At 42.9% G+C, this 115,343-nt stretch carries 100 protein-coding genes and 1 riboswitch (2 of these 101 running past the window's edge); of the genes, 16 read left to right on the top strand and 84 right to left on the bottom strand.

Annotated elements, in window-relative coordinates; genetic code table 11:
• From J1N51_RS14190 to rluD, 7 genes are all read right to left on the bottom strand, one after another.
• A protein-coding gene (locus J1N51_RS14190; protein WP_208831895.1) for a TonB-dependent receptor domain-containing protein crosses the window boundary here: on the bottom strand, positions 1-186 show its 5' end (the start). 1,668 nt of this gene lie to the left of the window's left edge; the window shows 186 of its 1,854 coding nt (coding positions 1-186); the start codon lies at positions 184-186; its stop codon lies beyond the left edge, outside the window.
• Positions 187-234: 48 nt separating this feature from the next.
• Positions 235-355: riboswitch (cobalamin riboswitch) on the bottom strand.
• Between the two features lie 35 nt (positions 356-390).
• Positions 391-1,290, bottom strand: a complete 900-nt coding sequence (locus tag J1N51_RS14185; protein ID WP_208831894.1) for a helical backbone metal receptor — start codon at positions 1,288-1,290, stop codon at positions 391-393.
• Positions 1,283-2,272 carry a FecCD family ABC transporter permease gene (locus J1N51_RS14180; protein ID WP_232842820.1) on the bottom strand — a complete coding sequence of 330 codons (990 nt, stop codon included), beginning with the start codon at positions 2,270-2,272 and terminating at the stop codon, positions 1,283-1,285. Before J1N51_RS14180 ends, J1N51_RS14185 begins: the two co-directional genes overlap by 8 nt.
• The gene (locus J1N51_RS14175; protein WP_208831893.1) at positions 2,265-3,053 is read right to left on the bottom strand and encodes an ABC transporter ATP-binding protein; all 789 of its coding nucleotides are present in this window, start codon (positions 3,051-3,053) and stop codon (positions 2,265-2,267) included. The genes J1N51_RS14180 and J1N51_RS14175 overlap by 8 nt, the downstream gene beginning before the upstream one ends.
• Before the next feature lie 150 nt (positions 3,054-3,203).
• Positions 3,204-5,789 (bottom strand): ATP-dependent chaperone ClpB, encoded by a 2,586-nt coding sequence (clpB, locus tag J1N51_RS14170; protein ID WP_208831892.1) that lies wholly within the window; start codon positions 5,787-5,789, stop codon positions 3,204-3,206.
• Between the two features lie 117 nt (positions 5,790-5,906).
• Positions 5,907-6,707, bottom strand: coding sequence for a peptidoglycan editing factor PgeF (pgeF, locus tag J1N51_RS14165; protein ID WP_208831891.1), 801 nt, complete (start codon positions 6,705-6,707; stop codon positions 5,907-5,909).
• Positions 6,682-7,671 carry a 23S rRNA pseudouridine(1911/1915/1917) synthase RluD gene (gene rluD, locus J1N51_RS14160; protein ID WP_208831890.1) on the bottom strand — a complete coding sequence of 330 codons (990 nt, stop codon included), beginning with the start codon at positions 7,669-7,671 and terminating at the stop codon, positions 6,682-6,684. Before rluD ends, pgeF begins: the two co-directional genes overlap by 26 nt.
• Before the next feature lie 128 nt (positions 7,672-7,799).
• Here rluD and J1N51_RS14155 point away from each other — a divergent pair, with 128 nt between their 5' ends.
• Positions 7,800-8,549 (top strand): outer membrane protein assembly factor BamD, encoded by a 750-nt coding sequence (locus J1N51_RS14155; RefSeq protein WP_208831889.1) that lies wholly within the window; start codon positions 7,800-7,802, stop codon positions 8,547-8,549.
• A gap of 78 nt (positions 8,550-8,627) precedes the next feature.
• On the opposite strand, the gene J1N51_RS14150 is transcribed toward J1N51_RS14155, so the two are convergent.
• The 3 genes from J1N51_RS14150 to J1N51_RS14140 form a co-directional block, all read right to left on the bottom strand.
• Positions 8,628-8,930, bottom strand: a complete 303-nt coding sequence (locus tag J1N51_RS14150; protein WP_208831888.1) for an ArsR/SmtB family transcription factor — start codon at positions 8,928-8,930, stop codon at positions 8,628-8,630.
• Positions 8,927-9,307, bottom strand: coding sequence for a response regulator (locus J1N51_RS14145; protein ID WP_208831887.1), 381 nt, complete (start codon positions 9,305-9,307; stop codon positions 8,927-8,929). Before J1N51_RS14145 ends, J1N51_RS14150 begins: the two co-directional genes overlap by 4 nt.
• 134 nt (positions 9,308-9,441) lie before the next feature.
• Positions 9,442-9,816, bottom strand: coding sequence for a hypothetical protein (locus J1N51_RS14140; protein ID WP_208831886.1), 375 nt, complete (start codon positions 9,814-9,816; stop codon positions 9,442-9,444).
• A 249-nt stretch (positions 9,817-10,065) separates the two neighbouring features.
• Between J1N51_RS14140 and smrA the strand changes: the two genes are divergently transcribed.
• Positions 10,066-10,656 (top strand): DNA endonuclease SmrA, encoded by a 591-nt coding sequence (gene smrA, locus J1N51_RS14135; protein WP_208831885.1) that lies wholly within the window; start codon positions 10,066-10,068, stop codon positions 10,654-10,656.
• A gap of 63 nt (positions 10,657-10,719) precedes the next feature.
• Here smrA and J1N51_RS14130 read toward each other — a convergent pair whose 3' ends face one another.
• Both J1N51_RS14130 and J1N51_RS14125 read right to left on the bottom strand, forming a co-directional pair.
• Positions 10,720-11,460 carry an enoyl-CoA hydratase gene (locus J1N51_RS14130; protein WP_208831884.1) on the bottom strand — a complete coding sequence of 247 codons (741 nt, stop codon included), beginning with the start codon at positions 11,458-11,460 and terminating at the stop codon, positions 10,720-10,722.
• A 349-nt stretch (positions 11,461-11,809) separates the two neighbouring features.
• Positions 11,810-12,547, bottom strand: a complete 738-nt coding sequence (locus J1N51_RS14125) for a HupE/UreJ family protein (RefSeq protein WP_208831883.1) — start codon at positions 12,545-12,547, stop codon at positions 11,810-11,812.
• A 226-nt stretch (positions 12,548-12,773) separates the two neighbouring features.
• Between J1N51_RS14125 and J1N51_RS14120 the strand changes: the two genes are divergently transcribed.
• Entirely contained in the window at positions 12,774-16,088 is a 3,315-nt protein-coding gene (locus J1N51_RS14120) for an amidohydrolase family protein (RefSeq protein WP_208831882.1), read from the top strand.
• 97 nt (positions 16,089-16,185) lie between these two features.
• Here J1N51_RS14120 and J1N51_RS14115 read toward each other — a convergent pair whose 3' ends face one another.
• The 3 genes from J1N51_RS14115 to J1N51_RS14105 form a co-directional block, all read right to left on the bottom strand.
• The gene (locus tag J1N51_RS14115; protein ID WP_208831881.1) at positions 16,186-17,139 is read right to left on the bottom strand and encodes a Kelch repeat-containing protein; all 954 of its coding nucleotides are present in this window, start codon (positions 17,137-17,139) and stop codon (positions 16,186-16,188) included.
• Positions 17,140-17,267: 128 nt separating this feature from the next.
• On the bottom strand, positions 17,268-18,302 hold the full coding sequence (gene fba / locus J1N51_RS14110; protein ID WP_208831880.1) for a class II fructose-bisphosphate aldolase: 1,035 nt from the start codon (positions 18,300-18,302) through the stop codon (positions 17,268-17,270).
• Between the two features lie 166 nt (positions 18,303-18,468).
• Positions 18,469-19,215: an alpha/beta fold hydrolase gene (locus J1N51_RS14105; protein WP_208831879.1), complete on the bottom strand. Its 747-nt coding sequence runs from the start codon at positions 19,213-19,215 to the stop codon at positions 18,469-18,471.
• 79 nt (positions 19,216-19,294) lie between these two features.
• On the opposite strand from J1N51_RS14105, the gene pxpA reads away from it, so the two are divergent.
• Complete coding sequence (gene pxpA, locus J1N51_RS14100) at positions 19,295-21,850, top strand: 5-oxoprolinase subunit PxpA (protein WP_208831878.1); 2,556 nt, start codon at positions 19,295-19,297, stop codon at positions 21,848-21,850.
• A gap of 8 nt (positions 21,851-21,858) precedes the next feature.
• Positions 21,859-22,623 (top strand): tRNA (adenine(22)-N(1))-methyltransferase TrmK, encoded by a 765-nt coding sequence (locus J1N51_RS14095; protein ID WP_208831877.1) that lies wholly within the window; start codon positions 21,859-21,861, stop codon positions 22,621-22,623.
• A 59-nt stretch (positions 22,624-22,682) separates the two neighbouring features.
• On the opposite strand, the gene J1N51_RS14090 is transcribed toward J1N51_RS14095, so the two are convergent.
• From J1N51_RS14090 to tkt, 3 genes are all read right to left on the bottom strand, one after another.
• Positions 22,683-23,846, bottom strand: coding sequence for a phosphoglycerate kinase (locus J1N51_RS14090; RefSeq protein WP_208831876.1), 1,164 nt, complete (start codon positions 23,844-23,846; stop codon positions 22,683-22,685).
• 40 nt (positions 23,847-23,886) lie between these two features.
• The gene (epd, locus tag J1N51_RS14085) at positions 23,887-24,939 is read right to left on the bottom strand and encodes an erythrose-4-phosphate dehydrogenase (protein WP_208831875.1); all 1,053 of its coding nucleotides are present in this window, start codon (positions 24,937-24,939) and stop codon (positions 23,887-23,889) included.
• Positions 24,940-25,014: 75 nt separating this feature from the next.
• A complete protein-coding gene (gene tkt / locus J1N51_RS14080) occupies positions 25,015-27,006 on the bottom strand; it encodes a transketolase (protein ID WP_208831874.1) in 1,992 nt (663 codons plus the stop codon).
• Positions 27,007-27,196: 190 nt separating this feature from the next.
• Between tkt and add the strand changes: the two genes are divergently transcribed.
• Positions 27,197-28,192: an adenosine deaminase gene (gene add / locus J1N51_RS14075; protein ID WP_208831873.1), complete on the top strand. Its 996-nt coding sequence runs from the start codon at positions 27,197-27,199 to the stop codon at positions 28,190-28,192.
• Between the two features lie 47 nt (positions 28,193-28,239).
• Here add and J1N51_RS14070 read toward each other — a convergent pair whose 3' ends face one another.
• On the bottom strand, positions 28,240-29,541 hold the full coding sequence (locus tag J1N51_RS14070) for an MFS transporter (RefSeq protein WP_208831872.1): 1,302 nt from the start codon (positions 29,539-29,541) through the stop codon (positions 28,240-28,242).
• A gap of 227 nt (positions 29,542-29,768) precedes the next feature.
• Between J1N51_RS14070 and J1N51_RS14065 the strand changes: the two genes are divergently transcribed.
• Positions 29,769-31,397 (top strand): tetratricopeptide repeat protein, encoded by a 1,629-nt coding sequence (locus tag J1N51_RS14065; RefSeq protein WP_208831871.1) that lies wholly within the window; start codon positions 29,769-29,771, stop codon positions 31,395-31,397.
• On the opposite strand, the gene J1N51_RS14060 is transcribed toward J1N51_RS14065, so the two are convergent.
• Positions 31,394-31,882, bottom strand: coding sequence for a DUF2919 family protein (locus J1N51_RS14060; protein ID WP_208831870.1), 489 nt, complete (start codon positions 31,880-31,882; stop codon positions 31,394-31,396). The two genes, J1N51_RS14065 and J1N51_RS14060, sit on opposite strands and share 4 nt — an antisense overlap.
• A 56-nt stretch (positions 31,883-31,938) precedes the next feature.
• On the bottom strand, positions 31,939-32,724 hold the full coding sequence (locus tag J1N51_RS14055) for a flagellin N-terminal helical domain-containing protein (RefSeq protein ID WP_208831869.1): 786 nt from the start codon (positions 32,722-32,724) through the stop codon (positions 31,939-31,941).
• A gap of 233 nt (positions 32,725-32,957) precedes the next feature.
• On the opposite strand from J1N51_RS14055, the gene fliS reads away from it, so the two are divergent.
• Positions 32,958-33,374, top strand: coding sequence for a flagellar export chaperone FliS (gene fliS, locus J1N51_RS14050; protein WP_208831868.1), 417 nt, complete (start codon positions 32,958-32,960; stop codon positions 33,372-33,374).
• Positions 33,375-33,431: 57 nt separating this feature from the next.
• On the opposite strand, the gene J1N51_RS14045 is transcribed toward fliS, so the two are convergent.
• Positions 33,432-35,201, bottom strand: a complete 1,770-nt coding sequence (locus tag J1N51_RS14045; protein ID WP_208831867.1) for a flagellinolysin — start codon at positions 35,199-35,201, stop codon at positions 33,432-33,434.
• Between the two features lie 184 nt (positions 35,202-35,385).
• Between J1N51_RS14045 and J1N51_RS14040 the strand changes: the two genes are divergently transcribed.
• Positions 35,386-35,712 (top strand): hypothetical protein, encoded by a 327-nt coding sequence (locus tag J1N51_RS14040; RefSeq protein WP_208831866.1) that lies wholly within the window; start codon positions 35,386-35,388, stop codon positions 35,710-35,712.
• Between the two features lie 9 nt (positions 35,713-35,721).
• Positions 35,722-35,985, top strand: a complete 264-nt coding sequence (locus tag J1N51_RS14035; RefSeq protein ID WP_208831865.1) for a hypothetical protein — start codon at positions 35,722-35,724, stop codon at positions 35,983-35,985.
• A gap of 3 nt (positions 35,986-35,988) precedes the next feature.
• On the opposite strand, the gene J1N51_RS14030 is transcribed toward J1N51_RS14035, so the two are convergent.
• From J1N51_RS14030 to ligA, 56 genes are all read right to left on the bottom strand, one after another.
• Positions 35,989-36,816 (bottom strand): SDR family oxidoreductase, encoded by an 828-nt coding sequence (locus J1N51_RS14030; protein ID WP_208831864.1) that lies wholly within the window; start codon positions 36,814-36,816, stop codon positions 35,989-35,991.
• A gap of 1 nt (position 36,817) precedes the next feature.
• Complete coding sequence (locus J1N51_RS14025; protein WP_208831863.1) at positions 36,818-37,516, bottom strand: acylneuraminate cytidylyltransferase family protein; 699 nt, start codon at positions 37,514-37,516, stop codon at positions 36,818-36,820.
• 3 nt (positions 37,517-37,519) lie between these two features.
• Positions 37,520-38,515 (bottom strand): Gfo/Idh/MocA family protein, encoded by a 996-nt coding sequence (locus J1N51_RS14020; RefSeq protein ID WP_208831862.1) that lies wholly within the window; start codon positions 38,513-38,515, stop codon positions 37,520-37,522.
• A complete protein-coding gene (locus J1N51_RS14015) occupies positions 38,499-39,551 on the bottom strand; it encodes a nucleotidyltransferase family protein (RefSeq protein ID WP_208831861.1) in 1,053 nt (350 codons plus the stop codon). The genes J1N51_RS14020 and J1N51_RS14015 overlap by 17 nt, the downstream gene beginning before the upstream one ends.
• 41 nt (positions 39,552-39,592) lie before the next feature.
• The gene (locus J1N51_RS14010; RefSeq protein WP_208831860.1) at positions 39,593-40,258 is read right to left on the bottom strand and encodes an acetyltransferase; all 666 of its coding nucleotides are present in this window, start codon (positions 40,256-40,258) and stop codon (positions 39,593-39,595) included.
• Positions 40,251-41,336, bottom strand: a complete 1,086-nt coding sequence (neuB, locus tag J1N51_RS14005; protein ID WP_208831859.1) for an N-acetylneuraminate synthase — start codon at positions 41,334-41,336, stop codon at positions 40,251-40,253. The genes J1N51_RS14010 and neuB overlap by 8 nt, the downstream gene beginning before the upstream one ends.
• Before the next feature lie 22 nt (positions 41,337-41,358).
• Positions 41,359-42,534 carry a UDP-N-acetylglucosamine 2-epimerase gene (gene neuC / locus J1N51_RS14000; RefSeq protein ID WP_208831858.1) on the bottom strand — a complete coding sequence of 392 codons (1,176 nt, stop codon included), beginning with the start codon at positions 42,532-42,534 and terminating at the stop codon, positions 41,359-41,361.
• A gap of 71 nt (positions 42,535-42,605) precedes the next feature.
• Positions 42,606-43,772, bottom strand: coding sequence for a LegC family aminotransferase (locus J1N51_RS13995; protein ID WP_208831857.1), 1,167 nt, complete (start codon positions 43,770-43,772; stop codon positions 42,606-42,608).
• Complete coding sequence (locus tag J1N51_RS13990) at positions 43,765-44,757, bottom strand: NAD-dependent 4,6-dehydratase LegB (protein WP_208831856.1); 993 nt, start codon at positions 44,755-44,757, stop codon at positions 43,765-43,767. Before J1N51_RS13990 ends, J1N51_RS13995 begins: the two co-directional genes overlap by 8 nt.
• 3 nt (positions 44,758-44,760) lie before the next feature.
• Complete coding sequence (locus tag J1N51_RS13985; RefSeq protein ID WP_208831855.1) at positions 44,761-46,794, bottom strand: motility associated factor glycosyltransferase family protein; 2,034 nt, start codon at positions 46,792-46,794, stop codon at positions 44,761-44,763.
• Between the two features lie 25 nt (positions 46,795-46,819).
• Complete coding sequence (gene fliD / locus J1N51_RS13980) at positions 46,820-48,550, bottom strand: flagellar filament capping protein FliD (protein ID WP_208831854.1); 1,731 nt, start codon at positions 48,548-48,550, stop codon at positions 46,820-46,822.
• A 23-nt stretch (positions 48,551-48,573) separates the two neighbouring features.
• Complete coding sequence (locus J1N51_RS13975) at positions 48,574-48,972, bottom strand: flagellar protein FlaG (protein WP_208831853.1); 399 nt, start codon at positions 48,970-48,972, stop codon at positions 48,574-48,576.
• Positions 48,973-49,058: 86 nt separating this feature from the next.
• Positions 49,059-50,756, bottom strand: coding sequence for a flagellin (locus J1N51_RS13970; RefSeq protein WP_208831852.1), 1,698 nt, complete (start codon positions 50,754-50,756; stop codon positions 49,059-49,061).
• 240 nt (positions 50,757-50,996) lie between these two features.
• The gene (locus J1N51_RS13965) at positions 50,997-52,694 is read right to left on the bottom strand and encodes a flagellin (RefSeq protein WP_208831851.1); all 1,698 of its coding nucleotides are present in this window, start codon (positions 52,692-52,694) and stop codon (positions 50,997-50,999) included.
• 192 nt (positions 52,695-52,886) lie between these two features.
• Positions 52,887-54,587 (bottom strand): flagellin, encoded by a 1,701-nt coding sequence (locus tag J1N51_RS13960; RefSeq protein ID WP_208831850.1) that lies wholly within the window; start codon positions 54,585-54,587, stop codon positions 52,887-52,889.
• Positions 54,588-54,906: 319 nt separating this feature from the next.
• Entirely contained in the window at positions 54,907-56,730 is a 1,824-nt protein-coding gene (flgL, locus tag J1N51_RS13955) for a flagellar hook-associated protein FlgL (RefSeq protein WP_208831849.1), read from the bottom strand.
• A gap of 11 nt (positions 56,731-56,741) precedes the next feature.
• The gene (gene flgK / locus J1N51_RS13950; protein WP_208831848.1) at positions 56,742-58,772 is read right to left on the bottom strand and encodes a flagellar hook-associated protein FlgK; all 2,031 of its coding nucleotides are present in this window, start codon (positions 58,770-58,772) and stop codon (positions 56,742-56,744) included.
• 3 nt (positions 58,773-58,775) lie between these two features.
• Entirely contained in the window at positions 58,776-59,792 is a 1,017-nt protein-coding gene (flgJ, locus tag J1N51_RS13945; protein ID WP_208831847.1) for a flagellar assembly peptidoglycan hydrolase FlgJ, read from the bottom strand.
• A 226-nt stretch (positions 59,793-60,018) separates the two neighbouring features.
• Positions 60,019-60,426, bottom strand: coding sequence for a hypothetical protein (locus J1N51_RS13940; RefSeq protein WP_208831846.1), 408 nt, complete (start codon positions 60,424-60,426; stop codon positions 60,019-60,021).
• Positions 60,427-60,530: 104 nt separating this feature from the next.
• The gene (locus J1N51_RS13935; RefSeq protein WP_208833453.1) at positions 60,531-61,625 is read right to left on the bottom strand and encodes a flagellar basal body P-ring protein FlgI; all 1,095 of its coding nucleotides are present in this window, start codon (positions 61,623-61,625) and stop codon (positions 60,531-60,533) included.
• A 10-nt stretch (positions 61,626-61,635) separates the two neighbouring features.
• Positions 61,636-62,352 carry a flagellar basal body L-ring protein FlgH gene (gene flgH, locus J1N51_RS13930; RefSeq protein WP_208833452.1) on the bottom strand — a complete coding sequence of 239 codons (717 nt, stop codon included), beginning with the start codon at positions 62,350-62,352 and terminating at the stop codon, positions 61,636-61,638.
• Positions 62,353-62,395: 43 nt separating this feature from the next.
• Positions 62,396-63,184, bottom strand: a complete 789-nt coding sequence (flgG, locus tag J1N51_RS13925) for a flagellar basal-body rod protein FlgG (protein ID WP_208831845.1) — start codon at positions 63,182-63,184, stop codon at positions 62,396-62,398.
• Between the two features lie 21 nt (positions 63,185-63,205).
• Positions 63,206-63,973 carry a flagellar basal-body rod protein FlgF gene (gene flgF, locus J1N51_RS13920; RefSeq protein WP_208831844.1) on the bottom strand — a complete coding sequence of 256 codons (768 nt, stop codon included), beginning with the start codon at positions 63,971-63,973 and terminating at the stop codon, positions 63,206-63,208.
• 272 nt (positions 63,974-64,245) lie between these two features.
• Positions 64,246-64,746 (bottom strand): DUF2802 domain-containing protein, encoded by a 501-nt coding sequence (locus J1N51_RS13915; RefSeq protein ID WP_208831843.1) that lies wholly within the window; start codon positions 64,744-64,746, stop codon positions 64,246-64,248.
• A gap of 35 nt (positions 64,747-64,781) precedes the next feature.
• Positions 64,782-65,276, bottom strand: coding sequence for a chemotaxis protein CheW (locus tag J1N51_RS13910; protein ID WP_208831842.1), 495 nt, complete (start codon positions 65,274-65,276; stop codon positions 64,782-64,784).
• 24 nt (positions 65,277-65,300) lie between these two features.
• The gene (locus J1N51_RS13905) at positions 65,301-66,269 is read right to left on the bottom strand and encodes a chemotaxis protein CheW (RefSeq protein ID WP_232842818.1); all 969 of its coding nucleotides are present in this window, start codon (positions 66,267-66,269) and stop codon (positions 65,301-65,303) included.
• 4 nt (positions 66,270-66,273) lie between these two features.
• Positions 66,274-67,041 (bottom strand): ParA family protein, encoded by a 768-nt coding sequence (locus tag J1N51_RS13900; protein WP_208831841.1) that lies wholly within the window; start codon positions 67,039-67,041, stop codon positions 66,274-66,276.
• Positions 67,042-67,071: 30 nt separating this feature from the next.
• On the bottom strand, positions 67,072-68,046 hold the full coding sequence (locus J1N51_RS13895) for an OmpA family protein (protein ID WP_208831840.1): 975 nt from the start codon (positions 68,044-68,046) through the stop codon (positions 67,072-67,074).
• Between the two features lie 9 nt (positions 68,047-68,055).
• On the bottom strand, positions 68,056-68,805 hold the full coding sequence (locus J1N51_RS13890; protein WP_208831839.1) for a flagellar motor protein: 750 nt from the start codon (positions 68,803-68,805) through the stop codon (positions 68,056-68,058).
• The gene (locus J1N51_RS13885) at positions 68,798-70,036 is read right to left on the bottom strand and encodes a protein-glutamate methylesterase/protein-glutamine glutaminase (RefSeq protein ID WP_208831838.1); all 1,239 of its coding nucleotides are present in this window, start codon (positions 70,034-70,036) and stop codon (positions 68,798-68,800) included. The genes J1N51_RS13890 and J1N51_RS13885 overlap by 8 nt, the downstream gene beginning before the upstream one ends.
• Before the next feature lie 10 nt (positions 70,037-70,046).
• Complete coding sequence (locus tag J1N51_RS13880) at positions 70,047-72,242, bottom strand: chemotaxis protein CheA (RefSeq protein WP_208831837.1); 2,196 nt, start codon at positions 72,240-72,242, stop codon at positions 70,047-70,049.
• Positions 72,243-72,259: 17 nt separating this feature from the next.
• Complete coding sequence (locus J1N51_RS13875; RefSeq protein WP_208831836.1) at positions 72,260-73,003, bottom strand: protein phosphatase CheZ; 744 nt, start codon at positions 73,001-73,003, stop codon at positions 72,260-72,262.
• A gap of 20 nt (positions 73,004-73,023) precedes the next feature.
• Complete coding sequence (gene cheY, locus J1N51_RS13870; RefSeq protein WP_208831835.1) at positions 73,024-73,407, bottom strand: chemotaxis response regulator CheY; 384 nt, start codon at positions 73,405-73,407, stop codon at positions 73,024-73,026.
• A 74-nt stretch (positions 73,408-73,481) separates the two neighbouring features.
• Positions 73,482-74,204 (bottom strand): RNA polymerase sigma factor FliA, encoded by a 723-nt coding sequence (locus J1N51_RS13865; protein WP_208831834.1) that lies wholly within the window; start codon positions 74,202-74,204, stop codon positions 73,482-73,484.
• A 10-nt stretch (positions 74,205-74,214) separates the two neighbouring features.
• Positions 74,215-75,069, bottom strand: a complete 855-nt coding sequence (locus tag J1N51_RS13860; protein ID WP_208831833.1) for a MinD/ParA family protein — start codon at positions 75,067-75,069, stop codon at positions 74,215-74,217.
• Entirely contained in the window at positions 75,062-76,603 is a 1,542-nt protein-coding gene (gene flhF / locus J1N51_RS13855) for a flagellar biosynthesis protein FlhF (protein WP_208831832.1), read from the bottom strand. Before flhF ends, J1N51_RS13860 begins: the two co-directional genes overlap by 8 nt.
• 22 nt (positions 76,604-76,625) lie before the next feature.
• Positions 76,626-78,728 carry a flagellar biosynthesis protein FlhA gene (gene flhA / locus J1N51_RS13850; RefSeq protein WP_208831831.1) on the bottom strand — a complete coding sequence of 701 codons (2,103 nt, stop codon included), beginning with the start codon at positions 78,726-78,728 and terminating at the stop codon, positions 76,626-76,628.
• 80 nt (positions 78,729-78,808) lie between these two features.
• On the bottom strand, positions 78,809-79,939 hold the full coding sequence (gene flhB, locus J1N51_RS13845) for a flagellar biosynthesis protein FlhB (RefSeq protein ID WP_208831830.1): 1,131 nt from the start codon (positions 79,937-79,939) through the stop codon (positions 78,809-78,811).
• 12 nt (positions 79,940-79,951) lie between these two features.
• Positions 79,952-80,725, bottom strand: coding sequence for a flagellar biosynthetic protein FliR (fliR, locus tag J1N51_RS13840; RefSeq protein ID WP_208831829.1), 774 nt, complete (start codon positions 80,723-80,725; stop codon positions 79,952-79,954).
• 5 nt (positions 80,726-80,730) lie between these two features.
• Entirely contained in the window at positions 80,731-81,000 is a 270-nt protein-coding gene (fliQ, locus tag J1N51_RS13835; RefSeq protein ID WP_208831828.1) for a flagellar biosynthesis protein FliQ, read from the bottom strand.
• A 57-nt stretch (positions 81,001-81,057) separates the two neighbouring features.
• On the bottom strand, positions 81,058-81,774 hold the full coding sequence (fliP, locus tag J1N51_RS13830) for a flagellar type III secretion system pore protein FliP (RefSeq protein WP_208833450.1): 717 nt from the start codon (positions 81,772-81,774) through the stop codon (positions 81,058-81,060).
• A 58-nt stretch (positions 81,775-81,832) separates the two neighbouring features.
• Entirely contained in the window at positions 81,833-82,282 is a 450-nt protein-coding gene (gene fliO, locus J1N51_RS13825) for a flagellar biosynthetic protein FliO (RefSeq protein WP_208831827.1), read from the bottom strand.
• 19 nt (positions 82,283-82,301) lie between these two features.
• Positions 82,302-82,700: a flagellar motor switch protein FliN gene (gene fliN / locus J1N51_RS13820; RefSeq protein WP_208831826.1), complete on the bottom strand. Its 399-nt coding sequence runs from the start codon at positions 82,698-82,700 to the stop codon at positions 82,302-82,304.
• A 22-nt stretch (positions 82,701-82,722) separates the two neighbouring features.
• Complete coding sequence (fliM, locus tag J1N51_RS13815) at positions 82,723-83,790, bottom strand: flagellar motor switch protein FliM (RefSeq protein ID WP_208831825.1); 1,068 nt, start codon at positions 83,788-83,790, stop codon at positions 82,723-82,725.
• Between the two features lie 34 nt (positions 83,791-83,824).
• The gene (fliL, locus tag J1N51_RS13810) at positions 83,825-84,367 is read right to left on the bottom strand and encodes a flagellar basal body-associated protein FliL (RefSeq protein WP_208831824.1); all 543 of its coding nucleotides are present in this window, start codon (positions 84,365-84,367) and stop codon (positions 83,825-83,827) included.
• A 154-nt stretch (positions 84,368-84,521) separates the two neighbouring features.
• Entirely contained in the window at positions 84,522-86,711 is a 2,190-nt protein-coding gene (locus J1N51_RS13805) for a flagellar hook-length control protein FliK (RefSeq protein WP_208831823.1), read from the bottom strand.
• A gap of 120 nt (positions 86,712-86,831) precedes the next feature.
• On the bottom strand, positions 86,832-87,284 hold the full coding sequence (gene fliJ, locus J1N51_RS13800) for a flagellar export protein FliJ (protein ID WP_208831822.1): 453 nt from the start codon (positions 87,282-87,284) through the stop codon (positions 86,832-86,834).
• A 27-nt stretch (positions 87,285-87,311) separates the two neighbouring features.
• Entirely contained in the window at positions 87,312-88,634 is a 1,323-nt protein-coding gene (fliI, locus tag J1N51_RS13795) for a flagellar protein export ATPase FliI (protein ID WP_269802010.1), read from the bottom strand.
• The gene (fliH, locus tag J1N51_RS13790) at positions 88,631-89,491 is read right to left on the bottom strand and encodes a flagellar assembly protein FliH (RefSeq protein ID WP_208831821.1); all 861 of its coding nucleotides are present in this window, start codon (positions 89,489-89,491) and stop codon (positions 88,631-88,633) included. Before fliH ends, fliI begins: the two co-directional genes overlap by 4 nt.
• Positions 89,492-89,526: 35 nt before the next feature.
• The gene (gene fliG / locus J1N51_RS13785) at positions 89,527-90,570 is read right to left on the bottom strand and encodes a flagellar motor switch protein FliG (protein WP_208831820.1); all 1,044 of its coding nucleotides are present in this window, start codon (positions 90,568-90,570) and stop codon (positions 89,527-89,529) included.
• Positions 90,563-92,227 carry a flagellar basal-body MS-ring/collar protein FliF gene (gene fliF / locus J1N51_RS13780; RefSeq protein WP_208833448.1) on the bottom strand — a complete coding sequence of 555 codons (1,665 nt, stop codon included), beginning with the start codon at positions 92,225-92,227 and terminating at the stop codon, positions 90,563-90,565. The genes fliG and fliF overlap by 8 nt, the downstream gene beginning before the upstream one ends.
• Positions 92,228-92,327: 100 nt before the next feature.
• Entirely contained in the window at positions 92,328-92,681 is a 354-nt protein-coding gene (gene fliE, locus J1N51_RS13775) for a flagellar hook-basal body complex protein FliE (protein WP_208831819.1), read from the bottom strand.
• A 215-nt stretch (positions 92,682-92,896) separates the two neighbouring features.
• A complete protein-coding gene (locus J1N51_RS13770) occupies positions 92,897-94,249 on the bottom strand; it encodes a sigma-54-dependent transcriptional regulator (protein WP_208831818.1) in 1,353 nt (450 codons plus the stop codon).
• Positions 94,246-95,469, bottom strand: coding sequence for a sensor histidine kinase (locus J1N51_RS13765; RefSeq protein ID WP_269802009.1), 1,224 nt, complete (start codon positions 95,467-95,469; stop codon positions 94,246-94,248). Before J1N51_RS13765 ends, J1N51_RS13770 begins: the two co-directional genes overlap by 4 nt.
• Before the next feature lie 167 nt (positions 95,470-95,636).
• Positions 95,637-97,121 (bottom strand): sigma-54 dependent transcriptional regulator, encoded by a 1,485-nt coding sequence (locus J1N51_RS13760; RefSeq protein WP_208831817.1) that lies wholly within the window; start codon positions 97,119-97,121, stop codon positions 95,637-95,639.
• Positions 97,122-97,331: 210 nt separating this feature from the next.
• Positions 97,332-99,377, bottom strand: a complete 2,046-nt coding sequence (gene ligA / locus J1N51_RS13755) for an NAD-dependent DNA ligase LigA (protein WP_208831816.1) — start codon at positions 99,375-99,377, stop codon at positions 97,332-97,334.
• Between the two features lie 195 nt (positions 99,378-99,572).
• Here ligA and J1N51_RS13750 point away from each other — a divergent pair, with 195 nt between their 5' ends.
• The gene (locus tag J1N51_RS13750) at positions 99,573-101,450 is read left to right on the top strand and encodes a tetratricopeptide repeat-containing diguanylate cyclase (RefSeq protein ID WP_208831815.1); all 1,878 of its coding nucleotides are present in this window, start codon (positions 99,573-99,575) and stop codon (positions 101,448-101,450) included.
• A gap of 37 nt (positions 101,451-101,487) precedes the next feature.
• On the opposite strand, the gene J1N51_RS13745 is transcribed toward J1N51_RS13750, so the two are convergent.
• Positions 101,488-102,882: a sensor histidine kinase gene (locus J1N51_RS13745; protein ID WP_208831814.1), complete on the bottom strand. Its 1,395-nt coding sequence runs from the start codon at positions 102,880-102,882 to the stop codon at positions 101,488-101,490.
• Between the two features lie 247 nt (positions 102,883-103,129).
• Between J1N51_RS13745 and J1N51_RS13740 the strand changes: the two genes are divergently transcribed.
• Both J1N51_RS13740 and J1N51_RS13735 read left to right on the top strand, forming a co-directional pair.
• Positions 103,130-107,203, top strand: a complete 4,074-nt coding sequence (locus tag J1N51_RS13740; protein WP_208831813.1) for an ExeM/NucH family extracellular endonuclease — start codon at positions 103,130-103,132, stop codon at positions 107,201-107,203.
• 149 nt (positions 107,204-107,352) lie between these two features.
• On the top strand, positions 107,353-108,636 hold the full coding sequence (locus J1N51_RS13735) for an MFS transporter (RefSeq protein ID WP_208831812.1): 1,284 nt from the start codon (positions 107,353-107,355) through the stop codon (positions 108,634-108,636).
• Between the two features lie 16 nt (positions 108,637-108,652).
• On the opposite strand, the gene J1N51_RS13730 is transcribed toward J1N51_RS13735, so the two are convergent.
• A complete protein-coding gene (locus J1N51_RS13730; RefSeq protein ID WP_208831811.1) occupies positions 108,653-110,590 on the bottom strand; it encodes a GAF domain-containing hybrid sensor histidine kinase/response regulator in 1,938 nt (645 codons plus the stop codon).
• A 358-nt stretch (positions 110,591-110,948) separates the two neighbouring features.
• On the opposite strand from J1N51_RS13730, the gene J1N51_RS13725 reads away from it, so the two are divergent.
• Positions 110,949-111,500 (top strand): BON domain-containing protein, encoded by a 552-nt coding sequence (locus J1N51_RS13725; RefSeq protein ID WP_208831810.1) that lies wholly within the window; start codon positions 110,949-110,951, stop codon positions 111,498-111,500.
• 95 nt (positions 111,501-111,595) lie between these two features.
• Here the strand turns inward: J1N51_RS13725 and maoP are convergent, their stop codons facing one another.
• A complete protein-coding gene (gene maoP, locus J1N51_RS13720) occupies positions 111,596-111,958 on the bottom strand; it encodes a DUF413 domain-containing protein (protein ID WP_208831809.1) in 363 nt (120 codons plus the stop codon).
• Between the two features lie 138 nt (positions 111,959-112,096).
• On the opposite strand from maoP, the gene J1N51_RS13715 reads away from it, so the two are divergent.
• Positions 112,097-112,930 carry a LysR family transcriptional regulator gene (locus J1N51_RS13715; protein ID WP_208831808.1) on the top strand — a complete coding sequence of 278 codons (834 nt, stop codon included), beginning with the start codon at positions 112,097-112,099 and terminating at the stop codon, positions 112,928-112,930.
• 9 nt (positions 112,931-112,939) lie between these two features.
• Here the strand turns inward: J1N51_RS13715 and J1N51_RS13710 are convergent, their stop codons facing one another.
• Together J1N51_RS13710 and J1N51_RS13705 are read right to left on the bottom strand one after the other, a co-directional pair.
• Positions 112,940-113,128: a hypothetical protein gene (locus J1N51_RS13710; RefSeq protein ID WP_208831807.1), complete on the bottom strand. Its 189-nt coding sequence runs from the start codon at positions 113,126-113,128 to the stop codon at positions 112,940-112,942.
• On the bottom strand, positions 113,115-113,387 hold the full coding sequence (locus tag J1N51_RS13705) for a hypothetical protein (protein ID WP_208831806.1): 273 nt from the start codon (positions 113,385-113,387) through the stop codon (positions 113,115-113,117). The genes J1N51_RS13710 and J1N51_RS13705 overlap by 14 nt, the downstream gene beginning before the upstream one ends.
• 242 nt (positions 113,388-113,629) lie before the next feature.
• Here J1N51_RS13705 and J1N51_RS13700 point away from each other — a divergent pair, with 242 nt between their 5' ends.
• Positions 113,630-115,072, top strand: a complete 1,443-nt coding sequence (locus tag J1N51_RS13700) for a YfcC family protein (RefSeq protein WP_208831805.1) — start codon at positions 113,630-113,632, stop codon at positions 115,070-115,072.
• Positions 115,073-115,107: 35 nt separating this feature from the next.
• On the opposite strand, the gene J1N51_RS13695 is transcribed toward J1N51_RS13700, so the two are convergent.
• Positions 115,108-115,343, bottom strand: the 3' portion of a protein-coding gene (locus J1N51_RS13695; RefSeq protein ID WP_208831804.1) for a HEPN domain-containing protein. The gene runs 412 nt beyond the window's last position; the window shows 236 of its 648 coding nt (coding positions 413-648); the start codon falls outside the window, past its right edge; the stop codon is at positions 115,108-115,110.

The raw sequence follows: 115,343 nt of genomic DNA, 5'->3' as shown, positions 1-115,343 counted from the left end.
TACTGTTTGATTGGCGATCGATGGATAGACTTCGTTAACGTGTCGATTCGCGGTTATGCTTATAACTTCAAGCTCGGTTGCGGTTGGAGAAGTTAGATTGACAATATTGTCAGACGCTTGGCTATTCGCTGCAGCTTGGGCAGCAAAACATACGGCAATAGCAGCCGTTATTTTAGTTGGTTTCATTGACCTCTTTCCTCAGGTGCCCTCCGCACCTTAATTTGCCTATTGGCGATTGGATTCAAAGAGGATGACAGTTCCGGGCTTCAATATACCGTTGCGGGGGCAGCGTTGGATTTACACCAACTTCCTGAACATCCTCTTCACAATTTGGACATCTAAACGTCCAATGAAGCGCATAGTCTATACATTGTTACTGTATTATGCACTTTAATTTTTTATAACCTTTTGAATATCTGCACAAAGGGCACTAATTTCAGCGGTAAGCCTCGGGCCCCATCGAAATAATGCATCGGCATTTGGTGAAATAATCGCTTGTTTTTTTACTGCATTTAAAAATGAATAAGACGACCAATCTTTGGTTTTGGTCGGATTGCTAAATGATACTGGTTGAATAATAACGTCTGGTTGCGTGGTTAACACTTTTTCTAGCGATGCCTGCGGGTACTGTGGTCCTGCTTCAGAATACATGTTGTTCAATCCGCATAACTCAATACTCATGCCAACAATAGTTTGACTTCCAGCAGTGGTCAGGGGCTCAGGCCAAATCTCTATAAAGCCGATTGGCCAAGTCGATGACTCAGTACCTGATGTTAATTCACGAGTTGACAAAATTTGCTGATATTCTTGCTGAATTTGAGACGCAAGCTGCTTCGCCCTTTGCGGCGTGCCGATTAGCTGACCCATCCTAGTAATTTCCGTCACTAAATCTGGGACTGACTCGGCATAAAACGTCTCTATTTTTATGCCTAATGACGTTAATTTATTAATGTCATTTTGTGGTGTGGTGCCATGCCAAACTAAGATTAAGTCAGGCTGCTTTTCGATGACACGTTCTAATTGCACCCCTAAGTAGTTAGCAACAATGGGTATTTGCCTGGCTTTTTCAGGGAAGTCTGTGTGCTCCGATACTCCGATAATTTTGTGGCCTACTCCAAGCTCAAACAAAATTTCTACTAGATTAGGTGCTAACGCCATTATTTTATCTGGCTGGGGACTTTTATTTGTTTCATCCGCCTGTGCAACAAACGCAGAGCCAATTAAAAGCCAAAGCGCAAGTGTTCCACTTAGCCATTTAGTTCTTTGTAGAAACACACTAGACCTAACCATGTCGACTCCTTTTTAAAACTAATAAAAAGAATACGCTTCCCAGTGCTGAGGTAATAACACCCAAAGGCATTTCTTGACCAACCATTGCGGTCCTAGCGATTAAATCCACCACCACTAAAAAGCAACCGCCGACAACTAGACTCAGAGGGACTAGAGTACCTGTATTTCCTTTAGCAAAGTTTCGTACTATATGAGGGACCATTAATCCGATAAATCCAATACCACCACAAAAAGCAACCGTCACGGCTGTAACAATCGCCGTGATCAACAGTAATAAAAAACGCATGCGGTTAACATTAACACCAAGTGTTTCGGCTTGGACATCGCCTAATAATAAGGCGTCGATTTGATGTCGAAGTAACAACAAAACTGATACACAAATCAACAAGGGTACAAAGACTATTAACACACTCTCATAAGATGCCGTTGCTACACTTCCCATCAACCAAAATATGATCCGGTTTGCAGCTAATGGCTCAGCAACAAATAAGACAAAATGAAGAACAGCCGCTAACATAAATGACACAGCCACACCGGCTAAAATGATATGCTCAGGTCTAAATAAGCGGTTTTTCATGACTACCGTCATAACTAAGACAATCGCCGCAATCGCACCTATAGATGCGGATATGGGAGTGCCTATGCTATCTGACGATTGTGCCAACACTGAGAAAATCACCGCGCCCAGTCCAGCTCCAGATACGATACCGAATAAATACGGGTCAGCCAATTGATTATTGGTGGCGTTTTGTAACATAGCGCCTGCAACGGCAAGTCCTCCACCAGCGACAAAAGCCATTAACACTCTTGGCAATCTCAGGTCCCATAAAATGATGTCATTTATAGGTTGCTGACATTCTGCTGTAACGCATTGCCAAATTTCATCGGGTGATATTGTCACAGAGCCAACTGCCAACCCTGCCATTAAAATGACAACAACGCCAAACAACACCATCAAAAAACGCAGCGATAAATTAGTCATGCTTTGGGGCCTTTTGATGATAAGACATGAATGGTACAGACTCAGAGCTTAAATCCCCTTTACCACCAACAAGGTCATCGACATGTTGACAAGCCGGATGGAAAGTTACATCGATACCATAAGTAGACTGAATTAAATTCGTTGTGAGTACTTCTCTAGGTGTTCCCTGAGCTACGACTTGACCATTTTTCATCAATATCAAGTGATCACAATAGGACGCGGCTAAATTTAAGTCATGCAATGTCAAGATTACATCTTGTGGTAAGTCTCGAAGTTGAGACAACAATTCCAGTTGATGTTTAATATCTAGGTGATTAATCGGCTCATCCATCAACAAAATGCACGCGTCTTGTACCATGGCTTGGGCTAAATAAGCACGTTGCTGCTCTCCCCCCGACAAAGCGTCAAAAGAACGGTCTTTAATATCTTCAAGGTGAAATCGGTGTAATGCTTTTTTAACCAAGTCTTGCTGCGCATCCTGTTGCCCAAAGGCAAACATTTGAATGTGCGGCAATCGTCCAAATTTAACGACATCCAATACCGTTAGATCAAAAACATGAGGAGGGTGTTGAGACACATAAGCAATACACTGTGCCCTCTCCTGCAAAGACATATTGCCAAGCGCTTGACCTAGAACCTTAACATCCCCCGAACTGGGTTTAATGCGGCCTTGAAGTATATTGAGTAAGCTGGTTTTTCCTGCGCCATTAGGACCAATAATACCAACGACCTGGCCTGACGGAATTGATAGGTTTAAGTTTGATAGGATTGTTTTGGGCACACCGTTTTCCCGTACTTGCCAGCACAGGTTGGTCAGCTCAAATGAAAAAGAGGGCGTCGGCACAATATCAAACTTTTACGTTTCTGTAAGAGCCCAATATTAACCCATGACCACCCTCAAATTTCAACTAAATTGGTGATTTATCGTTGGTTAATAAGTACGAACGACAAAATTACCATCAACAACGTCCAAGTTGACTTTGTCCTTTGGTTTTATCTCACCCGATAACAATGACTGTGCCAGGGTGTTTTCGACGTGTTGTTGGATTGCTCGTTTTAATGGTCGAGCACCAAACACAGGATCAAAGCCAGCCTCAGCAATTTGTGCCATCGCAGCCTCTGAAATTTCTAGTTCGACGTCTTGCTCAGCAAGTCGACGCTCTAGGCCTTTCAACTGAATCTTAGCAATCTCTTGGATTTCTTTGTTATCCAGAGGGTGGAAGACCACAGTATCGTCAATACGGTTGATAAACTCAGGTCTAAAATGCTGGCCTACCACTTCCATCACCATAGCCTTCATTGTCTCATAGCTGTGATCTTGGTCCTTTGCATAGCTCGACTGAATCAAGTCAGAACCCAAGTTAGACGTCATAATGATCACAGTGTTTCTAAAGTCGACGGTACGCCCTTGGCCGTCAGTCAATCGACCCTCGTCTAATACTTGTAATAAAATATTAAACACATCCGGGTGGGCTTTTTCGACCTCATCTAACAAAATAACTGAGTAAGGCTTACGTCGAACGGCTTCGGTCAAATAACCACCCTCTTCATAACCTACGTAACCCGGAGGCGCACCAATTAATCTGGCAACAGAATGTTTTTCCATAAACTCAGACATATCAATGCGAACCATATTGTCTTCAGAGTCAAACAAGAAATGAGCAAGTGCTTTGGTCAATTCTGTTTTACCTACACCCGTAGGACCTAAGAATAAAAACGAACCGTTTGGACGATTTGGATCCGCAAGACCCGCTCGAGAACGTCTAATTGCATTAGATACAGCATCAACGGCTTCACCTTGGCCAACAACTCGAGTATGGAGCTGTTGTTCCATTTGTAACAATTTATCGCGTTCACTCTCTAACATCTTGTTGACCGGAATACCTGTCCAACGAGATAAGACCTCGGCAATTTCAGACTCTGTCACTTTGTTGCGCAGCAATTCCATATCATGCATTTCAGCTTGTGACGCCAAGTCCAACTGCTTTTCTAGCTCCGGAATTCGGCCGTATTGCAACTCAGACATGCGCTGTAAGTCACTCGCGCGACGTGCGACGTCCAAGTCCAAACGAGCTTGTTCTAGCTGCTCTTTGATAGTTTGCGTACCAGATAATGCGGCTTTTTCAGAATTCCACACTTCTTCAAGTTCGTTGTACTTTTTATCCAGTTCATTTATTTGGTCGCGGATCAGCATCTGACGGTTTTTACTCGCTTCATCCGTCTCTTTTACCAATGCATTGTCTTCCAATTTTAGCTGAATGATTTTACGTTCTAGCTTTTCTAATTCTTCCGGCTTTGAGTCAATTTGCATACGGATACTAGAAGCCGCCTCATCAATAAGGTCAATTGCTTTGTCAGGTAATTGTCGGTCACTGATATAACGGTTAGATAAACTCGCCGCCGCCACAATCGCAGGGTCGGTAATATCCACTGAGTGGTGAATTTCGTAACGCTCTTTTAAACCACGTAGGATTGCGATCGTGTCTTCAACGTTTGGCTCATCAACTTGTACTTTTTGGAAACGACGTTCTAGCGCCGCGTCTTTCTCAATGTACTGGCGATACTCATCCAAAGTAGTTGCGCCAACGCAGTGCAACTCACCTCTCGCTAAAGCCGGCTTTAACATGTTACCCGCATCCATGGCACCGTCGGTTTTACCCGCGCCGACCATAGTGTGGATTTCATCGATAAATAGAATAACCTGACCTTCTTCTTTCGCGAGCTCATTGAGGACTGACTTTAGTCGCTCTTCAAATTCACCGCGATATTTAGCTCCTGCCACTAACGCACCTAAATCTAATGACAGTACGCGTTTGCTTTTTAAACCTTCAGGCACTTCACCGTTGATGATTCGTTGCGCTAATCCTTCGACAATCGCGGTTTTACCTACACCAGGCTCACCGATTAAAACCGGGTTGTTTTTGGTTCTGCGTTGCAATACTTGAACGGTTCGACGGATCTCTTCGTCACGGCCAATAACCGGATCGAGTTTGCCTTGTTCTGCACGCTCGGTTAAATCGACCGTATACTTTTCAAGTGCTTGTCGCGTATCTTCAGCGTTTTGGCTTTCAACTTTTTGACCACCGCGTAAGTTTTCAATGGCTTTTTCGATTTTGTCTTCAGTGAGGCCAATCAGTTTTAAAATTGAGCCCACTGCGCCTTTGTCTTCAAGCAGTGCTAACAAAAAGATTTCACTGCTAATAAACTTGTCTTTGCGTTTTTGAGCAATTTTGTCACATATATTGAGTGTCGCAGCCGTCGCTCTGGATAGTTGCACATCACCGGCGATACCTGTAACCGTTGGGACTTTTTCTAGTTCGCGTGAAATCTTAGAACGCAGCTCAGACACACTGATACTGGCGTGATTTAAAATAGTAATGATAGAACTGTTGTCCTGATTCAAAAGAGAATGCAGGATATGAACTGGTTCTATGTATTGATGGTCGCGACCGACCGCTAACGATTGCGCGTCAGCGATAGCCTGCTGAAATTTGTTGGTGAATCTGTCTAAACGCATCGTTTACCTCGATAAATAAATTTAATTACTATCAAAATTAGGTCTAGATGCGTTTTTTTCAATGTTAGAAGATCAATATTTATTACAAACTTTGATCTAAGTCACAGATTTTTGGGCTTATTTATCTTCTAACCAAATCATACTTGCCATTCGACCGCACTGTCCATCACGGCGATACGAATAATAATATTGCTGGTTTTGATAACTGCATTCATTAGACAAGCTAATTAAACTGACCCCAAGCTCTTGCAATACAAGCACAGCGATGCCGGGCAAATCACACATATATTTGTTGTCGGCATTATCACTGAGTGTGCTCGTCACAAACATATCTGCTGATTGCGGCCATTTATCGACAAAACTCTGACGTACTTCAGAACCCACTTCAAATGCGGCTTTAGAGATGGCTGGCCCGATCCAAACACTAAGCTCATCGGCATTAACCGGCAGTGCTCTAATGGTGTTTGCAACAATGCCATTTAACAATCCACGCCAACCTGCGTGAACAGCCGAGACTACACGACCTTGGACATCCACCATTAAAATTGGCAAACAATCGGCCGTCATTACCGTACAAATGGTATTCGTTAACTGGGTGAAACAGGCATCGGCCTCCATATGTGAGCGATATTCATATGGTAGCTCTACAACCCGTATTGTATGAGTTTGATTTAACCAATAGGGTTCTGACGGCAACCTCAGTTGTTCGCGCAATATAGCTCGGTTAGTCATGACCGCTGTTAGGTCATCACCAACGTGAGTGGCGATGTTGAGGCTGTCATAAACACCCAAGCTCACACCTATTCTCTGCTCACTAGAACCTGCATCAACACCGATACAACGCCTAGTGGTACCAGCCTTGAGCCGCTCTAGTAAGTCAGGGTCTAATCCTTTAAAGGTAGCCGAAGTCCATATCATCTTGGTTCTCTTTGACATCTTCTTTCAGCACTTTTACCAAGTTTGTAAAGTCTTCTGGTAACGGTGCATGAAACTCTAGTTCTTCTCCAGTAATTGGATGTTCGAATCTCAACATAGCTGCATGAAGAGCTTGTCGCTTAAAGCCTCTCAATGTCGCCAATACTTTTTCTGATGCACCTTTAGGTGTCTGAACTCGACCACCGTATTGAATATCGCCTACTAGTGGATGACGAATATGCGACATATGAACACGGATCTGGTGAGTTCGACCGGTTTCCAATCTAAGTCGAATATGTGTGTGTGCTCTAAATTTACTGATCACTCGGTAGTGTGTCACTGATTCGCGACCGACTTCACTCACCGCCATTGAAGTACGCTTTGTTGGATGGCGACCAATCGCTTTATCAATTGTACCGCCCGCTGTTAGACGCCCCAAACACACAGCTTCATATTCTCGAGTGATCAAACGCTCTTGCATATCCGCTACAAGTTGCGTTTGAGCTGGAACGGTCTTGGCTACAACCATTAAGCCAGTGGTATCTTTATCCAAACGGTGGACAATACCCGCTCGTGGTACCAAATCAATCGCAGGGAAGTGATGCAACAAGGCGTTTAGTAACGTACCTGATTGATTACCCGCACCTGGGTGAACAACTAAATTGTCGGGCTTGTTGATAACCATGAGGTGTTCATCTTCGTAAACGATATCAAGATCAATCGCCTCAGGTTGATGATGAACCTCAACTTCTAGCTCGGCATAGATTGTAATATCTTCATTACCCAGCATTTTTTCACGGGCTTTAGTTACAGGTTTGCCGTTTACCAAGACTTTTTCGGCTAAAATCCACTCTTTTAGTCGACTTCTTGAATATTCCGGGAACAAATCGGCGATTACCTGATCTAATCGTTTACCAAAATGCTGTTCATTTGCTTGAGCTTGTAGTTCAATAAGTTCTTTGTTCATGATTTATCATTTGAATTTTTGAATTTTGCCAGTGCATGAGGCAACTGACTGAGATAGAATGCAGTTAATGTAACCATTCTACTCGAATTTTTACTTAACGAAAAAGAAAACTTCCCAGGTTGAAAATAATGTTGAATTTTAAGTTTGTCCGTCATTTGAGTTTTATTGTCTTGTTGTCTTCTGCCCTTGCGGCATGTTCCTCAAACGATGAACTTGAGAGAGTCTCTGATTTATCACCACAAGCGCGTTACGAAGCAGCAAAAGATTTATTAAATTCAAAACTTTATAATCGTGCTATCACAATCCTTAACGATTTAGAAAATCAATTTCCGTATGGTCCACTATCACGTCAAGTACAATTAGACTTGATGTTTGCACTATACAAGTCTGGTCGTTACGAAGAAGCACTACCAGCGATTGACCGCTTTATAAAATTAAACCCAAATCACCCACGTTTAGACTTTGTGACCTATTTACGCGGCTTAGTGAATATGGAAAAAGGCTTAAATGCATTCCAAGAGTTTTTTGGCATGTCTAACGCTGACAAAGATTTAGAAGCAGCTCGTGAAGCGTTTGGTGATTTCAAACGAATGATCAATCGTTACCCTGAATCTGTCCACGTCGAAGATGCCAAAAGCCGCATGGTTGAGGTATTGAACCGTCTGGCTAAATACGAGCTGCATATTGCCGAGTACTATATGTCTCGCTCAGCCTATGTTGCCGCAGTAAGCCGTTGTAAGTACGTTCTAGAGTACTACAAAGACAGCAACGCCGTTGTTCCAGCATTAGAGATCATGGTTGAGGCATATGACAAGTTAGGCTTACCTGAATTAAAAGCAGAAGCTGAAGCTGTATTAGCGGCCAACACCGCCGGTTAATCAAATGTTACTCAGTAAAAAAGGAGCTTCGGCTCCTTTTTTTTGTCATCAATTATTATTAAAACGCTATTGCTTTATTTAGGCAGATTCGGTTGCGTACATGTCCTTTAACAACATCATCATTTGTTTAACGTTTGGACTACTTAGCGAATAGTAAACAGTTTGAGACTCTTTTCGAGTTTGTACAAACCCCTCTTTTCGCAATAAAGCAAGATGTTGAGATAATGCTGATTGCCCTAAGCGAACTCGTTCAGCTAACTCATTTACCGAAGCTTCACCTTCAAGTAAATTACACAGAATAAACAAACGATTTTCGTTTGCCATGACCTTCAGTAATGCCATCGCTTTGGGCGCACATTGGCGCATTTGATCTATGTTCATATTTGGATATCTAGACTCTTAAGGACCGAGCTTACTTTTTTAGGAGAAAACGGTTTTACTATAAATGCAGATGCCCCACTGGCTATCGATGCTTTCACGTTTTCAATACTGCTATGTGCTGACACCATTACCACTTCAACGTTGTGTTTGGCCGCTTTTAGCTCTTTGAGAATAGTTTGCCCGTCAGAGTCTGGTAATTCAATATCCAAAAACACTACATCTGGCATATTCTTAGTGAATTGCTCTAATGCTTCTCGCCCTGATGATGCATGAGAGATATCTGTGCCACCAAGTTGATTAAGTGTTTGTTGCAAAAAGCTTCTCACTGACGCGACATCATCGACAATAAGAAACGATTTCTCTTTAATGTCTGACATTAAGTTTTAGCCTTCTCAAATTCTCTAGTTTGGACCAGGCGGATTGGAAAATTAACCAAACTTGTAGCTCCAGTACCGATAAATATGTCTTAAATAATACCGTACTTGCATAGTTAAACACAGTACCAAAGGGTTTAGCTATTGCGTAATTTTATTCTTTTTTGTCTGTGCATGTTACGAATGAGCATAATATAAACGCCAAACAAACAGACAATACCTGCCAAAGGGTATACCAACCAATTATTCACATAAGCCAGCACCATCACACCAAGGAAAATCAGCAAGAAAGGCTTTAATTCATAAAAAAATTGCCCAGACTCTTTGTGCTTTCTCGTTTTTTCGGGATCTGTACGTCTCGCATTAGAGCGCATAACCCACACCAAGGCGCCAGCAAAAAAGAAAAGCACACCTGACATGGTCGCCAAGATTGTTTCAAAGTAATTAATCTCAACAACCCCAATCGACATGTACGCATAAGGCAATGATTCGTATATTAATTTAGGAAACATAACTCCTCCCCATGTGAAAAGGATTTGATAACACGCTATAAAACAAAGCGGTTTTACTTTGTTTTGTCTTGTCCCTAATCGCTTACATCGCAATTCAAAGTGTAGTTCAAGACCACGAGTTGAACAATTGACACTCGATCTATTTGAGTCAATGCTGATTCGTTGAGCAAACGAATTTTGCATTAAAGATAAAGCTTTTTGTTCTTCGATTTCGTATTAAAATGATGGAAGTTAGTTTAGGAGGTAAAAATGAGTGAGTTTGATTTATTTTTGGAAGAACTCGGTGGCGTAAAGCCTCTAAAGTCATCACCTACATACACTGCAACTCAGAAAAAAAATACACTCACAGAGGAACAGGCTCAGCAAAGAAGAGAGAATGCCGAGCGTTCAGCCGCTTTTGATCCTAATCCACTCGCTACAGAAAATGTACAACTCGTTGATCCAGATGAATTATTGTCGTACAAAAAATCAGGTGTCCAAGACGGCGTATTCAAAAATCTAAGGTTGGGAAAATACGAAATTCACACTGTTTTAAACATTCAAGGCCAGTCTATCAAACAAGCCCGCCAAAACCTGTATCAATTTATTCAGGACAGCCACAAAAGCGATATGCGGTCCCTGTTAATCCAGCACGGCAAAGGACTCCACAGCAAACCTCATCCGGGGTTACTAAAAAGCTATGTTAATCAATGGTTAAGACAGTTAGACGAGGTGAAAGCATTTCATTCTGCTCAACCTTTTCACGGGGGTTCAGGTTCGGTATACGTATTACTCAAAAAAAGTGAAGAGGCACGCCTGACCAACAAGGAGCGTCATCAAAAACGCGGGGCAAATGGTTAGTTTTGAAGAGTTAGGTTGATGAAACGTCACAGCAGAAGTACTTTGCTGTGACGCCAACGCTTTTTATTTTTTGAAGAAACTAGCGATGATTTGCTTCGACTCTTCACTTCCTAATAGGTGTTCAAAGTACTTTAATTCTGCACTTATCACTTCGTTTAGTTGCGTTTTGTTCGAATCCACAATCAGCCCTTTTGACGCTTTCACTGATTGGCTCGGTAATTGAGCCAGTTGCTCTGCTCGTTTGGTTGCGATAGTAAGAACTTCCTCAGCATCCACAACCTGATTTATTAGGTTTAACCTCAGTGCCTCATCGGCATCAAACTTATCGCCCAACACCAATAGCTCGAATGCTTTAACACGACCAACTTGAGCCGGTAAAATATGACTTGAGCCAGCTTCAGGACAAAGTCCTAACTTAGAGAATGGCAATTGAAACACGGTGTTATTAGCCGCATATACAAGATCACAATGCATCAGCATTGTTGTACCGATACCGATAGCTGGGCCAGCTACGGCAGCAATTAATGGCTTGGTTAATCCCACCAAGGTTCTCAAAAAAATGACCGTCGGATGTGCTTCGGTCAAAGCTCCACCTTTTAAAAAGTCATTGAGATCATTACCCGCCGTAAAACATTCTGCTGAACCAGTAATAACGGCAGCGTGTAAGTCATCACTGCGCTCAAGATCAACTAATGCTTCAGTCATGGCTTGATACATCGCTAAAGACAACGCATTTTTTTGCGCTAGGCGATTAATCGTTATGGTCATTACACCATTCGATTTAGATACGAGTATTTCAGACATAAATTCTCACAATATTTATCGTTAAATGCCGTAGGGTTAGATGTATAAGGTTATCTCGAATCCATAAAAAAAGCTCGGATAAACCGAGCTTTTTTCTAAATCGCTAAAAAGACATAACCTTTAGCGAGTATTAAAGTTGTGTTGCAAATGTAACCACAGCCAAAACTGCGACCGCTATACAAATATAACCCAAGCCAACACCTTTACTTTGCGGAGATGAAAACATTCGCATTTCCTTTGTTCTTTTTATTTGTGGAAACAATGATTACTGGTTAATAAACCAACAAAACCAGTCTAAATAATTCACAAATTGTTTTCAACAGCCTTTGGGATAGTTTTTGCAAATTTATTAAAGTCCAAATACTCGCTCAATAAACCAGTACAATCCAACAGCGCCAATTACAGCAGATAAAGGCACCTGTACAAAAGCTCTATAAGAAGGCTTATCACTCAATTTAAAGAACACCAAAAACGCCATAACCAGCACGGCCAGCTGACCAAGCTCAACACCAATATTAAAAGAAAACAGTGCTGTCAAAAACGCGTCTTGAGGCAAGCCAAACTCACTTAATACAGACGCAAATCCCATACCGTGTAATAAGCCAAATAAAACAATCACCCAGATTCGATGAGATTTGGCGTTTTCAAAACGAATGTTATCTACTGCCATCCAAACAATACTCAAAGCAATAAGAGGCTCGACAATGGCGCCACTCAAATTAATGAAGCCCAAGCTTGAAAGAGCAAGGGTCACTGAATGAGCAAGAGTAAAGGCTGTAACCTGCCAAAAAAGCTTTGAAAAAACCGTCGTAGAAAAGAATAAAGCCAGCACAAAAAGAATGTGGTCAAGCCCCAGTGGCAAAATGTGCACAAAGCCGGATTTAACGTATTTTACAATCCGCTCCCCTGACGTTAGCCCATCACTGTCAGCCTGTTGTTGAGCCATTGCTTGCATCGCAGCTTGCATTTCTGGTGATGGGCCTTTTTTAAGTTCTGTTGTTTCTGCCGCAGTAACACCAGACCAAGACATTAATACAAAAGTGAAAAACGAAATTGCAATCCATGTTAGAGCCTTATTCACGGTCACAACGCCTCCTTAATAAAAGTTAATAGAAATCCAGTAATATTTAGAATTTTTATACTAAAAGCCGTCTATTTTAGAGAGTTCTGGTTGTTTATATAGAGCAATGGACCACCTTTTTTGACCTTTCATCGCAATCCCCTGTTCCAGTGATGATCTTTACGACAAACCTCAGTACACTCTTAGTGGAGAAAAACCATCAAGAGTTTTGTTTATAACAGCAAGGAATCTTATGAAAAATCAACTAAAGCGAACGCTTTTAAGTGCGTCAATCGCGTGTTTTTTGAGTGCGCCTACTTTAGCGCTTGAGTCAAAAGACTCAGAAGCTAAATGGGATGTCACAAAACCTCAAGGTGAAATGAAAGCCATTACTATCAACACGGACGAATCAACTTGGTCTAACCTAGATGTTCATCCTAACGGTAAAACCATAATCTTCGATATGCTGGGCGATCTTTACACCATGCCTATTTCGGGTGGCCAAGCGACACCTTTGGTGTTGGGCTATGACTGGAATATGCAAGCAACATACAGCCCAGATGGAAGCAAGATTGCATTTTTGAGCGACCGCGATGGAATGATGAACCTGTGGGTTATGAATGCTGACGGTACCAACCCAGTTCAAATCACCAAAGAGAAAAGCCATACGATTCACACACCTCAGTGGAGTCCTGACGGCCAATATATCGCTGTGACTCGCGGTGTTATGTCATCTCGTTCGATTGCAGCCGGCGAAATCTGGTTATTCCATCACACGGGTGGCAGTGGCACTAAGGTAAAAGCTGGCACTCACGGTGCATTTAACCAAAAAAACATCACAGACCCTAAGTTTTCTCCTGATGGTAAATATTTATATTACACACAAGACATCACTAGCGGACGTGTGTGGCAGTACAACAAAAACTCAACTCAAGAGTTATTTAACATCATTCGCCACGACCTAGACACGGGTGAAGAAGAGCGTTATATCGGTGGTGCCGGTGGTGCCGTTATCCCGACGCCATCACCAGACGGTAAGTACATGGCCTACCTTAAACGCGAAGATACAAAAACTGTACTTTATATCAAAGATTTAAAAACCGGTATCGATACCCGTTTAACAACAGAAATGGAACGCGATCACCAAGAAACCTTTGGTACTGAAGGTAACTACGCGTATTTTGATTGGACTCCGGATAACAAACATATTGTTTATTGGAGCGGCGGTAAATTTAACAAGATAGATGTTAAGTCAAAAAAAGCCGAGATCATTCCATTTAATGTTTCGGTAGAAAAACAAATTCAAAAAGCAGTTCGAGTTCCGGTTGAAGTTGCCCCAGATCAGGTGGCAGTAAAACAGGTTCGTTGGGCAACCATGTCTCCAAAAGGCGACAAAATCGTTTATCAAGCACTGGGCAAGCTTTACGTTCGTGACGTTAAGTCAGGTAAAGTCTCTCGTCTGACTCGCCAAGATAATCACGATGAGTTTTACCCTAGCTTTTCTCGAGACGGTAAATACATTGCTTACACCACTTGGGATGACCAAGAGTTAGGTACGGTTCGAGTTGTGCGCTCTCGCGGTGGTAAAGGCAAAGTTATCTCAACTGAGCCTGGCCATTACATCCAGCCACGCTTCTCACCTGATGGTAAAAAAGTAGTCTTTGATCGATTCACTGGCGGTTATTTATTATCACCTGAGTGGTCTATGGAACCTGGTATCTATGTTGCTGACGTAAATGGCGATAACATGAAACGCGTGGTTAAGTCTGGTGGAGACGCGCACTTTGGCGCTGACAACAACACGATTTATTACACAAGTTATCAAGCTGGTAGCTACGGTACTAAGCGTAAGTTAATGCAGGTTAACTTAGACGGATTCGAACAACGCGACGTAATGAACGGCGACGAGGTGACAGAATTTAAAGTATCACCAGATGGCAAATGGCTCGCATTCGTTTACCAATTTAACGCGTACATTGCACCATTTGGTAAAGTAGGTACGGTTCAGTCAATTGGCCCGAAATCTACTTGGGTACCAGTTAAACAGGCCTCTGCAGCAGCAGGTTCTGAGTTACACTGGTCTGCTGATAGTAAAAAGCTACACTGGTCGAATGCTTCGACATTGTACAGCCGTTCAATTCAAGAAACCTTTGACTTTGTTGACGGTGCAAAAGCTGAAATGAGTGAGCCTACCACAGAAGGCATCGATTTGAGCTTTAATGCAGAGGCGGATATTCCTGACTCAGCTGTCGCATTAGTTGGTGGTAAAGTTGTAACAATGCGCGATGCAGACAACAAACAAGAAATCATCGAAAACGGTGTTGTTTTGGTTAAAGGCAATCGCATCGTCAAAGTTGGTGCTAAAGGTGACGTAACAATTCCAAAAGGATATGAAACAGTGGATGTGTCTGGTAAGACACTATTCCCTGGTATAATCGACGCTCACTCGCACGGTTCTCAAGGTAGCCGCCAAATTATTCCAAAACAAAACTGGAAAAACTTCTCCTCTATTGGCTTTGGGGTGACAACGATTCACGATCCTTCAAACGACAACCGAGAAATTTTTGCCGCTGCAGAATTGCAACAGACAGGTAAAATTTTGGCGCCTCGTATCTTCTCAACAGGTCGTATCTTGTATGCTGGTTATTCTCCTGGCTACACAGCTAAGATCAACGATATCGAAGACGCTCGTTTTCATATTAAACGCACTAAAGAAAACGGTGCCGTTTCAGTGAAGAGCTACAACCACCCTCGTCGCGATACGCGTCAGCAAGTGCTTGAAGCAGCACGTGAATTAGGTGTTAACGTAGTACCTGAAGGCGGCGGTAAACTGTATCAGAATATGACAATGATCATCGATGGCCACACAACGCTTGAGCACTCTTTAAACATCCCAACGGGATATAAAGATTTAACTCAAATGTGGAGCCAAACTGAGACTGCCTACAACCCAACATTTGTTGTCGCTTATGGCGGTTTATCTGGTGAAAAATACTGGTACGACAAAACCAACGTTTGGGAAAATGAGCGCTTAATGCGTTATGCCCCGCGTTACATCATTGAGCCAGTATCAATTCGTCGTGATACCGCGCCAGAAGATCACTATAACCATATCAAGATTGCCGAATACGCAAAAACACTTCGTGACAACGGGGTTCGAGTATTGATTGGTGCTCACGGTCAACGCGAAGGTTTAGCAGCCCACTGGGAAATGTGGATGATGAATCAAGGTGGCTTTACACCATGGGAATCACTGCGCGGTGCGACATTTGACGCAGCCATTGCGTTGGGTATGGATAAGGACTTAGGTTCGATTGAAGAAGGCAAACTTGCGGATATCGTAATCGTCGAAGGTGATGTATTAACCGACATTCGCCAGTCTGAGTTTGTGACTCACACTATGCTAAACGGTCGTTTATACGACGTTAAAACCATGAGTGAAGTTGCAACAGGTAACTTTAAAGCTGAACCTTTGTTCTTTAACCGCCTCAACATCAATGCGATGCCAGCGGCGACGGCACAAGAGCTTAAGCAGAAAGAAGAGACCTATCACTGGACTCATCACTAGTGAGTAACGAGTAATAACTCATAATTGCTCAAAACGAAAACGCCGGTTGCTTTAAAAACCGGCGTTTTTTTTATTTTGTTTTAATTAAGGACAAAGCCTAAGGCTTAAACCTCTGAATATAGTCCTTGTGTGGTGGTCTTCCTGTCTCTGTTCCACCCATAATGTAACTGACGCCATTAAGTGTCGTGACCCCAGCATGTCTTACTGGTTTTAATCCGCACTGCTCCTTCTGCCAGATTTGCGCATTTAAGTCATACGAAAAACAATCTGACAAAGAATTGTAGTTACCAAAGGCATAAAGCTTATCACCATTAACGGTCAAAGCGTGTGCACTAATGCCCTTTGGTAAATCGGCTAGTGTTTCCCAGCGGTTTTCGATGAGGTTAAAACGCTCAAATGAAGATAATGATGAGTCGCCGTTGTAACCCCCTACCGTATACAGCCAATCACCATAGATTGCCGACTTGGTCACTTTGGCTATAGGCATTTGATTTAATTGAAACCATCGGTCCGCCTTTACATCATATTTAAAAACTCGATCGCTAAAAGTCTCGCCTTCGCTTGTCATGAAACTACCACCTAAAACATAAATCATGCCGTCTTTAAACTGCACCGTATTAATGCGTGTCGCCCAACCTAGAGGTTTTATCTGACGGACTTCTCTTGTTCGAGTATTAAAGACTTCAACCTGAGGTCTGCGTTGCATGCTTTGGTATTTTTTATTCGGACCAATTCCACCTATGATGTAAATCGATTCTTCACCATCAAACACAGCAGAGTGATAAAAACGTGAAATGACGATATCTTCTAATACTTCAGTACGATTACTCAAAGGATCGTAAATTTCAATTGTCGCACCGGCCCTATGTTCGGTATTGAAGCCACCTATGGTATAAACGTATCGACCATCATTGACTACAGCAGCGCCAAAGCGTGCGATTTTTAAATTTGCTTGTTGGTAATCTGGTTGAGTGACACACCCAGTCAAAACTACTGACATAGCAAGGGTGATGAGCGTAATTAAGCGTTTGGTATGTTCTATTGTTTTCACTTTATATTCCCTGTGTTTTAATAGTCGAACATCAATAAGGGTTTGTAATAATTGCCAAACCCAGACGTATTTAAGCAAAAAGCCCCGTTAAAAACGAGGCTTTTTTTGTAACAAAATCAATAGGATTATTAGTACTTTTTAACCATATCTTCAAGTGAGATAACTTTGATTTTGTCAGCGTTTCCGGCAGTACCAAACGCTTCGTAGCGGTTTACAACGATGTCTGTCATAGCTTCTACCGTTTTAGAGAGATACTTACGCGGATCGAATTCAGCTGGATTCTCGGCCATAAATTTACGTACAGCGCCTGTTGATGCTAAACGTAAATCCGTATCGATATTTACTTTGCGAACACCGTGTTTGATGCCTTCAACGATTTGTTCAACTGGCACACCATAAGTTTCAGGAATTGCACCACCAAACTCATTAATAACAGCCAACCATTCTTGTGGAACCGATGAAGAACCGTGCATTACCAAGTGGGTGTTAGGAATTTTTTTGTGAATAGCTTTAATTCGATCAATCGATAAGATGTCACCTGTTGGTGGACGCGTAAACTTATACGCACCGTGTGATGTACCACAGGCAATCGCTAATGCGTCTACGTTAGTTTTTGCAACAAAATCTGCTGCCTCATCAGGGTCAGTCAACATCTGCTCTTTAGTTAACTTACCTACTGCGCCAATGCCGTCTTCTTCGCCGGCTTCACCCGTTTCTAATGAACCCAAACAACCTAACTCACCCTCAACAGATACACCACAGGCATGTGCCATTTCGACCGTGCGACGAGTTACGTCTACATTGTATTCGTAATCAGAAGGTGTTTTACCGTCTTCCATCAATGAACCATCCATCATAACTGATGAAAAGCCCAATTGAATTGAGCGCTGACATACCGCTGGAGAAGTACCGTGGTCTTGGTGCATACAAACAGGAATATGTGGAAACTCTTCAATCGCAGCAAGGATCAAATGACGTAAGAACGGTGCACCCGCATATTTACGCGCACCAGCAGAGGCTTGAACAATAACAGGGCTGTTAGTTTTGTCCGCCGCGGCCATAATGGCACGCATTTGCTCTAGGTTATTAACGTTAAATGCCGGAACTCCGTAACCATACTCAGCTGCATGATCTAATAATTGGCGCATTGAAATTAAAGCCACATTCCACTCCTATGGGGTTGTCTGATGAGTAATAATTCAAACTGTTACCAGTTTTGTAACTTATTTTGTAATTCTACACACCCACTTTCAAAATGTCTTTCATCTTTTTGGTTTTATTTTTAGTCTTTCAATTTTTTATTGGAGCCTATGCTTTACAGCAAGTTAACTAAGCAAATTGATCTTTTAGCCACTTGCCCAGTAATCTTGGGTGCTCAAGCGGTAACATGTGCCCTGCCTCACCTAAAAGTGATAAATGAACTCCCTCTCCTAACTGATGTAACCATTCGTAATTAACGAGAGGATCTTTGTGTGTACATACAAACTCAATTTCAAAAAGGCGTGACATTTGATTAATAGAGCTTAGCGTATCGATTCTAGCGCCCGTAAATGACATTTGGTGCATCAAGTTGGTTTTGCCAAGAGCTCTATCCATAATTTGAACTGTTGAAATTATATGGGCATTGTTATGCTGCTCTTGCCCTAGTAACTGACACACCCGTTCAGCTGTAACACCTGCATAATCGTTCTTTTCGAGTACGGTTAAAATCCGCTTTCTTTGTTCAAGCTCTTTTTCTGGCAATGCAGTCGGTGTATGAGAGCAAATAACAAAAGCAGGACGCGTCAATAAGGGATTTTGAAGCAACCATTCATCCAGGCTTTTACCGTATTCAGCAAGGTATCGAGCAACAATATAGCCACCTAAAGAAAATCCCATAACGATAACTCTACCCGACTGAGCTTGAATCATAGTTATTAAATCTTGATGAAGCTGAGCGAGCACAGTTCCAAAGTCTTGATTGGGGATGGGCCAATGCTTTGAGGTAAAGCGAGTGCTAATTTCGGGAATGAGATCTTGCCAAAGTAACTCATTACACTGAGTTCCGGGTAAAAGTAGAAGCTTAGGCTGTGTCATAATCTAAATGTGTTATCTTGGTTAGTATCTGGTTAGCCTAGCATTAACTGCGCGTAACTAAATAAAATTATGGACAAGAGTGAAACCTGTTTTGGACAATAAAAGTAATACACAAACACAAATCACCCTCAACTGTGACTTAGGTGAAACCGATCTCATTACTGAAAACAGTATCGAGCACCAAGTTATGCCCCTGATAGACATGGCCAATATTGCCTGTACTGGTCATGCGGGTAACGAACAAACCATGAAAGCGACGATTGAGTTAGCCAAACTAAACAATGTGATAGTTGGCGCACACCCTAGCTATCCTGACCGAGCGAACTTTGGTCGAGTATCGCTTTTTTCAGAAAGCAACAATCTGACTTACGAAGCGTTACAAACCACCTTATTTGAGCAAATAACCGCGCTCCTGAATATTAGTACCGAACTTAACTATCCAATTAGCTACGTAAAACCCCACGGTGCCCTATACAATGATATGGCAGAATCGACCGAGCTCGCTGAAGTGGTCTTTTCAGTTGTCGCCTCGATAAACAAAAAGTTTAAACAACAGCTAAAGCTAATGGTGATCGCAACTGCTCCTGGCAATAGCTCTGTCAACTTTGAAGAACTCGCTCAGCAATACCATGTAAAATTACTTTCTGAGGCATTTATCGATCGAAGGTATCAATATAATGGATTATTAACACCACGAAAATTACCCACTGGAGAAATTAATCCAAATGCGGTTTTAGACGAAGAAGAAGCCTTATTTCAAGCCCTATCATTGATTGAAGGAAAGGTTACTTGTGAAAATGGCCAAGTGATTTCTCTGTCAGCTTCAAGTTTGTGCGTTCACGGTGACAACGAAGCGGCCTTAACTACTACTCGGTTACTAAAATCAATTCTTGAATTACCCATTACATTCAGTCGACCCAGTGACCGTAGCTTAAAGATCGTAGCCAAAGACACCACGTATACAAAGCTGTTAAGCCCATTATCAACAATGCTCAACCAGTACTTTTCGACCCAGCTTGTCGCTGTGACTCCTGCGTTTAATTCGCTGTTTTTAGAAGCAAAAGCAGGTGAATTGGACAGCATTTTGTTAATTAATTCGACGCTTCGTATATTTAAAAATCTGCTGACCGAACAGCATAACTCAAAAAGTCACCACTGCGAGTTACCGATTTGTTATGAAATAATGAGTTCAGAGAGTCATAAAAAGTATAACGACCTAGGTGAAATAGCCCACCAAACAGGTTTGTCTGAAGAAGCAGTCGTCAATGCACACTTGGAAACTAAATTCCGCGTAGAAGCAATCGGCTTTGCACCGGGTTTTGCCTATATGTCTGGCCTTCCAAATCAACTGGACGTCCCACGCAAAACCACTCCCCGACAGTCAGTTCCCGAGGGCGCAGTTGCGATTGCCGGTGACATGAGTTGTGTTTACCCGCAATCATCACCAGGAGGCTGGAATATAATTGGCCTGTGCCCAACGCCAGTTTTTAATATCAATAACACCGATTCTCCCCTTTTATATCAAGTGGGTGACACAGTTAGCTTTAGAGCCATTTCGAAAAGTGAATATTTAACGACAGTCCAACAAAACCAAAGTAATAAAAATCAGTTAAAAACACTTCCAACTGCACTGCCAGAAGAACAGCACAATAAACCTGATTTAAACAATATCGATACCGCAGCAAAGCTAATCGTAACCAAAATTGGCAGTACAGCTACTATTCAAGATAGCGGTCGCACCGGCGTAAGTCACTTGGGGTTGAGTGTCGGAGGCGCCGCTGACAACGATGCTTACCAATGGGCAAATCGATTGTTAGACAACGACATCAATGCCTCAGTGATTGAGTTTGTATTTGGCAACTTCGAGCTAACCTGCGTTGAAGCTACTTACATTTGCCTAACCGGAGCTTCTGCGACAATCTCTGTCAACGGCCAGTCCCAGCCAATGTGGAAGACCATCAGGTTAGAAAAAGGTGACGTTGTCAAAGTTGGGTTTGCCCAACACGGTCTCCGCATTTATTTGGCAATACAAGGCGGAGTAAAGGCTGAGCGCTGGTGGGGAAGCTCAGCAACCGTAATAAAAGATCAGATTGGTACTCAAGTAATCAAGGGCTCGATTATTTCTAGTGCTGAAAATTCCTTCGCGATCCTTTCCAACACATCGGACAAAAATTCACAAGCTGGAGCATTGGTTCACAATAGGATGCTAAGCCCAAGCGTCATCCCAAAATATAGCTCCGAAATTGAAGTGCACCTTATATTGAGTGAACAGTTCGCCTTGTTTTCACCGCAACAACTAAATGCTTTGGTTACGATAGAATTCAGTGTATCAGCCCAATCAGATCGAATGGGTGTTCGACTTCAATCTAATCAGAGCCAGCTCAAACATCAACATCACATTCAGTCCGAAGGGCTAGGATTAGGTGCCGTGCAAATTACGCCTGAAGGAGAGCCAATCGTAATGCTAGCGGACCGACAAAGTATCGGTGGGTACCCCAAAGTGGGCTACCTAACCCAGGCTGATTGTAATAAAATCGCCCAGGCTCAGCCGAACACTCGTGTTCGGTTTAAGTTGGTCACTCATCAACAAGCCAAGCGTTACGAAGCGCAACTTACCATTTTAAATCGCAACTGAGGTAACTAATGCGACTTGGACACAGGCTCCAACAATTAGTCAATATGATTGAACATGACTACTCGATTATTTGGGACACGTGCTGTGATCACGGGTTATTAGGCGCCGAACTACTCAACCAAAACAAACAAGGTAAGCGGCCAAATTTACACACCGTTTATTTTGTCGATATCCAGGCCGATATCATGGCCAGTACTCAACAGAAGCTCGAGACCTTTTATCCAAACGTTTCGTCGGACTCTTTACATGTCGCGAACTGGCAAACTTTGTGTTCCTCAGTTGAAGACATTCCACTAGTAACGACTTCGTCACGACAACTCATTGTTATTGCCGGTGTCGGTGGTGACTTGATGAGTCATTTTGTGAACATACTAAACAACAAATTTGCTCTGACAAACGTTGAGCTTTTGTTATGTCCAGTACGCCATACTCATGAATTGAGAGAGACGCTTAAACAATGCAATTTTGGTGTGATTTCGGAAAAACTTATCGTTGAAAACCAGCGTTTTTATGAGTGTCTGCACGTCGCAAAAACATCGTCCGAACTGAGCACGTCGCCAATAACTATTGTTGGCGAGCAGTTATGGCAATCGTCGTACACAGAGCTTCAAAGAGGCGAAACAACACGACAAGACAAGGTTCGTTATTGCCAACAAATGATAAAACACTTTAAGGCGGCCTCAGCAAACCCTAATCAATCCTCATTAGCGCAATCACTTTTGACAACTTACCAAGGTGTTTTAACTGAGTTACATACCCAATCTCAGACATAAAAAAACGCCAAGGCTATCTACTAACCTTGGCGTTCTAAGGGATAATTAGACTTTGAGAATTATGCTTTTGCGCGCTCTTCTAAAATCGCAACCGCTGGTAATACTTTACCTTCAACAAACTCAAGGAAGGCACCGCCACCTGTAGAGATATAAGAGATTTGATCTGCCAAACCATATTTATCGATCGCAGCAAGGGTGTCACCGCCACCAGCAACACTGAAAGCATCACTTTCGGCAATAGCCTTAGCAACAACCTCAGTACCTTTGCTAAAGTTATCAAATTCAAATACACCACAAGGGCCGTTCCAAAGAATCGTTTTTGCGTTTTTAAGTACATCAGCCAAAGCTTGTGCAGAGTCTGGACCCAGATCAAGAATTTGTTCGTGGTCTTGTACTTCAGAAACAGGCTTAACTGTTGCTTCAGCCGTCTCTGAAAACTCTGTCGCTACGCGAACGTCGGTTACTTGAGGAATATCTAACTCTTCCATTAAGCGTTTGGCTTCTGGAATTAGGTCGGCTTCGTAAAGTGATTTACCCACGTTGTAACCACGTGCAGCAACAAACGTATTTGAGATACCGCCACCAACGATTAACTGGTCACATACGCTTGATAGAGATTGAAGTACCGTTAACTTTGTCGATACTTTTGAGCCACCAACGATAGCAACAAGAGGACGAGCTGGGTTATCAAGGGCTTTTCCAAGTGCTTCTAACTCAGCAGCTAATAGAGGACCAGCCGCTGCAACAGGAGCATACTTAGCAACACCGTGAGTTGAGCCTTGAGCTCGGTGAGCCGTACCAAAGGCGTCCATCACAAACACATCACATAATGCAGCGTACTGCTTTGCTAATTCGTCGGTGTTTTTCTTCTCACCAACATTAAAACGCACGTTTTCTAAAACAACCACTTCACCTTCGGCAACATCGACACCTGATAAATAGTCTTTTGCTAAACGCACAGGCACATCTAGTTTTTCGTTAAGGTTATCGACAACTGGCTGCAAAGAGTATTTCTCTTCATACTCACCTTCGGTTGGGCGACCTAGGTGCGACATAACCAACACTTTTGCGCCTTTGTCTAACGCAGCTTTAATTGTCGGAATTGAAGCGTCAATACGCACAGCAGAAGTTACTTTGCCGTCCTGGACTGGTACGTTTAAATCTTGACGAATTAAAACGGTTTTACCTGTTAAGTCCAGATCCATCATCTTGATCACTGACATGATATTTCCTTAAGTTTTTAAAATTATTATTCGTAAAAAATTATTCTGTTAACTCTAAAAATGGTGCTAGAGCTTGTGTCGTATCTAACATGCGGTTGGCAAAACCCCACTCGTTATCACACCAAACCAACACCTTAATTAAACATTTGTGGCTGACCCGGGTTTGATTACCATCGACGATAGCGGAATGTGGGTCATGGTTAAAATCGACCGAAACCAGAGGTTCTTCGGTATAACCTAAAATACCTGAAAGCCCATTATTGCAGGCTTTTTTAATGGCATCATTTACCATCGCAATGTCGACTTCGGCATTGACCGTGACGCTCAAATCCATCGCCGTAACATTGATCGTCGGCACTCTCACTGCAATAGCTTCAAAGCGGCCCGCAAATTTTGGCAAAATACGTTCAATACCAGCGGCAAGCTTGGTATCAACCGGAATAATACTTTGACTCGCAGCACGAGTTCGACGCAAGTCTTTGTGATACGCATCAATCACCTGTTGATCATGCATCGACGAATGAATCGTTGTGATCGTTCCACTGTCTACTCCAAATGCATCGTCTAAAGCTTGAATCACAGGCACGATACAATTGGTTGTACACGAGCCGTTTGAGATGACGTCTTGTTCCGCTGTAAGGCTATCGTGGTTAATGCCAAATATGATCGTGTTATCGACGTCGGAATCGGCCGGATGCGAAAACACCACTTTTTTGGCGCCTGAAGTGATATGAGCCTGCCCTTCTTGACGGCTTTTGAAGACACCTGTGCACTCTAAGACAACATCAATGTTGAGCAATTTCCAAGGTAAAGAGTGCAAGTCTTCGATGTGTAACAGCTCAATAGTGTGGCCATCGACGACTAAGTTTTGTTGCTCATTCAGTGCGACATCACTGGCAAATCGTCCGTGCGCCGTGTCGTATTTTAAAAGGTGTGCTATCCCATCGGGATCGGCAATTTCGTTAATCGCAACGACGTTAAATTCGTCTTGGCGACCCGATTCATAAATTGCACGCAACACATTGCGACCAATACGGCCAAAACCGTTAATCGCGATGTTAATTGGTCGAGCAATTGGACGAGTTTTCGACATTAAATCTTCCGAGTTAAAACAAAAAAGCGAGCACATAATACTCGCTTTTTATTATTTGTTAATAATAGTCAAGGATTAAAGCGAGTTAACCGTGTTAACTACATTTTCCACTGTAAAGCCAAAGTGCTCCATTAATACGCCACCTGGTGCAGATTCACCGAAGGTAGACATACCAATCACCTTACCGCCAAAACCAACATACTTGTGCCAGTAGTCTACGTGCGCTGCCTCAATTGCAACACGCTTAGTTACTGAGTTAGGTAATACCGTTTGCTTGTAGGCTTCGTCTTGTTGATCAAATACTGACGTACAAGGCATAGAAACAACACGAGTCGCAGTACCTGCTGCATTTAACTCCGCTGCAGCTTTTACTGCTAAGTTAACCTCAGAACCCGTCGCAATTAAGATAACTTCTGGCTCGCCTTCGCTATCAACCAAAATGTATCCGCCCTGTTCAATCATAGCGACTTGTTGTTCAGTGCGCTCTAGTGCTGGTAAACCTTGACGAGAGAATACAAGTGACGTCGGGCCTTCTTGGTACTCAATCGCGTTTTTCCATGCGATAACAGATTCAACTGCATCTGCTGGACGCCAAGTGTGCATCTTAGGTGTCATTCGTAAGTTAGCAATCTGCTCGATTGGTTGGTGAGTCGGACCGTCTTCACCTTGACCAATTGAATCGTGGGTATAAACAAAAATGTTTTGAATACCCATCAATGCCGACATGCGAACTGCGTTACGTGCGTATTCCATAAACATTAAGAACGTCGCACCATAGTTGATGAAACCACCGTGCAATGAGATACCGTTCATGATGCCGCTCATACCAAATTCACGTACACCGTAGAAGATGTAGTTACCCGCCGGGTCTTCTTGTAAACCCTTAGAGCCAGACCACAATGTTAAGTTAGAACCTGCAAGGTCTGCAGAGCCGCCTAAAAGCTCAGGTAAAACTGGACCAAAGGCTTCAATGGTATTTTGCGATGCTTTACGCGTTGCAACACTTTCCGCTTTTTGCTGTTGAGTCAGTGCCAACTGGAATGCTTTTTCAGAAAAGTCTTCTGGTAACTCGCCCAAAATAACACGGCGTTCAAACTCTGCCGCTAATTCCGGGTAAGCGTTTTTGTAAGCAACAAACTGCTCGTTCCAGGCGTCTTCGTCTGCTTGACCTGCTGCTTTGTGATCCCACAATTCGTATACGTCAGCTGGGATTTCAAATGGTGCATGTGGCCAATTTAAAAACTCACGAGCCGCTTTAATTTCTTCTTCACCTAATGGTGCACCGTGACAATCGTGAGTGCCTTGTTTGTTTGGCGAGCCAAAACCAATCGTGGTTCTACAGATGATGATTGACGGCTTGTCAGTTACCGCTTGTGATTCTGTTACTGCTGCAGCAACCGCTTCTGGGTTGTGACCATCAACATTTTCAACTACATGCCAGCCGTATGATTTAAAACGTGCAGCGCTATCATCAGTAAACCAGCCTTCTACTTCACCGTCGATACTGATGCCATTGTCGTCATAAAACGCGATTAACTTGCCTAACTTTAAAGTACCAGCAAGCGAACATGCCTCGTGAGAAATACCTTCCATCAAACAACCGTCACCTAAGAAACAGTATGTATAGTGGTCAACGATGTCGTGACCTTCACGGTTAAATTGAGCTGCCAAGGTTTTTTCTGCGATGGCCATACCTACTGCGTTTGATACACCTGCGCCTAACGGGCCTGTTGTTGTCTCAACACCAGGTGTGTAACCGTATTCAGGGTGACCTGGAGTTTTTGAGTGGAGTTGACGGAAGTTTTTCACTTCTTCGATTGGCAAGTCGTATCCAGATAAATGAAGTAGTGAGTAAATCAACATTGAACCGTGACCGTTTGACAGGATAAAGCGGTCGCGATCTGCCCAGTTCGGGTTAGTTGGATTGTGCTTTAAAAATCCGCGCCACAAAACCTCTGCGATGTCAGCCATCCCCATTGGGGCTCCAGGGTGACCTGATTTTGCTTGTTGAACCGCATCCATGCTCAAGGCACGAATGGCATTTGCTAAGTCTGTTCTTGACGCCATGCTCAATTCCTATTCTTGTTTTAGATTGTCATCATCTTTCATTCATTACTTCGGGCTATTTGACCTAAAATAGCGTGGGAAAGCAATTGCATTAGGGCAATTATTCTAGCGTATTTATCGAATGGATTGCCAAACATAATCCGAAATAAGGTATACTCCTTGTTCAATTTTCATCATTCAGCAGGACACTATGATCAACAAACAACTTCCTCTTGTCGATTTGCACCGTCATTTAGACGGTAATATTGCACCAAAAAGCGTTTGGGAATTGGCGCAAAAGCACAATATTGAATTACCGGGCAACTCGTTAGAAGAGTTTACACCGCACGCCCAAATTCAAGGCCAAACATCAGATTTGTTAGCCTTTTTAGAGAAGTTAGATTATGGCGTGTCTGTACTTGCAGACTTTGATGCGGTTTACCGTGTTGCCTATGAGAACGTTGCCGATGCAAAAGCTCAACAGTTAGATTACACCGAACTTCGCTTTTCTCCGCACTACATGGCTATGGCGTTCAACTTAGATATGACTGAGTTAGTTAATGTAGTTGCTGATGCCGTTGCCGCTGGTAGCCGTGACTTTGGTGTTAAAACTAACCTTATCGGTATTCTCAGCCGCACCTTTGGTACAGAAACTTGTATGAAAGAGTTGGACGCAATTTTAGCTCATAAAGACAAAGTCATCGCGTTGGACTTAGCAGGTGACGAACTTAACTTCCCTGCGACACAATTTGTCGACCACTTCAAAAAAGCCCGTGATGCTGGTTTACAGATTACTGTACACGCTGGTGAAGCCGCTGGTCCTGAGAGTATTTGGGATGCGATTAACTTATTAGGTGCAACTCGAATCGGCCACGGTGTCGCTGCGATTAAAGATATGAAATTAATGGATTACTTGGTTGAAAACACGATTTCAATTGAATCGTGCCCGACGTCAAATTATCAAACTGCAACCATCAGTGATATCCGTCAGCATCCGCTTCGTACCTTCTTTGATCACGGAGTGAATGTATTTCTAAATACGGACGACCCTGCGGTTTCAAACATTGATATTCTCAATGAATACAAAGTTGCCCAAGAAATCCTTGGTTTTAACTCTGAAGAACTGAGCCAGATTCAACGCAATGGCGTAAAAGCCGCGTTTTTATCAGACACTGAAAAACAAGCGCTGTTTGACAGTAAGAAGTGATAACAAAAAGGCACCACAAGGTGCCTTTTTCAATTCTCCAGAAATCGTTACTTAATGGTGGCAGCTTGCTGCTCCGGTTTTATAAACCAAACTTTAAGTAACAACATAGCCGTAAAATACAAAGCCGATGCCAAAAACAATGGCCAAATAGAGTCTAACTGTAACAACACTCCACCTAATATTGCCGCAAAGACATTGGCTATACAAAACGTCGTTGTTAACAGTCCCATTGCCGCGCCATTGCCTTTTTCTGGCTGAGCGTCACTGATAAAGACAGGCAACATGCCGTTAAATATTGCGATAGACATGCCAGCCAACGAAAATACTATGTTTGTTACATAACTCTCGGTAAATGGCGTCACAAACAAAAACAGCGACATACATAACATACTGGCGACCATTGGTGATGTCAGGCCAAAACGGCGCTGAATGATGGTTACCAAAAACACCGAGGTTAGGGTCATAAAAATAGTCATGTTTGTGGTCGTTAAGCCAATCCCCAAAGAACCAAAGCCCTGCTTGTCCACCAACCAGATAGGATAGAATTCGTAAAACAAATTCATCGCCAAAGTATAAATAAAATACATGTAAAACAAACGGCGAAGCCATGGTTCCGACAGTAACCTAAGTGAGTTTTCTTTAAATGCCGCCTTCCAAACTGACATATGTTCATTTGGTGTTCTCAGTGCAGTTTCGCCTAGCACCAATTTAACCAATACAACGCAGAATAGTGATGCAAAGGCGGCAGCAAACATTGCGTAATAAGGCTCAAACTGCCCCAATACACCGCCGATAAGAGGCCCAAGTAACCACCCTACAAACACCGAACTATTAATCAGAGAAACGGCACGGACTTTGTCACTGGACATTTGCGCTTTGGTGCGCAGATCAGTCTCGTCCGGACTACTTTCTGTTGCAGATGTTGATTTGGCTGAAGCCTGACCAATATCCAACGCAATGGCGCGAGCAATAGAAATGTTACCCTCGGTAATACCGGTTAAAAAACGGCTGATCAATAACAATAAATAATCACCGATATACAAAGCGTAGGCAGAAACGAGATAGCCTAAAAAACAAATTATCAAAGTATTGGCTAGTACTTTTCTTCGACCAAAGCGATCCGATAAAGCACCAATAAAACTACTGCCAATGAAAATACCAAGTGGATAAATAGCCAATAGCGTGGTTAACAGTGTTTCGCCGCTAAACCCAGCATAACTATTAAGACTCGAAACGGGCGCATCGATAAACAATGGTGTTAACACAGGATATGGTAAAGACAGCCCCATACAAGCCAACAACGTCACACATAGTGCCACCCATAACTCTTTTGAAATACCTAAGAACAACGCCCTCTCCCTTACCAACTTTTGAAAGCAAAATTATGAACTTAGTCACTAAAATAAGCGAATCATTTAAACTAATCTTTAATATTGGAATAGTTAATGATCAGAACCATAGAATTGGCACATAAATACCTTTGTTCCTTGTTGTGATTAGTATCAAGTATCCCTTTAATTTACCGATAAATGTTTCTACTATATAAATAAGACCAATTTTTAATCAGAGAGTTACAATGACCGAACTCAAGCAGCAGCTTCAATCTGCACTCGTTGTTGAACAGCAGTCGCTAGCCCAAAGTCATATCAAATACTCTCTACAACATCTCGGCTTTGAAAGAATCGACTTTGTCGACCGCGCTCACCTCGCCATTGAGTCCATTAAAAAACGTCAATATCAGCTTATACTGTGCGCTTACGAGTTAAACAAAGGCGCCGACGGCTTTCAACTGTTTGAACGCCTGCACGCAGAGCACTTATTAAAATGTGGTACCTGTTTCGTTTTTATGAGTTCAGATAATGACTTACAACTCAGCCACAGTATTATTGAGCTAAACCCCGATGACTTTTTACTCAAACCATTTACATCACGAGAGCTCGAACAGAGACTAAAACGGGTATTAACCAAAAAAGTCGCGTTAGCAGATGTATTCAATAGTCTTGATTTAAACGACTTAGCCGGTGCGTTATCACGCTTAAACGACTATATATCAAAAAATGAATCACCAAATTGGCTATCCTATTTAATGAAGATGAAGGGCGAAATCCTAAAAGACATGCAGGACTGGCAGCAAACTAGTGATTTTTATGAATCGGTATTAAAGGTAAAGCCTTTTCAATGGGCACAGTTAGGATTAGTTGAATGCCACCTGCATTTAGGCCGTTTTGCCGAAGCCAAAAACTTGTTAAGCGACTTAATTGACGCTCGCGCCACCCGCTTGCCGGCTCTTGAATTAATGACGGAACTATGCGAATTAAATGACAAATTTGACGATGCTTTATTTCACCTAAAAAAAGCGACTGAACTGGCTCCAAGAAATGTCGAGCGTCAGCAACACCTTTACAGTCTGGCTCGTATTACCTACGACTTTGATTCACAATATCAAGCTTCTAACAGTATCATTCGAAACTTAAGGCATAGTGTTCACGAGTCACCAGAAGCTTACCTAACTGCGGTCAGAGCCAATGTCGATTATGGCTTAACTTCTTTTAACGAAACAGAGGTTAATCGCCTTGCTCAACAAAGTCAGCACATTTTAGATAACCTCAAAAAGAAGTTTCCAAAAGAAGCGTTAAATGAACAAATTGGTGTAGCAACGGCTCGAATTCACTTTCTAAAAAACGAAACTTCAAAAGCCAAACAAATCATTGAAAGCCAATTAGAACAGGTGAACTTAGAACAAGTAGATAATTTAGAAGACGCCTTAGACATGGCCAAAGCGCTTCATGAGCTTGGCTTTCACAAAGACTCAGAGCGGATGTTTTCGCATATCGCTAAAGTTGCAGAAGACTCGCCAAATACGCTTTTTAACAAGTTTATAACTGCAGAAAAACAATTGCGCGAAGAAGTAAAATCTTCACCTAAGCAGCTCAACAACGATGCAGTAAATCACTATACTCGTGGTAACCTAAAAGAAGCATTAAATGCATTTACCAGTGCATTTAAAGTCATGCCGAAAAACCCATCTATCGCACTTAACTTATTACAGACCATGGCAGAAAGCCCATTTTTGGACTTTGAGGCGCCAGAAGTAAAAGTATTGTTAGATAAATGCCAAGCTACCATCGACAGCGCCACAATTAACGATGAACAGGCTGAACGTTATCGTCGCCTCAAACAAAAACTACAAGAGGAACGTATTTAACCCTTCTCTTTTGTTGTTTTTTGTTCATGGCTTTTGTCCAACCACAAACTAAAAAATCGCTTCATCCTGCTCGAACCTATCCAATACCAAAATAGATACAATCCAATAATAAATATTACCGGTCCTGACCAATGCACTAAAAATTTCGCTTGGGCAAGACCAATACCTTGTAAACTCAAGTCTATCAATAAACTAATGGGGATCAAAAAGCGGCAAATGGGCCATAGAAAGTTCTCTACAACACTCACCATTCGAGCTTTACTCAAAAATAATACATAGCTTATAAGACCAGGCACCCCGACCAACATTGACAAATAAAAAGCTGATGGCGATGGATAGATCAAAGAAATAATTAACCCTGGGTCGTCCCTGTGTGTGAGTGACATTATCCAAATAAAATAGCCACGGCACAGATACAATACTACTAAATAAAAACCAACAGGCACACGAACGCGCCCTTCAAGGTCAAAGTCCCGAAACAACAAGTTAGAGTCTCTAATTCATTAAAATTTGAGCCGTACTATATCAGTTCTAAACAAAACTATAAGAGGTTTAAAACACTTCGATTAGAAAAATTGGCCTGGGCTTGCAGAGTTGTCGCAGCATTTATCAATGTTTCGTTTTTGACCTTTTCGCTAACAGCTACAGCAAAATCTGTGTCGGTAATTTGACTGCGACTTGCGGCACTATTTTCGACTTGGTTGGCTATATTTCCAAGAGTACTACCAAGCCGGTTTTGAAAAGCACCAATAGCAGAGCGCTGTTGATCAACCTGTTGTCTAAAATCACTAATGCTCCCAATGGCTTGTTGCGCCCCCTGCGCAGTAGTGACATCAATTTCAGCGAGCGACGTCGCACTCGTAGCAAGATCAATTTGTTCGCCGGTATTAGCTCCCGTTTGAAAGGAGACAGAACTGCCAAATACCGGTGAATCACCAAATCGAGTTTGCTCAAACACAGTTCCGATTTGATCTTGTAACTGGCTCACTTCCGCTTGAATCGCTTGGCGCTGATCAGCCGACAAAGTGCCATTGGCCGCTTGAATAGATAACTCCTCTATTCTAAAGCTCACATCAGTAACGCTTTGAAGCGCTCCTTCGGCAACCTGCGCAAAAGAAACGGCATCATTTGTATTACGGTACGCTTGCTGTAACCCAGAAATTTGCGAACCCAGCCGATTGGCAAGTTGTAACCCTGCCGCGTCGTCTTTGGCAGAGTTAATTTTTAAGCCCGTCGCTATTTGCTCAAATAGCTTTTTTTGGGTTTCCTGGCTTTGTTTTATCGCAGATGACTGTGGTGGCAATGAATTGCCGCTATTAATCTTCATTTAAGCGTCTCCACTGATAACTTTATTAAAAGTATAAAACACAGTGGTAAATACGCCATAATTGAGCATGACGATTCACAGTTTAAGTCAAATTATGTCACTTTCCTTTTGTTAACCTCTAAAGTTTTTCCGAAATTTGACGATAAAGTGAGTGCTTGATGAGTAACTGAATTTATTTGGTACTTAATTTGCTTTAGTCTATAAATTAAAACACAGATAACTTGGAGTATTCGATGGCTAGATTATCTATCCAGAAGTACCGCGACATGAAAATAAACAGTGCGGAAAATGCCGATCCGTATGAGTTGGTACAAATGGTATTAAAGGCAATTCTTGGTAAATTAGCCGCAGCCAAAGCGTGTATCGAGCAAAAAAACATACCTGAAAAAGGTCGTCTCATTTCTGAGTGTATCACCTTAATCGGTTCGTTGGATGAAAGCTTAGATATGGAACAAGGCGGTGATATCTCGCGTAATCTATCTGACTTATATAACTTCTGTAGCGGTCACTTGATAGCATCTAACGTCGAAAACGATACCAAAAAAATCGATGATGTTTATCAAATCATCGGTACCATCAAAGAAGCATGGGATGAAATCCCAAAACAAACTCGAGACGAATACCTAGAGAAAAAAGTCGCTAATCGTTAATCGGTGCGATCATGCTTCTACAAAAAAAGCCCATATGGGCTTTTTTTTATGTCTACTTTAAGCAAGTAATTGCAACGCCAACTCAGGAATTTGATTAGCTTGAGAAAGCAAAGTGGTTGAGGCTTGTCGTAAAATCTGCCCCTTGGTTAAATCCGCAGTCTCTATAGCAAAGTCAGCATCTCTTATTCGAGCGCGGCTCGCACTGATATTTTCAACTTGGTTTTCTAGACTATTGATAGATTTTTCGAGTCTATTCATAGTCGCACCTAGTTGAGCACGTTGTTTATCGACGATTCGCAGCGCGTCATCTACAGCGATTGCCGCAAATTGAGGCTCATCGGTTACATTTGAATAGGCAAGGCCTAAACTCGATGCCGTAAATGACCCCATAGTGAATGAAATTAACTCTTGAGAATTAGCCCCAACTTGAAGTGTAAAGGCTTGGCCGCCTGCACCATTGATCTCAGTTTGGTAATCCTCGAGACGAACCTCACCGCCTGGTGGATTATAATAATTGGTTACCGGATCAAAGTCCGTTGTAGAGTTACGACCATCTTTCAAGACCACATAGTTGTTAAAGTTTGACCGACCAGCTCCAGCACCTATCAAAGTTTGCTCTCTGATATCACCGCCAGCCGCATCACGGCCACCAAGTGCGCCATTATCTAAATTCGTAAGGTTCATTTTATCTTGAATGAAGTTGACAAATTTAGCATCACCATCCGCTTCAATAGCTTGAATGTCAGTCATAAATGCGGCTTCATTGGTCCAAATTCCATTAGAAGCGATGTTGAATGCGTCATCTAAGGTTTCACCGTCAGACAGAGCTGCCATAAAGTCTTGAATACCCGTTTCGCCAATTTCATCTTCGATTATCCTAAGGGCGACATAACCACCTTGATAAACACCGCGAATTTGTGAGTTTGTTGGTGAAGCCGGTAAACTCGTTAGGCCATTGACGCCGACAAAATCAGCTAACAGTGCGGCCTCACTTCCTGCACTGGCAATCGCTTGGGCAAGTTCAGAGTCGGCTCCTCTGATTACTTCTGCCGCTCCCTCTTTAAACCAAGATTTAAGATTGAGCATGTCCATATTGGCATTCATAACGGCATGGACCATTTCGTGTAAAACAGTACCTGCAAGTGCTCCATCGGTAAAGATATCTTCCGATGATTGGAAGTCTCCCATATCGATAACCATGACTTGCTCATATTGAGGGCCAGCGGCAGCAGGTGCTGCGACATACGCTAACGTTCCACTTTTGCCATCGACATATTCTAAATCCAGCTTCAGTGAGCCTCGACCCAAAAGACCAAATCGCTCTGCAATCACGGCTTCGGATTCAGTAAACCAGGTTTTTTGGACTCCGTTTACGATATCGCGCTCGACGGTATCGATTAAACTACCGGTGTTTTCGTAAAACAACTTAGTGTCACCGAACCGAGTTGTATCGTTTATTCTGTCTATTTCAGCTTTTAAAGCTTGAAACTCTTCGTCGACGGCTTTTCTGTCTTCTTTAGAATAAGTGCCATTTGCGGCTTGTAATGCCAGGTCTTTCATTCTAAATAAATTATTGGTTACTTGTTGAAGTGCGCCTTCGGCGACTTGGTTCATCGAAATACCGTCATTGGCATTGCGAATGGCCACGTTCATACCGTTGACCTGTGACGTAAGTCGAGTTGAGATCTGTAATCCAGCGGCGTCGTCTCCGGCATTATTAATCCGTAAACCGGAGGACAAACGTTCCATAGACACAGCAACGCCCTCTTCGGTCTTCCGAAGTTGACGTTGTTGGAATATAGCTGAAACGTTAGTCGCTACTCTCAAAGTATTAGCCTCAAACAATCACTAAAATTAGCTTTGTATAAATATCGACCAACTCTTTAAAGTCTTTAGAAAAAAATTAAAAAAAATTTAAACCTTGATTCAAGGCCAAAAACTTGTATCCGCCTTCCAAAAAAAGCATAGTATTGTCAATAGAATACAAAGCTAACAAAAGGCGAGTTGAACGGTGAAAGAATCATTCGCAGAAATAATGGCATCAATCAATGAAATTAATGATGGATTGAGAGCCTTGACTGACCATGAAATTCTTGAGCACCAGCCAGTTATAGAGCTGATAAAAGAACGTCAACGACTACTAGAATTCCTAGTGGTCGACGCGACACAGTCACCAACTGCAGAGAAGCAACAACAGTTAACGAGCTTGAATTCAGAAATAAAAGAAATCGATACGCTTTATCAGACTAAGTTTGAAAATATAAAGCGTTCAATAAAAAAGTTACAAACGGCCCAGAAGGGTGTGAAAGCCTACGGTAACGTCAAACACAGCAAATAAGGTGCGAGTATGGAACTCACTGAGCAAGAATTAGAATTTCAAAAAGTGTATATTGAACTTCGAAAAATAAACGAAACCTTTGCACAGGCCATTTTAGATAAAGATCAATCTGCCATCGAAGCGGCATCAGAAAAACAAGAGCAAACTATGGCCGATTTACTCGACCCTAAGTTTTCTGACTTACACAGCAAATTCAATAATGATATGAAAGTCTTATTAGAAGAGTGCAAAGTCATAGAAACGCACTTAAACACTCTTGCAGACGAAGAGTAATGACTAAAGTGCCAACCAGCCACCATCAATAACGATGGATTGACCTGTCATATACTTAGAGGCGTCACTAGCAAGTAATGCAAACGCGCCTTTTAAATCCTCTTCCTCTGCCATTCGACCCATTAAGTTGTGCTTGTTGTATTGGTTTAAAAATGACTCAGGCTGACCTCTAAAGATACCACCAAGAACAATATTGTTGGCTCTAACATGAGGCGCCAAGTTACTTGCTAACCACTTTGTTGATAGCTCTAAGCCCGCTTTACTCGCCCCGTACGCTGCAGGGTTACCCATTGCAGTGCCTTCGTACATTTCCATTCGTGGACCTATGTGAGCATAGATAGAAGAAACGTTAATAATACTCGCTGAACTGTCGCCCTGACCAAATTTAGTCAAGCTTGGAGCGCAGCCTTGGCAAAGTTGAAATGGCGAGGTGAGATTAACCGTTAAGCATTGTTCAAAAGTAACGATTGACTGTTGGTCAAAAGGAACGGCCCAACCTTCTAATTTATCGGTGCCGACAAACGCCGCATTATTAATTAAGACTGCCAAGTGATTGTCTGTCCATTCGATAATTTGCAGTACTGCTTTATCGACGTCTGAACGCTGCGATAAATCACACACTAAGGTATGAACCCGCTCCGCCGTTTTTAACGCCTGCTTCGCTTTCTCTAATCCTGATTCGCTGCGATCCACTAATATGACATTTGCGCCCAATTCAAGAAGAGTCTGAGCCGCCACAAAGCCGACATGGCCAGCACCTCCAGTAATAACAGCCCAACGATTGGTAAGATCATGTAATTGCGCTAGAGTTTTTGTTTTGATTTCGGTCATTTTAGTTACTTTTTTGTTGAGCTGATGAGGCGACGATTGTTTCTGCTAACATAAAGTCATAAATATCATCTATATCAACAGCCCGCTCTTTTGGGACCACGACGCTTTTAGTTTTGCCTGCTAACACGCCCATTTGGGATCGGATGTATTCTGGGCGTGAAACATACGCTACAGTCGTAAGGTCATAACAAACTGGCGCGTCTTGGCGACGGTTTACCAAGCCTTGGTCAATAACCAGTGATGTTGTTCCATCGTCTTGACGAGTGACCATATTGAAATAAGGGCTTCGTGACGCAGGCGTACAAGTGACCACCATATCAGTATTTTGTTCGAGTGCAGCCAAACAAGCTTGCACGTCCCCTACCGACCTCAGCGGGCTCGTCGCCGGTAAGCTGACAAATGTATCGACTTCTATCTCAAGCCGGTCCATCTCGTCTAATGCATGACGCCAAGATAGCCATTCAGGACTCGTATCGCTTGCAAGCTGTTCGGGACGTTCAATCACGTCAGCACCAAACTGCTTAGCAACATTTGCTATGTCAGAATCATCTGTGGATACAAAAACGTGATCAATTTCATTGACTTGTTTAGCCGTTTCAATTGAGTACGCAAGCAAAGGTTTGCCTGCCAATGGTTTAATGTTTTTGCCTGGCAGGCCTTTAGAGCCGCCACGGGCGAAGATAAATGCAACAACCGCCATTGGTTAAACTCCCTGTGCCAAATGTCTAATATCGTCAATTAACTGCACGACACGCAAGGCCTCATCTGGCTTAGAACCTCTAAAAGTGCTTTTACTCGTCATAAAGTCTCTCAATTGTGCGATGTACATGTCATTGCCCTGCCACTCATTAGCACCGCTGTATGACTGACTGTCCCCTTGTTTATCAGTGAGGGTAATTGAGTTTTTAATTAAGTCCCATTGAATCGTCGCTTCAGTACCAATGATTGTCATAGTGCGTGAGGCTTTGTGTTGTAAAAAATCTAAGCCCACCGAAATCAGTGCGCCGTCGTTATTAGACAAGTTTATTTGTACCATGTCCTCTACATCTATATCTAAAGACTCTGATTGACAAACGGTCGCATTAATAACTTTATCAACGTCAAACAAATGACAAACCAAATCAAGCTCATGGCTAAGCTCAAGTAAAGCCCCACCGCCTAATGACTTGTTTGCTGACACACTGTGTCTGTAGTCACCAGGACGCCAGCTTGGTAGGTATTGACCTACGTTGCTCTTTACCAAAAGAACTTTACCTAACACACCTTGTTTTAATTTACTTCTTACGATGTCAGCCGAGCCCAAGTAACGAAGGCAATAGCCGACCATCGCAGGCGTTTGGTGTAATTGACACAAGTCGACTATACGCCTGGCAGTACTAGTGTTTTCTGCAATGGGCTTTTCTATCAGAATTCGCTCAGATTTATTAATGATTTGTTCTACATGTAAATGATGCAAGGGAGCTGGGCTTGCGATAATTGTCATAAATAGATGTCGCGGAATATCTAAGCTTGAAGCAATAACAGCATCAACATCCCTAAACTGATTTGTTAATTCAGCTTCTTGTTCGGTTGAGCTTACACCTCGAGATGGCAGTAACAAGATGAACGCATCATCAACTTCTGTACGAATGGTTTTGACATGGCGCTTGGCGATATTACCCGACCCAATGATCAAAAAGCTTTTAGTTGAAGCGCTCATCAAATTCTTCCTGGGCGCGTTCAAAATCATTCATTCGGCCTATATCTAGCCAATACTCTCTGATAGGAAACGAACTGACTTGTTTGTCTTCACTGATTTGTTCAGCTAATAAGTCCGGCATATCAAGGTATTGTCCTTTTTTGATGGACTTAACGAGTGTTTCTGACAATACATAAATACCAGCATTTACAAAAAACTTTTGGGTTGGCTTTTCAACGACACTAGAAATTCGACTTCCGTCCATTTCTATTACACCATATGGCACTTGATGCTCGTATTCTCTGACGCCCATAGTGGCTACACTGTCGTGTTCTAAGTGAAATTCACGCATACTGACAAAATCTACGTCCGTCAGTAAGTCTCCATTCATAACAAATACCGGAGCATCGATTTTTTCTTGTGGCAACAGACCAAGCGCGCCTGCAGTTCCGAGCGGTTTGTCTTCATTCACATATTCAATGCTTACCCCCCATTTCGAACCATCACCAAAGTAGCTTTTGATCATCTCGGGCAAATAGTGAAGCGAAATATAAAAACGGTGAAATCCAGACTTAATAAAACTCTCTAAAATTAATTCCAAAATTGGCTTATCACCAATTTTGAGCATGGGTTTAGGGCAAGAGTTAGTTAATGGCCTAAGTCGAGTTCCAAACCCACCAGCCATTAAAAAGACAATATTGTCGTACTTACTTGAGGTATAAAAATCATCTATGGTATGAAGGCCCACCAACTCGTCATCGTCGTTGACCACAGGCATGTGCAACAGCTTATTGCGCTCTAACAAGCGTATTACATCTTCTCTTGCGATTGTTTTGTCTACCACCAGTGGCTTGGCGCACATAACCGAATCAACAGAAGATTGGAGGTTTACTTGTTTAATTAAGGCCCGTCGCAAATCTCCATCGGTAACGGTTCCTCGAAGTTTATTTTGATCATCGACAACCAGCACGATTCGCAGTGCTCCTGCTTCCATCACTTGAATGGCTTGCTCAAGAGTACTACTGGTGTTTACTACAACATTTTGCCAATTTTTCATTTTATTACCCATTAGAGATTTGAAGCATATGGAGTGCCAATCTATTGGTTCACTCTTGGGGGATAAACAACTTGCCCCGCAAAAACATTTTTGGTCACCACACTACCGGCTGCAATTACCGCACCATCTTCAACAACAACATTTTGAATAATAACAGCATTCGCACCAACGAACACATTTTTGCCAAGCCGGACACCACCGCATAATACAGCTCTTGGAGCAACGCTACTGTGTGCGCCGATTACACAATCATGGTCGATCTGTGCGCCAGTATTGATAATACAGTTTGCGCCTATTTGAGCATCGGCCTGAATAATCACTCCTGCAAGGACTTGAACACCTTCATCCAATTTTACTGAAGGGCTAACTACAGCAGATCCGTCAATGACTGTTGCAAAGTCAAATCCTTGTGCCTTGAGTTTATTATATACCTTCGTGCGAATACCGCTGTCGTGAGGTAACTGCCCCAGACCATTTAGTAATACGCATTGAGTTTTAGACTGACGCTCAAGTTCAGAGTCATCCCCTAAAATGGTTAAATTTCGATACCAAGGCATGCCTATTTTTAATGCGGGATCAACTGCACCAATTACTTCAGCGCAATTAGTAGAGTCCTGTGACATATAACTGTCACACACGACTTTAGCATGTCCACCAGCGCCAACAATGATCGCTTTTTGATATAAATCCATCGGAGTACTATTCAATGAGATCTCCTACCTGGTAATCGATATTCGACACTGTGTCTAACATCTGCCAGTAAAGCGCAGGCGATAAACCACTGCCAGGGCGCATCACGCCTAAATTTTCCTTAGTAAATGTTTCGCCTACTTTGATTGGTTTTGTCGCAACTAGGCTCTTGCGCGCAACAAAACTGTTTTTAAACTCACTAGGTTGAACTGATTTAACTGAAACACCCAAAGCTTGTTCAGCGACTCTTATCCCATCGACCATTTGTTTTAGTTCAGATGGTTCCAAGGACGCTTTGTGATCCGGACCTGGTAACGTTTTGTCTAGGGTAAAGTGTTTTTCTATTACCTCAGCACCAAGGGCTGCCGCTGCAATTGGAATCGCAATACCGGCGCTGTGATCAGAATAACCAACTTGAGTGTTGAATGAACGTCTAAAGGTTTCCATCACTCGCAGATTAATTTCACTCGGAGGCGCAGGGTATTCCGTAGTACAGTGCAAAACCGTTACGTTTTGTTGAATAAATGACTGCCCTTCTTCCGAATGGTAAGCCTGCCAGCATGAATCAATTGAATCTGGCGTTGACTTGGGGTTGAGTCCACCGAAGGCGATGACGGCTAAAGCTTGTTCTATATCAGACATAGTCGCCATACCCGTAGAGATAATTAAAGGCAAACCCGCTTGCGCGTGTTTCAACACAAATGGAGCATTAGTTAATTCTCCAGAAGGTACTTTTAAGCGTTTTACTCCGACCTCTTTGACCAAAAAATCCAGGCTATCGTCATCAAAAGCCGTGGACAAAAACTCAATATTGTTAGCTTCAGCAGCTGCTTGCAACTCAAAATGCAATGACTGTTCTAACTCAAGCGCCTGCAACATCGCTAACTGCGATTCTTTTTTACCTGAATTGGCCACTTGGTATTCTGCCTGCTGGGCGTGTTGTGTCACTAACTTATGCGCTTTAAATGTTTGAAACTTAACAACATCAGCTCCTGCTTCAGCAGCAGCATCGATTAAATCGAAAGCCATTTGTTTGTCACCATTATGGTTGACACCGGCTTCGGCAATGATCAGAGTTTTGTTGGTATTGTTCATACTTCCCGTACACCTAAACCTATTAAGGCTTATCATAAAATTGTTTTTGGCCCAACTGAGACCAGTCTAACTGCAATAGCGCGTCTGCTATATTATCCGCTGCATTCCCCGTGCCATAAGGGTTCACTAGAGCCTGGCACTGCTGCCTAAACACATCGTTTTGGCAATGGGCTAAGGCACTGTCTAGGCTTGCTTTATCCATATTACAGTCTATGACTGAGTCTGGTTTTAAGCGCCCTTGTTGGCGTTGCCCTATGTTTATGGTTGGAATACCAAAAGACGGCACCTCAATTAAACCACTCGATGAATTTCCAATAACAACACCAACATGTGATAAGGCAGATAGGTAGCGTTTAAGGCCGAGGGACGGAATAAACACAAACCGCTCCGGCTGTTGTTGTGCCAACGCTCTAAACGACTCGTTTAAAGCCTCGCCACCGTCGTCAGCATTGGCTGCAGTGATAATAAACCCCATATCGGATTGCGCTGATAACCAATCTACAAGTATTTTCGGATCTTGCTGTTGAGTCTCACGAGTTGCAGGATGAAAAGTGACGAGTCCTAGCTTTGAGGCCGGAATATTTGAAAACAGTCTGGGGGCGTCAATGCTCTCAAAGAGCTCAGCTTTGCTCATTCGCTCTAAATGAAGAATGTTATCTAATCCGGGCGCACCAACGCAAAACACTCGGCTAGGCTGCTCGCCCATTGCCTCTATGCGTTGTTTAAATGTTTGAGTGGCACAAAAGTGTAAATCTGACAACTTTGTCATAGCGTGACGCAAATAATCATCCACTGCACCTTCAGACGTCTCACCACCGTGAATATGGGCCACAGGTATATTCATTAAAACCGCGGTTTGGGCAGCTGCAAAAGACTCAAACCGGTCACCTAATACCAATACCAAATCTGGATTTATCTTCCCAAACTCATCCGTAAATAAGGTAACGGCGCGCCCTGTTGCTTTTGCCATTCCGTATTTACTTTGGCTGTCATCCAAAATATCCACTGTTGCGGCAATGGGATGACCATTGGCAACAACTTCATTGAGGGTGTACCCCATCGACTTAACAAGATGCGAACCAGTAACCAAAAGCTCTGTAGTAAATTCAGAAAGGGTTAGTAAGCGATTTATAACGGGCGTCAAAATACCGTAGTCAGCACGTGTTCCCGTTATAATTAAAAGTCGCTTTGTGGACATTGTGATCTCCTAGCATGTCCAAGGGTTATCGTTTTAAAAACTCACTATGACAACCCTAACTCATTGATAATTTATAGTCTAATTGAGCTTGGAATGTTAACTATTGTATTGGCCAAGTCGATCGAGTTAATCAATTCGTCAGTTTGACAATGACGATACATAGGTAGGGTATTATTGAGTTGCCAAATTGGACGCGTCATGATGCCCGCTTCGTTACTCTGTGCCAAAAACGCTTGCTGCTGCTCTCGTGATTCAAACTTAATAGTCTGGAGCCAATAATTCGAGCAAGCAAAATCTGGTTGCTCAATAAATTGTACTCTGTCAGCTGATGAGCTGTCATCAGAGTTAGCTAGCTGCTCAAAAAAGCCCTTATAGCGCAAAGTTAATTCTTGTTTGGCAGCTAACTCAGACTCAATGCCTTCAAGTTGAGCCAAACCCAATGCAGCATTAAGATTTGGCATTCGATAGTTATAGCCAATTTGATCGTGTTCGTATTGCCATGGGTGAGCGACTTTGGCTGTGGTCGAAAGGTGTTTGAGCTGTTGAGCAAGTTCACTGTCATTAGTCAAAATCATACCACCACCACCTGTGGTTATAATTTTGTTGCCATTAAAAGACAACGCAGCGACTTTGCCGACTTGTCCTGTGTGCTTACCTTTGTACAAGGAACCCAGTGATTCTGCGGCATCCTCTACTAATATAATACCGTACTCATCACAAACCATCTTTAGCTCATCGAGACGAGCAGGATGACCAAAGGTATGCATGACAACGCAAGCTGAGATTTTGGCGCGGGTGTGACGGTTGATACAGCTGCCGTTTTCAATTACAGCATTTTGCAATAACCAATCTTTGACCGCTGTTGGCGACAACCCCATAGTGTCAGCGTCGACATCAAGATAAACTGGGCTTGCTTGGCAATAATGAATTGCATTACTGGTTGCAACAAAAGTCAGAGCTTGTGTGATGACTTCATCTCCAGATTGGACACCCACACCGATAAGACTCAAATGCAGAGCTGCTGTACCATTAGTCACTGCAATTGCATGTTTAACACCTGTGTACTTGGCCATTGCTAACTCAAAGTCAGTGACATAGGCACCGACACTCGACACAAAGGTAGAATCGATTGTATCCACAACGTAGGCTTTTTCGTTACCGTTAAACTGCGGCGTGTGAAGAGGGACAAAACCCTCTCCTGTCATAGACCGAACAAAAGACTCAAACTGCTTAAACATTGTAGATATCAGCTTTGTATTTTTTTAAGTTATCAGGCTGAGTAAACCAATCGATGGTCTGCTGCAGGCCTTGTTCAATTGAATACTCTGGAACAAATCCAGTCAATTGATTGATTTTGGTGTTGTCACACCAAAGTCTGAATACTTCGGAGTTTTCTGGTCTTACTCTTTGTTCATCAAATTCAAATTCGACATCGCTGTTCATTAACTTTTTGATCAGTAACAAAGTGTCTTTGACCGAAATTTCAAAGTTAGAACCAATATTAATGGTTTCACCGGCCGTGTTATCCGCCATCGCAATAGCATAAAAGCCTCGACATGTATCAATAACGTAATTGAAGTCTCGAGTCGGAGATACGTCACCTAATTTAATTTTACTTTGCCCTGCCGCTATTTGACTGATGATAGTCGGGATCACAGCTCTAGCAGATTGGCGTGGACCATAAGTATTAAATGGACGAACAACTGTGACTGGCAATTCAAAGGCATTAAAAAAGCTCAACGCAATCGCGTCAGCACCAATTTTTGACGCACTGTAAGGAGATTGCGGTTGAACTGGGTGAGCTTCATCAATAGGTACATATTGAGCTGTGCCGTAAACTTCACTCGTGGAGGTATGCAAAACTTGCTTTACGCCATTATTTTTTGCAGCCTGACAAATGTTCAATGTACCTGTGACGTTGGTCTGAACATAAGAGTCGGGAGCAACATAAGAGTATGGAATCGCAATGAGTGCTGCCAAGTGAAAAACAGTATCTATGTCTTTACAGATATAATCACAAAACGCTGGGTCTCGTACGTCACCCGAGACAATTTCGAGTTGCTCTGATTCCCTATGACCGTCTAACCAGCCCCACGAGTTAAAACTGTTGTACTGAACTAAAGCCCTTACTTTGTGGCCTTTTGACAACAAAAACTCAGTTAAATGAGAACCAATAAATCCATCAGCTCCAGTTACTAATAATCTACCTGTTAACTTACTCATAGTTTATTTTGCCTCGCTTTGCTCGTTGTCGAGTGCAGGCATGAACTCTTCGATGAAGATTTGCTTAAGCCCTTCAAAATAGTCATAAATCACTGGCATGACGTGGTTGATGTACTGGCGACGCAACTTATCTGTTTTAATGATAAACAGATAACCAAGTACAGTTGAAAATACATACGTCAAACTGCCCTTCATCATTCGAATGGCAAAAATTCCCTTGCCGCCTTCGTATTCCATCATCAGATAAAATGCGCGTTGAGCAACATCGAACATTTGTTCTGGTGATATATCTACCTCTAAAAAGCGTCTATCTAAAATGTCGTCGATTAACTTTACGACTTCTAAGCCACGCTGATGGATACTTTTTTCCCACTCTTCAACTGGCAACTTGTCATCTGCACTTATCTCATTGAAGATTTGTTTTATCATTGTCTTGTCAAGTACAGGCTCATCATCAAGATTAATTTCTGTCGGGCGCAGAGGCGCAGCACCATCAATTGCTAGACCGTCAGAACAGTTAAAAACCTTCTTGTCTTCCCATTCTTCAATGTGATGACGAATACTGTATTCGACACTATTTCTGGCCCAGTCGAAGACATGGTTGGTGAAAACCTGGCCACCAAAGTTACCATCTCGTACGATATTAGTACTCTTATCGACACCGGCGGTGACTTTTTTCTCTTTATAAGTCTTGTAATAACCCGTGTGCTTAGAATGGTGTTGCTCTGGGTCTTTATAACCATAGTCACAACCAAACAGATATATGTCACCCGATTTTAAGGCGTTAAAAATACCTACCGCACCGTTAGTAACCGTAGGGTTTGTCGCATAAACCTGTTTTAAGCCATGACGATACGTTACCCTGATTAAATCGGTACCACCATCATTTGGCTTCAAGAACAAAATCGCATCACCAAACTGCTCCACTACCTCAGGGAACAATGTGTTCATACCTATCAATGTAGTTTGTTGCAGTAACTCTGGGTTATCTAATGCTCTTAATACACCAGCAACGTGGTCAGTTCGCTCAACTTCAACGTGATAATCCGGGATGATACCGTTGCGATGCAGCGGCATCAAAGAAGTTCCACAAGATATAACAAGCGCTTTATCTTGATATTTTTTAATCTGTTCTATTGCATCATCTAAAGACGGACCACTTCCACAAACAAACACTTTAGGCTTAACATCTTCGGTAAATATCGCCCCTTCGGACAAAAACTTATTTTTTGCTTTGATGTTTTGGTAGGTGTGCTTGAGAGATACTACTTCGTCTTCAAAAAAGCCAAAACCACCGTAAAAGTAGTTAAGCCCTTTGATAAAGCCTTTGAGTCCTTGGTCTGCTAGTTCGTTGTCATAGTGCTTGTAGACCGGCATACAGCTGCTGTTGTGTTGGCCAAACTTGTGTAATAAATATTGAAAACCATCGATATACTTATCAACAGGGTTGTCGATTAACAAGGTGATGGTTTTATTATCTTGGGTGAAACGATCAACTAACTTTCGGTAATCGACAACACAAAGTGACGCGAAAAATAGGTCTGGATTCGGCTCATAAATATACAAGTGATCAATGTTCTGTTTTGCTACGACTTCTAAATGATAGCCCAAGCCAATACCAATCACTGATAACAATGGATATCGAGTTAATGGCTCATAGTTGAACTGTAAAGACTCATCAACAATTTCTTTACCCTTGCGAGCTATCTCAGCCATATATTTGATATGAATATAATCAAATGGTTGTTTTTCTGGATCGATGGGGTTCAGTTTGTAAATGCTTTTTAAAGGGTTACTAAAATATGCTTTGGCTTGAAATTCACAGACTTGCTTTGGATTTTCTGAATAAATGAAATTGCCATCCGCACCGATGATATTGAGTTCACCGCTTTTATCTAAGGCAATTTTGAATTGTTTAGGCTGATAGTCTTTGAACCGTTCGTGGAGATGAGGAAACTTTTCTTTAAGCAGGTTCATATTGTACTCAAAGGTGAAGTTGAGTACGTTGTTCAACATATCATTCTGATTTTCGGTCATTTTTTATTCCACTATTTAACCGAGGTTAGTCAGACTTTTTGGTCACCCCCGGTAAGCTCGATAATGCGCCTTCAAGATATTGACTGGTCGCATTTAAATTTGCAACGATCAAATCCATGGCATTAAATTGAGAAAACAAGCGATTTTCGTACGCCACCATTTTCTCATCAAATTTTTCTCGCTCGTCAGCCAAGCGATCTAGGTAGCCATTAACAGTACTGATTTTATTATCAACAATACCGCCAATGCCCTTGTACTCTGTCACAATTGAAGCAACTGAACGAGCTACACCGTTCTCGCCACTAAACAAAGCACCAAAATTTTCAAAGTTTTCATTTATTTGTGATGATAGCACAGTCGTATCTAGAGAGAGAGTACCATCGCGTTCGGTACTGATCCCTATGGTTGACAACGACATAGCTTGATTTGGCCCAACCTGAACCGCATCACTTAACCGACTGCGAATTTGTGACAAAAAGGTCCTAACTGTATTGTCACTGACTAGCGACCCTACATCCCCGACAGACTCGTCGGCATTTGTTACTTCTTTCACAACGGCAATCATTGCGTTGTATGACTCAACAAAGGCTGTAACTGCTTCTTCCGTTGAGCCCTGGTCTAATTCGACTTTCATCGAATCACCTGAACTCGTAGCACTGTGCTCAGCAGTCGCAGTAATCACAACACCTTCTATAACATCAGCAAACTCATTTGAGTTACTCGATGCGGTAATTGCTCCGTTAACTGTGATTTGCGCACTTGCAGCTTCACGAGTTTCATTAAAGTTTTGGTACGATAAGCCTAACCCGAGTCTTGATACACCGTTGGCGTCTGCAGTATCACCATCGTCATCAGATGCAATACTAATGCCTAGTTGATGATTACCGTAGTCGTTACCTGAAGTTAGTGCTAGTCGTAATGTTCCAGTGCCATCATCTTCAAGGCTTGCCGTCACGTTTACAGAGCTAGCGTTGATCTTAGCAACAACATCTTCAATTGTATCCGTTGCCGCTATTGTTATGTCTTCTGATAGATCACCGTTTGTCAAAGTTATGACACCGTTTGAAACACCATCGGCATTCATCACTTCACCAGCAGTGAAAGTTTGATCCAATACTTTTGTCTTACTATCAAAATTCAGCCGAGAAAGGCCTGCACCATCATAAAGGTTACCGTCAATGTCAGTTGCAATAACGTCAATCGCATTGTCCGTACCAGTTTCTTCTGACCCTAACACTAAGTAACTACCAGAATCACCAGTAATAACAGTAGCAGTAACACCAAAGTTTGCCGCCAAACTATTAATATTTGCCGCCACTTGGTCAAGGGTATCTGAAGCCGACACTTCAACATCAAAAGTAAATTTGGCATTTTGAATCGTAAGTGTGCCCTCGCCTACAGGAGTTGTGAGGTCAAACGATTGAGACGTTATTTGGTGAGCTTTTGCTAATGAATTAACTTTTACGTCATAGGTAGCTGGCAACGCCGCCGAGCCAGCTTCAACAGTAAAGTTTGAACTAGAAGTTTCTACTTTACGCTTTGAGAATGTCGTAGGTAGTTTTAAATCAAATAATGCATTATCAAGATCAGACAGTGCGGATTTAAGTTTACCGAGGTCAGAAATTTGTGCTGTATAGGTTTCTTCTTTTGCTAAGTTTTGAGCATCAACAGGTTCACGTGTTGCTTCAACAAGTGATGTAACTATGTTGTTGACGTCTAAACCAGAGCCAATTCCAGGTGACGATAATGCAGCCATTTCAAAACCTCAATAACCAATTATTAAGCCGTTTCGTTAAACAACACGCCGGTTGCTTGACCCAATGACTTAATCACTTCTAACACTTCTTCTGAAGGAAATTGACGAACAACCTCTCCAGAGTTTTTGTCCATCACCTTTATCACATCTCTGCCAGATTCTTCATCGACAGAAAATTGCAGAGAGACGTTTAATGCGCCTACAAAATCCTGCAACTTTTGAGCCACCTCTTCCAAGTTAACCTGTGGCTGTTGGTCCGTTTTAGCTTCCTTTACATCAGTATCGTTCACGTTAACCGATTGTTCAATCTGATTAACTGGGCTTTTAAAGTCCACAACTGGAACTTCTTTAGCGCGATCAAATGCTTGTTGCTCATTGCGAGATGCAGCTAATTCATTGGTATTTGAATTTTCAACTCTCATGATTACCTCCTGGGCTTATACGACAAAAGGAATCCTAGACAGATTCCTTTTTATCGTTATAAACGCTTTGTTAACTTCCTTCCAAATTACCCAAGTAGACTTAGAGCTGTCTGAGGTAACTGGTTAGCCTGAGCTAAGATTGAAGTACTTGCCTGCTGTAGAATCTGAGACTTAGTTAAGCTCGCAGTTTCTGTCGCAAAGTCAGTATCACGAATTCGACTACGTGACGCTGAGGCATTTTCTACAACGTTCTCTAAGTTAGAAACTGTTGTTGAAAGACGGTTTTGAACCGCACCTAGACCTGCGCGTTGGCTATCGATGTAAGACAATGCACCGTCAAGAACATCAATCGCTTTTTGTGCACCAAGTGCCGTACCGATATCGATGTCTTCAACTGTTTCTTTGCCAGAGATAGCTGAAGAAGTATCAGTGTTACCTTGTAACATACCACCAGCTGCACTGCTTACTGTTACTTTAAAGTCATCGTTAGAGTTTAGACGAACTGTACCAACAACCGTTGCGAATACTGCGTCTGTCTCACTTGCACCTGCACCTGCTGCGAATAATGTACCATCAGCAATTGCAGTACCAGTGTTCGCTACATCACCGTCAAAACCGTATGACGCCGCAGAGATTGCCATTAGTGAACCTACGCCATTGAACTCTACTTGCATGTTTTCGAATGTGATGTTGTCACCACGCTCAGATGTAAGAGCAACACGGCCGTCACCAGTTAGTGATGCTGAGATACCAGTTTCAGTTGCAACTTCGTTAAATGCATTAACTACTGCCGTTAGATCTTCAGTATCTTGGATGCTGAACTTAACTAATGCACCTTCTTTAGATGTATCCGTGTTTTCACCACGTAGTTCTAACGTAAAGGTCGCGTCACCAGTTAATACTGCAGTGTCGTTACCATTGTTGAAGAAGTCTAATGTCATCGTTGTACGAGCATCTGCTTCTACACCAGTTTTTGCGCTAATTTGGTCAATTGCACGCTCTGCTTCATAAGCACTACCATTGATACCTTTGATAGTTGCAGAAGCTGAACCTAATTCACCTTTTACGTTTAGGCTTACTGTTGCAGCCGTTGCTACTGTTGCAGTTTGACCTTCAACAGAGTTGGTGTAATCAGAAACTGCCATACCAGCATTTACTGCAGCAAAGTTACCAAAACCTAGGTTAGCAGTTGATTGAAGTGAAGTACCTGCAGCATTTTGCGAACCTACGGCTGCAAATGACGCTTGAAGGTCTTTAAGTTCGTATGATTCAGAACCCATGTCTTCTGCGAAGAATGAACCAACACTAACGTTGATTGTTTCGAAAGACTTAGCACCTACTTGGAAAGCTTCTGTACCAAATGAACCATCTAGAAGTTTACGGTCACCGAAACTTGTTGTTGATGCGATACGGTCAAGTTCGCGTTGTAATTGAACAACTTCTTCTTGAAGTGCCGCACGGTCACCGTCTGAATAAGTACCGTTTGCAGACTGTACAGATAAGTCTCGCATACGTTGTAAAATGTTAGAGCTTTCTTGTAATGCACCCTCGGCTGTTTGAGCCATTGAGATACCATCGTTCGCATTACGAACAGCTACGTTAAGACCGTTAACCTGTGAAGTTAAGCGGTTAGAAATCTGCATACCAGCTGCATCGTCTTTAGCAGAGTTAATGCGTAGACCAGAAGCTAAACGTTGCATTGAAGTCTGCAAATCGCCGCCTGATTTACCAAGATTTCGCTGGGCATTGATTGACGCTACGTTAGTTTGTACTGAAATTGCCATTAGTTATTCCTCCACGGACAATGATTTAAAGCTATCAGTCTCTGTATCGGAAGAACTTTCAAAACATTTAGAATATTTTTTACTCTGGTCGTTTAAAAAGGGTGAACTTCCATACAGTGAATGTATCGGAAGGCTCAAAAGATCCTTTAGGATTTTTTTTAATTTTTGTACAACAACGACAAAAGCCCCAAGTAAAACAATACTTTGGGGCTTTTATTTTTTTGTTACTGAGGACTAAATTTAGCCGAGTAAGCTCAGTGCAGACTGTGACAACTGGTTGGCCTGAGCCAAAATAGAGGTACCAGCCTGTTGTAGGATCTGTGATTTGGTTAATGCTGCAGTTTCTGCTGCAAAGTCAGTATCACGAATTCGGCTACGTGATGCAGAGGCGTTCTCAACCACGTTTTCTAAGTTAGAAATCGTCGAAGACAGACGGTTTTGAACCGCACCTAAACCTGCGCGCTGGCTATCAATATAAGATAACGCACCATCGATGATATCAATTGCTTTTTGTGCACCAAGCGCAGTTCCGATATTTACTTCGTCAATCGTTTCTTTACCAGAAATCGCTGATGATGTATCGGTATTGCCATGTAGCATACCACCAGCAGCACTGCTTACAGAAACTTTAAAGTCATTGTTAGAGTTCATGCGAACCGTACCAACGAATGTTGCGAATACTGCATCCGTCTCAGTCGCACCAGCACCAGCGGCAAATAAAGTACCGTCAGCAATTGCCGTTCCTGTATTTAATACGTCTCCGTCAAAACCATATGAAGCAGCAGAAATTGACATCAGAGAGCCAACACCGTTGTGTTCTACTTGCATTGATTCAAATACGATGTTGTCTCCACGCTCAGAAGTCAATGATACGCGACCGTCACCTGTCAAAGATGCAGAGATACCAGTTTCCGCAGCTTGCTGGTTAAACGCATTTACGACAGCAGTTAAATCTTCAGTATCTGTAATAGTGAACTTAATTCGAGCACCTTCTACTGATAAGTCAGTGTTTTCACCGCGTAACTCTAGGGTAAATGTTGCATCACCGGTTAATACCGCTGTGTCGTTACCGTTAGAGAAGAAATCAAGCGCGACTGTTGTGCGTGCATCCGCTTCAACACCAGTTTTAGACTTGATTTGATCAATTGCGCGCTCCGCCTCATAGGCAGAACCATTTAATCCTTTAAGCGTTGCAGTAGCACTACCTAAAGAACCTTTTACGGCCAAGGCAACAGTTGCCGATGTAGCGATTGTCGCAGTTTGACCTTCAACTGAATTGGTATAATCAGATACCGCCATACCAGCATTGACCGCAGCAAAGTTACCAAAACCTAAGTCAGAAGTAGATTGCAGTGTTGTACCCGCCGCATTTTGCGAACCAGCTGCCGCGAAAGAAGCTTGTAAGTCACGTAATTCATACGACTCAGAACCCATATCATTAGAGAAGAATGAGCCCACGCTTACGTTGATTGTTTCAAATGATTTGGCACCAACCTGGAAAGCTTCAGTACCAAACGAACCATCTAGAAGCTTACGGTCACCAAATGTTGTTGATGAGGCAATACGGTCTAATTCACGTTGTAACTGTACTACTTCTTCTTGTAGTGCAGCTCGGTCACCATCAGAATATGTACCGTTCGCCGATTGAATCGACAGGTCTCGCATACGCTGTAGGATATTAGTACTCTCTTGTAATGCACCTTCTGCCGTTTGTGCCATTGAAATACCGTCGTTAGCATTTCGCACTGCAACATTAAGACCGTTAACCTGTGAAGTTAAACGGTTAGAAATCTGCATACCAGCGGCATCGTCTTTTGCTGAGTTAATTCTCAAACCCGAAGACAAGCGCTGCATTGATGTCGTTAAGTCGTCAGTGGACTTATTTAAGTTACGTTGCCCGTTGATAGAGGCAACATTTGTTTGGATATACATGCCCATTTTTGCATCCCCTCATGGCAACTTTTTGCCACTTTTGACTGAAATGTTTCTAAATATCGGGTAGTTAGCCCTATTCAATATAAAACTTGCAGTTTGTGTGCCAAACAGTGAGGAGATGATCAAAAATTGATCCAAAAAAAAGCTCCGGGCATACCCAGAGCTTCGTGTGAGGAGAAGTAAGTTTTAACTGTATTAACCACCAAGCAGTGTTAGTGCAGCCTGTGGTAACTGGTTTGCCTGTGACAGGATTGACGTACCAGCCTGTTGTAAGATCTGGTTTTTGGTCAACATTGCCGTTTCGATCGCAAAGTCTGTATCACGGATTCGGCTTCGAGATGCTGACGCGTTTTCAACCACGTTTTCTAAGTTAGAAATAGTTGAAGAAAGACGATTTTGAACTGCACCTAAACCTGCACGTTGGCTGTCGATATAAGCTAGTGCACCGTCAATAACATCAATGGCTTTTTGTGCACCGATTGCTGTGCCGATGTTCACTTCGTCGACAGTCTCTTTACCAGAAATAGCCGCTTGACCTGTACCGTGTAAGAAACCAGCAGCGGCATTGGCACCTTGAGTTTCTACTTTAAAGTCTTCATTACCTGTTAAACGAACTGTTCCAACAAAGGTAGCGAATACGGCGTCAGTGTCACTAGCACCAGCACCAGCTGCGAAAAGAGTACCGTCGGCAATAGCTGTAGCCGTCAAGGTTGCATCACCTTCGTAGTCATAACTCGCCGCACTAATGGCCATCAAAGAACCGACACCATTGTGCTCAACTTGCATGTTTTCGATAACAATGTTGTCACCACGCTCACTAGTCAGCTTAACACGACCGTCACCCGTTAAAGTTGCAGCAATACCTGTGACACTTGCTTCTTCGTTAAATGCATTAACGACTGCTGATAAGTCTTCAGTATCAGTTAAGGCAAACTTAACACGAGCAGCATCTACATTGGTGTCTGTGTTTTCACCTCGAAGCTCAAGGGTAAATGTTGCTTCTGCAGTAAGAAGTGACGCATCCGCACCATTGTAAAAGAAATCCATTGTTAATGTCGTACGCGCATCAGCCTCAACACCGGTTTTCGCTGTTACCTGGTCAATCGCTCGCTCAGCTTCATAAGCTGAACCATTAATACCACGGATACTTGTAGCAGCACTACCAAGTGAACCTTTAATGCCTAACTCAATAGTGCTCGCAGTACCAACCGTTGGCACTGTGCCTTCAAAAGAGGCTGTATAGTCCGAAACCACCATACCAGCATTTACAGACGCAAAGTTACCAAAACCAATAGATGCAGTACTTGCTAATGAAGTACCTGCTGCATTTTGGCTACCAACAGCAGCAACTGAGTCTGCGTGGTTTTTAAGTACGTAGTTTTCAGCGCCCATGTCTTTTGCGAAGAACGAACCGACACTTACGTTGATTGTTTCGAATGATTTAGCACCAACCTGGAAAGCTTCAGTACCGAACGAGCCATCCATTAATTTACGATCACCAAACGTGGTTGATACCGCAATACGGTCAAGCTCATTTTGAAGCTGAACAACTTCTTCTTGAAGTGCCGCACGGTCACCATCTGAATAAGTACCGTTTGCAGACTGAATGGCAAGATCTCGCATACGTTGCAGAATGTTCGTACTTTCTTGAAGTGCACCTTCTGCTGTTTGTGCCATAGAAATACCGTCGTTGGCATTTCTGACCGCAACCGTTAAACCATTAATTTGTGACGTTAAACGGTTAGAGATCTGCATACCTGCAGCGTCATCTTTTGCAGAGTTAATTCGAAGGCCTGAAGACAAACGTTGCATTGACGTCGTCAAACCCTCTGTTGATTTGTTTAGGTTTCGTTGGCCGTTAATAGACGCAACGTTAGTGTTAATAAACATGCCCATACTCTTTCTCCTCAAGTGGCAATATTTACAGTTACCTGTGCGAATGCACCTAATATGCCAACTTTGAAGCCACCAAATAAAACAATGAAAAACAACAACTTGAAACCAACAAACATGTATATGAGAGGAAGTAAAGCGACGTCAAACTTTTGAAAACCGAGGATCATTGATCCCCTTTTGTTAAGAGTGGCAAGCTATTTCCTATTCCATTGCCGTTTTTTTGACTATTGACTTGAGGCAAAAATAAAAAACCGAGCACAATGGCTCGGCTTTTTGAGGAAGGTCAGTCAATATTGACTAATGTCGATCTTCTGTTTGTTTAAATATAGTTAAACAAAGATAAGTTTTGGATCCTTGCAAATGATTGTTGAGCTGCTTGAAGAGCCAATTTACTCGACTCTAAATTATTTACCGCTTCGTAAATATCAACTTCTTCAATATTTGCTAATGACGCTTGAGTAATTTCTCGGAAATTAAACTGTGCCTGTTCTAAGTTCTCAACTATGTTCAAACGGGCACCAATCTCAGAGCGTACATTGCCCGATGTAATCAATCCTTGATCGATTTCGGCAAGTAAAACACTCATCACTTCTGTACGACGACTATTTTCAGGTCGGTCTATTTCAAATGTATCACCGTCTGCCGGTATACCAGCAATATCGAACTCCACACCGCCTAGTACAACCTTTTCATTTGGAGTGTAGTTAGTTTCAAAAGTAGCGCCCTCAGGCTGTGGGATCAGTCGTTTGGTAACTGGATCAATTTGATCCATTCTAACCACGTCAGGTACACCCGAACCGTTGGTGTCAATAAAAGACATTCGATAATCGCCGATGGTATTTTCATCCGGATAAATAATACTGCCACCTAAAACTTCTGCTGTGCCAGTATTTACAGGTAAGGTCATCGCACCCGTCGTACCTGCAGCATATGCAGGGTGATTAGGCGGTAACAAATCACCGGCTGGTGTATTTAAATCAATGGAACGCAAAGGCGCGACAGTCGCTCTTGCATTATAATTGGTTCCCGCGATATTGGTGCTTTTAGCCGCTTGATCCATAACCCATTGGGTATTTTTGCTCGGCGCTCCAAAAGTAAATGTGGTGCCAGCTGCAGGAAGTGCCGCACTTGGATCTGAAGGAAACTCTCTGCCGCCCCATTCAATTGTGTCACCCATCGCAAAAGTATTAGGCCCTGAAACAATTTTATTTAAACTCAAATCTTCAATTTGATATTGGCCCGGAGCAGTAAACGTTACTCGGTATTCCGAAATCTCTGATGAGCGCTGAGGTTCTAAATTAAAGACTTCACCGCCAGCCGGAGGATTAGATGCAGTTGTTTTAAAGGTAATACCTTGGACTGTTATATCATCGCCAGGCACATAGTTAGGCACTGATTGAACAAGTTGATTAGGCCCTGATAGTCCTAAGTCTAAAATGTCATACCCTGTACCTGCGGCATTAAATTGGACCTGATAGGTGGTCGCAGGAAAAGCTGGTGTTCTGTATTCAACTGGGTCTGTGACAATACCCGTGCTTAATTTAGCACTATCAGCCTGATAATAACCGTAGGCAGACTCTAAATTATCAACGAATGAGTTAGCTGGGTCGTTAGCCGCTACATACGAATTCGGTGCAATTAATAAATCGCGCTGTCCATTATCACCTTGGTAGATAGCAAACCCAAACTCATCAAGCTCATAGGTCACCTGATTGGTTTGAAATCCCGAAAAAATATAATCACCTGCCGCATTTTTAGTGTTGAGCTGACCAATAAATTCGGTACTACGAGCAGCGATTTCCTGACCAATGGCATTTAACGCACCACCATCCATCGAACCGTTAATCGCTTGTGTCATAAGCTCTTGGGTTCGGTACAGGGTGTTAGTCATTGATTCAATTTGAGTCTCAGCTACATTATTAAAACGAGTTGCACTGTCTTGCGCCGCCAAATAACGGTCACTCACATCCAACTCTTTCTTTAAACGAATAACGGTATTCGCTCCCGTAGGATCATCCGACGGGGTAATGATTTTTTTACCCGTAGATAACTCTCGTTGAGCACGATCCAATGAGATTTGTCGATCTTGCATTAACGAGAGGTTTCTTGAAAAGTAGTTAGCTGTCGATATACGCGTTGTCATGATTATCTACCTTATCTCGCCGCTTGTAATAGCGTATCGAAGGTTTCACGTGCGACCGAAATAATTCGTGCTGCCGCTGTGTACGCTTGTTGGTACTGAATTAAGTTTGCCGCTTCCTCATCAAGGTTAACGCCTTGAATACCAGCAAGACGTTCTTCTACGCCACTTAATAATGTCGCAAATGAATCACGAGAGATCTCTCGACTTTTCGTTTCGACACCGATCGTTGTAATCAAGTCGGCATAACCCTCAGTAAAGCTGTTCAAATCTTTATCCATGGTTTTTGCATCTTGAAAACCTAACATCACCAACATATTAGTGTTGTCACCAGCACCAAACTTTTTATTTTCATTTGGCACTAAGGTATTGTCAGCATGCTCAATCGTAAACACTTCGCCACCAGCCAAAACACCATCGATTTCAAAACGGAAACCTGGACCTTCAATTAATTGATCTGAAGGAATATTTTGAAAGCCACCAATTAAAGAGGCCCCAGTACTATCTTGGATATCGTACTGAGTACCCGCGGCATCTATCACTACTTGAACTTCTGGATCTGGCAGTGGTGGAACATTCGCTGGCGATGGATAATTAGGATCGGTAATGTCGTTGATCTCATACAAGTTCAGCGACACTTTATTTGGGTTATTAACTTCACTGATTTCAAAATAGTTATCGGCCGCAGCAAGTGTTTTAGGGTCTTCCATTACGCGTTTTATTTCTGTTGCACCATATCGCGTTGCATCAATTTTGAATGAATCACCTGCGGTTAAATTGTTGGTATCTATCGCAATAGCAAGACCAGTGTCCGCAAGTTGAATAGCTGTGCCACCACTCATGGTAGCGATGTCAGCTGCATTAAAGGTCTGGATAATATTTCTATTCTCATCGCGCACAATCAAATCAGTGCCGTCGTAATCCATATCATAGGTAGTGGCCTCTAATTGACTAGAGTTACGAATATAAACTTCAAACTCACTAAAGGTTGTATTTTTGTTTGAGTTCATAGTTCTCGACAACACCAACTGAGGATCGTTGATATCGGAATAAAGGGGCGCCCCCTCATTACCATTTAAATCGCGACCTAACGATTGTTGACGGTTAAAGTTATCTTGGACAACAGTCGCTAATTTTCCGATTTCACGAATGGTCGGCAAAATAACATTGTCTCGCGTTTCAAATAATGCCGTTAGCGAACCACCACTGAGTTGGTCAGTGATCACTGATTTAACCGGTGTGGTCGTTTTGGTCGAGATAGTCAACTCAAGCTGCCCCGAGTCAAACTCGTTGCGCTCTACCGACAAAGGTAATGCAAACGTACCGGTTACAAGGGTGATCCCCGAACCGATTGTTACATTCATCGTACCGTCTTTTAAATCAATCGTATCAACCGCAGTCAACTCACTGAGACGCTTTATCAGTTGATCTCGAGCATCGAGTAAATCATTAGGTGGAAAACCTTGATCACCAACCGCATTTTCAACTTGGATTTTACCGTTGAGCTCGGCGATCTCTCGAGACAGGCCATTGATCTCAGAAACCGTCGTTCTTATTTCTTCATTAACCGCACCCAAGTGCTGAACTGCAATTTCTTCGTACAAGTTATTAAAACGAATCGCGGTATTTTCAGCGCGGGAAATAACAACATTACGAGCAGAAATTAAGGTTGGCTCTTCCGTAACACCGTTAACACCGTCAAATAACTCTTCAAATGACGTAGTCAGGCCAGTGTCCGTATCTGCTAATAAATTATCTAGACGCGACGCGTTTGAATAACGAGAGTCGTGATACGCCAACTGACTGGAGTTGAAAATCATTTCATTGTAGGTGTATTCATTGAATGAACGAGTGATCGATGAAAGCTGAGTACCGCTACCCAAAAATGTAGTACGAAACGCTAACCCAACTCGAGACTCAGTTTCGACTCTCTGTCGACTGTAGCCTTCGGTGTTGACGTTAGCAATGTTGTGACCTGTTGTATCAAGGCCGTGCTGTGCAGCGGCTAAGCCTGATACACCGGTTCCTAAAATACCTGCGGACATTTATTATTCCTCGCTCTCAAAGCTCACTGTCTCAGTGACGTTGTTGATCATGTCTTTAAACCGGTCACTTTGTAATATGCCAATGATCTTGTCGGCATAGTTAGGATCGGTTGCATAACCTGCATGCTGAAGCTTCTGCAAGAACTGTTCCGAGTCGTTAGCACTTTTTAGCGCATCTTGGTAACGGCCATTGCTATTTAAAAATTCAATAAAATCGTCAAAAGAATCTTGAATTGAGTTGTAGACTCTAAATGGTTCTACTTTTTTAACCGCGACACCATTCTCAAATTCAAGTGTGGACTTAGCGGCTTTGTCGCCTTCCCAGTCCCGATGCGCTTTAACATTAAATAAATTAAATGAGGACTGACCTTGTTGGTCTTTAATAACATGCTGCCCCCAGCCTGTTTCTAGGGCTGACTGAGCTAACATCACAGCAGGGTTTAAACCAATTTTTTTAGCTGTGTTCTTGGCAAAATCCCACAGTTTGTTGACAAAGTCTTCTGGAGACTCAAAGCTCATGTCAGGTTTGGGCTGGGCTTGTTTGTTTTGTTCTATATTGCCCTGAGTGTCAAATTGCTCAGGTGTAGCAACACTCACAGTACTGTTGTCTAAGTTTGGTTTTATCGATGCTTTAATATTCTGAAGGTTTGCTAAAGTTGCGTCGTTTCGCAGCACACTTGCCGCTTTGAATGAATCTGTGTCACCACTTAATTGTTGAACGATAATATCAGCCAGGCCCATGCTGCCATTGTCTGACATATCCGTCGCCAATTGTTGGTCGTACATGTCTCTAAAAAAGCGAGTGGTGTTGGAGTGCATTGGGTTGCCCTCTTCGAACGCCTTATTCGCTTCTCGCATTGACTTAAGCATCATGCCTATAAAAATCGACTCAAAATGCTGCGCCGCTTTTTTTAGAGCTTCTTTACTCTCGGCACTATCAGGGGCATTTTTGGCTTGCGCTTTTAAGTTTTGCAGCCCTGTTAGGTCGTGGTAGTTGTTGATATCACCGATTTTATTCATTGTCGTAATTTTGACGAATACGCCATTACCTTCATTGATTATCGAACGTGTAACTTGTTTATTTCGTTGGTTATTGTGTGATCAATCAAAAGGTGTGCCAGATCGACTGTCAAAAAATTTGGGAAGGAATCGCTATGCAGTGGATGAGTTTTTTTTGAGAAGTTATGCGGATGGGCTGACCAATCAGAACACCTAATTGGTCAGTCTGTCCTAAGCATTGTTTACCTTAGTGGATTAAGGTGAAGTATTTGCTTAATTCGTTTTTAAGTTCGCCTGTGATATCACCAACAAAACAAACTCGAGCGCCATTTGGAACTGATTCAAACACTGACTCAATTTGTTCAGCTAAATCAGAATCCGCATTTATGTGCTCTGCGTAATACGTTGGGTCTTCGCCACGCTCTACATTAGTTAACGCTTCAAATGCCGCCAAACCAACAGCAGTAAATTGAATTTCATTATTTTCAATATGACCGCCTGAAAGACAACAAAAGATTTGTTTAGTGCCGTACGCAACTTCATACACATGGTATTGAAGTGAGTGGCTCTCATCAACTTCTAACATTTTAAGGATCGCTGCATTTGTATCTTGATTTGCAGTGACATCGTTTAATAACACTTGTGAAAATGCCATGGTATTTTCCTCTTTTTAGATAAATTTATTACTACGATTGTTAATATTTACTGCTAATTAAATCCTAACTTTGGGAGTTACTAGCTCTCTAAGAAGATCTCCTCTTAGATAACCACCAACTGCCCGTCGATTGCTCCAGCTTGTTTTAAGGCCTCTAAAATTGCCATTAAGTCACCTGGAGCGGCTCCAACTTGGTTTATTGCTCTTACTAAGTCATCAAGGTTCGCACCTGGGTCAAACACAAAGGCTCTAGTATCGTCGCGAGCAACGTCAATAATCGATTGATTAGTGACTACTGTTTGCCCGTCGCCTAGAGGATTAGGTTGACTTACTTCTTGGTTTTCGGCGATTGTCACCGTCAAATTGCCGTGAGTAATAGCCGCAGGCTTAAGTCGAACGTCTTTACCAATCACGATGGTACCGGTACGAGAGTTGACAATGATCTTTGCTGCTGTACTTGCAGGTTGAAACTCTAAGTTTTCGATGGCTGACAAATACGCTACTCGCTGCCCTATATCTCTTGGCGCAATCACTCTCACTGATACAGAATCAAGAGGCTTAGCCGTATTCGGGCCAACTAGATTATTAATTGTGTCGGCAAGGCGTTTAGCTGAGGTAAAGTCAGGCTCATTGAGATTAAACGTAATATGGTCACCATTGCCAAAAGGCGAAGGTACGCTGCGCTCTACTGTTGCGCCATTAGGGATACGGCCAACTGTCGGCGTATTAATTACGACTTGAGAACCATCTAACCCTTGTACACCGAGGCCACCGACAACTAGCGAACCTTGAGCGACTGCATATATCTGACCGTCCGCGCCTTTTAAAAACGTTTGTAACAATGTTCCGCCACGTAAACTTCCGGCACTACCGATTGAAGAAACTGTGATATCAATATCTTGGCCAGGCTTAGCAAATGGTGGTAAGTCCGCATGCACGGCAACCGCAGCAACGTTTTTGATTTTTGGTTGTAAGTTTGCAGGCATTTGAATACCAAAGTTAGCCAACATGGCTTTGAAACTTTGTTGTGTAAAACGCGTTTGTTCACCCGTCCCCGGCAAGCCGACTACTAGGCCGTAACCGACTAATTGGTTAGACCGAATACCTTGGACTGTAGACACGTCTTTAATTCTTACCGCTTCTGCCTTGGTCGACAGCAAAACGGTAAAAACCGCTAGAAAAATAATGAACGCTTTCATCATACTACTCCTAGAATGGCCACATTGAGCTTAAGAAGAACTTCGACAACCAACCCGCTTCTTGTGTTTCTGCAAGCGAGCCTTTGCCGCTGTATGAAATTCGTGCATTGGCCACTCGAGTTGACTCGACTGTGTTATCAGCTGAAATATCTTCAGCTCGGACTATGCCAGTTAACCGAATAAACTCTTGGCCGGTATTTAAGGTCAACCACTTTTCACCACGAATGATTAAATTACCGTTTGGCAACACTCTTAAGACATGAACCGTAATCTGGCCGCTTAAACTATTGCTTTGGTCCGATTTAGCATCGCCTTTAAAATTACCATCCGATTCGATTCCTAACTGTAAGGTATTACCGCCAATCGTTGGCGCAACACCATTGAGTCCAACTAATGGCGATAACGACGCGTCGGTTTCTTTTTTAGTTTCTGTTTTTGCCGTTTTCGACGCTTGAGTGTTTTCTTGTAACATCACAGTAATGATGTCACCAACCCGACGCGCTTTGGTATCGGAGTACAAACCATTTGACCATCCAGCCTGATAAAGACTACCTGTCGCTACCACAGTTTCAGATGGTGTTTCGGGCATGATAGGGGCAAAAAACGGCTCTTCTTCTATGACATCGTGATTTACCGCGCAACCGGTTAATACAGCAAAACCTGCTACTATCACAGAAGCCTTAAACAGCGTCCGAGTTGCCGCTACGATTGATTTTTGGTTAGTCATGATGTTCATGGTTAAGTACTCCTCTATACCGCAAATACACGCATTAAAGTTGCTGCGTAATAAAGCCAAGCATTTGGTCCACTGATGAGATGACTTTAGAGTTCATTTCATAAACTCGTTGCGACTCAATCATGTTTACCAGCTCTTCGGTTACGTTAACGTTGGAGGTTTCAAGTGCACCTTGAACCAAAATACCAAGCCCATCTACACCAGGGTTACCTTGCAGCGGAGCACCACTGACACCTGTCTCTGTAAATAAGTTCTGACCGATTGGCTCTAGACCTGAAGGATTAATGAAGTCACTAATGGTTAACTGGCCAATAATAACGCCCGCCCCTTCACCAGGAAGCTGAACAGATACCTCGCCTTGTTGAGAAATCGTGATCGATTTTGCATTTTCCGGAACGTTCATTTCTGGCTGTAACGGAAAGCCGGCACCAGAAGTTACGATTCGACCGTTTTCATCAAGGGAAAACTGACCATTTCGTGTATACGCAACCGTACCGTCTGGACGTTGAATCTCAAAAAAGCCATGTCCTTGGATCATGACATCCAAACTGTTTTCAGTAGTTGTCATGTTTCCTTGCGAAAAGTTCTTTTGGGTTGCAACCACTTTGGTACCAGCACCAAGCATCAAACCATTAGGCAATTCCGTGTCTTGTGAAGATCGGCCACCAGGTTGGTTGATGTTTTGATACAACAAGTCTTCAAAAATCGCTCGGCTTTTTTTGAAACCTACTGTGCTCGCATTTGCTAAGTTATTTGAAATAACCGCAATATCGGTTTGCTGAGCATCTAAACCGGTTTTACTAATCCACAATGCTGGATGCATAACTGCCTCCTAATTACCTATTTATACAATTCTTAATAATGTGTCTTGAGAACGGTCGATTTCTTCGGCCTTTTTCATCATCTTGATCTGCATCTCGTATTGACGCTGATGCGAGATCATTGCCACCATTTCTTCGACTGGGTTTACGTTACTCATTTCTAACGCTCCACTGACGATTCGAATGTCTGGAGATGCTTCACAAAAACCACAGTCTTCGTTAAACAACACCTGTTGCTTAGATCGGAATAAGCCGTCTAAACCTTTTGTTAAATCATTGTCGTTTGGCGGCTCAATTACTTTGATGCGATCTACAACTTCTAAAAAGTTTGCCGGCGCACCTTGCGGACGAACTTGAATACTGCCGTCTGGACTGATTTCAACTTTCTCCACTGGGATAGGAATGACAATTGGTCCACCCTCACCCAAGATTGGCGTGCCTTTGGCTGTCGTCAATAAACCGTCACTGGTCACTTGAAGGTTGCCCTCACGGGTGTAAGCCTCTTCGCCATTTTTATCTTGAACGGCCAACCAGCCTCGACCAGAAATCGCAATGTCCAAGTCTCTACCCGTCGTCGCGATCGCACCGTGATGCATTCTTGAACCAGGACGCTCTTCCATTGCAAACACTCGCGACGGCAACCCATCACCAAACGCTTGCATCGAGCGCTGCTGCTCGAAATCAGAGCGAAAGCCTACCGTCTTGGCATTAGCCAAGTTGTTGGCGTTCATTGATACGCCAATTAGGTTTTGTTTTGCTCCTGACATGGATACGTAAAGTAACTTGTCCATCTCTTCCTCCGTCAAATGCTCGACGTATTTAATTAGATGGTAAGGAAAAGCATAGATCGTGCCAGAGGCATGTTTGAGTTTGTTTAATTAAAGCAAAATGCAATTTTACCAATTAAAATCAAGAACTTGAGAAGATTGATTAGTTGGTGAATTTGAGTCTAAAAACTCAAAAATAAACAAAGGACTTAATAACTTACTCGGAACAGGAAGTTATACACTTTGTGTTAAAGAAAGTGTGGAGTCGGATAAAAAAGTTTAAAATGTGGTAAGGATTAAGCAGATTTTGACTTGGATTGTCTTTGCATCGCCAGCAGGAGTTCGGCCTCTGCTCTTGATAGTTCACATTCCATCACGATTTCGTCTATGTCTGCACCTAGTTCAACCATTTTCTTAGCACGGGAATAAAGGCGGTTAGGCTCATTATCCTGCTCTAATAACAGTACCTTATTGTTGAGCTCAGTAATGAGTTCAAGCTGCTGCTGTTGATTGTTTTGTAATTGGTTGAGTAGAGACTGGGTTGATTTGTCTTTCTGTTCAATCCCAGAATATGCTTGTTTGATTTGTGACTGGAGTGATTGGCACTCTTTGCGCAATGCGTTAATTTCTGAAAAAATAACTTCTTGCTGTTCTTGGCCTGATTTTGAGTTTTGATTTACTTTTTCTGTCAGTTGACGAACTCGAGAAGACAGTGTGAATAGCCAGAAGATAACCGCTGTCAAAACGACAAAGGCCACCCCACCAATAATGTATTCTAAATTCACTGTCTCACTCACCGTCATTTTCCTTTAGGACGACTGACCTTGTCAGATTAGATATCTGAAATTTCGTCCCACTCTTCGTCCGTCATTAGCTTGTTAAGGTCAACAAGTATCAACAATTGACCATCACGGTTGCTCACGCCCTGAATGAATTTAGCACTTTCATCAGTACCAACATTAGGCGCGCTATCGATTTCAGAAGATTTTAGATAAACCACTTCAGCGACGCTATCGACCAAAATACCAATGACTTGCTTATCAGATTCGATGATTACGATACGAGAGTTGTCACTGACATCACCTGAAGGAAGCCCAAATCGAGCACGAGTATCAATGACTGTTACCACGTTACCACGTAGATTGATGATACCCAGAACATAATCTGGCGCGCCAGGGACTGGAGCAATTTCAGTGTATCTTAGAACTTCCTGAACCTGCATCACGTTGATGCCATAGGTTTCATCTTCTAATCGAAATGTCACCCACTGCAATACTTCATCATTTCCATCAGCTAATTTATTCACTGGGGCTCTTTCTTCACTCATCTGAGCAACTCCTACTTTAAAATCTTACTCTTGCCGTGCATTGATGCCTTTATCAAGCATGGCAATCAAATCCGATACGTGCAACAAAGCACACATTTTTTCTTTAATTGTCCCTAACAACCAAGGGCGTTTTCCTGGGTGTTTTCGCCACTTGACGTCTTCTGGTTGAATGTACTCGGTTGTTACCAACTGCTCCGCTGCTAACCCCCAATCACTTTCACCCAACATAATCAGATATTTATAGTCTAGTTCGGCTTGAAGTTCTGCGCTGTATTTTTCTGGCATTACCCAGCGTGCCGACTCAACTACGTTAACTTTCCTTTCACGGTTTACCATCACCCCCATAAACCAATCCGGTTTGCCAAAGAGGTGAGTGACCTCTTCAAGGTTATGTATACCGCCTAACTCTTGCAACGGAACTGCAAGCACCAATCCAGCCACGTCAAAGAACAATGCTTGGAATGGCTCATCGATGACATCGTCTTCGGGGTTGTACTCAACCGTCTGGCTTGGAGTCTCAACCTCAGTCGTCTCTGTTACCTTAGTATCATTAGTCGTCTTGACGTCAGTTTGTACAAATGTCTCTAGAGTAGTCTCTAAATCAACCTCTGGTTCCACTTCTTGAGCCAGCTGCTGTTTCATCAACTCGGCCGCTTCCGCTTCCTTCTGTTGAATGCTGACTTGTTGGAGTAGCATTTCAAGAGAATTTATTTCTGGAGACGGACGCTCTTTAACCGGCCGACTTTTATCGGCAACGATCGCCTTTTCTATAGGCTTTAATTTTGGCGACGGTGCTTCTCGTTTTACCGCTGTACTACCAAAATCTTTTTTTATTTTAGCACTATATTCAGATTCTGTAGTTTTTATTGGTGTCTGTTCAGAAGGGATTTCAAGTGTTGAAGTCGGCGCACTTTCTAATTCTTGTTGTTCCTTGTCGTCCTCGATGAGTAAATGATCGAGGTAATCCTTCATGACTTTTTCACTGGCAAACATGGCGTCAGTTATTCTCTATCGATTTTAATAATTCTTGGTAGGCAAATACACCGCGAGAATTTTTATTATAAATTGGTAACGGTGTACGCTCCATACTAGCAGTTCGGAATTTAGTATCAATAGGAATTACGCCTTGCCACACTTTATTGCCGTATATTTGATTTAATTCTTTGTAGGCTTCTTTAGACGCTTTGGTTCGTTTGTCGTACATAGTCGGAATAATACAAACATCGTACTCTTTGTGTTGAGAGGTTTGGATGAGCTCCATCGTTCGGTACATTCTCTCAAGGCCTTTTAAAGCCATGCACTCAGTCTGAACCGGGATCAGCACTTTTTCACACGCTGCCAATGCGTTAACCATTAACACACCCAATACCGGCGGACAGTCGATGAGAATATGGTCGTATTGATTGGCGAATTTAGCGAGCGCTTTTTTGATTATTAAGCCCATTCCCGCTTTTTTGCTTAAAACGCCATCTAGGGTAGCCATTGCCATCGTTGCAGGAAGTACATCTAGGCGTTCGATAGGAGATTGCCAGACGCATTTATCCCAAGTTTCTTGGGTCATAGTGTCGGCTTGAGTAAAAACGTTGTAGACACCAAACTCAAGTTGCTCCGAGTCCAAACCAAAATAATAAGTCAACGACGCATGTGGATCAGTATCTATCATTAAGACACGTTTGCCCTGCTGAGCCAAAATTGCACCTAGCGTTATAACTGTAGTGGTTTTTCCTACCCCACCTTTTTGGTTCGCTACCGTCCATACTTTCATGTAATGCGCCCGCTCGTACGATGTTTTATTCTAATTATTGTTTCCTGACGATTTTTGCTCATCTTCAGCCTCTTGTCGAGTGGTGATTCTAATCCCACCGTTTGGCAACTGAATAACTCGGATCTCATTAGCTGAATCTGATTGGTCTGGAAACTTATTACTAATCTGCTGTTGAAGCTCCGTATTATTAGGCTGGTCGGTAGCCTGTTGTAAATAAGAATACTTACTCAAAGCAATGACGACTCGGCGATTACGAGCTCTTCCTTCAGCCGTATCATTGTCAGCAATTGGGTCGTTGGGGCCATTCGCTTCGATACTTAGACGTTCTTGAACTATGCCGTATTGTTCAAGTAAATCCGTGATCGCAGCCGCGCGTGCCGCAGACAACTCCCAATTGGATGAGAAGATTTCATTATTAATCACAAGATTATCAGTATATCCCCTTACCTCAACATAGTTATTAACTGCAGACAGGGTTTGGGCAACTTCCTGAATCACCGGTGTCGCTTGTGGGTTGAGAGTTGCGCTACCAGAGGCAAATAATACCCCACTTGATAACTCAATGGTCAACCAATCATCATTAATTTCTAAATTCGCCTCGCCAGTATCTTCTGTGTCAGATAAGGCGGTTTGTAGATCTTGTTTTAGTGCTTGTAAGGGGTTGCCAAGCTGCTTGTTATCTGACTCATTGATATTTAGGTTTTCATCAACAAGCTCGGGGCCCTTTTCTGGTGCTAGAGAATTCCCTTCAAAAATATCAGTCTGAGAAACTTGATTGGTTAAAATTCCATTTCCTGCCAGGCCTCTTCCCGAATCACCACGGATTTGAAATATTTCTCCTAGTGACTCAGACAGCACATCAAAAGACTCTTGTTTAACTATCGAAAGGGCATACAAAACAACAAACAATGCAAACATCAAAGTCATGTAGTCAGCGTAACTTACTAACCACCTGTCTAAATTATCTTGTTTTCTTGCCTGTAATCTTTGGCTAATGCGTCTCATAGCGCCTCCTTATACAGAGGCTCTGGTGTAAGCTTCTAAGCGACGCTCAATACTTTGCGGGTTTTCACCATTGGCCGCAAATAGAATGCCCTCAATGACCATTTCTTTGAGTAACACTTCATTGTCGATTTGAGATTGAAGTTTTTGAGCAATGGGGATGAATAATAAGTTCGCACCACCCACACCATAAATAGTCGCGACAAAAGCAGTCGCAATACCATGGCCAAGAGCCGAAGGATCATCAATGTTTGCCATTGCTTGAATCAAGCCCAAAACCGCACCAATGATGCCAATAGTTGGACTGTATCCACCTAGAGCTTCGTAAATCCTTGCCGAGCGATATTGACGGTCAGACTCTAGTTCAATATCCAGCTCTAACGAATGTCGAATAACATCCGTGTCGACTCCATCGATTAAGTAAGTCAAACCCTTGCGGATAAATGGGTCTTCTACCGTATTAAGATCATCCTCGAGCGCCAAAAAGCCTTTTTGTCGGGCAATATCAGACCAGCGGCTAATCATTTTTTGAGTTTGATAAAAATCAAGCTTTGGCTTATTCCAAACTTGACCAAACATTTTCAGGCCACTGACAAAGTAAGTACTTGGTGTCTGTAACATTACAGCACCAAATGAACCACCGATAACAATTACAAATGCCGGAAAATGAAAAAGAGCAGAAATTCCGCCCCCTTCGATTGCATAACCACCTACAATTGCTACTAGCGCCACTAAGACGCCTGCCATTGCTAACCTATCCACTGGATATCTCCTTCATGATTGCAGAGCCAACTTTGTCCAAGGGCAAGTTTTTTTCCGCTAAACCGGCCACGGTTACCGCTTGCGGCATGCCATAAACAACACTGGTTTCTTCATCTTGAGCCCACACTGTGGCCCCTCGTTGTTTTAACATCCTGCAACCTTCACGCCCATCTGCACCCATTCCGGTTAAAATTATTGCTAAAACGTCTCCAGCGTACGTCTTTGCTGCGCTTGCGAAGGTTAGGTCTACACTTGGTTTATAGGTTAATCGCTCTGAATCGTCGTCTCTGATCACTAAAGACGCTTTGCCGCTTCGCCCCTCAAGGAGCATTTGTTTGCCGCCTGGAGCCAAATAAGCATGCCCGGCTTTTAATACGTCGCCACTTTTAGCTTCGCTAACACCAATTCGACATTGATTGTTTAATCTACTTGCAAATGCCGGAGTAAATGCTGCCGGCATGTGTTGGACGATAAGAATAGGTAATGGAAAATTAGCTGGTAGTTCAGACAAGACTCGCTGCAACGCCACAGGGCCACCAGTGGATGTTCCGATAGCTACCAACTTATAAGTTTTATCACTCTTTCGAGAACTAGATTCTGACCTCGAAATAGGTTCCGAAGAAAGTTCTCTGCTTCCAGCTAGACGTTCTCTAACTCGCGCCATACGCGAGCTGGTTGACTCTCGAGATAAATCTGATGACGACCCAAACCCACTAGTTCTTGTTTCCGTTCGTGAGCTTATCGTTCTACTATCGCGATTACTTACGTCAGATGAACGAAGGGTAGAACGGCTTAATTCGGCTCTTGGCGCTCTCGCTGGCGAACTAGCTCGTTTGCCCTTACCGAGTTGTAATACTCGCTCTTGTAATAACTGAGTGCCTTCTTTTTTGTTCTTAGCAATATCTTCAAAACGCTTTGGCAAGAAGTCTAAAGCTCCCGCCTCTAGCGCATTAAGCGTGGCTTTGGCTCCATCGTGTGTCAAAGATGAGAACATAATTATTGGCGTAGGTGTACTCGCCATAATTTCACGAACCGCACTGATACCATCAAGTACCGGCATTTCGATGTCCATAGTGATGACATCTGGTTTTAAGCGTTGAGTTTCGCTGACAGCTTCTCGACCATCTGCGGCACTGCCTATGACGTTTAATTCGGGATGATCATTGAGGATTTCAGTGACTCGGCGTCGGAAAAACGCCGAGTCATCAACTACAAGAACAGAAATGGTCATTATTGTTTTATTATTTGAACCTTAAGTTGGAACGTTTCGCGTAGTGCTTCAATAAGTTTGGTACATCAAAGATTAACGCAATGCCACCATCTGATGTGATCGTTGCACCCGCCATACCAGGCGTACCTTGCAACATTGCATCAAGTGGCTTAATAACGACTTCTTCTTGTCCAATCAGTGAGTCCACAACAAAACCGACTTGCTGAGCACCAATTTGAATTACAACGACATGTCCCTTGTCATCTTTTTGACGACTGTGGCGATCCGAGCCTTTAATTAACCAATCTTCTAGGTAGAAGAGCGGGATTGCTTTTTCCCTTACAATCACCGTTTGTTGACCGTCTACGATGTTTGTTTTGGTTAAGTCTAAATGAATGATTTCGTTAACAGTTGATAACGGCAACGCAAATATCAAGTCACCAACAACAACCATCAACGTTGGTAGAATAGCCAAGGTCAGTGGAACTTTAATTTCTAATGTTGTACCACGCCCTAACTCTGAGTCGATTTCTACCGAACCGTTCAGCTGGGTAATTTTGGTTTTTACAACGTCCATTCCCACACCACGGCCAGAAATATCTGATATCTCTTCTTTCGTTGAGAAGCCCGGTGCAAAAATCAAATTGTACGCTTCGGTGTCAGAGAGCCTAGCGGCCGCATCCGCATCTAACACACCTTTTGAAATGGCGATATCTTTTAACTTATTAGGGTCCATACCTTTACCGTCATCTTCGATGGTAAGTAGAATATGGTCACCTTCTTGTGAAGCAGAAAGGCGAACTGTACCCATTCTTGCTTTACCCGCAGCTTCACGATCTGCAGGCATTTCAATACCGTGGTCAACAGAGTTTCGAACCAAGTGAACCAACGGATCAGCAAGTGCCTCAACCAAGTTTTTATCTAAATCTGTATCTTCACCCACTAACTCTAGGGTGATTTCTTTGTTTAAGCTCCGCGCCAAGTCTCGAACAACTCGAGGGAAACGACCAAATACCTTTTTGATTGGCTGCATACGAGTTTTCATGACTGCGCCTTGCAGATCACCCGTTACAACATCGAGATTTGATATCGCTTTTGTCATGGCTTCATCAGAGCCGTAATTTACGCCGAGACTAACTAATCGGTTGCGAACCAATACAAGTTCACCAACCATGTTCATGATTTCGTCTAGGCGTTTTGTATCAACACGAACCGTTGTTTCAGCTGGTGCTGGTTGACCTTTGGCTCCACCACTTTTTGCTGGAGCTTTAGCTGGCGCTTTGGCAGCTGGTGCGGCTGGAGCAGCAGGTTTTTCAGGTGGTTTCGGCGGTGGCGTAGGCTTTTTAGGCTCTGGTTTTGCTGGCGCTTTTGGTTCAGACGCCTGAGGCTTATTAGCTTTGTCTGTTGGACCTGCACCTTTTCCGTGAATCTCGTCAAGCAGAGATTCAAACTCGTCATCGGTAATTTCATCATCACCGCTGCTTGGTGGTGGTGTCGCGGCAGGCTTACTACTTGAGTCTTCCGTTTTAAATGAGCCTTTACCATGCAACTCATCTAACAGCGCTTCAAATTCATCATCACTGATTTCATCACTCGAGCTAGACGACGCCGCAGGTTCATTGCTTGAAGAGCTTGCAGGACCAGACTTACCATGAAGTTCATCGAGTAGTGCTTCAAATTCATCTTCAGTAATTTCGTCTACTGACTCAGAATCTGCTGCGCCTGCTCCATCAGTTGGTTCGGCACTAAAGTCTTCAAAGTCAAGAAATTCGTCGTCACCACCAGCATCCTCAACTGGTGCAGGTGTTTCTTCAGCAGCAGGAGCCTCATCTGCACTGGCAGGTTGGCAATAGCGGTGTAGAGCAGCGAGAAGTTCTGGGTCAGCAGGATCTGGTTGATCTCCTTGCTTAACTTGTTCAAACATCTCGTTGACGGTATCAAGAGCCTGTAAGATTACGTCCATCAATTCTGGCGTAACGCTTCGCTTTCCGGTTCGGAGTATATCGAAAACGTTTTCCGCACCGTGACAGGCATCAACTAAATTGGTTAATGCTAAGAAGCCCGCACCACCTTTAACAGTGTGAAAGCCTCGGAAAATTGAGTTTAACAAATCAGCATTTTCTGGATCATTTTCCAGTTCAACCAATTCTTCTGATAACAACTCCAGTATTTCAGCGGCTTCAATTAAGAAGTCCTGGAGTATCTCTTGATCCACGTCCAATGCCATTCGGCATCTCCCCTAATCTAAAAACCTAAACTAGATAACAGGTCATCCACTTCATCTTGGCTCGAAACCGCATCTTCACGAGTTTCTGCATCAATGATTGGACCCTCAGCACCGTTTTTATCGGCTGGTTTTTTCGCTTCATTAGTCGCAGTTGAACTTGGTTCACCAAATACCGTTAGTAGATGAATCAAACTTTCTTCAACTTCTTGCACAAGTTCGATTACTCGTTTAATCACCTGACCCGTTAGGTCTTGGAAGTCTTGTGCTAACAAAATTTCTGTCATTAGTGAGTGAATTTTTGCCGTATCTGTTTCAGCTTGTTGCATAAAGTCATTAATGCTATAGCACAGAGACTTAAATTCGCCCAATTCTATTTGTCGTTGCATTAGCTTTTCCCACTCGGGTTTTAGCCTCGCAACGTCACTATTTATTTTATCGGCTAAAGGTAAACTCGCATCGATCGCATCCATCGTTTTGTTTGCGGCCTCCTCCGTAATATTCATTACGTAGTTCAGGCGCTCTTTAGCATCAGGAATATAGTCCGTCGCCAAATTTGCGATCTTAGGATCGAGTTGAAAGTTACGTAACGAATCGTGGAGTTGACGAGTTAGCTTACCAACCTCATCAAAGAGTTCACGGTTCTCTTGATTTGTTAACCTTTTAACTATTTCGTTGGCAGACTCGTTTTCACCCGCTTCAAGCGCTGCCACCAGCGCTTTAGCGTCATCAAGACTAATCTGCGGAGTTGCCTTTGAAGACATATCGACTCCTTATGGCTAGATTATTCTAGACGTTCGAAAATTTTGTCCAGCTTGCCTTTCAAAGTCGCCGCAGTGAAAGGTTTAACGATATAGCCGTTTACGCCCGCTTGCGCAGCCGCAACGATCTGCTCTTTTTTCGCTTCCGCTGTAACCATCATGACAGGCATGTGTTTAAGTTTTTCGTCTTTACGAATCTCTCGTAGCAAGTCGATTCCTTGCATTCCCGGCATGTTCCAGTCTGTTACGACAAAGTCGAAATCACCGTTTTGAAGCATCGGTAATGCAGTGCTGCCGTCATCTGCTTCTGAAACATTTGTGAAGCCCAAATCGCGAAGCAGGTTTTTGATGATTCTTCTCATTGTTGAAAAGTCGTCAACAACAAGAATTTTCATATTCTTATCCAAAGCATCCTCCAGTGAGGTAAATTATTAAAATACAGTAATTATTATTAATAAAAATAACCAAGTTACAAGTTTATTTACTGCCAATCTTTCATTCTTGCCTTCAACCTCAACATTGCTTGGCTGTGAATTTGGCTAACTCGTGACTCACTTACATTCAATACCGAGCCTATCTCTCTTAAATTTAGCTCATCATCATAATAAAGCGACAAAATTAGTGCTTCTCGTTCAGGAAGCGACTTTATCATTTCTGCGAGATTGTGATAGAAGGCCGATTTTTCTAACTCTCCGTATGTCTCATCTGCGTCTTCATCAACGCCCCAAGACACCACATCTTCACTCACTCCAAGGTCCTCAATGCCTATGACCTTACCTGCGGCCGCGTCTTTAACCATGGAGTAATATTGATCGATTGGCATCTCAAGTGCCTTTGCGACTTCGGCATCTTTGACATCCCTACCGAGTTGAGATTCTAATTCGTTGATTTTGTCCGCTATAAGTCGAGCGTTTCTGTGGACCGAACGCGGTGTCCAATCCCCTTTTCTAATTTCGTCGAGCATAGCACCACGCACTCTGATCCCGGCAAAGGTCTCAAAACTTGCGCCTTTACTGTGATCAAAGTTTTTTGATGCCTCTATCAAACCAATCATGCCGGCTTGAATTAAGTCTTCAACTAGTACGCTGTCAGGCAGCCGAGCCGCCAAATGATGAGCAATCCTTTTTACTAGTACAGCGTGCTTTTCCACTGTGTCCGTCAGTGTTTGTTGAGCTTCGTAGGCTGATGCTACTTTATTGTTCAACAGTGACCTCTTAGTTGACAAGTTGCTCTAAAAAAAACTCTAAGTTACCAGACGCATGACTTGGCGCAGGCCACTTATTAATCTTAGCCGCCAGCGTTTTAAATGCGACAGCCGAAGGTGAGCGCGGAAAAGCATCAACAATTGCGCGTTGACGACGAACCGCTTTTCTCAAATTATCATCAAAAGGAATAATAGCAGTAAGTTCCAGGTTTACCTCTAAAAAGCGGTCGGTAACCAAGGTTAACTTTTTGAAAAGGTCTTGGCCTTCTTTGATAGTGCGAACCATGTTAGCAACGACTTTAAATTTGCTTACACCGTGGTCGCGATTAAGTACTTTGATTAGCGCGTATGCATCTGTGATCGAGGTAGGTTCGTCACAAACAACGACCAAAACTTCGTGAGACGCTCTTGAAAAGGATAAAACCATATCTGAAATACCCGCAGCAGTATCGACAATAAACACATCGACTGGGGTTTTCATTTCGCTAAACGCACGGATTAGTCCAGCGTGTTGGGCAGGAGATAATTCCACCATATCGATGGAGCCCGAGGTCGCCGGAACAATTTTTATACCGTGAGGACCTTCGACAAGAATATCGTCAAGTTCAGCCTCGCCAGATAAAACGTGGGATAAATTTTTATGAACACGCAAACCTAACATAACGTCACAGTTTGCTAGGCCCAAATCGGCGTCCAATACCAGTACATTTTGGCCAGATTGCGCCAGCGCTATCGCGGTGTTAAGTGAGACACTGGTCTTGCCAACACCGCCTTTTCCACCTGTTACTGCAACGACTTTTGTTTTTTTCGCTATCGACATATTTCGTAAACCGCTAGCTTGATCGAGAGTGTTATCACTAATCATACATGCCTACTGCTTTTGGCACTACCTTATTCTTTTTGTTAGAAACTTTTTGTTTAAGTTCATATAGCTGATTAGCTTTTTGCACAATTTTGTCGGCATTTGCAACCCTTATGTCCTCAGGCACTCGTTGACCGTTGGTTAAATAACCAATTGGTAAACGGTTGTGAATTGCAACACTAATCAACTCTCCTAAACTCAATGACTCATCTATTTTAGTAAAGATACAGCCAGATAGTGGAATTGTTTTAAAATGTTGCACACTTTCTTGCAAAACACTCATTTGTGACGTCGCGGATAATACGAGGTAATTTTTGATATTAACGCGAGAACGGGTCAATAGGTGGTTAAGGCGCTCTGTCAATTTAATGTCACGTTGTGACATACCAGCAGTGTCAATTAGCAATAGCTTTTTGTCGCGTAACTGATAAATCGCTTCTGACAGTTGCTCAGTGTCCTTCGCTTGCTTTAATGGGCAGCCAAGGATTTTGGCATAGGTTGCTAGCTGCTCTAACGCACCAATTCTAAAGCTATCGGTTGTTATCAGGCCAACCTTATCCGCTCCGTGAATTTGTGCGAATCGAGCAGCAAGCTTTGCAATCGTTGTAGTTTTGCCAACCCCCGTTGGGCCGACAAGTGAATAAACGCCTCCGCGCTTAATGATCTCATTGTCAGTGGTGCTTAACTGTTCTGTTAAGCTTGAGAGCATTTGTGGCCAAGCTTGATTAGACTCTACTTGTTCGTCGACAAAGTGTGACAAATGCTCTGAAACACCACCAGACAAGCCCATGTCTTTTAATTTGTTAATCAACATGGCTTTGACAGGGGCTTTTCGGTTGACGTCTTGCCACATCAACTCAGAAACTTGGTGTTTTAATAACTCTTTAATTGAGCTCATTTCATTGCGAAGTTCTGACAGTTGCTGATCAAACTGACCTTCAACGACATTACGAACAGGTGCTTGTTGCGCTGATGCAGCCGCTTGCTCAGGTGCACTCAATTGTGCCCCTTGATGAGGTTCGACGTTTTCTTGTACGGTATTACGCGCTTTGTTTAACCATTGCTCAAACTCTGATTCAGCTTGTTGTGACAAAGCTTGCGTCGCAAGTTCTGATTTTTGTTGGTTAGACAGTGGCTGCGTCGCCTCAGAGTATGCAGTTGGTGCAACAGGAGAAGTTCGAACAGGCTCTTGATCCAATCGGTTTGATAGAGGCTGTGATGCGTTCGCCTCGCTGTTTTGGTTACGCTGACGCTTTAGTAGTTCTTCTAAAGAACTCGCAATTTTAGCTGCGCCATCAGCGTTCGGACCGTCAAAATTGTTCGGCTGTGCGCTCGCTTGTGACGCTGGTTGCTGAACTTGTGCAGCTGGCTTAACTTGAGTTGCAGGTGCTTCAGCGTCAGAGTCTATCGCCGCTACAATTTCAACGCCGGTTGAGGTCTTCTTGTTCGACATAATAACAGCATCCGGTCCCAACTCTTCTTTAACTTGAGTTAATGCAGTTCTCATATCTTTTGCAAAATAACGCTTAATTTTCACTTTAAACCTCCGTCACCCGGACTTAACCAACTGAACTTACAATCTTTATTTGTTTTTCTTCTGGAATTTCTTGGTATGACAAGATAACCAATCCAGGGAGGCTGTGTTTTACGAATCGCGATAATACGCTTCTCAACATACCCGAGGTCAATAAGATTGACGGCTCACCCTGTAATTCCTGATTTCTATGCGCTTCGGCTAGCGACGTTTGAATCCGTTCTGCTAAGCCTGGCTCAATGCCGGCACCCTCGTTACCAGCGCTCTGCATGCTCTGTTGCAACATCTGTTCCAACTCTGGCGCCAAGGTTATGACAGGTATTTCAGGGGTCGCACCAGCGACGTCTTGAACGATAAATCTACGCAGTGCAATTCGGCACGCAGCCGTTAATACATCAGGATCTTGGCTTTTGGGAGCGTACTCAACAAGGGTTTGAATAATCGATCGCATATCGCGAATCGTAACGCTCTCATTAAGCAAGTTTTGCAATACTTTAGTCAGTACCGAAAGTGACAGCATATCTGGTACTAAACCATCGACGAGTTTTGGATAATTCTTTTGGATCATCTCTAAGAGGTTTTGAGTTTCTTCGTGACCTAATAATTGAGCTGCGTTGTTTGTCAGTAACTGACTGATATGCGTCGCAACAACGGTTGCAGCGTCTACAACAGTGTAACCTAGGGACTGCGCTTTATCGCGGTTAGCCGCTTCAATCCAAACCGCCTCTAAACCAAATGCAGGGTCTACTGTTTCAAGACCTTCCACTTTGCCAAAAACTTGACCTGGATTAATCGCTAACTCGCGATCATGACGAATTTCCGCTTCACCGACGACAACACCCATCAGAGTAATTCGGTATGAGTTCGGATCTAAATCTAGGTTGTCACGAATGTGAACCGCAGGAACCAAAAACCCTAATTCTTGACTTAACTTACGTCTCACGCCTTTTATGCGCGATAACAGTTCGCCACCTTGGCCTTTGTCAACGAGTGGGATTAAACGATAACCCACCTCTAGACCGATTGTGTCAACGTGGCTAACATCTTCCCAACTTACGTCTTTGTTTTCTGCTACTTCTTGCGGATCTTGGATTGGTTTTTCGGCTTCTTCTTGTTCAGCCACTTGTGCAGCTTCCGCCGCTTTTTTACTCGTAAAATACGCCGCGCCTATCAGTAACGCACCAAAGCCCAAAAAGGTAAGATGAGGCATGCCAGGGACAAGACCCATAGCAAATAGAACGCCACCCGCGACATACATAACCTTTTCTGTACCAAGTTGGGTAGAAAACTGTTTTCCCATCTCTTGGTCAGTATTTTGACGGGTAACGACAATCGCAGTACCAATCGATAACAATAGACCCGGAATTTGCGCGACTAGGCCGTCACCGATTGTAAGAATAGTGTATATTTCAGCGGCTTCACCAAAGGCTAAGTCATGCTGGATCATACCAATAAACAAGCCACCGATGATGTTAATAAACAGGATGATGATACCTGCTATTGCGTCACCTTTAACAAACTTAGACGCACCGTCCATAGAGCCATAAAAATCAGCTTCTTTACCGATTTCTTCGCGGCGTGCTTTGGCTTGTTCAGGTGTAATAAAGCCCGCATTCAGGTCGGCGTCGATTGCCATTTGTTTACCCGGCATAGCATCAAGAGTAAATCGAGCAGTTACTTCTGAGATACGACCCGCACCTTTTGTGACAACCACAAAGTTGATGATAACGAGGATCGCAAATACCACTAAACCAACCGCATAGTTACCACCAATAACAACGCTACCAAAGGCTTCGATAACCTTACCAGCGGCATCACCACCTTCATGTCCTTCTAGCAGAACAACACGAGTACTGGCCACGTTTAGGGCCAAGCGTAGTACAGTTGCAATCAAAATAACGGTAGGAAATGCACCAAAATCGAGTGGTTTAAGGGTATAAACCGTCACTAACAGAATCACCAATGCCAACGCGATATTAAACGAGAATAAAATATCCAGCATGATTGCAGGTAGAGGTAACACCACCATGGCGAGGGCCGCCAAAATGAATAGAGGTACACCTAAACCATTAATATAATGCGCATTTTCTTTTGAAAAAACCTGATTTAATTTTCCAGCTAGTTCCATCACAACTACCAAAAACTCTTGAATTAGTATCGATGGAGCAAGCTTTAGGCCAAATTGTAAGTCAACAAAATGACAGGCGATTAATACCGCATTTCTGGAGGGATAGGCAGTTCTTTATCAAGCGGTTTTGGTTTTTTACCTTTGCCTTTTTGATGCAGGTCGAGTTGATACACATAAGCCAGTACTTGTGCGACCGCAACAAACAGTTGCTCTGGGATCTCCTGGTTTATATCCGTTGTGTAATAAATCGATCTGGTAAGTAGCGGAGTTTCGATAATTGGCACGTCTTTTTCTTTGGCAATTTTTCGAATATGCATCGCTATCATATCCGCGCCTTTTGCGACTACGTATGGGGCACTAGACTTTTCAGTGTCGTACTTAATCGCGACAGAATAGTGCGTTGGGTTGGTAACAACAACGTCAGCATTGGGAACTTCTGACATCATTTTACGCTGTGAGATCTCTCGTTGAGCTTGGCGAATACGCCCTTTGATTTCAGGGTTACCCTCGGTATTTTTAAACTCGTCTTTAACTTCCTGCTTGGTCATTTTGAGCTGTTTGTTGTGGTTCCATTTTTGAAACGGCACATCAACCATCGAAATAACTAATGTCGAGCAGCACAAGCCTAAAAATATCCACCCCAGTAGCTCTGTCGCGTCATAAGTATTACCGGGCAGGTCTTGGATACTCAAATACAAGATGTCTTGCAAAAACACACTTACAAGCCAGATAGCGACTGCGGCCACCACTGCCACTTTTAGTATCGACTTAAACAGCTCCATTGCAGCTTGTGGCCCAAACATTCGCTTAAACCCTTTTAGCGGTGACATTTTAGAAAACTTAGGCGCCATCGCTTGCCAGCTAAAATTCATTCCACCAAGTAAACTATTACCGACAAAAGCCGCAACTAAAACCACCGCGAATATACCAATGATAGGCACCATGATGTGAGACAACACTTCTCCCCACACACCAAACATTTTGGTCGTATCAAAGGCATCATCTCGGTCCAGGGTAAACTGTTGTTGCATAACTTCCATTAATTGACGGCCTAAGTCATCGCCAAAAATAAGAAGTGCAGCCGCACTTGCAACCAGTACGGCTGTGGTTCCGAGCTCTTTAGAACGCGCTATTTGGCCTTTTTTTCGGGCGTCATCGAGACGCTTGGCCGTGGGTTCTTCGGTTTTTTCCTGATCGGATTCTTCTGCCATTGCTATGTCACCTTAACAATTGATGAGATCACACATGTATTCAATGGATTTCTCCCAATTGTTATCAAAATGAAAGACAAAGTTGTCCAGTGTTAACCACATAACGATCAGACCCGACAACATGGTAAACGGAAAACCAATAGAAAAAATATTAAGTTGTGGTGCTGCTCTGGTCATGATGCCAAAGCTCAGATTAATTACGAGCATCGCAATCAAAGGTGCAAGAGACAAAATCAATGCCGCAGCAAACATCCAGCCACCCAACATCGCCAAGTCGTAAAAATTACCCGTTGCATACCACACATCATTGATAGGCAATACGTAGAAGCTTTTTACGACCATTTGCAACATCGCCAAATGACCGTCTATCGACCAAAACATCAAAGTCGATAAGATTAAGTAGAATTGACCAACCGCCGGCACACTCATGCCATTTGAAGGGTCGACCATGGACGCAAAACCCAAACCTGACTGCATTGCGATTGCTTGACCGGCGACAACAAATATTTGCAAAAAAATAACTGAAATAAACCCAATTGCCGCGCCAATCAGGATTTGTTGACCGACTCTTATCACCATTTCAAACGAGAATAAGTTAGTGAAAGGCGATGGTGGTAAAACTGGCATAACCATTATGGTAAACGCCACTGCATAGGCCGTTTTGATGGGACCAGGAATAGTGCGGCCGCCGATTGATACCATCACCATCATCATCGCAGAAATACGAGCAAACGGCAGTAATAAGTCTGCCTGATATTGAAGAAGTTGCTCGAGTAAAATGTCCATCTTGGTCAGCCGATGATGGAAGGAATACGTTCAACTAGATTATAAAAATGATCCATCAGCATTGCAGTTATCCAATGACCTGCCACCATCAATGCCAACAAGGTAACGATTAACCTAGGTAAGAAGCTCAGTGTTTGCTCGTTAATCGATGTCGCCGCTTGGAAAATCGCGACAATCAAACCAACAATAAGACTTGGTACAACCATTATTGATACCAAAACGATAATTAACCACAAAGCTTCTCGTAAGATATCGACGAACGTTTCTGGCGTCATCTCAACCCCCTATTTTGGCAAAGCGTGCGTTTGAATCTGGATAAATAGTCACCATGGCTACGTCCCCAGCCCGAAACTTTTCGCAAGCGTACCCATAACCAGTGACCAGCCGTCTACTAATACAAACATCATTAGCTTAAACGGCAATGACACAATCATAGGTGATAGCATCATCATACCCATGGCCATTAAAACTGACGCTACCACTAAGTCTATGATCAAAAATGGTATGAAAAACATAAAGCCTATTTGGAATGCCGTTTTTAACTCAGAGGTAACAAACGCAGGAATGATAACACTCATAGGTAGGTCCTCTGGGCCATCTACTTGAGTGTAACCAGCAATCTCAGCAAAAGTTTCTAGGTCTGAAATTCGGGTCTGAGCCAACATAAACTCACGCATCGGAATTTTTGCAATTTCGTATGCCTGAAGAGACGTAACCTCTTCATTTAAATACGGTTCAACGGCATTTTGATGAATTTCATCAAACACCGGAGCCATTATAAAAAAGCTTAAAAACAACGCCATCCCAATGAGTAACTGGCTGTTTGGCGTTTGTTGTAGACCAAGGGCTTGTCGCAAAATGGCAAGAACCACAATAATCCGAGTAAATGAGGTCATTAACATGACAATGGCTGGTATAAAGCTCAATGCCGTCATCATGGCAAGGACTTGAAGTGTCACACTGTATTCTTTTGAGCCATCTGGGTTGTCTGTCACAGTAACCGCAGAAATTGAGCCGGGATCGGCGAGCGCCGATGGCACAAACAACATGGCAATAATCACAAGAAATTTGATGATGACCTTCAGCTGCACGGGCTTTTCCTTAACCTTATTTATTATTTATTTGGGTTGCGCCTTTGTTGTCTGAAGACGCATCAATGGGCTTATTGTTAAGCATATCCATCAGTTTGTTAAGAAGTTTATTATCTTGATGGATTAACTGCCCTTGAGGCAATGGCGTTTCTAATTTAAATAAATGATTCACGCTGTTCGTCGTTACACCCAAAGCGTGCTGCTCGCCTTGTACTTCGATGATCACAATCCGTTCACGCCCACCAAGTGACAAACTGGTGATTGTCTTCATGTGTCTGTGGTGATTTGGAGTAAAGTTGAAACGCTTAGCCAGCCAAGCTAGTCCATAAATAAGGACAATGATCCCAGCTAACGCAACGAGCATAGGTAACAAAGCACCATCCGTAGGCGACGACAACCTAGGGTTTGCGCCTACTTGACTCGCAGAGGTTTGAGCCAACGCAGACGCACTAAAGAAAATTGACACTAGGCCAACTAATTTTGAACTAACGAAGTTTTTTGATTCTTTCAATTTGGCTGATCACATCAGTTAAACGAATACCAAACTTATCATTAACCACTACCACTTCGCCATGGGCAATTAAGGTTCCATTAACTAAAACGTCCAGCGGCTCACCCGCCACACGGTCTAGCTCAACCACTGAGCCCTGGTTAAGTTGTAGCAAGTTTCGGATGCTGATCTTACTGCGCCCCACTTCCATCGAGATATTTACAGGAATATCAAGAATGGTTTCTAACTTGCGAGATTCGTCTTCGTTCAGATTGTTACTTGTCTCGGACAATTCTTCGAGTTCGGCTGCCTGGACGTCATCACCGCCTTCACCACCTTCAGCTTCAGCTAGGGCTGCTGCCCATTCGTCCATAGTATCTTGATCATCACTCATAAACCTAACCTCTTTCGACCACTTAAAGCTCTAAATCGTCTTCAAGTGCTAATAATTCTGAATCATCGTCTAAACGACGACCCCCTTTCGTTAACACATTCATCTCTGATTTCGCTGATTCTGGACGTTTGATCTTCTCAGCGATTTGCAATGCAACATTATCTCTACAACGGCCTAACTTAGCTCGGTAGGTCGGTAAGCCTTCAATGAAGACCGTAATGTGCTCAGGCATATCAATTGGAATAATGTCACCATCTTTTAACTCCATCACTTGATGAAGGGGCAAATCCATTTCTAATAGTTGGGTGTGTAAATCGACATACACATCCATAATTTCATCGCGAAGTGCCTTACTCCAACGGTAATCGGTATCTTCGCGGTCACTTTGAACACCAGCGTCGAGTAGCTCACGAATTGGCTCGAGCATCGAATACGGCAACGCCACGTGAAAGTCACCGCCGCCACCATCAAGTTCGATGTGGAACGAACTGATAACAATAACTTCGGTTGGCGAAACGATGTTCGCCATCGCTGGGTTCACTTCTGAATCTAAGTACTCAAAAGATACGTCCATAACTGGTGACCAAGCCTCTTTGTAATCTTCAAAGATAAGCTTGAGCAGCATTTGAATAATACGACGCTCTGTAGGAGTAAATTCACGACCTTCGATTTTGGCGTGATAACGTCCATCACCACCAAAAAAGTTATCAACTAAGATAAACACCAGACGGGCTTCCATGGTTATCAAACCTGTGCCCTTTAACGGTCTAAATCGAACCATATTCAAGCTCGTTGGTACAAACAGAGTGTGTATGTACTCACCAAACTTGATCATCTGTACACCATTAATCGACACTTCTGCCGTTCGGCGCATCATATTGAATAGACTGATCCGCATATGACGAGCAAAACGCTCGTTAACCAACTCAAGTGTTGGCATTCGACCACGCACAATTCGATCTTGAGACGAGAAGTCATAGTCTGACGTGCCAGCGCCGCCGGCACCACCTTCGTCAATCTCATCTTCTTCTACGTCATCAACGCCGTGGAGTAGCGCGTCAATTTCGTCTTGTGACAGTAAATCAGTCATAGTGTTCTCTTAACTCATGAGTTTGTGATTCAGGTTACTGCATCACAAAACCGGTAAATAATACTTCTTCGACAATTTTCGAACCTGTAACGTCGATAACTGCCTTCTGCACTTCTTGTGCCGCTTTTAACTTAAGCGCATCTTTTCCTGCTGCAGTCGCCAATGCATCGGCGTTCGCTGTACTAAATGCTTTTAATAAAGACCCTTCAATCAATGGGATATGCTTTTGAGCCAACTCTTCGTTGTTGTCTCCACGAACCATTAACTGCACTTTAATTTGAACTAGTCTATCTCTCGACGTACCCGGTACATTAAACGTAAATGGCCTTGGCATTGTCACATATTTGGCAGTACCAACATCCACTGGGCCAGAATCTTGTGCCGCTTCCGCTGATCCACCTTCTGCCTCGGTTGTTTGTGCCGCTTCAGGATCTGTCTCGTCACCACCAGACAGCAAAAAGAACGCAGCTGCACCACCAACGATTACCACTACAGCAGCAATGATGATGATCAACATTTTGTTACCGCCTTTGCCACCTTCTTCTTCTAACGTTAACTCGTCGTTTTCTTCGGCCATTTTAGGAGCTCCATCCAATCATTTTATATTGCCATACTGTTGCTAATGGTATTGTCGATCGCTACTTTTGGCAATAAATAAGCCCCCATTCCCGCTTATCAACAATTAAAATTGCATTAACTGATGAATAAACCATCAGCTTGGTGATAACACCCTATGCGTAATAATCGACTTGCCAAGGTGACGCTATTTTGGCGGCGAGCTGTTGCTCTTCTGCATCGACATTTTCACTCTCTGACATTTGTCCGGCTAATTGCGTTTGGTTTTGCTCTTCTTCGCCCGACTCGTTACCGTTTGAATCATCTTTAGATACGTCACTATTGCCTAATTCCATACCTTGCTTTTCGAGCATTTCTCGCAATTTCGGGAGACTGTCTTCAAGGGCATCTTTGGCTTGTTGAGTGCTTACAACAAAACTGACGTTGGCTTGTTCGCCCAAAGAAAGCTTAACTTGAATACTGCCTAGCTCAGGTGGGTCAAGTCGGATGTCTACCGACTTCATATTTCGAGCCATCATCAAGCCCACTTGAGTCTGGATATTATTAGCAAGCTCTTGTTTGTTAAAAAGGATGTTTTCTTTGATTACAACGTCGTTTTTGGTTTGTACTATTTGCTCTAACTTGGGAGCTTGTAGGGTTTTGTCTAATTGAACCCCCGCAACCTCAACGGTAGAAACCTTAGTTGTTGGGCTTGCTGGTTTATCTGACTGTAAAAAACCACTTTCGAGTAAGGTCTTTAAGTTTGAAGGCTTCAGTTCACTCTCAGTCTCTGCACCTTTTGCTAACTCAACCGCTTTTAAATCATTAAGCATTTCTGTGCTTAACTTACCATCCGTGCCTAATTTATTCGGCCCAGACTCGCTTGTATTTACCGTTGAATTAAGCGCATTGAATGACGTTTGAGCACCATTAAGCTGAATTGGTTTTGTTGGCGTTAGTATTTGTGCCAGTTTAACTTGCGACTCATTGTCAGACATCCCTTTTAGAGATGAAATATCTTCCGCAGCATCACTGTTTTGAGTTGCCTTGACTTCAATATTTGCCTCTTTTAACAAAGCGCTAGACACTGAATTCAATGCAAACTGCCCATCGCCTTTGCCTGGGGTTACAACGCGGCTAACCTGTGGCTCTACAAGTTGACCGTTAGTTCCGTTTGCACCTTGTTTGCTCAATTCTGCTTGTGACATTACGTTGGTCAACCAACTCAGTGTTTTGGCGTCATCATTACCTTGAGTTTTTCCTGACTGATTTTGGCCAGCCATTAAACTAAGTTCAGCGCTCAATTGCTTGAGAGAGTTCAAAATACCGTCTAGGTCATGTTGAAGATTGTTATCATTAGACTCACTCTGCGAAAAAGACGCTGAAAGCTCAGTCAATTCATTCACAAGACGATTTAATGCCTGGAGTGCTTTTTCTAGTTCATCGCCACTGAGTTGAACTTTATTAGCCTTCTCAAAGTCCCACTCTCCCTGTTGAACTTGGTCGGTTTGGTTTTGAGCTTTTCCTGGCCCTTGCTCTGAGCCACCAATTAATGCTTGTAATAAAGATTTTATCTTAGCCATCAGCTCGTTTTGCGGGGCATCTGAACCATTACTTGACTCTTCGCTGTCCTTTACACCAGCTTGATTCATCTTGTTAATAATAGCTTGTAGCGAGAGCGACGCGTCTTTGCCTGCTTGCTTATCGCCTTGCAAGTCTGATAATAGTGCGGCAATTTTTGTCATCAATTCGGTCAGCTTTTCGGCCTTACCTTGTTTGTTGAACAAGGCTTCCCCTTGTAATTTGGCACTGTCATTTGGCGCAGTATTTTTAGCAACCGTATTTTGGTTGTTTTGTCCACTCGCTTCTTTGTTTAGCTCCGTAGAATTGGATATTGACTGGTCTGAATTTGTGGATGTCTGTGACGCTTGGCTTTGTTTATTATCAGCTACCACAGATTCATTGTTACGACCGTCATCAGACTGTTGTCTGGTGTTTTGAGCCACTGTTCTTTCTGGTTTTGTCGCGTGATCAATTTCATCTCTTTTGTGCGAGCGAGGTTGAGGCTCAGCGTCGTTTCGACTCGCATCTAATCTTTGCTGCTCACGACGTTCGAGCGACTGTCGTTGCTCTAATTGACGCTGCGCTTGTTGTTCGCGTTGATTTAGACGCTCTGTTTGGTTTCGCTGTTCTTGTCTTTCCGCTTGTTGCCGCGTTGCCGCCATGGTCTGTTCAAATCGACGTTCTGTGTCAGCTCTAGAATCCGTTGTTTGAACGCGATTAACTGGATTATCGCGCACTCCTGTCTCAGGCTGAAGGCCTTTAATTTGTTGGAGTTCATTTAGAATTGTATTTTGTTGCAGCATAATCGCTCCTAACACAAACAGTGATAAATTTAACAGACAAACTCGGAAATGTTACCGGTTGATATGGGGAGTTATTCAAAGATCGTTCCATGTCGTATATAGAACAACACGATTTGTTAATTAAACGCCTAGTTGACTGCGAATATACTTTTGCGCGGCGAACTCATCCGCCTGATTTTGTTCGTATTTATCAAGTTTCGCTTGTCTTGCTTGAGCTTTTTTATCTAAAAGTGTGTCTACCGCTTTGACTTTGTTAGTTTGCATTAGCCACTCTTGGCGACGCTGCTCGACGACCTCTTTTGCCGTACTGACAACATTTGTCTGGGCGAGGATGCCTTGGTCTAATTGCACAATAAAACGCTGGTAGTGTTGGTAGCTACCACCGCCCATGCCGCTGCTACCCATTTGTTGCATGCGTTTTAGATAATCCAATTTATAACTTTGAACTTCTTTTAGTTTGGCTTGATTAGCTTGTAAAAAAGATTGCGCAGACTGCAAGTCCATCGCCGCTTTTTGCTCTTTTTCTTTTTCGATGCGTTTTAATACAAGGAGCTGACTGTCTTCTTTAGCCATAGCTTACCTCACTTGAATACGACAAATTTAAGGCATTTCATTGGTTAATGCCTGTAACTGCATGAGTGATTGATCGTATGGATACACATCAGACATGGTTTGTTGCAAGTACGCATCCATTACTGGTTTGAGTTGGATCGCTTTATCAACCACAGGGTTACTTCCTGACGAATATGCACCAATAGAAATGAGGTCTTTATTTTGCTCAAACGCAGACAGATACTTTTTAAATTTCAGCGCCATTTGCAAATGCTCAGGAGACGTTACTTGTGGCATTACACGACTGATTGACTTTGCTACATCTATCGCAGGATAGTGACCAGCATCTGCCAAGTCTCGACTTAGGACAATATGACCATCTAAGATAGCTCTTGAGGCATCGGCTATCGGATCTTGCATATCATCACCTTCTGAAAGTACGGTATAAAACGCAGTAATCGACCCTTGGCCTTCACCACCGTTACCTGCACGCTCAATCAAGGCTGGTAACTTGGCGAATACCGAAGCCGGGTAACCTTTTGTCGCTGGAGGCTCACCAATAGCTAGCGCAATTTCTCGCTGTGCTTGTGCATAACGAGTGACAGAATCAATAAGTAACAATACGTTCAAGCCCTGGTCACGAAAATATTCAGCCACTTGAGTGGCGGTTTCACAGCCTTTTAACCGACGAATCGGAGCCATATCTGCAGGGGCCGCAACCACAACAGAACGCTTGCGTCCTTCTTCTCCTAAAATTTCGTCGATAAACTCTTTTACTTCTCTACCACGCTCACCAATCAAGCCAACGACCACAACATCGACCGTCGTGCCTTTCGTCATCATGCCAAGCAATACTGACTTACCAACACCAGAGCCAGCAAATAAACCCATTCGCTGACCTTGGCCAACTGTTAAGATACCGTTGATCGCTTTGACACCTACATCAATCGCATTGTGAATCGGCTTTCTTGCAAGTGGATTAATCGGCTTTGAAGAATAATTGACGTCGTCACCCATTTCGATTGGACCGCGACCATCAAGAGGATTGCCTGAAGGGTCTATGACTCGTCCTAAAAGATTTAATGAAAAAGGCAGTTGCTGGCCTCGGCTCGAAGTAGTTACTCGACCTCTAGGCACAATGCCACTGACCTGGTCCGTGGGCATCAAAAATATTTTGTCATTTTCAAAACCCACAACCTCGGCGTCTACCTCACCTTTTAGTGTCTGAATTTTACAATGTCCACCCAACGGTGCCGACACGCCTACCGCTTCTAAAGTCAGGCCGTTTACTTTAGTAAGTCGTCCCGAAACCTCTGGTTTAGCGTCTTTTATTAGCCGTTGTGACTTTTTGATCCGTTCTGCCAAGTTCATGAGCTTTGACCCTCATCACCTTCACTAATACTCGGTCCTGTATTGGTTTCTTTGTTTAACTCTGCTTCTCGAACATACTCGTCAATTGTTTGCTCGATTCGCTGCTTAACGGTTCGATCTATTAACGAATTTGGTGTAGCAACAATAACGTCACCGGGTTTGTAATTAGGTTCAGGTTTTAAAATCCATTTTTGCTCAGCCAAGGCCTCATCGTCATACTCTTCTTTTAACAACTCTAAGTCGTCGGGATGCATGTGAATTTCGGCAAACTCAGTATTAAAAGGTAAGGCTGCCACTGACTCGTGTAATGCCGCGAGTAGGCTGTCTTTATTACTTTTTAGTTCAGTACGTAACACTGACTCAGCGAGCATTACAGATAAATTAAGTAACTGCTGCTCTACCGCAGATTCAATACGTTCGATAGGGTTGTAGAGTTGGTCAGTAAGTGATTGCCAACGTGCTACTACTTCTTCTACATGCTGTTTACCTTCTTCCTGGCCAGCGGCAAACCCCTCTTCATGACCGGCTTTTAAGCCCTCTTGGTGACCTTGCTCTAAACCTTCTGCATGACCCGCTTCGATACCTTCTTGCTTGCCTTGCTCAAATCCTTCTTGGTAGGCGTCTTGACGTATTTGTTCAATCTCTTCAGCCGTTAGCGGTTTAACTTCTTCTTCCTCTTCGTCAACCACAACTTGCTTTTTTTTGTACATGTCTTCAATAGACATGCCCATAAAGTTGGTCTTGCCAACCACGGTAGCCTTTTTTACTTCACTGACATCAGGCGCAACCCAGTCCTTTAGCAATTCCAACATTTCTTTGCTAGGTGTGACTGGGCCTTTGGTTAACTTATCTGACACTGAGATTACCTTTAAACATTGAGCTGTGTGAAGACCTATAAGAAGTCTTCACCACCGCCACCACCGAGCATGATTTCACCGGCATCAGCAAGACGACGGGCAATCGCTAAGATTTCTTTCTGTGCTGTTTCTACTTCTGACACTCGAATTGGTGGCATTGCCTCCAAGTCATCCGCCATCATTTCGGCCGCACGTTTTGACATGTTCTTCATGATCTTCTCTTTCAGAGCATCATCAGCACCCTTGATAGCTTTCATCAAAGAGTCTTGTTGAACTTCACGAAGAATCGCTTGAATTGCTCGGTCATCAACATCAATTAAATTATCAAAAACAAACATAAGGTCTTGGATTTGTTGAGCCATCTCTTCATCGTGCTCACGCATAGCATCCATCAACTGACCTTCGATATTAGTATCCAAGAAGTTCATAATTTCTGCCGCTGCTTTCAGGCCGCCCATCTTGGCTGCTTGTGCACCCGCTTGACCAGCAAACTGTTTCTCCATGATCTCGTTGAGCTCTTGAAGTGCTGCAGGTTGTACTTCTTCGAGGTTAGCTATACGCATCGTTAAGTCGATACGAACCTTGTCAGAAAATTGACTCAAGATCTCCGCAGACTGATCTGGGGCTAAGTAAGCCAATACAATAGTTTGAATTTGCGGATGCTCGTTGCGGATAATGTTTGCAACCTGTTTTGAGTCCATCCATTTAAGTGAATCAAGGCCTTTAGCGCCACCACCCAAGATGATCTGATCAAGAAGTGTCGCCGCTTTGTCTTCACCTAATGCAGCCGTTAGTGCTTTCTTAATAAAGTCTTCTGACTGGAAGCCAATCGTACTGTAATCCTGGATTTGTTCGATAAACAAACTGTGTACCGCAGAGATTTTATCTTGGCTCAAGTCATCTAACTGAGCCATCGCGATACCCACTTTTTGAACTTGCTTCGGCTCTAAGTGCTTTAAGATTTGGGCAGCGTCTTCTTCCGATAAACTCAAAAGTAAAATAGCCGCTTTTTCAACGCCTTCGAGTTTGTCTACATCAAACGCTGGCTGTTTTTTTTCTGCTTCAACGACATCATTCATCTTCTAATAACCACCCTTTAACTACTTGCGACGATAACTCAGGTTCGTTCGCAACTAATGCTCTCACCGCTTTCAATAGGTCTTCATCACCGTGTAAGTCTGGTAATTGTAGCGTACCATCTGCTGAGAAACCGATGTCTTTTTCGTCAAACTCTGTGTTCAACATATCTAATGCTTCGTCACCTAAGTCTACACCACCTAAGGCGTCTTCTTCATATTCATCTGTTGTGTCTTCTGGGCTTAATAGCTTGTTCAGAAGTGGTCTAACTAAGAAGATAATTAGGACGATAATGACAATCATCGCAGCCAGGGTTTTAACCATAGGCTGGAACCACTCTTGTTCATAAATAGGAACTTCAGTCGCCGCAAACTCGTCTTGTTTATTAAACGGAATTGTTACGACTTCTAGCGTATCACCACGCGTCATATCAAAACCAATACCGCCTTGTAATAAGCGACGTAAATTAACTAGAGCTTGTTGAGAGCGAGGTACTTGCTGCATAGTCCCGTCTTCGCCCACAGTGCGGATATAATCAACCGCAACTGACACACTTAGACGACGTACTACACCCGTTTGATTTTGTTTATGACTAATTGTTTGGTCCAACTCGTAGTTGCGAGTTTGTTCTTTTGACGAACGGCCCGTCGCGCCTCGAGTACGAGCGTTAGCTGCGTCTTCAGGAATATCAGACTCTAGTGGCGGCTGGTTTGATAACGCGCCTGGAATTCCCACAGGGCCAGACCCTGTTTGATTTTCTTCGATTAGCATTTCACTGCGAATCGCCGGTAAATCAGGGTTATAGGTTTTTTGAGTCTCTTGAACTTGGGTAAAGTCCATAGTCACATCGACCTGCGCCGTGTAGTTCTCCATGCCGATAACAGGAGACAAAATGGCGTTGATCTTTTGTAAATACTCATCTTCGCGTTTTTGTTCAATTTCAAATTGTTTACGCGAAAGAGCAGATAATGAATTTTGTGAACCAGAGTTAAGTAGGCGGCCATTTTGGTCTGTTACTGTGACTCGGGTTGGTGACAAACCTTGGACCGCTGACGCAACAATATCAACGATAGAATCAGTTTCTTCTGCTGTCAGCATTCTGCCGCGCTTTAAAGTTACAACCACTGTTGCAGAAGGCTCTTTAGTATGACGAGCAAAAATATTTTGTTTCGGAATAGCCAGTAAAACTCGTGCTCTACTTACTGTGTTTAATTCTTCAATGGTACGAGCCAATTGCTGCTCACGGCTGTGCTTTAAGCGTTCAGTTTCCATGCGTTGGCTAACACCAAATCCAGTGTCTTGTAGCAAAATTTCCGAACCTTCCGTTGGCGCTTGTGATAGGCCACCACGAGCAAGTGACAATTTAATGTCTTGATAACGGTCCGCTGGTACTTTAATAACGTTTTGCTCTAAAACGTACTCAATTTTTTGAGCGTCAAGATAGTCCAGTGTTTCGATTAACTGTTCAGTTTCGAACTGGCCAAGAGGACGCATTTCTGGCTCTCGTGACCACAAGAAAATAATGATGGTAATTGCGATACAAATGACCAAAGCTAAAATCAGTGCACCTTGGCGCAATACTTCTGCGCTAGAAACGGCGTTTAAAAAGCCTGACTTTTGCTCTTCAACATTATCGGCGTCGTTATTCAATGACACCATGTCATTGCCAACGTCATGCCCTGTTGCTACTTGTGTTGAAAGTTCGTCTGCCACGGGAAACCCTTAATTCTAATTTACGACAACTAGGTCAAACACCAGATTAAACTGGCATACTCATAATGCTTTTGTACGACTCAACCAACTTATTTCTAACCTGGACGGTCGCTTCAAAGGCAATACCCGCTTTTTGTGAAGCAATCATAGCTTCAGCAAGAGAAACTGAACGGTCACCCATTTCAACTGCGTTTTTAAGTTGACCTGCATTCGATTGAAGATCGTTAACATTGTCTACAGCCTGCTTTAACAAATCACCAAAGTTAGCTGATGAAGGGTTATTGACCTTCTCAACCTGGTTGAAAGGAGTAATGTCATTATTTGGACGAATCGTTGGGCTTGAAGCCTGAGACGCCATAGACTGTAACTCGGCGTATAGATTGTTCGCTTGAATGTTCATTATTGTATCCTCGTTCAGGAGTATTGTTTACCTAAACGAGATAAAGCACAAAAGGTGCCAACTTATTTAATAACAAATTCAACAAGTTAGGTGACTTTGAGGTATAAATTTTGATGACAAAAGTTTGACATAAAAAAGTCCACCGCCTAAGAATGGAGAGAAATTAGACAGTGGACAATATGGATAGATGGTTTTTATTTAACTACTTACGTGGATTAAGCTGGCACCTCGATGCCTTGTTCACGCATTTTAGCGAGCTTATAGCGCAGCGTACGAGGGCTAATACCAAGCTTTTCAGCAACGTCTTTTCGTTTGCCTTGGCAAGCCTGTAATGCATCAAGAATAATTCGATTTTCTTGATCTCTAATTTCTGATTTAAAGGCAGTCGTGTCATCCGCTGCATTGTTTGACGCCTGGATATTGGCAGCAACACTATCAACTGCAAATTCTTCAACAAGAATGTGGTCACTTTCTATTGTGTCTGAAGCGCATAAGATCAGAGCGCGCTGGATCACATTGTCGAGTTCACGAACGTTACCTGGCCAGTTATGCGATAACAGCTTTGCTTTAGCGGCAGAACTAAGCTCAGGAATTTCACGACCTTGCTCGATACAATAACGTTGTAATAAATGCTCTGTAATTGGCAGTAAGTCGTCTTTGCGCTGTGCTAATGGCAACCACTTAATTGGGAAAACATTAAGTCGATAATACAAATCTTCTCTAAACTTTCCTTCTTTAACAGCTGTCATTAAGTCGCGGTTCGACGTTGCCAAAACTCTTACGTCTAACTTTATGGTTTTACGGCTACCTAAGCGCTCTACTTCGCGTTCTTGTAGGACACGCAATAGTTTTGCTTGAAGATTTAAATCCATCTCGGTAATTTCGTCGAGCAAAATAGTACCGTGTTGAGCTTGTTCAAACTTTCCAGGACAGGCTTGAACGGCACCAGTAAACGCACCTTTTTCATAACCAAATAAGGTGGCTTCTAACATATTGTCTGGAATTGCAGCACAGTTAATAGCAATAAAGTCATGCTCGGCACGGCTAGATTGGTCATGAATGTATCGCGCCATCACTTCTTTACCCGAACCACTTGGACCTGAAATCATCACTGACGCATCAGAAGCTGCAACTCGACTTGCTAATTTAAGTAACTCTATACTTTTCTTGTCGGCTACAACTGGGTTGTGCTTTTCAGCCTGTTTGGCTGGTGCGTATCGACCTACCATGTTGAGCAACACTTCTGGTGCAAATGGCTTCGCCATGTAATCTATCGCACCGTATTTCATTGCTTCAACTGCGTGATCAATCGTTGCATAAGCAGTCATCAACAAAAACGGTGTGTTTGGATATAACTTTTTAACTGACTTCAACAAGTCTAAACCTGACAGGCCGCCCATTTGAACGTCTGATACTATTATGTCAATCACGGTTTCTTTGAGTTTGACCAAAGCCATTTCGGCAGAATCCGCTTCAACTACTGCATATCCAGCAATTGATAACGTATCAACTAATGCTTCGCGTAAACCTGAGTCGTCTTCAACGACTAATACTTGAGATTGGCTCATGCTAGTACCTCCTGGCGTGGTGTTTCGACACGCTGAATATCACTTTTAGGTGCCAATTTAATTGGCAAATAGATTGAGAAAATTGCGCCACCCGTTGGTTTGTTGACAACTTCAACACTACCTTGGTGCGCTTGAGCGACCGTTTTAACCACCGACAAGCCTAAACCTGTACCTTGAGAGCGCGTGGTATAAAACGGTTCAAAAATTTTGTCGATGACTTCTGGCTTGATTCCTGGACCATTGTCTTCAACAGAAATACAAACCTGATTTGGCTGGCTATCAACCCGGCGTGCAGCAAGGTGAACGTGAACACCTTGTCCTACAACTTGCACGGCATTGTGAACTAAGTTGGTTATAGCGCTTGCTAAACTGGTTTTGTTAGCCAGTAACTCGATATCTGGTTCTGGTAGCTCGACCGTCATAGTACCGGCCTGCTGAACCATCGCATCCGCACCTTGGTGAACGCTGGTGAGCAACTGCTGCAGTGATACTTGTTCTAATACTTGGTTTTCACCGCTTTTGGCAAACATCAACATATCGTTAACTTGATTTTCTAAATCTGTTAAACGAGATGACAATTTATTGACGAAATTAGATTTTTGTTCGGCTTTAAGGCGGTTATTCGATAAATTTGCTGCGTATAACATCGCCGCTGACAAGGGTGTGCGGATCTGATGAGCCAAACTCGCGACCATACGACCTAATGCCGAAACACGTTGAAGGTGACTGATACGCTCTTGTAACTGACGAGTTTCGGTAAGATCCGTCATAACAATCAACTGCCCAGATTTAAGAGGCATTATTTCAAGCTTTACACGACGACCGGTCTGTAAAGACACTTCATGACCGTCATCTTCTCTAGGTTTGAATGAACGGGCAATAACAGTACGCCATTTTTCGCCTTCTAGTGGCTCACCAAGTAACTGAATCGCTTGTTTGTTTGCCTGGCGGACCATGCCTTTGTTATCTAAAACCACAACGCCGTTTGGCAACACGTCAACAAGATGACTCAGCTCTTCGTTTTGCTGACGCATTTCATTAATTTGTTCTGAGCTTAGAGCATCGTTTGATGCCTTCTCATGAGTGATTCCAGCATAATCGGCAGATGACGCGTGTTCAGGATCGGCAAAGCTACGAAACTTTGACGTAAAAGACGCGAGTTTGATGTTGGCATCGACAACTCGGCGCTCTGACATGACGGTTGAAATTCTGGCTGACATAATACTGGCCTCACTGGTTTTAATACACAGTGGATAATACAACCATCATGCCAACTTTTATTTTCAATAATTACAACAACTTAATGGGGTGCTGATACCTTTTTGACTGATTCAATTTTTTGACTATTCAAAAAAACAACTCAAAAAAAAGGACAGCATTTGCTGTCCTATTCATCTTTATTTAAGTCGTACTTTTTCATTTTTTCGACGAGTGTTGTTCGCCTTAAAGAGAGCTGCTCGGCGGCTCTCGACACAACGTAATCACAATTTTGTAGTGCTTGTTCAATAAGGTTGATTTCTAACTCTGACAGGTACTCTTTTAAATCCAGCCCTTCTGGTGGCAGCATAACCGTTGTTGGATCCGCAAACGTAGTTGCAGACATAACAAAGTCATCATCCGGCTCATCAGATTCTTCTTCATCATTAAATGCAAATATGTCATTCAACGCTTGGCGCTCTAATATTTCGTCCGGATACTCAGGAACAAACGGCGCTTCATCTGTGTAACAATAACGTTGCGGCAAATCATGTACGTCAACGGTTTGATTAGGAAACATAATAAGCAAGCGCTCGACTAAGTTACCTAACTCACGCACGTTACCAGGCCACTTGTGCTGCTTTAACGAATCGAGCGCTCTTTCTGTTAAGCTAAATCGAGCTTGATGCTGTTTCTCAAAACGATTGATAAACTCTTGAATTAGTTGCTCTAAGTCGTCCGCACGGTCTTTTAAAGACGGTGACTCAATGGGAAATACGTTTAATCGATAAAATAAATCTTCACGGAATTTACCTTCGTCAATCATCGACTCTAAGTTACGGTGAGTCGCCGCGACTATCCGAACATCCGCTTTGATAGGTTTGTTACCACCGACTCGTTCGTAAGTGCGCTCTTGAATAACCCGCAAAAGCTTTACTTGCATTTGTAATGGCATATCGCCGATTTCATCTAAAAATAGCGTACCGCCTTGGGCTAATTCAAAACGACCTTTACGAGATGAAATTGCTCCGGTAAATGCGCCTTTTTCATGACCAAACAGCTCACTTTCTAGTAGCTCACCAGGTATTGCTCCGCAGTTAACTGGAACAAATGGACCTTTATTACGTGTAGACAGCAAGTGGACGTTGCGAGCGATAACTTCTTTACCTGTACCACTGTCACCTAAGATCAATACATTTGCGTCTTTTTCAGCAACTTGTTTAATCAAAAAGCGAATCGTCTGCATCGCGTTGGTGGTACCAATCAAACCATCGAATTTAGAACCATCGGTTAATGCGGAGCGTTTAGGAAGAAGCCTTTTGTACTCTTGGCAATCGCGAATTTGTTGGATTACTACAGGATAACTCAAAGGCTCACTGAGCATACCGATTACGTTTTTCTTATCGAATAAATACTTAAGAGTATCACCCAATACCAAAAAAGGGACGGCTGGTTGTGAAGCAACAAGCTCCTCATGATCGCCAGACTTTAATGCACCTAAAATACAAGCCATGATGTTTTCTTCTGGCTGACAGGCTTCAGCAAACTCTGACTTGGTCACAATTTGACAAGGCTCGCCGATAAAACCGAGTAGGTGGCTCACCAACTCAGCACGCGTGGCGTTTTCATCTAGGATCAGGATTTTTCCCAAACCAACTTTTACTTCATTTCCCATGGCTCAATTCGATAATTCTTTGTTAATTGGCTCTTTATAGCTTTGATTGTAGCCACGAGGATCGGACATGCAAGCACTTCCGACAAAATATTGACGAAAGTGCGTTCAAATGACTGTTTTTTGACTTGTTGACTCTACGTACTTTATCCGAAGCTCATTCTGCTAATAGTAACAAAGCCACTCTTATGAGACTCTGGATTAATATTGGTATTAAGGATTTATACCATGCTCTGCGAGCAACGCGACAAGTCCATCCTCGTCGAGTACCGGAACATTCAAATCTTGTGCCTTTGTGAGTTTAGAGCCGGCTTTTTCACCTGCGACCAAATAATCGGTTTTGGCAGATACGCTACCCGCCACTTTCGCTCCCAAGCCAACTAATAGGTTTTTTGCTTCCGTTCGGCTAACTCGCGATAACGTCCCGGTAATAACGTAAGTCAGGCCATTAAGTGGTTGTTGATCGGCTTCGACTTTTTCGATGGCTGGCCAATTAACTCCAGCCTCTTTTAGTTGGTTGATAATTGATACGTTGTGTTCTTCCCTAAAAAACGAATGTACGTGCTGAGCCACAATATTGCCGACATCACTAACTTCAATCAGCTGCTCTAAACTTGCGTTTTCTATCGCCTCTAACGTTAAGAAGTGTTGAGCTAAATTAGCAGCCGTCGTCTCTCCAACTTCCCTGATCCCCAAAGAGTAAAGGAACTTAGCTAAGGTTGTTTGTTTGGCTTCCTGAAACGCCGCAATCAAATTTGCTGCAGATTTGGGTCCCATTCGCTCAAGCGATTCAATTTGTTCTTGGCTCAAAGAAAACAAATCCGCAGGTGACGAGATCAATTCAGCATCCACCAGCTGATCGACAATCTTATCTCCTAAGCCATCAATATCCATCGCTTTGCGTGACGCAAAATGTTTAATCGCTTGTTTGCGCTGTGCACCGCAAACTAAGCCCCCCGTACAACGGGTGACAGCCTCTCCCTCAGGCTTTTCAACATGAGATTGGCACACTGGACAAGATTCAGGAAACTCAATATCGCGAGCATCTGCGGGCCTGCGTTCAGCAACTGCGCCAACAACTTGCGGAATAACATCGCCTGCACGACGTATGATGACGGTATCGCCAATTTTAATCCCTAAGCGCTCAATCTCTTCTGCGTTGTGCAAAGTGGCATTAGAAACAGTCACTCCACCAACAAAAACAGGCTCTAACTTAGCAACTGGCGTAATAGCGCCAGTACGACCGACCTGAAACTCGACGTCTCGAAGTACCGTCATTTCTTCTTGTGCAGGAAATTTATAAGCGATTGCCCATCTCGGAGCGCGAGCAACAAAACCCAACTGGTCTTGAATACCAATGTCGTTAACTTTTATTACAGTGCCATCAATCTCATAGTTGAGGGTGTTGCGCTTTTTTTGAATATCAGCGTAAAAGCCTAAAACTCCTTCGACGCCTTTGACAACTTTTACTTCAGGACAAAGCGGTAAGCCCCACTTGTTTATCTGCTCTAATCGCGCAAAGTGTTGATCTGGCATTTCGACTTCGTCACTTACCACCCCCAAACTATAAGCATAAAAGCCCAGCGGTCGAGTCGCAGTAATTTTTGAGTCTAGTTGGCGTAAGCTACCTGCGGCACCATTTCTAGGGTTTACCATAGGTTTAGAGCCTTGTGCGAGGGCATTTTCGTTAAACGCTTTAAACCCGTCTAACCACAAAAACACCTCACCACGAACCTCCACTCTTGCCGGTACCGAGTCACCTATTAAACGAAGAGGTATAGACTTTATGGTTTTGACGTTAGCGGTAATATTTTCACCCACGGCTCCATCGCCGCGTGTTGCTGCCTGAACCAAAATACCATCGACGTATAACAAACTGACCGCTAAACCATCGAGTTTAGGCTCACAACAAAACTCAAACTCTTGATCGGATTTTAAGCGGTCATTAATTCGTTTATTAAAAGCAATAAACTCCGGCTCTTCCATTGCATTATCGAGAGAAAGCATAGGAACTTCATGAGTGACTTGCTCAAACTTATCTAGCGCCATACCACCGACTTTTTGAGTTGGAGAGTCTGCCAATATCAAACTCGGATTAGCTTGTTCTAAAGCCTGTAACTCTCTAAATACACGATCATATTCAGCATCAGGCACTGTTGGATTATCCATTACATAATACTCATGGTTGTATTTGTGTAAGCGCTCCGCCAATTGATGCATTTGGGTTTGAATGTCAGAGGTATTTAAAGAAGTTGTCATAACGTCCTTGGGTCCGAGTTTTTGGTTTTTATTTATTTTATCGGGTTAAATGCCATTGGTTAACAAGTTTTGCCAAAAAAACCTAAGCCCTGGACTAGTGGCAAAAATTATTGATGATTTTTTTATCTAAATGTGTCACCTTTAAGGCAACGTGCAGAAACCATTTGTTGCTAATATAGGAAACCCAAGGGACGCATGCGAATAATAATAACAACAATATTTTCAATGATTTTGCTCACTTTCTCTAACCTAGTTATTGCAGAAGTCACGAGCCAATCTGAGCTGCAAAAGCAGTTAATTGCTATTGAAGATAATATGTCTGCAACGCCAGAACAACAGTTAATGGAGTATCAAACTCTATTAGCGATAGCTGAGCAAAATGAATGGCAAAATAGTATTGTTCGTGTCAATGTCGCTATTGTTGAGACATATTTAGCACTTGAGCGTCTGCAAACGGCGCAATCGTTGATTTCTGAGTATTTACCTAAGAGTGATACCACAGAGTTAATCGAATCGAATGTTCGCTTGGTACTCGCTCAACTGCGGATCAACCACATCCAAAATCAACCAACTTCAGAACTGTTAGAAGATATCTACTCAAAACTTACATTGATAAAAGACAAAAAAATCTTAGGTGGTATTTATTCTGTTATAGGCACGCAGTTTTACGAAAAAGGCCAACTAGAACAAGCGATCACATATCAAAATTTAGCACGAGAGCAATACGAAGCTATCGATTATAAATACGGTCTTGCCTCAACCGTAAACTCGCTGGCCAACATTTATAGCGCCAAAAGCGAATACAAAATGGCGATTGAATATTTGCAAGAGTCTCTTGCCATTATGCGCTCATTAAAGAGTAAATATAACGAATCCATCATTTTGTTTAATCTTGCTCATAACTACGGATATTTAAAAGATTATGACAAAGCAAAACAAGCCTATTCACAATCGCTAAAAATTTCCATAGAGCTTAATGATATCGCTGGCCAAGCTTGGACAGAACAAGCGCTAGGTGGTCTATACGAAAGTCAAGAAAGCTACGAAAAAGCACTGCTTTATTACAATCAAGCTTTGCCATTTTTTGAAGAAAACAAAGACAAACGCAACATAATGAACATTCAATTGGGCAGAGTTAATAGTCTGATTGAAATGGGTGAAGTAGAAAAAGCAGAAAAAGAAATCGTTTATCTAGAATCTCTCACCAATGAGTTAAAACAAAGCGAAAATGACCTGACTATTGGGTTAATGCGTCAACAGGCAAAGTTGTCAGCAGCCAAAGGAGACTTCAAAACAGCGTTCGACCTTCAAACTCAAGTTACTAAAGACTTACAAAAAATGCACGAACGCATGAGTCACGAAAAGCATGAAGAACTTCTTGTCCACTATGACATGGAAAAGAAAGAGAACGACAATCGCGTTTTACAACGTGAAAATGAGTTGAAAGAGCTGAAACTACAACAAAAGCAACGTGAAGGCTTAGTGTGGCGATTAATTTTAGCCTTCGTTGTTATTGTATTGTTGGTGATTGGTTTCTTGTTACATAGGTTATTGTTAAACCGAAATCACTTCCAGCAAATGGCCCTTAAAGATCACCTAACTGACGCCCCAAACCGCAGAGCCATTTTGCAATTTGCAGAGCGTCAATTTCAAATCACCAAACGCACCAAGCAGCCTCTTACCATTGCCATTATTGATTTGGATTACTTTAAAAAGATCAATGATAACTTTGGTCACGAAGTCGGTGATGCGGTTCTTGTTGCGTACGCAAAAGCGATAAAAAGTTCGATTCGAAGCCAAGACATGTTTGGCCGTTATGGCGGTGAAGAGTGGCTTGTTGTACTGACAAATACCAATTTGGAAGACATCAAAACCATTTTTGAGCGAATCAAAACAAACGTCAGCCAAATAGAAATCGACAATATTGAAGAAGACTTTGCAATGACATTTAGCTTAGGAGCATCTCAAGTTGAAAGCTCTGACGGTTCTATAAATGAAGTAATAAAGCGTGCCGATGAATGTCTTTACAAGGCAAAAGAAGGTGGACGTAACCAGTTTGTAACGGCTATCTAAAAGCTTTTTGAGCAATTGGAAACACTGTCACGATTGCTCAATCAGCCTCCATTGGTAAATACACTCTAAATCTAGTTCCTTTGCCTTTGTCTGAACTCACATTTAAATTGCCCTTTAGCTGCCCGACCACTGTATTGTAAGCCACTGCTAAACCAAGTCCTTTACGACCTTTGCCTCTTGCAGTTGTATAAAATGGTTCAAAGATTTTTTCTAGTTCTTCTGGAGTCATGCCACTGCCATTATCACTTACTTCGATAACACATTGCTTTATTCCGCTGGCTTGTACGTGAGTGGATAAAGCGACATTGACTGATGCTTGAAAACCGTCCCCCTTGGTTTCTTCCTCAAATGCGTGGTGAAAGCAATTCTTAACTATATTTGAAATAACCTGGGCAACGTTTCCTGGATAGGTTTTTAAAATGACCTCATTAGAAGCCTCATAGTTTAACGCCACTTCTTTTGCATTGGCATCAGCACTGAGTGTGTTTAGTACGTGTTGCAAGTAATCTTTGAGTTCGATCTCTGTTAATTCGATATGGGTTTGATCTACGGCAATTTTTTTAAAGTCATTAATTAAATTGGCGGCGACACCTAAGTTGGATAAAGCAAGATCTATCGCTTCGCGATTATTCTCTAAAGTACTTTGTAATAATGATTGAGTAAGGGTTTGTTTGGCTAAAGCATCGAAAACTGCATCTAAACGCTCTTTCATTGCACTGATCGAAGTGACAGCTACGCCTAATGGTGTATTTACTTCATGGGCAACGCCAGATACTAAATGACCTAATGCTGCCATTTTTTCACTTTCTACTAACTGTGACTGTGTTTCTTTCAACTCTTCTAAACTTTTTTCAAGTTCTAGAGTCCTTTCTGCAATCACTTCTTCAAGGTTGGCATTGACCGCTTTTAGCACGTTCTCGTATTCGCAGCGATAATTAGCGCTAATGGCTCGGCCATATAGTTCAGCGAGCGTCGAAACAAATAGTACCTCATCGTCTTGCCAGTGCCGAGTTGTTGACCCAACGTGTTCACAACAAATGATCCCATACATTTTGCCGCGATAGCGGATAGGGATATCTAACATTGACTTAATGCTTAATGGTCGTAAGTAGACATCTCTAAATTCAGAGGTTGCGGGGTCATTTTCGGCGTCATGTGCAATCAATGCGCGTTCTGTATCTATTGCAGAAAAGTAAGAAGGAAAATCAGAACGGAGTAACTCTACGCCGTTTTCAATTTCAATTTCGGTTTTGTGCATCAAGATCTGACAGGTTATACCTTCTTTGGTTACCTTCCAGACACTTGCACGACCTATATCTAGTCCGTGCCGACATGCCGAGACGATCTTAGTACCCGCAACGGTTAAGTCACCACCATCTATTTCTTTTCGTTGACTAATATCAAGCAATAACTTTTCAAATTCTTTTCTCAAGCGTGACTCCACACCTTGCAACTTGGCTCAACTATAACCCTAGTAAACGATTAGTAAAAAAGAAAATGCAAAAAGGAAAATGCAACTGGTCACACCACTGGAAGTATATCTTTCCAAAAATATCATCCTGTCAACTGAACTTGAGTCCAGTTTTTAATGATTTTGTCACAAGAATAAGGGAAAATTGCGCCGCGATAAAAATAATAAAAAGTGCACTTATAAAAATTAAATCCACAAAGGAATCATAATGAAGACAACCTACACAGGTATTGTGCTGGCCTTGTTTACAGGTGCAACGCATGCCGAAACGGTCTCAAACGCGTGTTATAACTGTCCGACATTATCAACCATAGAAAATGCCGACACGTATAACAGTAACGAATATTACGCGGAAGTGCTTGCCGCCATTGCAAATGGCCAAACGCAGTTAGAAATAAAATCAGCGTTAAACGCGGTAATAAGTCGAAATCACAAAAAATTGACTTACTCGGAAGTTTGGACCGCATTAACCGAAACGGATGAAGACCCTGCCAACCCTGACAACGTTTTATTAATTTACAAAGGGATTTCAATTCCTAAATTTAATAACGGCAGCGGTGAGCAAAGCAGCAATCCAGACAACTGGAACCGTGAACATGTTTGGGCTAAAAGCCATGGCTTCTCAAGCTCAAGTGCCCTAGCCTACTCAGACATTCACCACCTTCGCCCTTCCGACATCAGCATTAACTCCTCTCGCAGCAACTACGACTTTGATAACAGTGACAACCCACTTTCAGAAGCACCAGCAAACCGAGTAGATAGCGATTCTTTTGAGCCTCGTGACGCGGTTAAAGGTGATGTAGCGCGAATGATGTTCTACATGGACACTCGATATGAGGGATTCGATGCAACAACTCCTGATTTAACCTTAGTTAATCGCATCACTTCGTCAGGCGAACCTAACTTTGGTATGTTGTGTCGTCTAATCGAATGGCACAAAAACGACCCGGTTGATTCAATTGAGCAAGCCAGAAACAACCGAATTTTTGAATTTCAAGGTAACCGCAACCCGTTTGTTGATCACCCTGAGTGGGTAGAAACAATATTCCCTGAAGCAGATTGCGCAACCAGCGGTGGTAACACTGGCGGTGATACAGGTGGCGACACTGGCGGTAACACAGGTGGTGATACTGGCGGCGATACAGGTGGAAACACTGGTGGTGATACTGGCGGTGATTCCGGTAGCAGCCTACCAGCCACACTTATCATCTCTGAATATATAGAAGGCAGCAGCTATAACAAAGCGATAGAGCTATACAACCTTTCTGCTTCAGACATTGATTTTGCCGCTCAGTCTGTTGCATTACTGAGATACAGTAACGGTGGTACTACTGCAACACGTATTAACTTAGAAGGCATCGTGCCTGCAGGAAGTACTTTTGTCATTGCAAACAACCGTGCAAACGATGAAATTCTGGGTTTAGCTAACCTAACTTCAGGTAGCCTTTCTCACAATGGTGATGACGCATACGAGCTGGTAGTTGGCGATACTGTTGTAGATTCATTTGGTCGAGTCGGTGAAGACCCAGGTAGCCAATGGGGTACTGATACTTTCAAGACCAAAGACAACACATTGCGTCGCAACGGCTCAGTTGTAACGGGTGACACTAATAGCACAGATGCATTTGACCCAGCCCTAGAATGGATAGGTTCAGCCAATGATGATGCATCAGATTTGGGTTTGCACACTGTTATTCAAACAAACCTATTCATTTCTGAATATATTGAAGGCAGCAGCTATAACAAAGCGTTAGAGCTATATAATCCTTCAACGCAAGCGGTTGACTTAGCAGCACAAGGCTACCGCTTAGAGCGATTTAGCAATGGTTCGAGTAGCGGTTATGCGATTGCACTTGAGGGCATTGTTGAAGGTGGTGACGTATTTGTTATCGCCAATGGCGGTGCTAACGACGAAATCAAAGCCCAAGCAGATCAACTAACTAACGCAATTGCTCACAATGGTGATGACGCCTACGTTCTTTATAAAGGCACAGAAGTCATTGACGTATTTGGCCAAGTTGGGGTTGACCCTGGCAGCCAATGGGGTGTTGCACCAAACAATACTAAAGACCGAACCCTGATCAGAAAGCCAACTATTTCAGCAGGTTACACAGAGCTATCTCAACCTTTCGATCCATCGGTTGAATGGTTTGGAACATCAAATAATGATGCTACAAACCTTGGCACTCATGAAGTCAATGGCGGTGAAGAAACACCACCTGTTGTTAGTATTGGTCAGTGTTTAGATCAAGCTCAGCTGATTAGCGCTATTCAAGGTGAAGGTGAAGTGTCTCCATTAGATGGCGAAACTGTTGTCGTTGAAGCCGTTGTCACTGGTGTATTCCCATCATTGGATGGTTTCTTTATTCAAGAGCAAATCAGCGACCAAGACCAAAACCCAATGACCTCTGAAGGTGTATTTGTTTACAACCCTAATGAAATAATGCCAACCGAAGGACAAGTAATTCGAGTTCTAGGCGGTGTATCTGAGCGATATGGCAAAACTCAAATTACCTTAACTCAAGCTCCATTAGACTGTGGCGTTGATAGCGTTCAAACCACTGAATTAGTTCTGCCATTTAGCAGTAACGAAGCTAAAGAGTCCATCGAAGGCATGTTAGTTACCATAGGTTCACCACTGACGGTCACTGATAATTATAACCTTGGTCGTTACGGTGAAGTAACACTTTCAAACGGTCGCCTGTTCGCTCCTACTAACTTGTTTATGCCAGGTTCAGAAGAAGTTGCGCAATTAACAGCAGAAAATGAGTTAAATAAAGTATTACTCGACGACGGTGTTAATGGCCAAAACCCTCAGCCAACTCGTTATCCAGCGGGCGGTTTATCGGCGGACAACTCTCTGCGCACCGGTGACCAAGTTACCCAACTAACTGGTGTTATTGATTACAGCTTTGGTGAGTACCGTGTCGTACCAACCACAGAGCCAGTTATTGAAGTAACAAACCCACGTACCGACGAGCCTCAAGTTGAACAAATTGGCAACTTGCGCATAGTGAATGCAAACGTCCTAAACCTATTTAATGGCGACGGCCAAGGTGCGGGCTTCCCTACTCCACGTGGTGCTGATTCTGAAACAGAATACCAACGTCAACTCGATAAAATTGTTAGTGCATTAACGGCAATGAACGCCGATATTATTGCCCTTCAAGAAATTGAAAACGACGGATTTGGCGAGTTTAGTGCTATTCAAGAGCTTGTTAGTGTTCTTAACCAGTACGCAGGTTCAGACAAAGACTACGCATTTGTTCAACCATTTGCTGCGGGTGTTGGCGTAGAAGAAATGGGTGGCGATGCCATTAAAGTCGCACTTATTTACAACACGCTTGCGGTTAAAGAAGTAGGAACAGCCGCAACGATCTTGGACTTCCCGTTTGAATATCACAACCGCCCACCATTAGCTCAAACTTTTGAGTCAAATAATGGTGACGTATTTACAGTAGTCGTAACTCACTTCCGCTCTAAAGGTTGTTCTTCAAGTGGTGGTGTAGAAAACGAAGACAAAGGCGATGGCCAAGGTTGTTACAACTTACGTCGTGTACAAGCATCTGAAGCGATTTTGACTTGGTTAGAAACCACACCAACAGGCGTACAAGACGAAGACGTGATTATGTTGGGTGACTTCAATGCCTACAACAAAGAAGACCCAATTACGTCTCTTGTTGTCGCAGGTTACACAGACTTGTTACCGAGTTTCCAAGGAGATGAGAGTTATACCTACTCTATCTTTGGTCAAGTTGGCGCATTGGATCACGCTTTAACAAGCCAAAGCATGACTGACAAGGTTGTTAACGCGACAAGTTGGGCGATCAATGCCGATGAACCACGTGTTCTTGACTACAACGAAGAGTATAAGTCGGATGAACAAAAGGTCACCTTGTACAGCGACGGTCCATTCCGCGCGTCTGATCATGACCCAATTGTCATTGATATTGAAACTGAAACCGCACTTGTTACAACGACTAAGACATACCGTCACCTGTCGTTCTTCAATCACTGGCGCGTATTTGCAGTAAAAGTTCCAGAAGGTGCGACTGAGTTAAATGTTAACCTTGCCGGTGGCTTTGGTAATGCCGACCTTTTTGTAAGAAAAGGTCGCTATCCAAACCGTGCTAAATTCGATTGTGCGTCGCGTCAACGAGGCAACAACGAACAATGTACAATTGCTAACCCAGAACCGGGTTATTGGTTTGTACGCGTTAAAGGCCGCCCTTTCTATTGGGGTCCAAGCCTAACAATCGCAACTACACATCCAAAACAATAACTCATTGTTTTACCTAACCTTTAAAGCCAGCTAATGCTGGCTTTTTTTATAGCTATAACAATCATTTGCCTGTATATTGAACGCTCATTTTCGAGTCTTCTCTCGTTTGCGTACTCTCATTTTCTCGCTGAAATTATCAAGGATTGGCTGTGCAAAGCGATATTTCATTTTCTAGATTGAAAGAATTTCCCCCTTTGATGTGGATTTTATTGTTTGGGTCATTTATCACACGCGGAAGTTTTTATATGGTGTGGCCGTTTTTGGCCGTGATCCTATATGAGCGTTTTGGTCTGTCGGCCACTGAAGTAGGTCTCATTTTGTCAGGTTCAGCCGTTGCCTCCGTGTTAATTAGCTTTGTATGTAGCGCTCTGTCGGATTTAGTCGGTCGAACAAAAATGATGTTTGCCACTGGCATACTGTATATTGTGTCATTTGTGTTATTGGCAGAAGCTACGACCGTCACTCAATTTGTTATCGTCATCGGGTTGTGCTCTGTTGCGACCTCGCTATGGCGACCTCTCATATCAGCTTTAGTTGGTGATATTATTCCTCAGCCTCAAACCAGAGAACTCGCGTTGCAAGGCCTTTACTTCATTGTTAATGTCGGTTGTGCAATAGGCCCTATTGTGGGTGTTTGGCTTGGTTTGACCGGAGAGCAAAGCAGCTTTTACCTCACTGTTTATGCGTTTGCGTTTTTGATGGTGCTGTTGGCATTTGGTTTTAAAGATCAGCAAAAACGCGATGCCCAAACATCGCAAATCAGCTCTAATCAACAAGAAATAAAAGATGACTTAGCACCAACTGAATCACCAGTCGCTAAAAAATCGGAGTTTAAAACAACCTTAACTCTATTGTTGCACGACCGACTTTTGCAATGTCTGATCTTAGCTAATCTGATTTGTATGTTTGTTTATGCACAAATGGACACGACGTTGATCCAATATTTAACTCGAGCAGAAGTCCCTGAGTTACTGTCATTGATCTCCACTCTGATTTTTACCAATGCGATGATCATCATAACTCTGCAGTTTCCGCTACTAAAACTAATGGCACGAGTCTCACTCATTAATCGAATTCAAGTAGGGTTAGGATTATTGTTGCTCAGTCAAATTTGGATGGCGTCTAATCCAGTAAACCAATACTGGGGTTGGATAGGGGCAATCGCTCTGTTGAGCGTTGCAGAGACAATCTTGTTCCCGACCATGAATGTTCACATCGACCGAATTGCACCAAACCACTTAAGAGGTGCCTATTTCGGGGCGGCGTCTTTTTATGAATTTGGATATGCTTTTGCGCCTCTTGGCGGAGGCTTGATATTGGATCACCTTAGCGGAAGCTGGGTGTTTACTATAGGTGCTGGATTAATTCTGGTAGTAATGTTTTTGTATCACATATTAGAGAGAATGCCGCGACCAGACTTTGCAAAGCTGTAGCGGCAAAGTGAATATGCTAGCCAATTAGGTTGGTTAGCTCTCTATAGAAACGGTTTAAGTCGATGGGTTTTTCAATATGTGCCACAAACCCAAGCTCCAAATATTGATTGATGTCGTCTGTCATCACATTTGCAGTCAGTGCCACGACAGGCACATCAGGTGATATCTTATGAATGTGTTTAAATGCCTGCACGCCATCCATTTCTGGCATTTGAATATCCATTAACACCAAGTCGTATTGGTTGGATTTAAACAATTCAACTGCCACTTTACCGTTGTCAGCAAAAGTAAAGTCAACCTTGGTCTTTTTAAGCATGGAGCCGACCAATAGTTGATTAATTTCGTTGTCTTCAGCGACTAAAATACGCTTGCTCGACAAGTCAGGAACTTCAACAACACCCCGGCGTTTTTGTTTTACCTTTGATGTCGACTTTTCCAGAGGTAATACAACAGTTACCGTTGTGCCCTTGTCTTCTTTACTAAGCAATGAAATATCGCCGTTCATCATTTTAATAAGACTAGTAGTGATAGACATGCCTAAGCCGGTACCACCAAATTTTCGAGTGGTCGATGAATCAGCCTGGGTAAAGCGTTCAAAAATCCTTTTCTGGGCTTCTTTACTCATACCTATTCCAGAGTCCCTGACGACAAATTGAATTGCTTCTCGGCCTTCCCAGGTTGTCTGACTTAGCTCAATATCAACCGAACCTGACTCCGTAAATTTAACGGCGTTACTTGTAAGGTTAAGGAGGATTTGCCGAACTCGAACTGAGTCCCCAACCCAGCCATCCTCAAAGTCGTCACTCACATGAGTACGCAGTTGAATGCCCTTTTTTAACGACTGTTCTAACAAATCAGACTGAACAGAGGTCATGGTTTCTCGCACCGAGAATGGAGCATGTTCAAAATCGAGTTTGTTTGCCTCGATTTTCGAGTAATCCAATATGTCATTAATGATAGTGAGCAAGGTCTTACTAGAGTAAATCGCTTTTTCTACGAAGATTTTGGACTTCTCATCTAGGTCAGATTGCTCTAAAAGTTGTAACGTGCCTAACACCCCGTTCATAGGTGTTCTGATTTCATGGCTCATGTTGGCCAAAAACTCACTTTTCGTTTTGTTAGCAGCCTCTGCTTTTTCACGGGCTTCTTCTAGCTTAAGCCTCTGTTGAACCATGTCATCAATATTCTGAAACGCACCAAATAAGCGAATACATTGGCCGTTTTCAAACTCAGCTTCACCTTGCGCCCTAACCCAAAGCTCATTGCCTTTGGCCGTGATGATCTGAAGCTCCAAATCCCAAGGCTTACCCTCTTCAATCGCAGTCGTTACTGCCTCAGAGATACGCTCGCGACTCTCGCCTTCTTTATAGAAGTCGAGTCCTTCATCAACATTGGGAACAAAGTCATCCCCTACTTCGTGGATCAGCCTAGTTTGACGACTCCAAGTTAATTGACCATCAAGTAGATTTAGCTCCCAGGTACCAATGTTGGCGACGCTTTCTAGTTTATCTAAGGTTTTGCTATTTTTGTGGAGCTCTTCATAGGTTTTCTGCTTGGATAATTCGGCACCTATCCATTGAGCAAAAAGCTCAACATAATCAACATCTTGATCTTCGAACTTGTCACGAGGAGCAGGGGCAGAAAAGTTGACGGTACCAAACACTTCATCACCGACTCGTATCGGTGCGCCAATATAAGACTCAAGTCCAAAGTTTTGATAACAAGGGTGGCTCGCAATTTCACTGTGCTTTGTGTGGTGATAACAAACAGCTCGGTCCGCCAACATTGTATGTGTGCAATATGTGTTATCGAGAGGAAATTCGGCGCCGGCTTCAAGCTCATTGTTTGCACAATCAACATACAAAACCTTGTATACGTTATCTTGAATACGGCTGACTATCGCAATATCCAAACCAAACACCTCTCGGCCAAGCCCAAGTAATTCATTAATCACTTGGTCAAAGGATTTACTTTGATCAGAAACAGTATTGTGAAATCGTCTTAAAACGTTGATAGTACACGCTCCATCGCCTTGATATTTCGTGAATAAGCAGCTCCACGAAGAGGTTTAACAAATTATAGATAACGGTCGATTATTATTCAATCAAAGAGACTACCGTGCAAACATTTCACCCAAACCGGTAATTCTTTCACTAAACTCTAAAACCCTACGCACTTCATTTTACCAAAGGTTATTAAAAACAGTAACTTATATTTATGGCATACCTTTAGCACCTAGTTAATCTGAATAAATGGGTACTTACGCAGTAATTGAGTACTGAGTTGCACAGCAAAAATTCTAGGAGAAAGTGATGAAAACATTTATCAAAACGTTATCAGCGTTCGCCATTGCAGGTGCACTTGGTTTAAGCGCACCGAGTACAGCAAGTGATTGGAAAGACAAGAGTAGAGACGCTTGGCTAGATGGCAAAGCCGAAACCATCTTGTTAATGAATACTAATTTAAACTCGTTTGATATCAATACCGATGTGCGAAAAGGAGTGGTTACACTAACGGGTGATGTAAACAATGAAATGGAAAGAGAATTAGCCGAAGAATTGGTTATGACGCTAGATGGAGTCAAGAGCGTAAAAAACAGATTAGTGATTATCGATGATAATCGCGATGACAACTCGAATGACAGCACATTAACAGACGCCAAAGTTGAGGCCGTCATTGAAACTCGCTATCTACTAGATTCAGAGGTTAGTGCTCTAGACATCGATGTAGAGGCTGAAAATGGCGTGGTAACATTGAGCGGGATGGTTTCTTCAGATACCGAACACGACTTGGCTATCGCCATCGCTGAAAATACCGATGACGTGAAGCGAGTTATCGACGATTTACAAGTTGTCAGTGACTAGAATACTTCTCCAGCAAAGCTTTAGCCCGCATTGAGCGGGCTTTTTTTTCATCGACGATAAATGACTTAATTACACCGCGTTATTAGACAACTTTGTTAAACAACATTGCTGTATGGCTCGTAATCATCCGCCAAGCTCGCTTGAAAGTCACTAGCAGATAGCGCGCTACTACGAAAACCAATCGATGTGCGAGAGTTACGAATCGCCGCTACGTATTTTTGCCACAAAGCTACCAATGGCGACGTTGCGGTCCCTACACCGTGGATCTCTTTGACAAAACGAGCTTCGTCATCGTTTGCTGCCATTAAGGTTCCACTACTTAGTCCTTGTAATGTGTCACCGTACTCTTCCAACAATTTAGCTTCTTTGACCGTGAAATAACCACAGCGCGATAAGCCTCTCGAAAACATTGGATCACCAAAAAACGGTTTTTGACCTGTGCGAATCATCGTTTCCATTTTATTGCCCTCATTTATCATGCAACATTTTATTGGCCTAAATTTATGCCGAAAACTTGCTAAACAACATCAAATAAAATTTGCCGAAACGACAATTTTTATTTAGATTCAAGTGACTTTGTTGAATTGAAGAAAAACATGGACATTCGAGTCTTTAAAACCTTTATTGCAGTGGCTAATCTACGCCATTTTGGCCATGCCGCAGAAACCTTGTACATTACGCCAGCAGCCGTCAGTGCTCGAATCAAACAGCTAGAAGAACATTACCGAGCACAGCTTATTGTAAGAGACAAAAGCAACTTGCGCCTAACTGCCGAAGGTGAAGCATTACTGCCTTTTGCCCAACAGCTTGTCGAGCAGCTGACCGAATCTGAGCACCACCTCAAACAGGTCAACAAACAAAAGCCCACCATCAACATTGCCGCAACCCCTAATGTCTGGGATGCGTTTTTAAGCTCTCGTATTCAACCGCTTGTTAAGGGTCTCAAAGAGTTTGTAGTGGGTACCGAAATTTCAGTTCGAGAAGCCATTCAACGAAAAATCGCCGAGAAGTCATTAGACATTGGCCTGTTAACTGACCCTATCAAAGACGAAGAGTTTGAGTGTGAGTTAATTGGCCACTTTACTCTCGCATTAGTCGGTACCAAACCCACTCTGAATAACAACGACGAGGGGTATGTGTTTGTAGACTGGGGCCTGACGTTCCAAAAAGAACACGCCACATATCACAAACTAACACCGAGCTTTAAAACAACGACGGCCAAGATAGCCCAAGAATTTATCGACACCAATGGTGGCTTCGCTTACTTACCGATGGAGTCAGTAAGTGATAATGTAGCGGCTGGAAAATACCATCTGATTGAAACTGAACTACAGATCCAACGGCCGATTTATTGTGTAACAAGAGCAGGAAACGGCCATCTGTTTAATCTAGAGGTCATTAAACAGGCATTGGACGCTTCCTCTCTTTAGGATTACTTTTTAAAAGTAAACGTCGTACTCTTCATCGTAAGAGTCATCATCAAAGTAATCACGCTGTTCGCGTTTTAACTTGTGTTTCTCTTTTAATTCGTAGATACGTTTTTGCGTTTCAAAGCGTTTTTGACGAGCGCTTTTGTTCGCTTCGCTTACGAGTTCGTAAGCATCGTATTCATCATTAGAATGATTCATACGTAACCTCTTCACCTATACGTTGTTTTACTTCAGCAATAGTTTTAAATTTATTAAAACCACCGTACTCAAGCTCTTCGTTTATACACTTGAGTAAACTTTTGTCTTCTGGTGTCGACTCTTCTTGCGATACACAGAATTCATAAATTTCTTTTAGGGTTTCTACATCTGCATCTTCGTCTTCAGTTTGTGCAAACGAAACTGACGACGCAACGGCTAACGATAAGGTTAACAAAACCGATAAAAGTGATTTTTTCATTGTGGCATTTAGCTCCTAGTTAAACTAATCGCGAACGTACGCCTGTTTTTAAACGCAGAAAAGCGAATAATATTTGTCGTAAAGGATAATTATTTTTTTGATATGGGCCGTTGTTTACTAGCTTTGGCTTTTCGGTTGTATTGTATGCAGTTACTGATTAACCTAGCGTCACTATAATTTTGATACTCAATTCAAGATTACCCAAAACGTTCGTTTACTTATGGAATAGGCTAATAAAAACAATGACTAAAACGTTTAAAGTTCCTCATACTCTGATCTTACTATTGGGCATGATGTTAGTTGCTTACATTGCAACTTGGATTGTCCCGCAAGGTTACTTCGAAACCATTACCCTAGATAATGGCCGCACGTCTGTCGTTCCAGGCACGTTTGCGCTAGCCCAAGAACAAATTCGTTTGACCCCTATGGACTTTTTGGTTGCGATTCCAAGGGCGCTTGCGGCAGCCCAAGACATCATCTTTTTTGTCTTTATTGTCGGTGGTGTACTAGCGATTGCCCGTGCTACAGGTACGATTGATGCCCTCATCGGATACTTGTTAGAGCGATTTGGTACTAACCCAAGCATGCTTATTTTTATGGTGGTGTTTTGTTTTTCAATCGCATCCGGTGCCATAGGTACTGCGGGAGAGTACATCCCGTTTGTACTCATTTTAGTAGGCTTGTGCAAAGCTATGCGCCTTGATGCCATGACTGCCGTGGGTATGGTGGTGACTGGCTACGGCATAGGTTACGGTATTTCGGCATTTAACCCATTTACAGTAATGATAGCTCAAACGGTATCTGGAATTCCTGTTTACTCTGGTATCGAACTTCGTCTTGCTTTGTTCATTCCGTTTGTATTGATTGGTTTTCACCATGTGTGGAGCTACGCCCAAAAAGTATTAAATGACCCCGAGGCATCAATGACCAAAGCATTACCTTGCCCACTTGGTGGCCAAGATACGGCTAGTTATCCTAAATTAGAACTGCGCCACAAATTAGTTTTATTTGGTTTGATTGCCACAGTTGCAACTGCAGTTTGGGGTATATCAGAGAAAGGCTGGTATTTATACGAGCTGGGCGCCATTTTCATTTTGTGGGGCATATTTACCGCTATCGTTGGTAAACTAGATGCTGACACGACCGCTATTCAATTTATCGAAGGTGTTAAAGATTTGGCCACTACAGCAATGCTTATCGGTGTTGCCCGTGGTATAGCGCTTATCATGGAAGACGGTCAAATTCTTCATTCATTGGTGTACGGTATGTCGTATCCACTGTCTTATGTCGGCTCAGAGATCGCGTCTGTTGGCATGTTTGTGATGCAAACTTTACTCAACCTATTTATTCCATCTGGCAGCGGCCAGGCGTATGTGACAATTCCTTTGCTCACGCCAGTGGGTGACCTAGTCGGCGTTAATCGCCAAATCGTCGTATTGGCTTATCAATTTGGTGATGGCTTCTCGAATATGATAGTCCCTACAAATGCCGTTTTGATGGGGATCATTGGTATGGCGGGAGTGCCATATCACTTGTGGTTTAGATTCTGTATGCCACTGATGCTTAAACTAATGGCGGCAGCTTCACTCGTCTTAGTTTTAGCTGTCACTTTTGATTACGGTCGAGACGTGCAGCCAGACTTAAACTCGCTTAACGATGTTTCAACAAGCACCGAAACTAATTAGTTCTCAAGCCCACTTCATGTGGGCTTTTTTGTGCGTCAATCAACAACGGGGTAGTTAGCACTACCCCACAATTCTGAAGAGTTATCCATCATCACATCTATGGTTAGTGGTACAAGTTTTCGGAGAAAGGCGCTACCATCTCGTATTTGATCTCGATTAGCACTACTTTGCCAAGTCGCCCCGCCGTGAACCAACTGGTTTCGTAAGGTATACAACCTTTGTAGAACAATGGTAATCAGTAAGTCTGTTTGTTTATTTGCGAGAGCTTGAT

The organism is Psychrosphaera ytuae (assembly GCF_017638545.1).
GTDB lineage: Bacteria > Pseudomonadota > Gammaproteobacteria > Enterobacterales > Alteromonadaceae > Psychrosphaera > Psychrosphaera ytuae.
The sequence above is the reverse complement of the archived record's forward strand: the minus strand, read 5'-3'. Positions and strand labels throughout refer to the sequence as shown.

Bases quoted from the DNA above. Each gene is read 5' to 3' on its own strand.
- J1N51_RS14185 (WP_208831894.1), bottom strand. From the start codon at position 1,290: ATGGTTAGGTCTAGTGTGTTTCTACAAAGAACTAAATGGCTAAGTGGA.
- J1N51_RS14180 (WP_232842820.1), bottom strand. From the start codon at position 2,272: ATGACTAATTTATCGCTGCGTTTTTTGATGGTGTTGTTTGGCGTTGTT.
- clpB (WP_208831892.1), bottom strand. From the start codon at position 5,789: ATGCGTTTAGACAGATTCACCAACAAATTTCAGCAGGCTATCGCTGAC.
- pgeF (WP_208831891.1), bottom strand. From the start codon at position 6,707: ATGATATGGACTTCGGCTACCTTTAAAGGATTAGACCCTGACTTACTA.
- rluD (WP_208831890.1), bottom strand. From the start codon at position 7,671: ATGAACAAAGAACTTATTGAACTACAAGCTCAAGCAAATGAACAGCAT.
- J1N51_RS14155 (WP_208831889.1), top strand. From the start codon at position 7,800: ATGTTGAATTTTAAGTTTGTCCGTCATTTGAGTTTTATTGTCTTGTTG.
- J1N51_RS14150 (WP_208831888.1), bottom strand. From the start codon at position 8,930: ATGAACATAGATCAAATGCGCCAATGTGCGCCCAAAGCGATGGCATTA.
- J1N51_RS14145 (WP_208831887.1), bottom strand. From the start codon at position 9,307: ATGTCAGACATTAAAGAGAAATCGTTTCTTATTGTCGATGATGTCGCG.
- J1N51_RS14140 (WP_208831886.1), bottom strand. From the start codon at position 9,816: ATGTTTCCTAAATTAATATACGAATCATTGCCTTATGCGTACATGTCG.
- smrA (WP_208831885.1), top strand. From the start codon at position 10,066: ATGAGTGAGTTTGATTTATTTTTGGAAGAACTCGGTGGCGTAAAGCCT.
- J1N51_RS14130 (WP_208831884.1), bottom strand. From the start codon at position 11,460: ATGTCTGAAATACTCGTATCTAAATCGAATGGTGTAATGACCATAACG.
- J1N51_RS14120 (WP_208831882.1), top strand. From the start codon at position 12,774: ATGAAAAATCAACTAAAGCGAACGCTTTTAAGTGCGTCAATCGCGTGT.
- J1N51_RS14105 (WP_208831879.1), bottom strand. From the start codon at position 19,215: ATGACACAGCCTAAGCTTCTACTTTTACCCGGAACTCAGTGTAATGAG.
- J1N51_RS14095 (WP_208831877.1), top strand. From the start codon at position 21,859: ATGCGACTTGGACACAGGCTCCAACAATTAGTCAATATGATTGAACAT.
- J1N51_RS14090 (WP_208831876.1), bottom strand. From the start codon at position 23,846: ATGTCAGTGATCAAGATGATGGATCTGGACTTAACAGGTAAAACCGTT.
- epd (WP_208831875.1), bottom strand. From the start codon at position 24,939: ATGTCGAAAACTCGTCCAATTGCTCGACCAATTAACATCGCGATTAAC.
- tkt (WP_208831874.1), bottom strand. From the start codon at position 27,006: ATGGCGTCAAGAACAGACTTAGCAAATGCCATTCGTGCCTTGAGCATG.
- add (WP_208831873.1), top strand. From the start codon at position 27,197: ATGATCAACAAACAACTTCCTCTTGTCGATTTGCACCGTCATTTAGAC.
- J1N51_RS14065 (WP_208831871.1), top strand. From the start codon at position 29,769: ATGACCGAACTCAAGCAGCAGCTTCAATCTGCACTCGTTGTTGAACAG.
- J1N51_RS14055 (WP_208831869.1), bottom strand. From the start codon at position 32,724: ATGAAGATTAATAGCGGCAATTCATTGCCACCACAGTCATCTGCGATA.
- fliS (WP_208831868.1), top strand. From the start codon at position 32,958: ATGGCTAGATTATCTATCCAGAAGTACCGCGACATGAAAATAAACAGT.
- J1N51_RS14035 (WP_208831865.1), top strand. From the start codon at position 35,722: ATGGAACTCACTGAGCAAGAATTAGAATTTCAAAAAGTGTATATTGAA.
- J1N51_RS14030 (WP_208831864.1), bottom strand. From the start codon at position 36,816: ATGACCGAAATCAAAACAAAAACTCTAGCGCAATTACATGATCTTACC.
- J1N51_RS14025 (WP_208831863.1), bottom strand. From the start codon at position 37,516: ATGGCGGTTGTTGCATTTATCTTCGCCCGTGGCGGCTCTAAAGGCCTG.
- J1N51_RS14020 (WP_208831862.1), bottom strand. From the start codon at position 38,515: ATGAGCGCTTCAACTAAAAGCTTTTTGATCATTGGGTCGGGTAATATC.
- J1N51_RS14015 (WP_208831861.1), bottom strand. From the start codon at position 39,551: ATGAAAAATTGGCAAAATGTTGTAGTAAACACCAGTAGTACTCTTGAG.
- neuB (WP_208831859.1), bottom strand. From the start codon at position 41,336: ATGAACAATACCAACAAAACTCTGATCATTGCCGAAGCCGGTGTCAAC.
- neuC (WP_208831858.1), bottom strand. From the start codon at position 42,534: ATGTCCACAAAGCGACTTTTAATTATAACGGGAACACGTGCTGACTAC.
- J1N51_RS13995 (WP_208831857.1), bottom strand. From the start codon at position 43,772: ATGTTTAAGCAGTTTGAGTCTTTTGTTCGGTCTATGACAGGAGAGGGT.
- J1N51_RS13990 (WP_208831856.1), bottom strand. From the start codon at position 44,757: ATGAGTAAGTTAACAGGTAGATTATTAGTAACTGGAGCTGATGGATTT.
- J1N51_RS13985 (WP_208831855.1), bottom strand. From the start codon at position 46,794: ATGACCGAAAATCAGAATGATATGTTGAACAACGTACTCAACTTCACC.
- fliD (WP_208831854.1), bottom strand. From the start codon at position 48,550: ATGGCTGCATTATCGTCACCTGGAATTGGCTCTGGTTTAGACGTCAAC.
- J1N51_RS13975 (WP_208831853.1), bottom strand. From the start codon at position 48,972: ATGAGAGTTGAAAATTCAAATACCAATGAATTAGCTGCATCTCGCAAT.
- J1N51_RS13970 (WP_208831852.1), bottom strand. From the start codon at position 50,756: ATGGCAATTTCAGTACAAACTAACGTAGCGTCAATCAATGCCCAGCGA.
- J1N51_RS13965 (WP_208831851.1), bottom strand. From the start codon at position 52,694: ATGGGCATGTATATCCAAACAAATGTTGCCTCTATCAACGGGCAACGT.
- J1N51_RS13960 (WP_208831850.1), bottom strand. From the start codon at position 54,587: ATGGGCATGTTTATTAACACTAACGTTGCGTCTATTAACGGCCAACGA.
- flgL (WP_208831849.1), bottom strand. From the start codon at position 56,730: ATGACAACGCGTATATCGACAGCTAACTACTTTTCAAGAAACCTCTCG.
- flgK (WP_208831848.1), bottom strand. From the start codon at position 58,772: ATGTCCGCAGGTATTTTAGGAACCGGTGTATCAGGCTTAGCCGCTGCA.
- flgJ (WP_208831847.1), bottom strand. From the start codon at position 59,792: ATGAATAAAATCGGTGATATCAACAACTACCACGACCTAACAGGGCTG.
- J1N51_RS13940 (WP_208831846.1), bottom strand. From the start codon at position 60,426: ATGGCATTTTCACAAGTGTTATTAAACGATGTCACTGCAAATCAAGAT.
- J1N51_RS13935 (WP_208833453.1), bottom strand. From the start codon at position 61,625: ATGAAAGCGTTCATTATTTTTCTAGCGGTTTTTACCGTTTTGCTGTCG.
- flgH (WP_208833452.1), bottom strand. From the start codon at position 62,352: ATGACTAACCAAAAATCAATCGTAGCGGCAACTCGGACGCTGTTTAAG.
- flgG (WP_208831845.1), bottom strand. From the start codon at position 63,184: ATGCATCCAGCATTGTGGATTAGTAAAACCGGTTTAGATGCTCAGCAA.
- flgF (WP_208831844.1), bottom strand. From the start codon at position 63,973: ATGGACAAGTTACTTTACGTATCCATGTCAGGAGCAAAACAAAACCTA.
- J1N51_RS13910 (WP_208831842.1), bottom strand. From the start codon at position 65,276: ATGAGTGAAGAAAGAGCCCCAGTGAATAAATTAGCTGATGGAAATGAT.
- J1N51_RS13905 (WP_232842818.1), bottom strand. From the start codon at position 66,269: ATGTTTGCCAGTGAAAAAGTCATGAAGGATTACCTCGATCATTTACTC.
- J1N51_RS13900 (WP_208831841.1), bottom strand. From the start codon at position 67,041: ATGAAAGTATGGACGGTAGCGAACCAAAAAGGTGGGGTAGGAAAAACC.
- J1N51_RS13895 (WP_208831840.1), bottom strand. From the start codon at position 68,046: ATGAGACGCATTAGCCAAAGATTACAGGCAAGAAAACAAGATAATTTA.
- J1N51_RS13885 (WP_208831838.1), bottom strand. From the start codon at position 70,036: ATGACCATTTCTGTTCTTGTAGTTGATGACTCGGCGTTTTTCCGACGC.
- J1N51_RS13880 (WP_208831837.1), bottom strand. From the start codon at position 72,242: ATGGCATTGGACGTGGATCAAGAGATACTCCAGGACTTCTTAATTGAA.
- J1N51_RS13875 (WP_208831836.1), bottom strand. From the start codon at position 73,003: ATGTCTTCAAAGGCAACTCCGCAGATTAGTCTTGATGACGCTAAAGCG.
- J1N51_RS13860 (WP_208831833.1), bottom strand. From the start codon at position 75,069: ATGATTAGTGATAACACTCTCGATCAAGCTAGCGGTTTACGAAATATG.
- flhA (WP_208831831.1), bottom strand. From the start codon at position 78,728: ATGGAACTAGCTGGAAAATTAAATCAGGTTTTTTCAAAAGAAAATGCG.
- flhB (WP_208831830.1), bottom strand. From the start codon at position 79,939: ATGGCAGAAGAATCCGATCAGGAAAAAACCGAAGAACCCACGGCCAAG.
- fliR (WP_208831829.1), bottom strand. From the start codon at position 80,725: ATGGACATTTTACTCGAGCAACTTCTTCAATATCAGGCAGACTTATTA.
- fliQ (WP_208831828.1), bottom strand. From the start codon at position 81,000: ATGACGCCAGAAACGTTCGTCGATATCTTACGAGAAGCTTTGTGGTTA.
- fliP (WP_208833450.1), bottom strand. From the start codon at position 81,774: ATGTTGTTTGTGCCATCGGCGCTCGCCGATCCCGGCTCAATTTCTGCG.
- fliN (WP_208831826.1), bottom strand. From the start codon at position 82,700: ATGAGTGATGATCAAGATACTATGGACGAATGGGCAGCAGCCCTAGCT.
- fliM (WP_208831825.1), bottom strand. From the start codon at position 83,790: ATGACTGATTTACTGTCACAAGACGAAATTGACGCGCTACTCCACGGC.
- fliL (WP_208831824.1), bottom strand. From the start codon at position 84,367: ATGGCCGAAGAAAACGACGAGTTAACGTTAGAAGAAGAAGGTGGCAAA.
- J1N51_RS13805 (WP_208831823.1), bottom strand. From the start codon at position 86,711: ATGCTGCAACAAAATACAATTCTAAATGAACTCCAACAAATTAAAGGC.
- fliJ (WP_208831822.1), bottom strand. From the start codon at position 87,284: ATGGCTAAAGAAGACAGTCAGCTCCTTGTATTAAAACGCATCGAAAAA.
- fliI (WP_269802010.1), bottom strand. From the start codon at position 88,634: ATGAACTTGGCAGAACGGATCAAAAAGTCACAACGGCTAATAAAAGAC.
- fliG (WP_208831820.1), bottom strand. From the start codon at position 90,570: ATGAATGATGTCGTTGAAGCAGAAAAAAAACAGCCAGCGTTTGATGTA.
- fliF (WP_208833448.1), bottom strand. From the start codon at position 92,227: ATGGTGTCATTGAATAACGACGCCGATAATGTTGAAGAGCAAAAGTCA.
- fliE (WP_208831819.1), bottom strand. From the start codon at position 92,681: ATGAACATTCAAGCGAACAATCTATACGCCGAGTTACAGTCTATGGCG.
- J1N51_RS13770 (WP_208831818.1), bottom strand. From the start codon at position 94,249: ATGAGCCAATCTCAAGTATTAGTCGTTGAAGACGACTCAGGTTTACGC.
- J1N51_RS13765 (WP_269802009.1), bottom strand. From the start codon at position 95,469: ATGTCAGCCAGAATTTCAACCGTCATGTCAGAGCGCCGAGTTGTCGAT.
- J1N51_RS13760 (WP_208831817.1), bottom strand. From the start codon at position 97,121: ATGGGAAATGAAGTAAAAGTTGGTTTGGGAAAAATCCTGATCCTAGAT.
- ligA (WP_208831816.1), bottom strand. From the start codon at position 99,377: ATGACAACTTCTTTAAATACCTCTGACATTCAAACCCAAATGCATCAA.
- J1N51_RS13750 (WP_208831815.1), top strand. From the start codon at position 99,573: ATGCGAATAATAATAACAACAATATTTTCAATGATTTTGCTCACTTTC.
- J1N51_RS13740 (WP_208831813.1), top strand. From the start codon at position 103,130: ATGAAGACAACCTACACAGGTATTGTGCTGGCCTTGTTTACAGGTGCA.
- J1N51_RS13725 (WP_208831810.1), top strand. From the start codon at position 110,949: ATGAAAACATTTATCAAAACGTTATCAGCGTTCGCCATTGCAGGTGCA.
- maoP (WP_208831809.1), bottom strand. From the start codon at position 111,958: ATGGAAACGATGATTCGCACAGGTCAAAAACCGTTTTTTGGTGATCCA.
- J1N51_RS13715 (WP_208831808.1), top strand. From the start codon at position 112,097: ATGGACATTCGAGTCTTTAAAACCTTTATTGCAGTGGCTAATCTACGC.
- J1N51_RS13710 (WP_208831807.1), bottom strand. From the start codon at position 113,128: ATGAATCATTCTAATGATGAATACGATGCTTACGAACTCGTAAGCGAA.
- J1N51_RS13705 (WP_208831806.1), bottom strand. From the start codon at position 113,387: ATGAAAAAATCACTTTTATCGGTTTTGTTAACCTTATCGTTAGCCGTT.
- J1N51_RS13700 (WP_208831805.1), top strand. From the start codon at position 113,630: ATGACTAAAACGTTTAAAGTTCCTCATACTCTGATCTTACTATTGGGC.